The 111,826-nt window shown below is 70.0% G+C and carries 103 protein-coding genes and 1 tRNA gene (2 of these 104 cut by a window edge); 63 read left to right on the top strand and 41 right to left on the bottom strand.

The annotated features are described in order from the left end of the window. A protein-coding gene (locus MPE_RS01025; RefSeq protein WP_011827808.1) for an NADP-dependent malic enzyme crosses the window boundary here: on the bottom strand, positions 1 to 1,033 show its beginning. 1,262 nt of this gene lie to the left of the window's left edge; the window shows 1,033 of its 2,295 coding nt (coding positions 1–1,033); its start codon is at positions 1,031 to 1,033; the stop codon falls past the left edge of the window. Positions 1,034 to 1,216: 183 nt separating this feature from the next. Here MPE_RS01025 and MPE_RS01030 point away from each other — a divergent pair, with 183 nt between their 5' ends. The 6 genes from MPE_RS01030 to MPE_RS01055 all read left to right on the top strand — a co-directional run bounded on the left by MPE_RS01030 (position 1,217) and on the right by MPE_RS01055 (position 6,999). After that, complete coding sequence (locus MPE_RS01030; protein ID WP_049820735.1) at positions 1,217 to 3,292, top strand: PAS domain-containing sensor histidine kinase; 2,076 nt, start codon at positions 1,217 to 1,219, stop codon at positions 3,290 to 3,292. Further along, on the top strand, positions 3,289 to 3,966 hold the full coding sequence (locus MPE_RS01035; RefSeq protein WP_011827810.1) for a response regulator transcription factor: 678 nt from the start codon (positions 3,289 to 3,291) through the stop codon (positions 3,964 to 3,966). Before MPE_RS01030 ends, MPE_RS01035 begins: the two co-directional genes overlap by 4 nt. A 67-nt stretch (positions 3,967 to 4,033) precedes the next feature. Next, entirely contained in the window at positions 4,034 to 5,005 is a 972-nt protein-coding gene (thiL, locus tag MPE_RS01040) for a thiamine-phosphate kinase (protein ID WP_011827811.1), read from the top strand. After that, positions 5,002 to 5,556, top strand: coding sequence for a phosphatidylglycerophosphatase A family protein (locus tag MPE_RS01045; RefSeq protein ID WP_011827812.1), 555 nt, complete (start codon positions 5,002 to 5,004; stop codon positions 5,554 to 5,556). The genes thiL and MPE_RS01045 overlap by 4 nt, the downstream gene beginning before the upstream one ends. Before the next feature lie 7 nt (positions 5,557 to 5,563). Continuing rightward, a complete protein-coding gene (locus MPE_RS01050) occupies positions 5,564 to 6,070 on the top strand; it encodes a CinA family protein (RefSeq protein WP_011827813.1) in 507 nt (168 codons plus the stop codon). After that, positions 6,067 to 6,999 (top strand): 2-hydroxyacid dehydrogenase, encoded by a 933-nt coding sequence (locus MPE_RS01055; protein ID WP_011827814.1) that lies wholly within the window; start codon positions 6,067 to 6,069, stop codon positions 6,997 to 6,999. The genes MPE_RS01050 and MPE_RS01055 overlap by 4 nt, the downstream gene beginning before the upstream one ends. Positions 7,000 to 7,005: 6 nt before the next feature. Here the strand turns inward: MPE_RS01055 and MPE_RS01060 are convergent, their stop codons facing one another. The 9 genes from MPE_RS01060 to MPE_RS01100 form a co-directional block, all read right to left on the bottom strand. After that, positions 7,006 to 9,456: an EAL domain-containing protein gene (locus MPE_RS01060; protein WP_011827815.1), complete on the bottom strand. Its 2,451-nt coding sequence runs from the start codon at positions 9,454 to 9,456 to the stop codon at positions 7,006 to 7,008. A gap of 1 nt (position 9,457) precedes the next feature. Next, positions 9,458 to 10,042, bottom strand: coding sequence for a methylamine utilization protein (locus tag MPE_RS01065; RefSeq protein ID WP_237706354.1), 585 nt, complete (start codon positions 10,040 to 10,042; stop codon positions 9,458 to 9,460). 160 nt (positions 10,043 to 10,202) lie between these two features. Next, complete coding sequence (gene holA, locus MPE_RS01070) at positions 10,203 to 11,294, bottom strand: DNA polymerase III subunit delta (RefSeq protein ID WP_011827817.1); 1,092 nt, start codon at positions 11,292 to 11,294, stop codon at positions 10,203 to 10,205. A gap of 12 nt (positions 11,295 to 11,306) precedes the next feature. Further along, positions 11,307 to 11,816, bottom strand: coding sequence for an LPS-assembly lipoprotein LptE (locus tag MPE_RS01075; RefSeq protein ID WP_011827818.1), 510 nt, complete (start codon positions 11,814 to 11,816; stop codon positions 11,307 to 11,309). 5 nt (positions 11,817 to 11,821) lie between these two features. After that, positions 11,822 to 14,515, bottom strand: a complete 2,694-nt coding sequence (gene leuS / locus MPE_RS01080) for a leucine--tRNA ligase (protein WP_011827819.1) — start codon at positions 14,513 to 14,515, stop codon at positions 11,822 to 11,824. Between the two features lie 91 nt (positions 14,516 to 14,606). Continuing rightward, a complete protein-coding gene (locus tag MPE_RS01085) occupies positions 14,607 to 15,044 on the bottom strand; it encodes an ExbD/TolR family protein (protein WP_011827820.1) in 438 nt (145 codons plus the stop codon). A 6-nt stretch (positions 15,045 to 15,050) separates the two neighbouring features. After that, positions 15,051 to 15,716: a MotA/TolQ/ExbB proton channel family protein gene (locus tag MPE_RS01090; RefSeq protein WP_011827821.1), complete on the bottom strand. Its 666-nt coding sequence runs from the start codon at positions 15,714 to 15,716 to the stop codon at positions 15,051 to 15,053. Positions 15,717 to 15,727: 11 nt separating this feature from the next. After that, on the bottom strand, positions 15,728 to 16,558 hold the full coding sequence (dapB, locus tag MPE_RS01095; RefSeq protein ID WP_011827822.1) for a 4-hydroxy-tetrahydrodipicolinate reductase: 831 nt from the start codon (positions 16,556 to 16,558) through the stop codon (positions 15,728 to 15,730). Beyond that, complete coding sequence (locus tag MPE_RS01100; protein WP_129452160.1) at positions 16,555 to 17,100, bottom strand: outer membrane protein assembly factor BamE; 546 nt, start codon at positions 17,098 to 17,100, stop codon at positions 16,555 to 16,557. The genes dapB and MPE_RS01100 overlap by 4 nt, the downstream gene beginning before the upstream one ends. A 119-nt stretch (positions 17,101 to 17,219) precedes the next feature. Here MPE_RS01100 and fur point away from each other — a divergent pair, with 119 nt between their 5' ends. Next, positions 17,220 to 17,657, top strand: a complete 438-nt coding sequence (fur, locus tag MPE_RS01105) for a ferric iron uptake transcriptional regulator (protein WP_011827824.1) — start codon at positions 17,220 to 17,222, stop codon at positions 17,655 to 17,657. 7 nt (positions 17,658 to 17,664) lie between these two features. Here fur and hprK read toward each other — a convergent pair whose 3' ends face one another. The 3 genes from hprK to hpf all read right to left on the bottom strand — a co-directional run bounded on the left by hprK (position 17,665) and on the right by hpf (position 19,885). Then, positions 17,665 to 18,621: an HPr(Ser) kinase/phosphatase gene (hprK, locus tag MPE_RS01110; protein ID WP_011827825.1), complete on the bottom strand. Its 957-nt coding sequence runs from the start codon at positions 18,619 to 18,621 to the stop codon at positions 17,665 to 17,667. A gap of 225 nt (positions 18,622 to 18,846) precedes the next feature. Next, positions 18,847 to 19,317 carry a PTS sugar transporter subunit IIA gene (locus MPE_RS01115; RefSeq protein WP_011827826.1) on the bottom strand — a complete coding sequence of 157 codons (471 nt, stop codon included), beginning with the start codon at positions 19,315 to 19,317 and terminating at the stop codon, positions 18,847 to 18,849. Between the two features lie 223 nt (positions 19,318 to 19,540). Next, entirely contained in the window at positions 19,541 to 19,885 is a 345-nt protein-coding gene (gene hpf, locus MPE_RS01120) for a ribosome hibernation-promoting factor, HPF/YfiA family (RefSeq protein WP_011827827.1), read from the bottom strand. Positions 19,886 to 20,256: 371 nt separating this feature from the next. On the opposite strand from hpf, the gene corA reads away from it, so the two are divergent. After that, positions 20,257 to 21,213, top strand: a complete 957-nt coding sequence (corA, locus tag MPE_RS01125) for a magnesium/cobalt transporter CorA (protein ID WP_011827828.1) — start codon at positions 20,257 to 20,259, stop codon at positions 21,211 to 21,213. 37 nt (positions 21,214 to 21,250) lie between these two features. Further along, positions 21,251 to 22,432, top strand: a complete 1,182-nt coding sequence (locus MPE_RS01130) for an MFS transporter (RefSeq protein WP_011827829.1) — start codon at positions 21,251 to 21,253, stop codon at positions 22,430 to 22,432. A gap of 12 nt (positions 22,433 to 22,444) precedes the next feature. Here the strand turns inward: MPE_RS01130 and MPE_RS01135 are convergent, their stop codons facing one another. The 9 genes from MPE_RS01135 to MPE_RS01175 form a co-directional block, all read right to left on the bottom strand. Continuing rightward, positions 22,445 to 22,885 (bottom strand): nuclear transport factor 2 family protein, encoded by a 441-nt coding sequence (locus MPE_RS01135; RefSeq protein WP_011827830.1) that lies wholly within the window; start codon positions 22,883 to 22,885, stop codon positions 22,445 to 22,447. Beyond that, positions 22,885 to 23,670, bottom strand: coding sequence for an SDR family NAD(P)-dependent oxidoreductase (locus MPE_RS01140; RefSeq protein WP_011827831.1), 786 nt, complete (start codon positions 23,668 to 23,670; stop codon positions 22,885 to 22,887). The genes MPE_RS01135 and MPE_RS01140 overlap by 1 nt, the downstream gene beginning before the upstream one ends. 6 nt (positions 23,671 to 23,676) lie before the next feature. Next, positions 23,677 to 24,225 carry a DUF3833 domain-containing protein gene (locus MPE_RS01145; protein ID WP_011827832.1) on the bottom strand — a complete coding sequence of 183 codons (549 nt, stop codon included), beginning with the start codon at positions 24,223 to 24,225 and terminating at the stop codon, positions 23,677 to 23,679. Further along, positions 24,222 to 25,529, bottom strand: a complete 1,308-nt coding sequence (locus tag MPE_RS01150; RefSeq protein WP_011827833.1) for an MFS transporter — start codon at positions 25,527 to 25,529, stop codon at positions 24,222 to 24,224. Before MPE_RS01150 ends, MPE_RS01145 begins: the two co-directional genes overlap by 4 nt. Beyond that, a complete protein-coding gene (locus MPE_RS01155) occupies positions 25,526 to 26,098 on the bottom strand; it encodes a chalcone isomerase family protein (RefSeq protein ID WP_011827834.1) in 573 nt (190 codons plus the stop codon). The genes MPE_RS01150 and MPE_RS01155 overlap by 4 nt, the downstream gene beginning before the upstream one ends. Next, positions 26,098 to 27,360, bottom strand: coding sequence for an SAM-dependent methyltransferase (locus MPE_RS01160; RefSeq protein ID WP_011827835.1), 1,263 nt, complete (start codon positions 27,358 to 27,360; stop codon positions 26,098 to 26,100). Before MPE_RS01160 ends, MPE_RS01155 begins: the two co-directional genes overlap by 1 nt. A gap of 7 nt (positions 27,361 to 27,367) precedes the next feature. Beyond that, complete coding sequence (locus MPE_RS01165; protein WP_036251177.1) at positions 27,368 to 28,162, bottom strand: DUF1365 domain-containing protein; 795 nt, start codon at positions 28,160 to 28,162, stop codon at positions 27,368 to 27,370. A gap of 20 nt (positions 28,163 to 28,182) precedes the next feature. Further along, complete coding sequence (locus MPE_RS01170; protein WP_011827837.1) at positions 28,183 to 29,508, bottom strand: NAD(P)/FAD-dependent oxidoreductase; 1,326 nt, start codon at positions 29,506 to 29,508, stop codon at positions 28,183 to 28,185. A 388-nt stretch (positions 29,509 to 29,896) separates the two neighbouring features. Next, entirely contained in the window at positions 29,897 to 30,514 is a 618-nt protein-coding gene (locus tag MPE_RS01175; RefSeq protein WP_011827838.1) for a glutathione peroxidase, read from the bottom strand. A gap of 143 nt (positions 30,515 to 30,657) precedes the next feature. Here MPE_RS01175 and MPE_RS01180 point away from each other — a divergent pair, with 143 nt between their 5' ends. The 3 genes from MPE_RS01180 (at position 30,658) to rfaE2 (ending at position 33,116) form a co-directional block, all read left to right on the top strand. Continuing rightward, positions 30,658 to 31,590 (top strand): MerR family transcriptional regulator, encoded by a 933-nt coding sequence (locus tag MPE_RS01180; protein ID WP_041929807.1) that lies wholly within the window; start codon positions 30,658 to 30,660, stop codon positions 31,588 to 31,590. A 106-nt stretch (positions 31,591 to 31,696) separates the two neighbouring features. Next, on the top strand, positions 31,697 to 32,584 hold the full coding sequence (locus tag MPE_RS01185) for a ferritin family protein (RefSeq protein ID WP_011827840.1): 888 nt from the start codon (positions 31,697 to 31,699) through the stop codon (positions 32,582 to 32,584). Between the two features lie 52 nt (positions 32,585 to 32,636). After that, complete coding sequence (rfaE2, locus tag MPE_RS01190; RefSeq protein WP_011827841.1) at positions 32,637 to 33,116, top strand: D-glycero-beta-D-manno-heptose 1-phosphate adenylyltransferase; 480 nt, start codon at positions 32,637 to 32,639, stop codon at positions 33,114 to 33,116. A 9-nt stretch (positions 33,117 to 33,125) separates the two neighbouring features. Here rfaE2 and rrtA read toward each other — a convergent pair whose 3' ends face one another. Continuing rightward, positions 33,126 to 33,731 carry a rhombosortase gene (gene rrtA / locus MPE_RS01195; RefSeq protein ID WP_041929488.1) on the bottom strand — a complete coding sequence of 202 codons (606 nt, stop codon included), beginning with the start codon at positions 33,729 to 33,731 and terminating at the stop codon, positions 33,126 to 33,128. Next, on the bottom strand, positions 33,715 to 36,513 hold the full coding sequence (gene glnE / locus MPE_RS01200) for a bifunctional [glutamate--ammonia ligase]-adenylyl-L-tyrosine phosphorylase/[glutamate--ammonia-ligase] adenylyltransferase (protein ID WP_011827843.1): 2,799 nt from the start codon (positions 36,511 to 36,513) through the stop codon (positions 33,715 to 33,717). The genes rrtA and glnE overlap by 17 nt, the downstream gene beginning before the upstream one ends. Positions 36,514 to 36,769: 256 nt before the next feature. Here glnE and MPE_RS01205 point away from each other — a divergent pair, with 256 nt between their 5' ends. Then, positions 36,770 to 40,990, top strand: a complete 4,221-nt coding sequence (locus MPE_RS01205) for a YhdP family protein (RefSeq protein ID WP_049820737.1) — start codon at positions 36,770 to 36,772, stop codon at positions 40,988 to 40,990. Next, positions 40,987 to 41,805, top strand: coding sequence for a carbon-nitrogen hydrolase family protein (locus tag MPE_RS01210; protein WP_011827845.1), 819 nt, complete (start codon positions 40,987 to 40,989; stop codon positions 41,803 to 41,805). Before MPE_RS01205 ends, MPE_RS01210 begins: the two co-directional genes overlap by 4 nt. 20 nt (positions 41,806 to 41,825) lie before the next feature. Here MPE_RS01210 and MPE_RS01215 read toward each other — a convergent pair whose 3' ends face one another. After that, on the bottom strand, positions 41,826 to 43,061 hold the full coding sequence (locus MPE_RS01215; RefSeq protein ID WP_011827846.1) for an FAD-dependent monooxygenase: 1,236 nt from the start codon (positions 43,059 to 43,061) through the stop codon (positions 41,826 to 41,828). Between the two features lie 129 nt (positions 43,062 to 43,190). Here MPE_RS01215 and MPE_RS01220 point away from each other — a divergent pair, with 129 nt between their 5' ends. Genes MPE_RS01220 through MPE_RS01245 form a run of 6 tightly spaced genes read left to right on the top strand, consistent with a single transcriptional unit; the run spans position 43,191 to position 50,563 of the window. Continuing rightward, a complete protein-coding gene (locus MPE_RS01220) occupies positions 43,191 to 44,231 on the top strand; it encodes an SPFH domain-containing protein (protein ID WP_011827847.1) in 1,041 nt (346 codons plus the stop codon). A gap of 34 nt (positions 44,232 to 44,265) precedes the next feature. Beyond that, positions 44,266 to 45,903 (top strand): DUF4178 domain-containing protein, encoded by a 1,638-nt coding sequence (locus MPE_RS01225; RefSeq protein ID WP_011827848.1) that lies wholly within the window; start codon positions 44,266 to 44,268, stop codon positions 45,901 to 45,903. Between the two features lie 36 nt (positions 45,904 to 45,939). Continuing rightward, positions 45,940 to 46,164, top strand: coding sequence for a DUF350 domain-containing protein (locus MPE_RS01230; protein WP_011827849.1), 225 nt, complete (start codon positions 45,940 to 45,942; stop codon positions 46,162 to 46,164). A 30-nt stretch (positions 46,165 to 46,194) separates the two neighbouring features. Then, positions 46,195 to 47,781: a polyamine aminopropyltransferase gene (locus tag MPE_RS01235; protein ID WP_011827850.1), complete on the top strand. Its 1,587-nt coding sequence runs from the start codon at positions 46,195 to 46,197 to the stop codon at positions 47,779 to 47,781. Beyond that, a complete protein-coding gene (locus MPE_RS01240) occupies positions 47,778 to 49,448 on the top strand; it encodes an FAD-dependent oxidoreductase (protein ID WP_237706355.1) in 1,671 nt (556 codons plus the stop codon). Before MPE_RS01235 ends, MPE_RS01240 begins: the two co-directional genes overlap by 4 nt. Next, positions 49,445 to 50,563 (top strand): tartrate dehydrogenase, encoded by a 1,119-nt coding sequence (locus tag MPE_RS01245; RefSeq protein ID WP_011827852.1) that lies wholly within the window; start codon positions 49,445 to 49,447, stop codon positions 50,561 to 50,563. The genes MPE_RS01240 and MPE_RS01245 overlap by 4 nt, the downstream gene beginning before the upstream one ends. A 10-nt stretch (positions 50,564 to 50,573) precedes the next feature. Here MPE_RS01245 and MPE_RS01250 read toward each other — a convergent pair whose 3' ends face one another. Further along, positions 50,574 to 50,786, bottom strand: a complete 213-nt coding sequence (locus MPE_RS01250) for a hypothetical protein (RefSeq protein ID WP_011827853.1) — start codon at positions 50,784 to 50,786, stop codon at positions 50,574 to 50,576. A gap of 279 nt (positions 50,787 to 51,065) precedes the next feature. On the opposite strand from MPE_RS01250, the gene MPE_RS01255 reads away from it, so the two are divergent. Further along, a complete protein-coding gene (locus tag MPE_RS01255; RefSeq protein ID WP_011827854.1) occupies positions 51,066 to 51,452 on the top strand; it encodes a hypothetical protein in 387 nt (128 codons plus the stop codon). 22 nt (positions 51,453 to 51,474) lie between these two features. On the opposite strand, the gene MPE_RS01260 is transcribed toward MPE_RS01255, so the two are convergent. Then, positions 51,475 to 52,839, bottom strand: coding sequence for an aminopeptidase P N-terminal domain-containing protein (locus tag MPE_RS01260; protein WP_011827855.1), 1,365 nt, complete (start codon positions 52,837 to 52,839; stop codon positions 51,475 to 51,477). A gap of 102 nt (positions 52,840 to 52,941) precedes the next feature. Here MPE_RS01260 and MPE_RS01265 point away from each other — a divergent pair, with 102 nt between their 5' ends. Then, complete coding sequence (locus MPE_RS01265; protein WP_011827856.1) at positions 52,942 to 53,934, top strand: potassium channel beta subunit family protein; 993 nt, start codon at positions 52,942 to 52,944, stop codon at positions 53,932 to 53,934. 6 nt (positions 53,935 to 53,940) lie between these two features. On the opposite strand, the gene MPE_RS01270 is transcribed toward MPE_RS01265, so the two are convergent. The 3 genes from MPE_RS01270 to speD are packed head-to-tail and all read right to left on the bottom strand — an operon-like array spanning position 53,941 to position 55,741. Next, positions 53,941 to 54,666 (bottom strand): hypothetical protein, encoded by a 726-nt coding sequence (locus MPE_RS01270; RefSeq protein ID WP_158304592.1) that lies wholly within the window; start codon positions 54,664 to 54,666, stop codon positions 53,941 to 53,943. Next, a complete protein-coding gene (murU, locus tag MPE_RS01275) occupies positions 54,663 to 55,367 on the bottom strand; it encodes an N-acetylmuramate alpha-1-phosphate uridylyltransferase MurU (protein ID WP_011827858.1) in 705 nt (234 codons plus the stop codon). The genes MPE_RS01270 and murU overlap by 4 nt, the downstream gene beginning before the upstream one ends. Next, positions 55,364 to 55,741: an adenosylmethionine decarboxylase gene (gene speD / locus MPE_RS01280; protein WP_011827859.1), complete on the bottom strand. Its 378-nt coding sequence runs from the start codon at positions 55,739 to 55,741 to the stop codon at positions 55,364 to 55,366. Before speD ends, murU begins: the two co-directional genes overlap by 4 nt. 70 nt (positions 55,742 to 55,811) lie before the next feature. Here speD and tkt point away from each other — a divergent pair, with 70 nt between their 5' ends. From tkt to MPE_RS01295, 3 genes are all read left to right on the top strand, one after another. Then, positions 55,812 to 57,854 (top strand): transketolase, encoded by a 2,043-nt coding sequence (gene tkt / locus MPE_RS01285; protein WP_011827860.1) that lies wholly within the window; start codon positions 55,812 to 55,814, stop codon positions 57,852 to 57,854. Between the two features lie 149 nt (positions 57,855 to 58,003). Further along, positions 58,004 to 59,020, top strand: a complete 1,017-nt coding sequence (gap, locus tag MPE_RS01290) for a type I glyceraldehyde-3-phosphate dehydrogenase (RefSeq protein WP_011827861.1) — start codon at positions 58,004 to 58,006, stop codon at positions 59,018 to 59,020. 114 nt (positions 59,021 to 59,134) lie between these two features. Next, on the top strand, positions 59,135 to 61,201 hold the full coding sequence (locus MPE_RS01295) for a S8 family peptidase (RefSeq protein ID WP_011827862.1): 2,067 nt from the start codon (positions 59,135 to 59,137) through the stop codon (positions 61,199 to 61,201). Positions 61,202 to 61,225: 24 nt separating this feature from the next. Here the strand turns inward: MPE_RS01295 and MPE_RS01300 are convergent, their stop codons facing one another. From MPE_RS01300 to MPE_RS01310, 3 genes are read right to left on the bottom strand one after another with little or no spacing between them, the layout of a single operon-like run. Continuing rightward, positions 61,226 to 61,933, bottom strand: coding sequence for a hypothetical protein (locus tag MPE_RS01300; RefSeq protein WP_011827863.1), 708 nt, complete (start codon positions 61,931 to 61,933; stop codon positions 61,226 to 61,228). Next, a complete protein-coding gene (locus MPE_RS01305) occupies positions 61,927 to 62,802 on the bottom strand; it encodes a biotin--[acetyl-CoA-carboxylase] ligase (protein ID WP_011827864.1) in 876 nt (291 codons plus the stop codon). Before MPE_RS01305 ends, MPE_RS01300 begins: the two co-directional genes overlap by 7 nt. 4 nt (positions 62,803 to 62,806) lie before the next feature. Further along, the gene (locus MPE_RS01310) at positions 62,807 to 63,328 is read right to left on the bottom strand and encodes an SET domain-containing protein (RefSeq protein WP_011827865.1); all 522 of its coding nucleotides are present in this window, start codon (positions 63,326 to 63,328) and stop codon (positions 62,807 to 62,809) included. Between the two features lie 134 nt (positions 63,329 to 63,462). Between MPE_RS01310 and MPE_RS01315 the strand changes: the two genes are divergently transcribed. Then, positions 63,463 to 66,054: a DNA topoisomerase III gene (locus MPE_RS01315; RefSeq protein WP_041929814.1), complete on the top strand. Its 2,592-nt coding sequence runs from the start codon at positions 63,463 to 63,465 to the stop codon at positions 66,052 to 66,054. Further along, positions 66,051 to 66,608 (top strand): hypothetical protein, encoded by a 558-nt coding sequence (locus MPE_RS23830; protein ID WP_011827867.1) that lies wholly within the window; start codon positions 66,051 to 66,053, stop codon positions 66,606 to 66,608. Before MPE_RS01315 ends, MPE_RS23830 begins: the two co-directional genes overlap by 4 nt. Positions 66,609 to 66,737: 129 nt before the next feature. Here MPE_RS23830 and MPE_RS01325 read toward each other — a convergent pair whose 3' ends face one another. After that, on the bottom strand, positions 66,738 to 67,175 hold the full coding sequence (locus MPE_RS01325) for a universal stress protein (RefSeq protein WP_011827868.1): 438 nt from the start codon (positions 67,173 to 67,175) through the stop codon (positions 66,738 to 66,740). Between the two features lie 85 nt (positions 67,176 to 67,260). Between MPE_RS01325 and MPE_RS01330 the strand changes: the two genes are divergently transcribed. The 13 genes from MPE_RS01330 (at position 67,261) to MPE_RS01390 (ending at position 82,224) form a co-directional block, all read left to right on the top strand. Further along, positions 67,261 to 68,226, top strand: a complete 966-nt coding sequence (locus tag MPE_RS01330; RefSeq protein WP_011827869.1) for an AEC family transporter — start codon at positions 67,261 to 67,263, stop codon at positions 68,224 to 68,226. A gap of 46 nt (positions 68,227 to 68,272) precedes the next feature. After that, complete coding sequence (locus MPE_RS01335) at positions 68,273 to 69,562, top strand: glutamate-5-semialdehyde dehydrogenase (RefSeq protein WP_011827870.1); 1,290 nt, start codon at positions 68,273 to 68,275, stop codon at positions 69,560 to 69,562. A gap of 7 nt (positions 69,563 to 69,569) precedes the next feature. After that, positions 69,570 to 70,277 carry a 7-cyano-7-deazaguanine synthase QueC gene (gene queC, locus MPE_RS01340; protein ID WP_011827871.1) on the top strand — a complete coding sequence of 236 codons (708 nt, stop codon included), beginning with the start codon at positions 69,570 to 69,572 and terminating at the stop codon, positions 70,275 to 70,277. A gap of 70 nt (positions 70,278 to 70,347) precedes the next feature. After that, positions 70,348 to 70,989: a LemA family protein gene (locus MPE_RS01345; protein ID WP_011827872.1), complete on the top strand. Its 642-nt coding sequence runs from the start codon at positions 70,348 to 70,350 to the stop codon at positions 70,987 to 70,989. 56 nt (positions 70,990 to 71,045) lie between these two features. Beyond that, the gene (gene rsmB / locus MPE_RS01350; RefSeq protein WP_011827873.1) at positions 71,046 to 72,395 is read left to right on the top strand and encodes a 16S rRNA (cytosine(967)-C(5))-methyltransferase RsmB; all 1,350 of its coding nucleotides are present in this window, start codon (positions 71,046 to 71,048) and stop codon (positions 72,393 to 72,395) included. 43 nt (positions 72,396 to 72,438) lie between these two features. Further along, the gene (locus MPE_RS01355; RefSeq protein WP_011827874.1) at positions 72,439 to 73,047 is read left to right on the top strand and encodes a DUF4390 domain-containing protein; all 609 of its coding nucleotides are present in this window, start codon (positions 72,439 to 72,441) and stop codon (positions 73,045 to 73,047) included. A 25-nt stretch (positions 73,048 to 73,072) separates the two neighbouring features. After that, positions 73,073 to 75,418: a sensor histidine kinase gene (locus tag MPE_RS01360; RefSeq protein WP_011827875.1), complete on the top strand. Its 2,346-nt coding sequence runs from the start codon at positions 73,073 to 73,075 to the stop codon at positions 75,416 to 75,418. Positions 75,419 to 75,457: 39 nt separating this feature from the next. Then, the gene (locus tag MPE_RS01365) at positions 75,458 to 76,147 is read left to right on the top strand and encodes a response regulator (protein ID WP_011827876.1); all 690 of its coding nucleotides are present in this window, start codon (positions 75,458 to 75,460) and stop codon (positions 76,145 to 76,147) included. 33 nt (positions 76,148 to 76,180) lie between these two features. After that, positions 76,181 to 76,256: transfer RNA gene (locus tag MPE_RS01370), tRNA-Phe, on the top strand. Positions 76,257 to 76,463: 207 nt separating this feature from the next. Beyond that, on the top strand, positions 76,464 to 76,790 hold the full coding sequence (yajC, locus tag MPE_RS01375; protein WP_011827877.1) for a preprotein translocase subunit YajC: 327 nt from the start codon (positions 76,464 to 76,466) through the stop codon (positions 76,788 to 76,790). Positions 76,791 to 76,926: 136 nt separating this feature from the next. Continuing rightward, positions 76,927 to 78,807 (top strand): protein translocase subunit SecD, encoded by a 1,881-nt coding sequence (secD, locus tag MPE_RS01380; protein WP_011827878.1) that lies wholly within the window; start codon positions 76,927 to 76,929, stop codon positions 78,805 to 78,807. Between the two features lie 18 nt (positions 78,808 to 78,825). Then, positions 78,826 to 79,860, top strand: a complete 1,035-nt coding sequence (gene secF / locus MPE_RS01385) for a protein translocase subunit SecF (RefSeq protein ID WP_011827879.1) — start codon at positions 78,826 to 78,828, stop codon at positions 79,858 to 79,860. Between the two features lie 42 nt (positions 79,861 to 79,902). Continuing rightward, positions 79,903 to 82,224, top strand: a complete 2,322-nt coding sequence (locus tag MPE_RS01390; protein ID WP_011827880.1) for a DUF1631 family protein — start codon at positions 79,903 to 79,905, stop codon at positions 82,222 to 82,224. A gap of 33 nt (positions 82,225 to 82,257) precedes the next feature. Here MPE_RS01390 and MPE_RS01395 read toward each other — a convergent pair whose 3' ends face one another. From MPE_RS01395 to MPE_RS01405, 3 genes are all read right to left on the bottom strand, one after another. Next, positions 82,258 to 82,710 carry a Smg family protein gene (locus MPE_RS01395; RefSeq protein ID WP_011827881.1) on the bottom strand — a complete coding sequence of 151 codons (453 nt, stop codon included), beginning with the start codon at positions 82,708 to 82,710 and terminating at the stop codon, positions 82,258 to 82,260. A gap of 85 nt (positions 82,711 to 82,795) precedes the next feature. Beyond that, positions 82,796 to 83,893 (bottom strand): DNA-processing protein DprA, encoded by a 1,098-nt coding sequence (gene dprA / locus MPE_RS01400; RefSeq protein ID WP_011827882.1) that lies wholly within the window; start codon positions 83,891 to 83,893, stop codon positions 82,796 to 82,798. Between the two features lie 48 nt (positions 83,894 to 83,941). After that, complete coding sequence (locus MPE_RS01405; protein ID WP_011827883.1) at positions 83,942 to 85,105, bottom strand: LysM peptidoglycan-binding domain-containing protein; 1,164 nt, start codon at positions 85,103 to 85,105, stop codon at positions 83,942 to 83,944. Positions 85,106 to 85,341: 236 nt separating this feature from the next. Between MPE_RS01405 and def the strand changes: the two genes are divergently transcribed. From def to MPE_RS01460, 11 genes are all read left to right on the top strand, one after another. After that, the gene (gene def / locus MPE_RS01410; protein WP_011827884.1) at positions 85,342 to 85,854 is read left to right on the top strand and encodes a peptide deformylase; all 513 of its coding nucleotides are present in this window, start codon (positions 85,342 to 85,344) and stop codon (positions 85,852 to 85,854) included. Positions 85,855 to 85,864: 10 nt separating this feature from the next. Continuing rightward, complete coding sequence (gene fmt, locus MPE_RS01415) at positions 85,865 to 86,812, top strand: methionyl-tRNA formyltransferase (RefSeq protein WP_011827885.1); 948 nt, start codon at positions 85,865 to 85,867, stop codon at positions 86,810 to 86,812. A gap of 79 nt (positions 86,813 to 86,891) precedes the next feature. After that, positions 86,892 to 87,743, top strand: coding sequence for a zinc metalloprotease HtpX (htpX, locus tag MPE_RS01420; RefSeq protein ID WP_011827886.1), 852 nt, complete (start codon positions 86,892 to 86,894; stop codon positions 87,741 to 87,743). Between the two features lie 107 nt (positions 87,744 to 87,850). Beyond that, positions 87,851 to 88,225 carry a hypothetical protein gene (locus tag MPE_RS01425; RefSeq protein ID WP_011827887.1) on the top strand — a complete coding sequence of 125 codons (375 nt, stop codon included), beginning with the start codon at positions 87,851 to 87,853 and terminating at the stop codon, positions 88,223 to 88,225. Positions 88,226 to 88,307: 82 nt separating this feature from the next. Then, a complete protein-coding gene (locus tag MPE_RS01430) occupies positions 88,308 to 89,111 on the top strand; it encodes an AzlC family ABC transporter permease (RefSeq protein ID WP_011827888.1) in 804 nt (267 codons plus the stop codon). Then, positions 89,108 to 89,440, top strand: a complete 333-nt coding sequence (locus tag MPE_RS01435; RefSeq protein WP_011827889.1) for an AzlD domain-containing protein — start codon at positions 89,108 to 89,110, stop codon at positions 89,438 to 89,440. The genes MPE_RS01430 and MPE_RS01435 overlap by 4 nt, the downstream gene beginning before the upstream one ends. Positions 89,441 to 89,509: 69 nt before the next feature. Next, positions 89,510 to 90,703 carry a phosphoglycerate kinase gene (locus MPE_RS01440; RefSeq protein WP_011827890.1) on the top strand — a complete coding sequence of 398 codons (1,194 nt, stop codon included), beginning with the start codon at positions 89,510 to 89,512 and terminating at the stop codon, positions 90,701 to 90,703. Between the two features lie 63 nt (positions 90,704 to 90,766). Further along, positions 90,767 to 92,197 carry a pyruvate kinase gene (gene pyk, locus MPE_RS01445; protein WP_148210992.1) on the top strand — a complete coding sequence of 477 codons (1,431 nt, stop codon included), beginning with the start codon at positions 90,767 to 90,769 and terminating at the stop codon, positions 92,195 to 92,197. Positions 92,198 to 92,308: 111 nt separating this feature from the next. Further along, positions 92,309 to 93,373, top strand: a complete 1,065-nt coding sequence (gene fba, locus MPE_RS01450) for a class II fructose-bisphosphate aldolase (RefSeq protein WP_011827892.1) — start codon at positions 92,309 to 92,311, stop codon at positions 93,371 to 93,373. A gap of 37 nt (positions 93,374 to 93,410) precedes the next feature. Continuing rightward, positions 93,411 to 94,313 carry a phosphoribosylaminoimidazolesuccinocarboxamide synthase gene (locus tag MPE_RS01455; protein WP_011827893.1) on the top strand — a complete coding sequence of 301 codons (903 nt, stop codon included), beginning with the start codon at positions 93,411 to 93,413 and terminating at the stop codon, positions 94,311 to 94,313. 40 nt (positions 94,314 to 94,353) lie between these two features. After that, positions 94,354 to 95,457: a hypothetical protein gene (locus MPE_RS01460; protein WP_148210866.1), complete on the top strand. Its 1,104-nt coding sequence runs from the start codon at positions 94,354 to 94,356 to the stop codon at positions 95,455 to 95,457. 36 nt (positions 95,458 to 95,493) lie between these two features. On the opposite strand, the gene MPE_RS01465 is transcribed toward MPE_RS01460, so the two are convergent. Beyond that, positions 95,494 to 96,438: a tetratricopeptide repeat protein gene (locus MPE_RS01465; RefSeq protein ID WP_011827895.1), complete on the bottom strand. Its 945-nt coding sequence runs from the start codon at positions 96,436 to 96,438 to the stop codon at positions 95,494 to 95,496. A 108-nt stretch (positions 96,439 to 96,546) separates the two neighbouring features. On the opposite strand from MPE_RS01465, the gene purE reads away from it, so the two are divergent. The 5 genes from purE to MPE_RS01490 all read left to right on the top strand — a co-directional run bounded on the left by purE (position 96,547) and on the right by MPE_RS01490 (position 101,588). Beyond that, on the top strand, positions 96,547 to 97,026 hold the full coding sequence (gene purE / locus MPE_RS01470; RefSeq protein ID WP_011827896.1) for a 5-(carboxyamino)imidazole ribonucleotide mutase: 480 nt from the start codon (positions 96,547 to 96,549) through the stop codon (positions 97,024 to 97,026). A 46-nt stretch (positions 97,027 to 97,072) separates the two neighbouring features. Further along, positions 97,073 to 98,266, top strand: a complete 1,194-nt coding sequence (locus MPE_RS01475) for a 5-(carboxyamino)imidazole ribonucleotide synthase (RefSeq protein ID WP_011827897.1) — start codon at positions 97,073 to 97,075, stop codon at positions 98,264 to 98,266. Between the two features lie 5 nt (positions 98,267 to 98,271). Beyond that, the gene (locus MPE_RS01480; protein WP_011827898.1) at positions 98,272 to 99,279 is read left to right on the top strand and encodes an L-threonylcarbamoyladenylate synthase; all 1,008 of its coding nucleotides are present in this window, start codon (positions 98,272 to 98,274) and stop codon (positions 99,277 to 99,279) included. 43 nt (positions 99,280 to 99,322) lie between these two features. Then, on the top strand, positions 99,323 to 100,372 hold the full coding sequence (locus tag MPE_RS01485) for an SGNH/GDSL hydrolase family protein (protein ID WP_011827899.1): 1,050 nt from the start codon (positions 99,323 to 99,325) through the stop codon (positions 100,370 to 100,372). A 154-nt stretch (positions 100,373 to 100,526) separates the two neighbouring features. Further along, entirely contained in the window at positions 100,527 to 101,588 is a 1,062-nt protein-coding gene (locus tag MPE_RS01490) for an SGNH/GDSL hydrolase family protein (protein WP_011827900.1), read from the top strand. A gap of 29 nt (positions 101,589 to 101,617) precedes the next feature. Here MPE_RS01490 and MPE_RS01495 read toward each other — a convergent pair whose 3' ends face one another. Next, the gene (locus tag MPE_RS01495) at positions 101,618 to 103,162 is read right to left on the bottom strand and encodes a D-alanyl-D-alanine carboxypeptidase/D-alanyl-D-alanine-endopeptidase (RefSeq protein WP_011827901.1); all 1,545 of its coding nucleotides are present in this window, start codon (positions 103,160 to 103,162) and stop codon (positions 101,618 to 101,620) included. A 191-nt stretch (positions 103,163 to 103,353) separates the two neighbouring features. On the opposite strand from MPE_RS01495, the gene tsaB reads away from it, so the two are divergent. The 4 genes from tsaB to MPE_RS01515 all read left to right on the top strand — a co-directional run bounded on the left by tsaB (position 103,354) and on the right by MPE_RS01515 (position 107,833). Then, a complete protein-coding gene (tsaB, locus tag MPE_RS01500) occupies positions 103,354 to 104,085 on the top strand; it encodes a tRNA (adenosine(37)-N6)-threonylcarbamoyltransferase complex dimerization subunit type 1 TsaB (RefSeq protein WP_011827902.1) in 732 nt (243 codons plus the stop codon). Continuing rightward, positions 104,082 to 104,576, top strand: a complete 495-nt coding sequence (gene rimI / locus MPE_RS01505; protein ID WP_011827903.1) for a ribosomal protein S18-alanine N-acetyltransferase — start codon at positions 104,082 to 104,084, stop codon at positions 104,574 to 104,576. The genes tsaB and rimI overlap by 4 nt, the downstream gene beginning before the upstream one ends. Continuing rightward, positions 104,563 to 105,345 (top strand): uracil-DNA glycosylase, encoded by a 783-nt coding sequence (locus tag MPE_RS01510; RefSeq protein ID WP_011827904.1) that lies wholly within the window; start codon positions 104,563 to 104,565, stop codon positions 105,343 to 105,345. The genes rimI and MPE_RS01510 overlap by 14 nt, the downstream gene beginning before the upstream one ends. 67 nt (positions 105,346 to 105,412) lie before the next feature. After that, entirely contained in the window at positions 105,413 to 107,833 is a 2,421-nt protein-coding gene (locus MPE_RS01515) for a sensor domain-containing protein (RefSeq protein ID WP_011827905.1), read from the top strand. Between the two features lie 17 nt (positions 107,834 to 107,850). On the opposite strand, the gene MPE_RS01520 is transcribed toward MPE_RS01515, so the two are convergent. Together MPE_RS01520 and hemB are read right to left on the bottom strand one after the other, a co-directional pair. Beyond that, positions 107,851 to 108,951 carry a magnesium transporter CorA family protein gene (locus MPE_RS01520; RefSeq protein WP_011827906.1) on the bottom strand — a complete coding sequence of 367 codons (1,101 nt, stop codon included), beginning with the start codon at positions 108,949 to 108,951 and terminating at the stop codon, positions 107,851 to 107,853. 7 nt (positions 108,952 to 108,958) lie between these two features. Further along, entirely contained in the window at positions 108,959 to 109,966 is a 1,008-nt protein-coding gene (gene hemB / locus MPE_RS01525) for a porphobilinogen synthase (RefSeq protein WP_041929821.1), read from the bottom strand. 259 nt (positions 109,967 to 110,225) lie between these two features. On the opposite strand from hemB, the gene MPE_RS01530 reads away from it, so the two are divergent. The 3 genes in view from MPE_RS01530 to MPE_RS01540 are tightly spaced (at most 21 nt apart) and all read left to right on the top strand, a layout consistent with a single transcriptional unit that may run on beyond the window. Continuing rightward, entirely contained in the window at positions 110,226 to 110,654 is a 429-nt protein-coding gene (locus MPE_RS01530; protein ID WP_011827908.1) for a CopD family protein, read from the top strand. Between the two features lie 14 nt (positions 110,655 to 110,668). Next, entirely contained in the window at positions 110,669 to 111,775 is a 1,107-nt protein-coding gene (locus tag MPE_RS01535; RefSeq protein WP_011827909.1) for a VanZ family protein, read from the top strand. A gap of 21 nt (positions 111,776 to 111,796) precedes the next feature. Then, on the top strand, positions 111,797 to 111,826 hold the 5' end (the start) of the coding sequence (locus MPE_RS01540) for a (2Fe-2S) ferredoxin domain-containing protein (protein WP_011827910.1). The gene runs 294 nt beyond the window's last position; only the first 30 of its 324 coding nucleotides appear in the window; its start codon is at positions 111,797 to 111,799; the stop codon falls past the right edge of the window.

The raw sequence follows: 111,826 nt of genomic DNA on the forward strand, positions 1-111,826 counted from the left end.
TGATGGTGGTCGCCCCCGAGTCCAGCGCGCCCCGGAAGATGTAGGGGAAGCACAGGACGTTGTTGACCTGGTTCGGGTAGTCGGTGCGGCCGGTGGCCATGATGGCGTCGTCACGCACCGCCTTCACGTCCTCCGGTGAAATCTCGGGGTTGGGGTTGGCCAGTGCGAAGATCACCGGATTGGCCGCCATCTTCGCGACCATGTCCTTCTTCAGCACGCCGCCGGCTGACAGGCCCAGGAAGATGTCGGCACCAGCGATCGCGTCCATCAGCGAGCGCTGGCTGGTGGGCTGGGCAAACTCGGCCTTGTCGGGGTCCATCAGCTCGGTGCGTCCGCTGTAGACCACGCCGGCCAGATCGGTGACCCAGATGTTCTCGCGCGGCAGCCCCAGCTTCACCAGCAGGTTCAGGCAGGCCAGCGCAGCCGCACCGGCGCCCGACGTGACCAGCTTGACCTTGGTGATGTCCTTGCCGACCACCTTCAGGCCATTGATCAGCGCGGCACCGACCACGATCGCCGTGCCGTGCTGGTCGTCGTGGAAGACCGGGATCTTCATGCGTTCGCGCAGCTTGCGCTCCACGTAGAAGCAGTCCGGCGCCTTGATGTCCTCGAGGTTGATGCCGCCGAAGGTGGGTTCCAGCGCGGCGATGCAGTCGACCAGCTTGTCGAGGTTGCGCTCGGCGATCTCGAGGTCGAACACGTCGATGCCGGCGAACTTCTTGAACAGCACGCCCTTGCCTTCCATCACCGGCTTGGCCGCCAGCGGACCGATGTCCCCCAGGCCCAGCACCGCAGTGCCGTTGGTGACCACCGCCACGAGGTTGCCGCGCGAGGTGTAGCGGTAGGCGTTGGCCGGGTCGGCCACGATCTCTTCGCAGGCGGCCGCCACGCCGGGCGAATACGCCAGCGCGAGGTCGCGCTGATTGACCAGCTGCTTGGTGGCGGCGATGGCCACCTTGCCGGGCGTCGGGAACTCGTGGTACTCGAGCGCGGCCTGGCGCAGTTCCGCACTCTTTTCTTCGTTGGTCAGCATGGTCTGGCTTTCCGTGTTGGGAGGCGCACCGCACGAGGGGCAGCGGGCCGGGTCGACGATTGTAAGAAGACCCCCTTTTGCGGCCAGAGCGGCTTGCGCAGGGCAGTGTTGCAAATCCCGGAGGTAACGGCCATGCGCGAAACTGCTTACCTCTTTCGCTTGCGAGCTCTCGATACTGAGGCTATGGCCGATGTCGATGCCCCCGTCGTGCCCACGCCGCTCGCTTCACGCTGGCGGCGACTGTTGCCGTGGGCGCTGCTCGTGCTATTGCTGGGCGTGGCCCAGACACTGCTGCTGGCACTGACGGTGCAGCACGAGAACAACCGCGAGCAGGAGCGAGTGGAGATGGCCGCCGCCTCGGCCGCGGCCAACGTGCGGCAGCTGCTCCTGCGCGACGTGCAGAGTCTGCAGGCCCTGCTGTGGAACGATCCGCAACCCGCCCAATGGCGCTCCGACGCGGCCGACCTGCTGCGTGCGCGGCGCGAGATGCTGCGCATCGAATGGCGCAGTGGCGCCAACGTGATCGAGACGGCCGCCGATTCGCCCTACGGTGGGCCGCTGTTCGTCAGCCTGGCGCGCAGTGACCTCGATCTGGACACGCAGGCCGCGTGTGCCGACGCGCAGCGGCTGGCGGCGCCGGCCTGGTCACGCAGCTACTTCGTGCCTCAGCCCGGCGGACTCGGGGTCGAGGTGATCGACGTCTGCCTGCCGATCGGTCCGAATGGCGAGCGCGGCGCGATGGTGGCCACGCTGGCGCTCGGCGGGGTGATCGACGAAGCCGTCGCGCCTGAACTGGCGCGCAGCCACGAGCTGTCGTTCGTCGAAGGTGACGGTACGCGCCTGGCGCGCGGAGGGCTGACGCGCGGAGCCGGCATCTATGTCACCGAGCGCCTGGTCAACCTGTCGAGCCTCACGCTGGCGTTGCGGCTCGACAGCGCGGCCGGCGCGCCGCGACTGATCCCCAACGTGGCGACCTCGCTGGTGCTCGGCCTCTCGCTTGCGCTGGCGGCGGTGGTGGCGTTGCTGGCGCGCGACGTGCGTCGCCGCGCGGCGGCGGAGCAGCGTCTCGGTGAGGAACTGACGCTGCGACGCGCGATGGAGGACTCGCTGGTGACCGGCCTGCGCGCGCGTGACCGGCAGGGCCGCGTCACCTACGTCAATCCGGCCTTCTGCAAGATGGTGGGCTTCAGTGCCGAGCAGCTGGTCGGGCAGACCACACCGCCCTACTGGCCGCCCGAGATGCTCAGCGCCTACGAGGCGCGCCAGGTGCAGCGCATGGCGCAGGGCGTGCCGGCGCACGAGTCGCGCGACGGATTCGAGACCACTTTCATGCGCGCTGGCGGTGAGCGCTTCCCGGTGCTGATCTTCGAGGCGCCGCTGGTGGGTCCCGACGGGCTGCAGAGCGGCTGGATGAGTGCGGTGCTCGATCTCAGCGCGCAGCGCCGCGTCGAGGAGCGCGCGCGCCAGCAGCAGGAGCAGCTGCAGGCCACCGCCCGGCTTGCCAGCGTCGGCGAGATGGCCTCGCTGCTGAGCCACGAGCTCAATCAGCCGCTCGCGGCCATTGCCAGTTACGCGACCGGCTCGCTGAACCTGATCGACGATGCCGGCGAGCGACCCGATCCGCCGAGCTTGGCGATGATCCGCGAGGCCACGCAGCACATCGCCGAGCAGGCCGAGCGCGCCGGCCGCGTCATCCGCAGCGTGCACGACTTCGTGCGTCGCCGCGAGCAGAGCCGCGAGAGCCTGAGCTGCGACCAGCTCGTGGAGGCGGTGATGCCGCTGCTGCGCCTGCAGGCGCGCAAGTGCGGCGCGCGCATCGAGTTCGAGTTCGGCAGCCCGCCACCGCGTGTCGTGTGCGACCGCACGATGGTCGAGCAGGTGCTGCTCAACCTGACCCGTAACGCGCTGCAGGCAATGGTGGGCGAGCCGGCGGAGCGCCGCGTGGTGCGGCTCGGCGCCCGCACCCACGGCGCCTGGGTGCGGCTGAGCGTGACCGATCACGGCCCCGGCATCGAGCCCGAGGTCGCAGCCCGGCTGTTCACGCCCTTCTTCACCACCAAGGCCGAAGGGATGGGGCTGGGCCTGAGCCTGTGCCGGACGGTCGTCGAGCAGCACGGCGGGGCGCTCGACTTCACGACGCTGCGCGACGGCGAGGGCCGCGTGCGCGGCACCTGTTTCGAGTTCACACTTCCGGCTGCCGGGCCCGCTTCCTCCCCGGCGGCAGCCCCTCCGGGCGTTCTCGATGGAGTCTCTGCATGAGCCATGGCGTGCTGCCGGCCACCGCGCCGCTGGGTCTGCCGGTCGTCCACCTCGTGGACGACGAGGCGGTGGTGCGCAATGCGATCGCCTGGCTGTTGCGCACGCGCCGGCTGCTGGCCGAGCCGCACGAATCGGCCGAGGCTTTCGAGGCCATGCTCGCGGCGCGCGGTGACGCGATCCTCAATGCTCCCACCTGCGTTCTGCTCGACATGCGCATGCCCGGTGGCATGAGCGGGCTGCAGCTGTTCGAGCGGCTGATCGAGCAGCGCCTGCTGGCGGCGATGCCGGTCATCTTCCTCACCGGCCACGGTGACGTGGCTACCGCGGTCGCGGCGATTCAGCAGGGCGCGTTCGACTTCGTCGAGAAGCCGTTCTCCGACAACAGCCTGGTCGACCGCATCGAGCGGGCGCTGGCCGCCAGCCGCTCGACGCTCGAGGCGCGTCGCGCCGGCGCGCTGATGCGTCAGCGCCTGACCGAGCTCACCGAGCGCGAGCGCGAGGTGATGATGCTGGTGATCGACGGCCGCCCGAACAAGCTGATCGCGCATGCACTCGACATCAGCGTGCGCACGGTCGAAGTGCACCGCGCGCGCGTTTTCGAGAAGATGGGCGTGAAGTCGGCCGTCGAACTGGCCAACGTGCTGCGCGAGCACGGCGCGCAGCGACCATCCTGAACCGGGCGCGGCCGCTGGCGTGGCGGCGCGGTGCGCGAGCGCCGAGGCCCGCGGCGACAATGCGGCCATGAGCCTCGGCGAGTTCGACCTGATCGCGCGCTACTTCGGCCGCCCGACCCGCCGTGCGGCGCTCGGGCCGGGCGACGATTGCGCGCTGCTCGCACTGCGGCCCGGCATGCAGCTCGCGGTGTCCTGCGACATGCTGGTCGAAGGCCGGCACTTCCTGCCCACCGTGGATCCGCGCCGCCTGGGCCACAAGGCGCTGGCGGTCAATCTCAGCGATCTCGCCGCCTGCGGCGCACAGCCGCTGGCCTGCACGCTGGCGCTGGCGCTGCCGCGGGTCGACGAGGCCTGGCTCGACGGCTTCTCGGCCGGGCTGTACGAGCTGGCCGATGCACACGGCTGCGAACTGATCGGCGGCGACACCACGGCCGGCCCGCTCAACATCTGCATCACAGTGTTCGGTGAGGTCCCAGCGGGCGAGGCGCTGCTGCGCAGCAGCGCGGAGCCGGACGACGAGATCTGGGTCAGCCACGCGATCGGTGGGGGCATCGGTGACGCGCGGCTCGCGCTCGAGGCCTTTCGCGGTCAGGTGTCGCTGCCCGGCGCGGTGTTCGAGCGGGTGCGGCGTGCGATGGAACAGCCGCAGCCGCGCGTGGCGCTGGGCCTTGCACTGCGTGGCGTGGCCCGTGCCGCCGTCGACGTGTCGGACGGCCTGCTGGGCGACCTGTCCCACCTCCTGCACCGCAGCGACGTCGGTGCCAGCATCGATGTCGGTCGCGTGCCGCGCAGCGCCGACCTCGCGGCCCAGCCGCTGGCCTTGCAGCGCCTGTGCACGCTGGCCGGAGGCGACGACTACGAGCTCGTCTTCACGGCGCCGCCAGCGGCCCATGCGCGGGTGCTCGAGGCCGCGCGCGGGGCCGACGTGGCGGTCAGCCGAATCGGCCGCATCGAGCACGAGGCGGGCCTGCGCCTCGTCGACGCCGACGGCCAGGCCGTGGATCGCGTCTGGGCCTCGTTCGATCACTTCTCCGCATGAACGGCGAGCGACTGGAAGCCTCCACGGCGAAGCCCCCGCGTCGCGCGACCGCGGCCTTCCTGTGGGCCCATCCTGCGCACGCCATCGCGCTGGGCTTCGGTGCCGGCCTCAGCCCGGTCGCGCCGGGCACCGTCGGCACGCTGTGGGCCTGGGTCAGTTTCGTGGTGCTCGATCGCTGGCTCGACGCCGGGCAGTGGGCCGTGCTGCTGCTCTGCGGTGCGGCGCTGGGCTGGTGGGCCTGCACCGTCACCGCACGCCATCTCGACATGGCCGACCCCGGTGCCATCGTCTGGGACGAGGTGCTCGCCTTCTGGACCGTGCTGTGGCTGGTGATGCCGGCCGGCCTGCTCGGCCAGTTGGTGGCGTTCGGCCTGTTCCGATACTTCGATGCGGCCAAGCCCGGCCCCGTGGCCTGGGCCGATGCGCGCTTCAAGCGGCGTCGCAGCGCGCCCGGCATCGGCTGGGCGCAGGGCTTCGGCATCCTGTTCGATGACGGCGTGGCCGCGTTATGCACGCTGCTGGTGATCGCGCTGTGGCGCTTCCTGGTCTGAGCGTCCGATGAGCACGCGCCTGCTCGATCTCGCCGACCTGGAGCCGCTGGTGCTGCAGCTGGCTGCCGCACTGCGGGCGCGGCACTGGCGCGTGGCCACGGCCGAGAGCTGTACCGGCGGGCTGGTGGCCGCTGCGTGCACGGCCGTGGCCGGCTCCAGCGATTGGTTCGAAAGGGGCTTCGTCACCTACAGCAACGAGGCCAAGGTTCAGTCGCTCGGTGTGGCGGCCACGCTGATCGAGCGACACGGCGCGGTGAGCCGCGAGGTCGCGCTGGCGATGGCCGAGGGGGTGCTTCGGCAGGCGCCGGCCGACCTGGCGCTGAGCGTGACCGGCATCGCCGGCCCCGGCGGCGCGGTGCCGGGCAAGCCGGTCGGCACGGTCTGGCTCGGTCTGACGGTGCGCGGCCAGGCGCCGCGGGCCGAGTTGCTGCAGCTGTCGGGCGATCGCGCCGGCATCCGCGCGCAGACCGTGCTGCGGGCGCTGCAGCGCCTGCTGGAGGCCGCGCGGCCGTGAGCCTGCTGCTGGCCTGCGATGTCGGTGCCGACGAAGCCGAGACCTGGCGCGCGGCGCTGTCCGCCGCGCTGTCCGGCGAACACCTGCTGACATCGAGCCAGGGCGCTGCCGACGACATCGAGGTCGCGATCGTCGCGAACCCGCGTCCCGGCACGCTGGCCGGGCTGCCGCGGCTGCGCCTGATCCAGTCGCTGTGGGCCGGCGTCGACCGCCTGCTGGCCGACCCGACGCTGCCGGCAGGCGTGCCGATCGTGCGCATGGTCGATCCGGCGATGAGCGCGGCGATGGCCGAGACGGCGCTGTGGGCGGTGCTGGCGCTGCACCGCGGCTTCTTCCGCTACGCCCGACTGCAAGGTGAGGGACGCTGGGCGCCGCACGGTCAACGCCGCGCCGACGAACTGGTGGTGGCGGTGCTGGGGCTCGGGCAGATGGGCCGCGGCACCTCGCTGCGGCTGGCGGCGCAGGGCTACCGGGTGCGGGGTTGGAGCACGCGGCCGACCGCCATCGAGGGCATCGAGACGCATGCCGGCGAGGCCGCGCTCGACACGCTGTTGGCGCAGGCCGACATCGTGCTCAATCTGCTGCCGCTGACGCCCGCCACGCGCGGGCTGTTCGATGCCGCTCGCCTCGCGCGCATGAAGCCCGGCGCCGGCCTCGTGAACCTGGCGCGCGGCGAGCACGTGGTCGAGGCGGACCTGCTGGCCGCACTGGATGCTGGGCGGCTGCGCCATGCGGTGCTCGACGTGTTCCAGACGGAACCGCTGCCGGCCGGGCATGCGTTCTGGTCCCACCCCCGCGTCACCGTGCTGCCTCATGCGGCCGCGCAGACCGATCCGCGCAGCGCGGCCGGCGTGGTGGCGGCCAACCTGCAGGCCTGGCGGGCCGGCCGCCCGTTGGCGAATCTGGTGGATCGCCAGCGCGGCTATTAGGGCTTGTCAGAGCGCCAGCCGGCTGAAGTCGGTGTCCAGCCGCACCGCTTGCACCTGCGGTGCGGTCCAGTCGCGGATCCAGTCGGCGAACAGGGCCTCGGGCATCGGCTTGGCGACGAAGTAGCCTTGCGCCTCGTCGCAGCCCAGCGCCTGCAGCAACTTCCAGGCTTTGGCCGTTTCGATGCCCTCGGCCACCACGTTCAGGCCGAGGTTGTGCGCCAGGTCGATGGTGGATCGCACGATCTTCGCGTCGTCGAGATCGCGCTCCATGTTGAATACAAAGCTCTGGTCGATCTTCAGCTCGTCGACCGGCAGGCGTTTGAGATAGGCCAGCGAGGAGTAGCCGGTCCCGAAGTCGTCGATCGACAGCTTGAAGCCCATCGCGTGCAGCCGCTCCAGCGTCTGCAGGGCGCGCTGCGGGTCGTCCATGATCGCGCTCTCGGTGATCTCGAGACACATCGAGCCCGGGTTCAACGCCAGGGTGTCGATCAGGCGCTGCATCTTGGCCGGCAGGTCCTGATCGAGCAGGTCGCGGGTCGACAGGTTCACCGAGATCTTCAGGGCCGGCGCACCGGCGTTCATCTGGCGCAGCACCATCGCGCTGCGCTCGATCATCCAGCCGGTCAGTACGCGGATGAAGCCGGTCTGCTCGGCGAACGGTATGAACTTGCCCGGCGGCACCAGGCCGCGCTGCGGGTGCTGCCAGCGCACCAGCGCTTCGGCGCCGAGCACCGCGCCGGTGGCGAGCGAGATCTTGGGTTGCAGGTAGAGGCGCAACTGGTCGCGGTCGACCGCGGTGCGCAGTTCGCTCAGCAGCGACAGCGATTCGTCGCTGCTCATGTCGAGAGCCGCGTCGTAGACCTTCACGCCGAGCTGGTGCTGCTTGGCCGCGTACATCGCCAGCTCGGCGCGGCTGACCAGCGTGTCCGCCTCGACGCCGTGCGCGGGGCAGCAGGCGATGCCGATGCCGGCACCCAGGTCGACGGTGTGGTCGTCCAGCGAGATCGGGCGCTCGAAGGCGCGCTGGATGCGCTGCGCGATGCCGAGCGCGAGCGCGATGTCGGCGCTCGGCATCAGCATCGCGAACTCGTCGCCACCCAGGCGCGCCACCACGTCGTTGCTGCGCCGTGCCTCCTGCGTCAGGCGCTTGGCCACCTCCTGCAGCAGCCGGTCGCCGAAGCGGTGCCCGAGCACGTCGTTGACATGCTTGAAGCGGTCCAGGTCGAGCATCAGCACCGCGCACGGTTCGTTGCGGGCCTGTGCGTGCTGGATCGCGGCTCGCAGGTCGGCGCGGAACTGCTCGCGGTTCGGCAGCTGCGTGAGCCCGTCCTCGAAGGCCAGCCGGCGCACCTCGCCTTCCCGTTCGCGCACCGCCAGGCGCATGGTCTCGAAGGCCTGCGCCAGCTCGCCGATCTCGTCGTCCGTGCGCGCCGGCACAGCCTGCTCGTAGTCGCCCTGGCCGAGCCGGCGTGCCGAGCCGGCCAGTGTCTTCAACGGGGTGGTGATGCGGCGCGCGGTGTAGACGCTGACGACCGCGAACACCGCGATCGCCACCAGCGTGAAGGCCAGCAGGATCCACTGCAGGCGACGGTAGGGCGCGGTGGCCTCGTCCAGCGAGCGCATCAACACGGCCACCGTCTGCGGCTCGCCCTCGCGGCCCAGCGGCATGTCGCGCGCCAGCAGGTGGCCGCTGAGTCGGCTGCCGCCGTCGTCGGTCAGCGTCAGGGTGGCGTGGCGCTCCTTCTGCGACATCTGGTGGGTGGCCTGCGTCTCGCGCGCCAGAAGCCATTGCTCGACGAGCTGCGGCGAGGCCGCCGGGTCCAGCGTGGACTGCAGCACGTCCCAGCGCGGCGGGCTGCCGCGCTGCGTGAGCAGCGCGACGTCGATCGACGACAGCTGCTGCATCTCCTGCAGCAGGCTCGCCTCGATGCGGAAGCCCATCGCGACCCAGCCGATCGTCAGCGGCGCCTTCACCGGCACGGCCACCAGCTGGTAGGGCTCGCCGTCCAGCAGGACCAGGCGCTGCGTGGCGTCGGGGGCCGTGGCCAGCTGCCGCAGCGTGGGCAGGAAGCGCTCGGCGCCGTCGTGCGTGGCGGCCTTCAGGTTGAAGCGGGCATCGGTGAACACCGCCAGGCTCGCGCCGATGCGATCGCCCTGGTTGGCCAGCGCCGAGGCCAGCGTCTCGCCGTCGTTGCTGGCCACGGCGGCGCGGAAGCCGAAGTCGGACGCCAGCAGCCGCGCTGCATCGGTGAGCCGCCCCGCGTTCTGCGCCAGCAGGTGCTCGAACACCCGCTCGGCGGTGCGCAGCTCGGCGTTCACGGCGCTGCGGGCGTTGACGCTGATGCTGTTGCCGATCAGCAGCAGGCTGGCCAGCTGCACCACCAGCAGCAGGCCCAGGAACAGCGCGACGATGCGGAACTGCAGGCGCTTGGGCGTCATGAAGGCCGGCAGTGGCATCTCAGGGGGCCTTCGCGTCCAGCTTCACCGCGGCGGTGGCGGGGGTGCTGCCGAGCTTCAGTGGCTGGACCGGTGCCGGCCCGTCCACACCCAGCAGCGCGTGCCAGGTCTGCAGCTGGTGGTCGCCCGCGGGCAGCTCGAGCTGGGCGCGCCCGGCGCTGTCGGTGCGGGCGAAGTAGGGCGTGTCGACCACCCGGACGTAGGCGGTCATCGCGTCATGGATGTTGCAGCCGAGCACCGCGGTGCCGGGCTTGTCGAACACCACCGGTGCGGCCGGCGTGCCGGCGTAGAGCTTGAGCTCGAAGGTCTTGGTCGGCGAGAACGAATAGACGTGGTGGCGCACAGTGTCGAAGTTCGGGAAGCTGACGGCGGTGCCTGTCTGCACCGCCAGCACCGCAGGCGTGAAGCGCTTGTTCTTCTGGCCCAGCTCGGCGCTGACCCCGGGGGGTGCGGTGGGCGGGGTGCCCTTGACCTGCACCGCCACCACGGCGTCGGCCAGTGGCGTGCCCTCTTCGTCGGTCACCGTGATCACCAGCGGCACGGCATGAGCCGGCAGGCCGGCCAGCAGCAGGAGCAGGGTGGGCAATCCGGACAAACGGCGGTGCAGAGGCTTCATGGACGGGCAGGAGGCGATGGCGGCCGATCCGGGCCGGCCGGCGCGCATGATGCGCGAGCGCGAGCAATGGGGTGTCAGCCAGGGATATCGGCCGCGCGCGGACGTCCTGAAGGCGCGGCGACCCGACGCCTCAGGCCTGCAGCACGAGCCGCTGCGACGGGGTGCCGCGCGGCAGCTGGGCCGCCTGCATCGATCCCGCCAGCTGCAGCGCCAGCCGCTGCAGGCCGATCCAGGGGTCCTGCGGCCACTGCGGGTGCTTCAGACCCTTGACCAGGCCGTCACAGACATGGGCGGCCTCGATCAGGTGGTCGATCGTGCCGTCGCCGAGCCGGGGCAGCGCGCGCTCGAAGAGGCGCTCCTTGAGGCCCCAGATGCGGTTCTCGCGCAGCGCCATCGGCAGCGGCTTGCCGGCCGCGACGGCGTCCTTGCAGCGCCGCAATGCACGGATGTCCTCGGCCAGCGTCCAGTGCACCAGCACGGCAGCTTCGCCCTCGGCGCGCAGGCCGTCGAGCATGCGCAGCACGCGCGAGACCTGGCCGGCCAGCACCGCCTCACCGAGCTTGAAGACGCTGTAGCGCGCCACATTCAGCACCGCCGCCTCGACCTGTTCGAAGCTCAGTTCGCCGGCCGGGTACAGCAGGCCGAGCTTGGTGAGCTCCTGCTGGGCCGCCAGCAGGTTGCCCTCGACCCGGTCGGCAAAGAAAGCCAGCGTGCGCTGCCCCTCCTCGTCGGCGGCGACGCGCTGGTTCTGCGCCGCGAGGCGCTGCGCGATCCACTGCGGCAGCGCCTGACGTTCCACCGGGTCGAGGCGCAGCGTCACGCCGGCCGATTCCAGCGCGCCGAACCAGGCACTGCCCGACTGCTGGCGGTCCAGCCGCGGCAGCGTGACCAGCGTCACCACGCCCTCGGGCAGGTGTTCGCAATAGTGCTGGAGCGCCTGCGACCCGTCCTTGCCCGGCTTGCCCGACGGGATGCGGATCTCGACGATCTTGGCCTCGGCGAACAGGCTCATCGAGCTGGCCGCGCCGAGCAGCGAACTCCAGTCGAAGTGCGCGCCGGCGACATGATGGACCTCGCGCTCGGTGTGCCCGGCATCGCGCGCCGCGGCGCGGATGGCGTCGCTCGCCTCCAGCGCCAGCAGCGGCTCGTCGCCGTGCAGCGTGTACAGCGGACGCAGGCCCTTCTTCAGATGCGCATCGAGCTGGTCGGGCTTGATCTGCATGCGCTTGCGAGCCTAAGGGGCCGGCACGGCGGCGAGCTGGCGCATCACCTGGTCGACGATGTCGCTCTGCATGCCGCGGTAGAGCATGGCCTCTTCCTGTTCCTTGGCGAGTGCGTTGGTCTCGTTGTAGCTCATGTCGCGGCTCAGCAGCAACTCGGTGTCGCGGATCAGCAGCCGCCCGCCCGGCGTGCGCAGGCGAAAGCGCAGCCGCGTGCGCAGCGTGAACTCGCGCACCTGCCCGGCGGCGGTCTGTGCGGCGACCGACTTGTCGCGCACGTCCTCCAGCGCCTCGAGCACCACCTGGGCCTGGGCCGGCGACTCGACCACGCGCGTCGTGCCGCTGGCCTCGATGCTGCGCCGCAATTGCTCGGTGAACGGCGAGCGCTGCGGGAAGCCGACCAGCTGCACCGTCGAGAAGCTCAGTTTCGGCGGGCGGCGCAGCTGGAAACCGCAGCCGGACAAAGCAAGGGCCGACAGCGCGAGCGCGGCCTTCAGCGTGGTGCGACGGTGCAGAGGCGACATGCGGCTCACACCACCACGTTGACCAGCCGGCCGGGCACCACCACCACCTTCTTCGGCGTGCGGCCCTCGGCGAACTTCGCGAGCTCGGGGCTGGCCAGCGCAGCGGCCTCGATCGCCGCCCGGTCGGCCGACGCGGGCACCTTCAGCGCACCGCGCAGCTTGCCGTTGACCTGCAGCACCAGCTCGATCTCGTCCTGCACCAGCGCCTGTTCGTCGACCGCCGGCCAGGGCGCGTCGAGCAGGTCGCCGTGGGCCGCGGCGTAGCCGAGGTCCTGCCACAGCGCGTGCGCGATGTGCGGCGCGGCGGGGTAGAGCGCACGCAACAGGATGCCCAGGCCCTCGCGCAGCGCCGCGCGGTCGGCGGCGGTGTCGGCGAGCGCGGCGCTTTCCAGCGCATTGAGCAGCTTCATCGCGCCGGAGACGACAGTGTTGTACTGCAGGCGGTCGTAGTCGTGGCTCACCTGGCGCAGCAGCAGATGCACGTCGCGCCGCAGGTCGATGGCGGCGCGCGAGGCGTCGGCGAAGTCGGTGCCGGCGGCCTGCACGGCCTCGCGCTGCTTCGTCGCGAAGGCCCACAGCCGGCGCAGATAGCGGAAGCTGCCCTCGGCACCCGAGTCCGACCACGCGGCGCTCTGGTCCGGCGGGCCGGCGAACATCGTGAACAGGCGCGCCGTGTCGGCGCCGAACTTCGCGATGATGTCGCGCGGCTCGACCACGTTGTTCTTCGACTTCGACATCTTCTCGATGCCGCCCAGCTGCACCGGCTGGCCGTCCTCGCGCGCGATCGCACCGACCGGATGGCCCTTGTCGTCGAACTGCACCTCCACTTCGCTGGGGTAGAACCAGCGCTTCTTGCCCGAGGCGTCCTCGCGGTAATAGGACTCGTTGAGCAGCATGCCCTGGGTGAAGAGCTTCGTGAACGGCTCGTCGAACTTGACCAGCCCGCAGTCGCGCATCGCCTTGGTCCAGAAGCGCGCGTACAGCAGGTGCAGCACCGCGTGCTCGATGCCGCCGATGTACTGGTCCATCGGCATCCAGTAGTCGTTGCGCGAGTCGACCATCGCCGCGTCGCTGTCGGGGCAGCAATAGCGCATGTAGTACCACGACGAATCGACGAAGGTGTCCATCGTGTCCGTCTCGCGCTTGGCCGGGGCGCCGCACTTCGGGCAGGCCACGTTCAGGAAGGCGGCGCTCTTGTTCAGCGGGTTGCCCGAGCCGTCGGGGATCAGGTCCTCGGGCAGCAGCACCGGCAGGTCCTGCTCGGGCACCGGCACGTCGCCGCACCCGGGGTTGTCGGACCCCGGTCCCGATCCGGTGCAATGGATGATGGGGATCGGCGTACCCCAGTAGCGCTGGCGGCTGATGCCCCAGTCGCGCAGGCGCCAGGTGGTCTTCTTGTCGCCCAGGCCCTGAGCGGCCAGCGCCGCGGCCACCGCGTCGACCGCCACCGGGTAGCTCAGTCCGCTCAGGTTGCCGGAGTTGATGGTCACGCCGCGCTGCTTGTCGGCATACCAGTCCTGCCAGTGGTCGTAGCTGAAGTGTTCGCCGTCGACGTGCACCACCTGCAAGATGTCGATGCCGTACTTCTTGGCGAACGCGAAATCACGCTCGTCGTGGGCCGGCACGCCCATCACGGCGCCGTCGCCGTAGCCCATCAGCACGTAGTTGCCGACCCACACCGGCACCGGCGCGCCGCTCAGCGGATGCTTCACGAACAAGCCGGTCGGCCGGCCTTCCTTGTCCTTGGTGGCCAGTTCGGCCTCGGTCGTGCCGCCGGCCTTGCAGGTTTCGATGAAGGCGGCGAGGTCCGGGTCCGAGGCAGCGGCATGCGTCGCCAGCGGGTGCTCGGGTGCGACCGCGCAGAAGGTCACGCCCATGATGGTGTCGGCACGCGTCGTGAAGACGTGCATCAGGCCGTCGCCGACCAACGTGCCGTCGGCGTCGCGGATCTCGTGCGGGAAGGCGAAGCGCACGCCGGCGCTCTTGCCGATCCAGTGCTCCTGCATCAGCCGCACGCGCTCGGGCCAGCCGTGCAGGAAGCCGGGGCTGGCCGGGTCGGCGACGTTGGCCAGCAGTTCGTCGGCGTACTGCGTGATCGCGAGGTAGTAGCCCGGGATCTCGCGCCGTTCCACCGGGGCGCCGCTGCGCCAGCCGCGGCCGTCGATCACCTGTTCGTTGGCGAGCACGGTCTGGTCGACCGGGTCCCAGTTCACGACCTGTGTCTTCTTGTAGGCGATGCCCTTCTCGAGCAGCTTCAGGAAGAACCACTGATTCCACTTGTAGTAATCCGGGTCGCAGGTGGCGACCTCGCGCGACCAGTCGAAGGCCAGCCCGAGCGGTTGCATCTGCGACTTCATGTCGGCGATGTTGTCGCGCGTCCACTGCGCCGGCGCCACCTTCTTGTCGATCGCCGCGTTCTCCGCCGGCAGGCCGAAGGCGTCCCAGCCCATCGGCATCAGGACGTTGTAGCCCTTCATGCGCAGGTAGCGCGCCATCATGTCGTTGATGGTGTAGTTGCGCACGTGGCCCATGTGCAGCTTGCCGCTGGGGTAGGGCAGCATCGAGCAGGCGTAGAACTTCGGGCGGCTCGTGTCCTCGACGACGCGGTGCGCGTCGCGCGCAGTCCAGTGCGCGTGGGCGGCGGCTTCGATCGCGCCGGGTTCGTAAGCGGAGGCGGGGGCTGGATGCGGGGTGCTCATGCAGGGCACGGGCGCTGCGATGGCGCCGTCTCGGGAAAGTCGATGGATTCTAGGGCGCGACCCGTCGAGGACGACGGGCGTGCCGTGGCGCTCAGTTCGAGGAAGGCGACGCGGCCTCGGTGGGTTGCGCGACGAAGGCGATGCGGTTGAGGCCGGCGCTCTGCAGTCGGCCGATCAGCGCGGCCACGCGGCCGTAGGGCACGGACTGGTCGGCGCGCAACTGCACCTCCAGACCGGGCTGGCGCCGGGCGGCTTCGCGGATGCGGGCGTCGAAGGCGGCGTCGGCCAGGGCCTCGTCGCCTAAATGGAGTGCGCCGTCGGGCGTGAGCGCGACGCTGACGAAGCTGGGCGTGTCGCTGGGCGTTGCGGTATCGGCCCGGGGCAGGTCGAGGCGCAGGCTCGAGGTCATCAGCGGGGCACTGATCATGAAGATCACCAGCAGCACCAGCATCACGTCGATCAGCGGCGTCATGTTGATGTCGCTCATCGGCTGCGGCAGCGCGGTGCGCTCCAGGCGACCGAAGGCCATGACGGTTCAGCCTCGCTCGGTGCCCGGGCGGGGCGCCGAGGCGTCGTCGAGCAGCATCTCGCGCAGGTCGTGAGCGAAGCCCTCGAGTTCGGCCTCGCAGGCGCCGACCAGCTTGCCGAACACGTTGTAGGCCAGCACCGCGGGGATCGCGACCGCGAGGCCAGCGGCCGTCATGACCAGGGCCTCGCCGACCGGGCCGGAGATGCGGTCGATGCTCAGGTTGCCGGCCGCGGCGATGCCGAGCAGCGCGTGGTAGATGCCCCAGACGGTGCCGAACAGGCCGATGAAGGGCGCCGTCGCGCCGATCGACGCGAGCAGCACCTGGCCGAACTGCAGTTGCATCAGCACGCCGTGCAAGGCGTCGCGCAGGCGGCGCGTGAGCTGCGAGGCGCGCGCGCCGGCGGCCTCGAGCGTGCCACCGCGGGCGGACTGCAGCCCGGCGTCGAGCAGGGGCACCAGCGCCGCCTCGCGATCGAAAATCTGCAACTGCGTGCGGGCTGCCGCCAGATCGGGCGCGGCCCAGAACGCCGGGACGGCGCGCGCGAGGTCGGCACGCACCCGGCGCAGCAGCCAGGACTTCCAGAAGATCAGCACCCACGCGCTGACCGACATCAGCAACAGCAGCGCGGCGACGAGGCGGGTGATCGCGTCACCCTCGGACCAGAAGTGCACGAGACCGCTGGTCACGTCGCCACGAGGCCCAGAACGGCCTCCATGCCGTAGAGGCCGCGCTGCTGGTCGGCGAGGAAACGCACCGCGCGCAGGCTGCCCTGGGCATAGGTGGCGCGACTGCTGGACTTGTGCGTGATCTCGATGCGCTCGCCAGTGCCGGCGAACAGCACGGTGTGATCGCCGACGATGTCGCCGCCGCGCACGGTGGCGAAGCCGATCGTCGACGGATCGCGTTCACCGGTGACGCCCTCGCGACCGTAGACCGCGCAGGACTTCAGATCGCGGCCCAGCGCGTCGGCCACCACTTCGCCCATCTTCAGCGCGGTGCCGCTGGGGGCGTCGACCTTGTGGCGGTGGTGGGCCTCGATGATCTCGATGTCGTAGCCCTGGCTCAGTGCCTTGGCAGCGGTGGCCAGCAGCTGCAGAACCACATTCACGCCCACGCTCATGTTGGGCGCCATCACGATGGCGATGTGCTGCGCGGCCTCGGAGATGCGAGCCTTGCCGGCCTCGTCGAAACCGGTGGTGCCGATCACCAGCTGCACGCCGAGCTCGCGGCAGGCCTGCAGGTGGGCCAGCGTGCCCTCGGGGCGCGTGAAGTCGATCAGGACCTGGGCGTTCGCGAGCCCGGTACGCAGGTCGTCGGTGATCATCACGCCGCTGCGCTGGCCGAGGAAACCGGCGGCATCCTGCCCGAGCTGGGGGCTGTCGGGCCGGTCGAGCGCGCCCGCCAGCACGCAGTCGTCCGAGGCCAGCACGGCCTCGATCAGCATGTGGCCCATGCGGCCCGACGCACCGGCGATCGCGATGCGGCGCCGTTCAGCCGCGGCCACCGCCTTCACGGCGTCGCCTCCAGCGGCGGGTAGTCGCGGGCCGGGCCCTGCGGCGCGCTGTTCGGCTCCGGGATGCTGCCCTTGGCGGGCATCGGCAGCGCCTTGAGCTGTTCGTCGTTCAAGGCCAGGGTCGGCACCTTGGCGCCTTTCGTGCTCTTGGTGTCGATCGACGACACGAAGTCGCGCTCGCTCGGCAGTTCGTCGGCCTCGAAGGATTTCATCGTGTCGCCATCGAACAGCACGGTGACGCGGCGCTGCTGATAGGCTGCGCCCGGGCGCCGGATCGTGAACACGTAGTCCCAGCGGTCGGCGTGGAAGATGTCGGCGAGCAGCGGTGACCCCAGGGTGTCACGGACCTGCGCCCGCGTCATGCCGGGCTTGACGGCAGCAGCCATCTCCTGCGTCACGACGTTGCCCTGAACAACCTCGACGCGATAAGGGGTGATCAGCCCGAACAGGCGGTCCGACGTGGAGCGCATGGAACTGCAGCCGCCGAGCACGACGGACGCCAGCAGCAGGCACAGGGCACGGAGGTGGGGCGAGGAAGGCATGGACATCGGTGCAGCAGGCGGGCCGCTGCGAGAGCGACGGGGTGCCCGCCGCACCAGGGCCGCAGGCTCGATATGATCCAAGAATTCTAGTGGAGCCCACCTGCCCCGAGGACCTGCCGATGACCACCCATGCCGAAGACCTCAAGAGCAGCGGACTCAAGGCCACCCTGCCGCGCCTCAAGATCCTCGAGGTGTTCCAGACCTCGGCGGTGCGCCACCTGACGGCCGAGGACGTCTACAAGCACTTGCTGGCCGACGGTTCCGACATCGGCCTGGCCACGGTCTACCGGGTGCTGATGCAGTTCGAGCAGGCCGGCATCCTGTCTCGCAATCACTTCGAGTCGGGCAAGTCGGTGTTCGAGCTCAACGAGGGCAAGCACCATGACCATCTGGTGTGCGTCGTGTGCGGGCGGGTCGAGGAGTTCTACGACGCCGAGATCGAGAAGCGCCAGCTGCAGATTGCCCGCGAGCGAGGCTACGAGCTGCAGGACCACTCGCTCGCGCTCTACGTGATCTGCGGGCGCGACGGCTGCAAGGGCAGCAACTCGCCGCGCTGACCGACGTTCAGATCGGTTCGTCGCCTTCCATCGCGATGCGATGGCGGGCGATGAACTCCTGGTAGGTGTCGATGCCGCGCAGCTTCAGGATGGTGTTGCGCACTGCGGCTTCGACCAGCACGGCGAGGTTGCGGCCGGCGTCGACCGCGATCACCGCCTTCAGCACCGGTACGTCGAGGACGTCTTCGTAAAGCGGCTCGTAGGGCAGCCGTTCGAAGTCGCGCTCCATCGTCTCCTTGCGCACCAGGTGCACGATGAGCTTGAGGCGCATCTTGCGACGCACCGCGGTCTCACCGAAGATCGCCTTGATGTCGAGCAGGCCGATCCCGCGCACCTCGAGCAGGTTCAGCAGCAGGTCGGGGCAGCGGCCTTCCAGGGCCGTCTGCGACACCCGGTACAGGTCGACTGCGTCGTCCGCCACGAGGCCGTGGCCGCGCGAGATCAGTTCCAGGCCGAGTTCGCTCTTGCCCAGGCCGGACTCGCCGGTCAGCAGCACGCCCAGGCCGAGGATGTCCATGAACACGCCGTGCCGCGTGGTGCGGTCGGCGAAGTGCTGGCTCAGGTGGGCGCGCAGCACGTCGATCACATGGCCGGCGGATTCCTCGGTCACGAACAGGGGGATGTCGGCGCGTTCGCACATCGCGACCAGCCGGTCCGGCGGCGTCTGCTGGTCGGCCACGATCACCACCGGCGGTTCCAGCGTCACGATGCGCGAGATGCGACGTTCCTGGTCTTCCGGGGGAACGTCGACGAGGTAGCGCACCTCGCGTCGCCCGACGATCTGCACGCGATAGGGGTGGATGTAGTTCAGGTAGCCCACCAGGTCGGCGGCCGACTGGGCATCGCGCACCGCGACCTCGTCGAAGCGGCGCTCCGGGTGGGCGTGGCCGGCAAGCCATTCCCAGCGCAGCGCGGTGCGGTGAGCCTCGAACAGCGCCTCTGCGCTGATGACGGTGGGCTTCATTGACCGCCTCGGATCGCGCCAGCCGTTGCGCAGCAAGGCACGCGCGGACGCGGTGCTGCAGAACGAACGGATTGGGGCTTCATTGACCGCCTCGGATCGCGCCAGCCGTTGCGCAGCAAGGCACGCGCGGATTCGGTGTCGCAAGACGAGCGGGTTGGGGCTGCTTCATGGCATCGCCCCCGATGCAAGCCAGCTGCACCGTTCGAGCCGGGACCGGCAGGTCGCTCACGCGACCGACTTCAGCGGTTCCCAGTTGGCAATCAACTCGTGGAGCTTGGCGGCGTCGGGCTCGGCCTTGAGCTTGTCGCGCAGGGCCCGGTCCGACAGCAGTTCGGCAATCTCCGAGAGGATCTCGAGGTGTCGCTGTGTGGCCGCTTCGGGCACCAGCAGGAAGATCAGCAGCGACACAGGTTCGTCGTCCGGAGCGTCGAAACCGATCGGCTGCTGCATGCGGATCACCGCCGCGAGCGGGTTCTTCAGCCCCTTGATCCGGCCGTGCGGGATGGCCACGCCATGTCCCAGGCCGGTGGATCCCAGGCGTTCACGGGCGAACAGGTTGTCGGTGACCGTCGCCCGTGCGATCGCGTGCCGGTTCTCGAACAGCAGGCCCGCCTGCTCGAACACGCGCTTCTTGCTGGTGGCGTCCACATCCACCAGCACGTTGCTGGCGGGCAGGATGGCGGAGAGACGGTTCATCTAGGGGCAGCGCCGGTTTCGACGGGAGGGGCCTTGGCCAGCGCTTCGCAACAAACGAGTGACAAATTATAGGAAGGAGGCCGATCCCGAGTCTCGGGCGAGCCCTCCAGTCCCCGCGATGAGGTGCCTGCGGTTGCGGTGCGGCAACGACTTCCCGTCCGATCGGCAAGAACAAAGCGGCCCGCAGGCCGCTCCTTTATGGTCCGTGATCCTTGCGGTGGGCTTACTGCAGATCTGGTGCATCGAGGCGCTTGGCCGAGGCGTGGTGGTGGTCCTGCACCTTGTCCTTGTGGCGGCAGACTTGGCGGTCGAGCTTGTCCATCAGCTCGTCGATGGCGGCGTACAGGTCCTCGTGGGCCGATTCGACGAAGATGTCCTTGCCCTTGACGTGCACGTTGACCTCGGCCTTCTGCCGCTTCTCCTTCTCCTTCTGCTTCTCGACGCTCAGCAGGACATTGATGTCGACGACCTGATCGAAATGTCGAGTGACCCGATCTAGCTTTGTAAGTACATACTCACGCAGAGAAGGCGTCACTTCGAGATGGTGTCCGCTGATCGTCAGGTTCATAAGTTCGCCTTTCACTGAGGGTTGAGAAGGAAACCAGCGACGCAGGGACACGACATGCCATGCCCCGACGGTCCGGTTCAGTGTGCGCCCGACGCTGCGGCGTGACAAGCCGATGACCGAGCCGGAAACGGGCCGCAGCGGGCTCGGCGCCCTAGCGCGAATGCCATAATCCTTGGGTTTCGTTGTCGGAGCTTCCGTTGGACACCACCCCACCTCGGTGACCGTCCACTCCAACCGCTTCCGCGCCACTTCGGGTGGCGCGATACCGCAGGGAGTGAGACGGTCTCGATCTCACTTCCCAAGCCGACCCCGAGCCCAGCTTCCGGGGTCGAATCCGCGGCGCGTCGGCCCGCGCGGTTGTTGGAGTTCGCATGCTGAACGTCTTCACGCTCGCCAATGGGCGGCTGTTCCAAGAAGAAATCGAGAGCGCGGCAGCGCTCGCCCATGTGCGGCCGGTGTGGGTCGACCTGGAAAGCCCGACGCCCGAGGAAAAGGGTTGGCTGGCCGGTCGCTTCGGACTGCAGATTCCCGAGAACATCGTCGACGACGATCTGGAGGAGTCCGCCCGCTTCTACGAGGAAGACAACGGCGAACTGCACATCCGCTCCGACTTCCTGATCCACGACGAGGCGACACGAAATGTCCGCGTGGCGTTCATCCTGCACGACAAGGTGCTTTTTTCGGTGCATGCCGAGGACCTGCCGGTGTTCCGCCTGCTGCGGTTGCGGGCGCGCCGCACGCCGGCGCTGATCGAAGACGCCAAGGACGTGCTGCTCAAGCTCTACGACGCCGACGCCGAGTACTCGGCCGATTCGCTCGAGGGCATCTACGATGAATTGGAGAAGGTGTCGTCGCGCGTGCTGCAGTCGGAGGTGAACGACCAGACCGCCGCCGAGGTGCTGGCCGCCATCGCGCGCCAGGAAGACTTGAACGGCCGCATCCGCCGCAACGTGATGGACACGCGACGCGCGGTCAGCTTCATGATGCGCAGCCGCCTGCTCAATGCCGAGCAGTTCGAGGAGGCGCGCCAGATCCTGCGCGACATCGACTCGCTGGATTCGCACACCGCCTTCCTGTTCGACAAGATCAACTTCCTGATGGATGCCATCGTCGGCTTCATCAACATCAACCAGAACAAGATCATCAAGTTGTTCTCGGTGGCCAGCGTCGCGCTGCTGCCGCCGACGCTGATCGCCAGCATCTACGGCATGAACTTCAAGGCGATGCCGGAACTCGACTGGAGCCTGGGCTATCCGTACGCGCTGGGCCTGATGGTCGCGTCGGTGATCGCGCCGTTCTGGTATTTCCGTCGCAAGGGTTGGCTGTGATGGCGGCGCGGGGTCTCCGCGCTGCCGGTGAGACGCGATGAGCTCCGATGCTCCCGTGGGCCGCGGGCTCTGGCGCATCGGGGCGGGCACGACGCTGGTGGTGCTGGCCTTCAGCGTTGTCAACCCGGTGCTCGCCGTGACGCTTCAGCGCCGGGGTGTGAACGCTGGCGCGATCGGCCTGTTCGCGATGCTGCCCTTCCTGACCGTGGCGACGATGATCCCGGTGATGCCGCGCGTGTTCGCGCGCCTCGGCGTGATCCGCGCCTACCGGGGCGGCCTGGTGCTGGGCGTGCTGTCACTGGCGGGCTATGCGCTGACCGACAGCTATCTCGCTTGGTGTTGCTGGTCGGTGCTCGGCGCATTGGGCGCGGCGGCCGAATGGAACGGCACCGAGGCGCTGATCGCCTTCAACGCGCCGCCGGCCCGGCGCGGCCGCTTCACCGGGATGTACCAGACCGCGCTGGGCGCAGCTCTCGCGGTCGGTCCCTTGCTGCCCGGTGCGCTGCAATGGCTGTTGCCCGCGGGGAAGCCTCTGCACACGGTGTGGCTGCTGTGGGGCGCCGCCGCCATCTACGCGCTGGCGCTGGGAGTCACGGCCGGCCCCGCGGTCGGCCGTCTGCGGGCCTCGCACACCGGCGGCGGCCGCGACAGCCTGCGGGCCGCGCTGCGGGCGCGGCCGGCACTGGTGTGGATTGCCTTCGCGGGTGGTGTGTTCGAGGCGGGCCTCGGTGGCATCACCGCGGCCTATGGGTCGCAGCTCGGCATGTCGCTCGGCGTGGCGACGTCGATCGCCGGCGCGCTGGGCGTCGGCAGCTTCGTGCTGCAGTACCCGGCCGGCTGGCTGGCGGACCACGCGCCGGTGCGGCGGGTGTTCGGCGTCGCCGGTGCCTTGTTGCTGCTGTCGGTGCTGGCCTTCGGCCTGGCACCCCGCGTGGCCGCGTTGTTCTGGGTGGCGGCTTTCCTGTGGGGCGCGATCGGCGGCGCGCTCTACACCTTGACGATGGTCCGCGTGGCGCACGAGTTCACCGGTCGCTCCACCATCGCCGGCACCGCAGCGATGATCACCGGCTACACCGCCGGCGGCGCCGTCGGGCCGGCGGTCAGCGGCCTGATGCTCGAACGCTGCGGTGTGCCGGGGCAGTCGCTTTGGCTGGCCGCGCTCGCCGTCAGCGTGATCGCCGTGGCACTGCGCATGCGTGCCGGACCCGAGGGTCCCTGAACCGGCGGTCCCTCAGCGGCTGGCACGGCGCTTGAGCCAGCGCATCAGCACGCCGATTGCTGGCAGCTTCTCGTACAGCTCCTCGGCGGCATCCCAGTAATCACGATGCTGCGCGATCCGGCCGTCGGCGGCGAAGCGCAGGTGCGAGGCGCCGCGCACCGTCTGCAGCTCGTAACGGTAGCGCCTGAAGCGGAACAGGAAGTCCCAGGTCAGCAGGCACTGGTCGCCTTGCACGATGACGTCCCGCACCACGAAGCGCGGATCGTCGAGCGCGTCGAACATGTGGGCGAACACCGCCTGCACGGCAGCCTGCCCCTCGACCTCGTTGAAGGGGTCCTTGAACAGCGCGCCTTCGGTGTAGATCTCGCCCAGGCGCGGCAGGTCCGCGCGGGTGAGGTGCTCGAAGCGTGCGATCACGCGTGCGACGCGGGAGTCGTCGGTGGATGCGGACATCACAGACCCGTGGCGCGGCGCACCGCCTTGAAGTACAGGCCGTCACCCACGTGGCTCAGCAACTTCATCCACAGCGTGAAGCGCTTCGGGAAGTGCAGCTCGAAGACGCCCGAGGCCCAGCCCGCGAGAATGGCCTGCGCCGCCTGCTCGGGGGTCAGCAGCGCCGGCATCGCGAAGTCGTTCTGCGCCGTCAGCGGCGACTCGACGAAGCCGGGGTTGACGATCGACACGCCGATGCCCTTCGCGTGCAGGTCGAGGTAGAGCGTCTGCGCCAGGTTGATCAGCGCCGCCTTCGTCGGCCCGTAGGCCAGCGAGTTCGGCAGTCCGCGGTAGCCGGCCACGCTGCCGACCAGGCTCAAGTGCCCTCCCGAGCCGGCCGCGGCCTGCTCGAGCAGCCCGGGCAGCACCGCGTCGACCAGATGCAGCGCGCCGACATAGTTGACCTGCTGGTGCAGCAGCATCTCGTCGAGGTCGAAGGCCGTGGCGCGCTGCGGCTTGTAGTGGCCCGCGCAGTACATCGCGAGATCGATACGACCCATCAGGCCCCGCACGCGGCGCGCGGCGGCCTGCATCGCGGCACGGTCGGTCGCGTCGAGCACCACCGCATGGCTGCCGGGATGCTCCTGCACGAAGCGCTCGAGGTCCGCCGCCTTGCGGGCCGACACCACCACGGTCGCCCCCTGCGCATGCAGCGCCGACGCGGTGGCGCGACCGATGCCGCTGGAGGCGCCGACCAGCCAGGCGAGCTGGCCGGACCACTCGGTAAGGGGGGGATTCAGGGACACGGAGGCTCAGCGCTTGTAGAAGGACAACGTGACCTCGCCGAGGCGGACACCGAACTTGCTCATCACTGCCTTGTTCAGCATCACGCGCTCGTCCATCAGGTACATCCAGTCGTCGAACTGCACGTCGATGACCCTGCCGTCCACCGGCAGGCGCAGCGTGTAGCGCCAGTTGAAGGCGTTGCCCGCGGCCTGTCCCTGTGCCTCGCCGCTCACGTCGTCTGCGGTGCCGGTGTAGCGGCCGCCGTCGAGCTTCTTCAGGCGCCAGACGCGGCGCTGTTTCGTGCCGTCGCTGTAGGTGAAGTCCTCGTCGAGCACGCCGTCGTGGCCCTGCCAGCTGCACTTCATCACCACGCGGAAGCGCTTGACGACCTTGCCCGAGCGGTCGGTGAACACGCCATGGGCGTCGAGCGTGCCGTTGAAGTACTGGGCGAGGTCGAGCGTCGGCTGCTCGGCGGCGTAGTCTGCGACGGTCGGGCCGGCGCAGCCGGTCAGGCCGCCGGTGGCCGCGAGTGCCACGGTGGCGCCGACGGCCGCCAGCAGGGTGCGCTTGTTCATGCGAAATCTCCAGCGTCGGGGTGGCGCAGCCACAGCGCCCACAGCAGCAGCGCGGCGCCGAGCTTCAGCGCGCACGGCAGCAGGCAGTAGGCGAAGCTCAGCGCGGCGAGCGCCTGGGGGTCTCGCGCACCGGTCTCGTAGCCCGTGGCCTGCAGCAACGGCAAGGCCACGCCCGCGGCGAGCGCGAGGTTGAGCTTGGTCGCGAAGTTCCACCAGCCGAGGTAGGCGCCCTCGCCGTGGCCGGCGTGGCCAGCACGCTGGATCACGCCGGTCAGCAGCGCGCCGGGTAGCGTGAGGTCGGCGCCGAGCGCCGCGCCGCTGGCGATGCACACCGCGAGGAAGCCGAGCGTGTCGCCGGCGCCCAGCGTCGCGGCCCAGCCGAAGGTGGCAATCGCCAGCCCCATGCCGGCGAGCCAACTGCGCGCCAGGCCGAAGCGGGCGACGCTGCGCAGCCACAGCGGGATCGATAGCGCGCCGGCCGCGAAGTACGCTGCCAGGAAAGCAGGCTCCCAGGCCGGTGCCTGCAACCGGTCGCGGATGAAGAACAGCACCAGCGTGGCCGGTACTGCGCTGGCGATGCCGTTGACGATGAAGATCGCCAGCAGGCGTCGAAACGCCGTCACGCGAAACGGCTGCACCGATGCGGCGCCGCCGGCGTCCAGAGGTGGGCGAAGCACCGCCCTTGGTGCCTGCCGCAGCAGCGCCAGCCCGGCCAGCAGCAGCACCGCGAACACCAGCGTGGTGGCCTGCAGGCCGGACGCCGACGGCAGCACGCTGGCGATCAGCACGCCCACCACCGCGGCCCCTTCGCGCCACGCGACCACGCGGGCGCGGCCCGCCTCGTCGCCGCCGAGCCGTGCCCCCCAGGCCTGGTGGACCACCGAGACCACGCTGTAGCCCAGGTAGGTGAAGACCAGACCGATCGCGCACCACGCGAGCAGGGCCGCCGTGCCTTCGACGGCGGGAAAGAACAGCGCGCGAAAGCCGGTCGCGAGCACCAGCGCCGCGATCGTGGCGGCCCACCACGCTGACAGGACCTTCCGCGCGAACAGCCGGTCCACCCAGCGGCCGATCAGGGGGTCGGCCAGCGCGTCCAGCAGGCGCGCGGCGAGCAGCACGGCGCCGAGCGCGGCCAGCGGCACGCCGAACTGCGCCGCGTAGTGGTTCGGCAGCAGCACGTACAGCGGCAGTGCGACGAAGGCCAGCGGCAGGCCGAGGGCGCCGTAGCGCAGGCCGTCGCCGGACGAAGCCAGCCCGGCTGTGGCGGGCGGCAGGCCGAGCGCTGCCATGGCCCGCTCGCTCATGGCGTGCCCCCGAGCAGCGATCGCCGCAGCGCCGGCTGCGAGGTCTGCGGGCCGAGCCAGATGCCGAAGAAGCGCTGCGCGAACGTGGGGTCGCGCAGCTCGCCGGCCGGCTGGCCGTTGAAGTAGAAGCGCGCCATCTCGCCCGGCCGGTGCACCCCGGTGATCCGGGAGCCGGCCACCACGTTGGGGAAGGTCGTCGTCATGAAGGCCAGCCAGCCCTGTCGCTGAGCGTCGGGCAGCGGGCCGGCGCGCTGCATCTCGTCGATCGAGCGCTCGGCGATCTTCTCGCCGTCGAGCGAGCGGGCGTACTCGAGCTCGAGCGCGAAGCGGTGCGCCGCATAGTCCTCCCGGCTGGGGGCGGTGGCGGGATAGTCGGGGCCCACCCACAACCGGGCGTCGTAGATGTGCAGGCCGAAGTAGCGCAGACGGCCGCTGCCCTGCAGGCGTGCGCCTGGCAGCTCGGCCAGCGCCTCGGCCGGAGGCCTGGCCGTGGCTTGCGCCCGCAGCGCCGGCACGGCCGCCGCGCACGCGGCGGCGGCCAGGAGCTGCAGGCAGGCGCGACGTTCCATCAAACGCTCGCCGCGCCGGGCTTGCGCAGGGTGAACTGCACGATGTCGGTGTTGCCGGCCGCGAAGGCCGCCTCGCAGTAGGCGAGGTAGAACTCCCAGATGCGCACGAAGCGCGTGTCGAAGCCGAGTTGGCGCACGCGGGCCTCCTCGCCCATGAAGCCTTCGCGCCAGCGCCGCAGCGTCTCGGCGTAGTCGGGACCGAAGCGGAAGGTCGTCTCCACCTCGAATCCAGCGCGGCGGGCCTCGGCCTCGAAGGCGCCGATGCTCGGCAGCAGCCCGCCGGGGAAGATGTACTGCTGGATGAAGTCGGTGCTCCTCATGTAGCGATCGAACAGGTCGTCGCGGATCGTGATGCTCTGGATGCAGGCCCGACCGCCGGGCCGGAGCTTGTCGGACAGCGTGCGGAAGTAGTCGTCCCAGTAGGCGCGGCCGACCGCCTCGAACATCTCGATCGAGATCACCGCGTCGAACGGACCGTCGGGGATGTCGCGGTAGTCCTGGAAGCGCAGGTCGCCCAGGCTCGTGAGGCCGTGGCGCCGCAGCCGCTGCTGCGCGTAATCGAGCTGCTCGGACGACAGCGTGACGCCGGTCACGTGGGCACCGAAGTCGCGCGCCGCGACCTCGGCCACGCCGCCCCAGCCGCAGCCGATCTCGAGCACGCGCGATCCCGCCGTCACGCCGGCCTCGGTCAGTGCGCGCCGGATCTTGGCGTGCTGGCCCTCGGCCGTGGAGCGCCGCGGATCGCCGTCGAACCAGGCGCTCGAGTAGCTCATCGTCTCGTCGAGCCAGAGCGCATAGAAGGCGTTGCCGAGGTCGTAGTGCGCGTGGATGTTCTTCTTGCTGCCACGGCGCGAGTTGCGGTTGAGCAGGTGCCGGACGCGGTACAGCAGCGAGCCCCACCAGCTGCCGTAGACCAGGGTCTCGATCTCCTCGCGATTGGCGACGAACAGCCGCAGCAGTGCCGCCAGGTCGGGCGTGCTCCAGTCGCCGGCGATGTAGCTCTCGGCGAAGCCGATGTCGCCGCTGCGCAGCGCCGCGCCGCAGACGCCCCAGTTGCGCAGCCGGATCGCGGCGCGAACGTCGCCGCCCTCGCGCAGGCCGCCGAAGCGTGCGCTCGTGCCGTCGGGCATCTGCACGTCGAGCTGACCGTGCCGCAGCCGCGTCAGCAGCCGGAACACGGCGCGCGCGGCAGCGGGCGCCGACGGCGGCAGGGTGGCGGGCTCGAGACGCGGCACGGTGCCGCCATGGGTGGTGGTGTTCATCGGTCGTTCAGCGGCTGACGAAGGCGCGGGGCGGGACGGGTTTGCCGAAGAAGGGCACGCGCTTGAGCCACAGCCGCAGCGCCTGCCAGTGGATGCGCGCGATCACGCCGGCGCTCATCAGCGGCATGCGCCAGAAGGCACGCCGCAGGCTCGCCGCGTTCAACGGCACGAGCGCGCCGCTGACGCTGGTCTGCAGCAGGGGCCCCTGGGTGTCGTCGTGCGCGATGCAGGCGACGATGTGCTCGATCGCGTCCGGGTGGGACCGCCGCGCCGCGGGGCTCGGATGCGTGGTGCGCAGGAACCGGAAGCGGTAGCGTCCCTCGATGGCGCAGAACGGCGAGACGTGGAAGACCTTCGCGGCGCTCAGCTCCCGACCCCAGGCCAGGCCGTCGCCGTGCAGCAGGTAGCAGTGGCGCTCGCCGAAGGTGTTGTTCACTTCCGCGACGATCGCGGCGAGCGAGCCGTCCTCGCGGTGCGCGTACCAGAAGCTCACCGGCTTGAACACGTAGCCGAGCACGCGCGGATAGGTCTGCAGCCATACCTCGCCGCGGGCATCGGCGACGCCTTCGCCGGCCAGCAACTCGTCGAGCCAGGCCAGCGCGTCGGCGCGGCCGTCGCCGTGGTCAGTGTCGTGGAAGCCGATCAGGCCGAAACGGTTGCGCGGCAGAGCGATGCAAGGCGTGCTGCGCAGGCTGCGCATCGGCAGCATCAGGAAGTAGGTGGGGTAGGCGAACGCGTGTCGCGTCGGGCGCAGCCGCGTGTGGCGCACGCTGCCGAAGGCGATCAGCGGTCGTGCGGCGATGCCCATGGCCAGCGGGCCGCTCATGCGGCACGCGGCGCGGCCGCAGCGGCCAGCCACCCGCGCACGGCCCGCGCCGCGGCCAGGCCGGACGCCAGCCCGTCCTCGTGGAAGCCGTAGCCGGTCCAGGCGCCGCAGTACCAGCGCTGCGCGCTGCCGCCCTGGATGTCCGGCAGGCGCCGCTGCGCTTCAATGGCCGCGAGGTCGAACACCGGGTGGGCGTAGTCGTAATCGCCGAGCACGCTGCCGCGCGCCGGTTCGCGGGTCGGGTTCAGCGACACGACGACAGGCTGCTGGAACGGCAACGGCTGCAGCCGGTTCATCAGGTAGTGCAGGCAGACCGCAGCCTGCTCGCGCGAGCCGGTCGTGGCGCGCTCGTAGTTCCAGGCGGCCCAGGCCCGGCGGCGCTTCGGCAGCACCGAGCTGTCGGTGTGCAGCACCGCGCGATTCGGCTGGTAGCGGATCGCGCCGAGCACGGCGCGTTCTTGCGGGGTCGGATCGGCCAGCAGCGCCAGCGCCTGGTCGCTGTGGCAGGCCAGCACGACCGCGTCGAACGGCAGGCTGCCGGCGTCGGTGGCGACCCGCACGCCGCCGGGCACGTGCATCACCCGACGCACCGGCGTGGACAGGCGCACGTCGGCCAGTCGCTCGGCGATCTTCCGGACGTAGTGCCGCGCGCCGCCGCGCACCGTGTGCCACTGCGGCCGGTCGGTCACCTGGATCAGGCCGTGGTTGTGGCAGAAGCGGATCATCGTCGCGACCGGAAAACGCAGCATCTGATCGGTCGGACAGGACCAGATGCAGCCGATCATCGGCAGGAAGTACCAGTCGCGGAACTCGGGGCTGAAGGCGTGCTCGGCCAGGAAATCGCCGATCGGCTGCGTGAGCTGCGCATCCTCGTTGCGCTCCGCGATCGCGGTCGCGAGACGGTTGAAACGCAGGATGTCCCTCAGCATCCGCCAGAACCGCGGGCGCGCGACGTTTCGGCGCTGCGCGAACACCGTGTCCAGATTGCAGCCGCTCCACTCGAGCCCCGCGGCCCCGGCGTCGGGCGCCTGCACCGAGAACGACATGTCCGACGGCGCGGTCGCCACGCCGAGGGCCTCGAACAGGCCCACCAGCTTGGGATAGGTGCGGTGGTTGAACACCAGGAAGCCGGTGTCCACGCCGTGAGAGACCGGACCGTTCGTGCCCGGGAGCGTGATGTCGACCGTGTGGGTGTGCCCGCCGAGATAGTCGCCCGCTTCGAACAGCGTCACCGCGAGCGGCGCCGGCGAGGGCTCCGTGGTCAGGGCGTGGGCCGCAGCCAGACCGGCAATCCCTGACCCGATGACGGCGACGCGGCGCATCGGCATCACCGCGCAGACGGCGCGACGCCGGTGCGGACACCGGCGTCGCGGGTCAGGATCGGGTCGGCGAGGGACTCGATCGGAAGAACAAATGCTGCGAAGCGCCCCTGAGCCAAGGAGGGAGGGAGGGAGGAGGAGAAGTGCTCAGGGATTTCAATCCACTGGGGAAGGCTTCGCGGCAGAAAAGAGCGCCCGGCAGCGGGACCGGGGGGCCGGGTCCGGGAAGGACGGCGGCAACCTTTGCTGCGACCGACATGGCCGCGGAATGTTCCGTAGGTGGGTGCAACGACTTGCAAGCAGCTCCATGGATGCCCGTCTCTGGCATTGGCGTTGCCGCTCTCGGGCTGTAACTTATTGAACTGCATGGTCTATATATTACTGTTCAGTCTTATTGTGAATCCACAAGTTTTTCAATCTCTTGGACAAACACAGGGTCTTGCGGGTCGGTCTGACTCGAGAAGCTGAGCACGACCTGCCCGTCGCGGCCGATCAGGTACTTGTGGAAATTCCATGCGGGCGTCTTCCCGGTGCGCTGCGCGAGGTCTGCGTACAACGGGTTGCGGGCGCTGCCCTTCACGCTGGACTTCGCGAACATCGGAAACCTGACGCCGAAGGTGTTCTCGCAGAATGCGGCGATGTCCTGGTTGCTGCCGGGTTCCTGCGAGCCGAAGTCATTGGACGGGAAGCCGAGCACGACCAGGCCTCTCGACTGGTACCGGGCGTGCAGCGCCTCGAGCCCCTTGTACTGGGAGGTGAAGCCGCAATAACTGGCGGTGTTGACCACCACCACCACCTTGCCGGCGTACTGGCAGAGGTTCTGCGGCTTCTCGTCTTGCAGGCGGGGGAAGCTGCGGTCCAGCAACGGCGGGCACGCGGCCTGTGCGCCGCTGCCCACGATGCACAGTAGCGCGGCGATCGCGAGGCGTCGCAACGCCGAGCGACCGAGCCACGGACGGCGCCGTGGCGAGAGGGTGGCGCTGGCTGATCTCGTGGCAAGAGTGGGCATGAGGATCTCCTGTTTGTCCTGGTCAAACGCTGGAACTGATCTATATTACGAGCGCCCATGCCCCCGTCAAATGCTGGTCGACCCGCAATGAAACGTGTATCCCCGGTTTGTCGATGGCCGTGCGCGAGCTGGCGCCAGCGGCGATGAGCACACGCAGCGAAACCCGTCCCATCGCCCTGTCCATCGCGGCGGTCGAGCGCGACACGGGGCTGACGAAGGACACCTTGCGCATCTGGGAGCGCCGCTACGGCTTCCCCGTGCCGGACCGGAACGCGCTGGCCGAGCGCTTCTATCCGCTGGATCAGGTGGAGAAGCTGCGCGTCATCAAGCGCCTGCTCGACGCCGGGCACCGGCCTGGGCAGATCGTCGCGCAGCCGGTCGACGCCCTGCTGCGGCTCAGCGACAGCAGCGCCGCGGTCGCGGGACCGCGCGGCGATCCCGGCCAACCCGATCTTCGCGCCTACGTCGATCTGGTGCGCGCTCATGACGTGGACGGACTGCGCCGCCAATTGGCGCAGGCACAACTGCAGCTGGGGTTGGCGCGCTTCGTCATCGAGGTCATCTCGCCCTTGAATACGTTGATCGGCGACGCTTGGATGCGCGGTCATCTGGAAGTCTTCGAGGAGCACCTGTACACCGAATCGATGCACGTGCTGCTGCGTCAGGCCATCAGCACGGTGCCGGTGCCCGAGACGGGCAGCCGGCCCCGCGTGTTGCTGACCACCTTCCCGCACGAGCCGCACGGCCTGGGGCTGCTGATGGCCGAACCGCTGTTCCTGCTGGAAGGTTGCCGCTGCCTGAGCCTGGGGGTGCAGACGCCGATCTGGGACATCGTGCTGGCCGCCAAGTCGCAGCGCGCCGACATCGTGGCGCTGAGCTTCAGCTCGATACTCACACCGACGGCGGTCACGACCGGTCTCGCGGAGTTGCGGGAGAAGTTGCCGCCGTCGATCGAGATCTGGGCCGGCGGCAGTGCGCCGGTGCTGCAGCGCCGGCCGGTGGCGGGTGTGACGGCGCTGGCCGCGCTGGGTGCGATCGCCGGGGAAACGCGGCGCTGGCGCGCGCAGCACGGTTGAGCGCGACGCATTTTCCGCTCAAGAAGGCGCTGCTCGGCGCACGGGATATGACGCCGTCGTGTCACGCCCGCCACCTACAATCGGCGCAGCTCAACAAGGGGCCGACATGCTTTACCCCGAACTCTTCAAGCAACTCGAATCCGTGCGCTGGAACATGGACAAGGACATTCCTTGGGACCAGTTCGACGCCAGCCGCCTCTCGGAAGAGCAGGCGCAGACCGTCAAGATGAACGCCATCACCGAGTGGGCGGCGCTGCCGGCCACCGAGATGTTCCTGCGCGACAACCGTGACGACAGCGACTTCTCGGCCTTCATGAGCGTGTGGTTCTTCGAGGAGCAGAAGCACTCGCTGGTGCTGATGGAATACCTGCGTCGCTTCCGGCCCGATCTGGTGCCCACCGAGGCCGAACTGCACGAGGTGCGTTTCGAGTTCGATCCCGCCCCGGCGCTCGAGACGCTGATGCTGCACTTCTGTGGCGAGATCCGCCTCAACCACTGGTACCGCCGCGCGGCTGAGTGGCACGACGAGCCGGTCATCAAGGCGATCTACGAAACGCTGGCGCGCGACGAAGCGCGCCACGGCGGCGCCTACCTGCGCTACATGAAGCGCGCACTGCAGAAGTTCGGCGACGAGGCCAAGGCCGCGTTCGCCAAGGTCGGCGTGCTGATGGCGAGTGCGCGCCGCACCGCGCAGGCCCTGCACCCGACCAACCTGCATGTCAACGAGAGGCTGTTCCCGCGCGACACCATCCAGTCGCGCCTGCCCGATCCCGAGTGGCTGGAGGCCTGGCTCGACAAGCAGATCCAGTTCGATGCCGTGTGGGAGAACAAGGTGGTCGAACGCATCCTGCACAACCTGAGCCTGCTGATGGAGCGCAGCTTCGAGAGCGTCCAGGAGCTCAACCGCTTCCGCAAGGAAATGACGCAGAAGCTGGCCGCCACCGCGGCGGCGGCTTCGGCGGCCGGCGGCCCCCCGGGCACCCAGCCGGCCTGATCGAGTCCGCCTCATCGCGGCCGCCCGGCGCGGGGCACGCGACAATGGCGGCATGAAGCCCCCTGCCTTCCACGGCAAGCTCTGCTCCCGCCGGGCCTTGAGTCAGCGCCTCGGCGAACTCGCGCGGCCGATCGTCTTCACCAACGGCGTGTTCGACATCCTGCACCGGGGTCACGTCGAGTACCTGGCGCAGGCGCGCTCGCTCGGCGGCAGTCTGGTGGTCGCAGTGAACAGCGACGCGTCGGCGCGCGGCCTCGGCAAGGGGCCGGACCGACCGCTGAACCGCGAGGCCGACCGCGCCGCGGTGCTGGCGGCGCTCGAGAGCGTGAGCCTCGTCACGCTGTTCGACGAGCCGACGCCGGTCGAGTTGCTGAAGCAGGTGCGACCTGACCTGTACGTCAAGGGCGGTGACTACGACATGGAGACGCTGGCCGAGACCGCGCTGGTGCGCAGCTGGGGCGGCGGCGCGCTCGCCATCCCGTTCCTGCCTGGCTACTCCACCACCGCGCTGGTGCGCCGCATCCGCGACTGAACCCTGGCGTCAACGCCGGCGCAGCAGCAGCCTGGCGAGCAGTGCCCCGGCGATCGCGCCGGTGCTGTGCGCGAGCGGCGCGACCGCGATGTCCCAGCCTTCGGGATGCGCGAGCGGTCCGCGCCACGGCGTTTCGCTCAGCAGCTTGACGGCCAGCACGGCGACGATGGCGCCCCCCAGCCGCCGCGACGCCGCATCCGCGCGCCGCAGCAGCACGACTGCGACGATGGCGACCCCGGCGTGCAATACCCCCGACAGGCCGGCATAGCGCAGCAGGTCGGGCATCAGCAGCAGGCCGAGCTGCGTCAATGGCCACGCCGTCGCCCAGGCGATGGCGGCGCGCATCGGGACGCGGGCGGCGACGCCGAGCGCGACCACCAACAGCCCGCCGGCCAAGTTGACGAGCAGGTGTTGCCGGCTCAGGTGCACCCAGACGGCGCTCCAGGCACGCCACGGTTCGGTGAGCCACAGCGCCGGCTGCCAGTTCAGCACCGGTTCGGCGGTGGGGCTCGGGTAGACCGCGAGCGCCGGCAACAGCATCAGCAGCCCTACCAGGGCCCAGGCGATGCTGCCCGGCCGCACCAGGCTGCGCGGCCCCTCAGCCGAAGACGGCACGGCTGAGCGCGCGCACCGCGGCTCGCTCGGTGGCGAAGGCCTCGCCGTCGAACTGCGTCGGCGCCTCGTCGAGCCGCGCGCGGTGCTGGGCCCGGCGCAGTTCCCGGTAGGCATCGGCGGCGCCCTGGCCCACGCCCGGCGGCAGCAGGCCCACGGTTTCGGCGAGTCGCAGCAGCGCGATGTTGCCGATGTCGTCGCGCAGCGCCGGGTGCGCCGCACCATGCGCCAGCACCAGCGTCTGCACTGCGAACTCGACGTCCATCATGCCGCCCTCGCTGTGCTTCACGTCGAACGGCGGTGGCTGGCCGTCACGGGCCGGCACCGGGTGGGCGGCGCGCACCCGTTCGCGCATGGTGCGGACCTCCTCGCGCAGGGCTGCGGCATCGCGCGGCGCCGCCAGCACCGCGCGCCGCACCGCCTCGACGCGGGGCGCGAGGGCCGGCTCGCCCGCGCACCAGCGCGCCCGCGTGATCGCCTGGTGCTCCCAGGTCCACGCGGTGTTGCTGCCGCGGCCGGCCTGGTAGCGCTCGAACGACGCGATCGAGGTCACCAGCAGTCCCGAGTTGCCGTTGGGGCGCAGCGCGGTGTCGATGTCGAACAGCTCGCCGGCCGCGGTGCGCAGCGTGAGCCAGGTGATCAGCTTGCGCACGAAGGCGGCGTAGACCTCGGCGGCCTTGTCGGGGTCGGCCTCGTCGGCATCGTCGAACAGGAACACCACGTCGAGGTCGGAGCCGTAGCCGAGCTCCTTGCCGCCAAGCTTGCCGTAGGCGACCACCGCGAAATGCGGGTCGTCGCGGTGGCGCTGCCGCAGGTGCTGCCAGGCCCAGCGGATGGCGCAGTCGAGCGTGGCGTCGGCCAGCGCGGACAGATCGTCGGCCACCTGCTCGACGCTGAGCGCTCCCTCGACGTCGCGCACCAGCGTGCGGAACACCTCCGCATGGTGGGCGCGGCGCAGCGTGTCGAGCAGCGACTCCTCGTCGGCCTGGCCGCCGCGCTTCCAGGCACTGTGGCGCTCGTTCAGGTCGCGCAGGTAGGCGGCGCGCTCGAAGCGCCCCTGCAGCGCACGGGCATCGGCCAACTCGTCGATCACACCCGGGTGGCGCATCAGGTAGCGCATCGGCCAGCGCGCCAGGCCCAGCAGTCGCAGCAGCCGGTTCAGCACCTCGGGCCGTTCGGCCAGCAGCGCCAGGTAGCTCTCGCGGCGCAGCAGCGGCTCGAGCCAATCGATGAAGCGAAGCACCGCGTCCTCGCGGATGTCGACCTCGTCGATGGCCAGCGAGGCGCGGCCGATCAGCTTGGCCAGCCGCAGCTTCGTCTCGTCGCGCAGCACGGCGACCTTCGGCGTCGCGCAGAAGCTCCGCACGCGCGCGGCGATCGCCGCCGGCAGGCGCTCGAGGAAGGCTTCGCCGTCGAGCTGGGGCGGCGGGCCGCCGCAGCTCTTGCAGCCGCCGGCGCCCGGCGTGCGGCCGTCGTGCAGCAGCGCGTCGAACTCGGTCGCGACGAACTCGCGGTGCGTGCCCAGCGTGTCGAGCAGCTCGCAGGTGTCGGCCGTGCAGATCAGCCCCATCGAGCGGGCGATCCAGCCGAGATCGGCATCGTCGGTCGGCAGCAGATGCGTCTGCTGGTCGTCGAGGTACTGGATGCGGTGTTCCAGCCGGCGCAGGAAGCGGTAGGCCTCGGCGAGCTTGCCGGCCGTCTCGGGCTTCATCACGCCGACCGCGACCAGCCGCTCCAGCGCGGTCAGCGTCGAGCGCGTGCGCAGCTCGGGGAACTGGCCACCGCGCACCACCTGCAGCAGCTGCACGGTGAACTCGATCTCGCGGATGCCGCCACGCGACAGCTTCACGTCGTTGGCGCGCTCGGGCCGTCCGGCGGCGCGCCGCGCCGCCTCATCGCGGATCTTGCGGTGCAGTTGGCGCAGGCCCTCGAACACGCCGTAGTCGAGGTAGCGACGGAACACGAACGGGATCACCACGTCGCGCAGCGGCAGCGCCTCGCCGCTGGTCATGGCGCTGGCCGGCGCGACCACGCGGCTCTTCAGCCACGCGAAACGTTCCCACTCGCGGCCCTGCACGAGGAAGTACTCCTCCAGCATCGCCAGGCTCACCACCGGCGGGCCGGAGTTGCCGTTCGGCCGCAGCGCGAGGTCGACGCGGAACACGTTGCCGTCCTCGGTGGTCTCGCCGATCAGCGCATAGAGCGTGCGCGCCACCTGGCTGAAGTACTCGTGGTTGCTGATCGACGCGCCGGCGCGGCTGTTGCCATGACCGGCCGTCTGGCCGTCTTCGTCATAGACATAGATCAGGTCGATGTCCGACGACACGTTGAGCTCGACCGCGCCGAGCTTGCCCATGCCCAGCACCCAGAACGCGGCCCGACGGCCGTCGGCCTTGCACGGGATGCCGTGGCGCGCGTCCTGGTCGGCGAAGGCCTGTGCCAGTGCGCGGTCCAGCGTCACCTCGGCCAACGTGCTCATGGTGAGCGTGACGGTGTCGAGCGGGGCGTGCGCCTCGATGTCGAGCACCGCCAGCCGCTCGATCACCAGCTGACGGGCCACGCGCAAGGCGGCCGGCAGGGCCCGGCCGCCGGACTGCAGGGTGTCAATCAAGGCGCCGATGGCTTCGCGTCCCGGCACGCCGGGTGGCAGCAAGGCCAACTCGGCCGGGTAGCGGCGGCGGATGCGCTGGACGAAGCGCGAATGGGCCGCCTGCGCCGGTCCGGTTGGGCAGGCGTTCACCGGGCCGTCGCCGTTGTTCGTGCTTGTTTCAGGCAGGGAACGCATCGTGTGGCCGAAGGGTCTGTGCTAGCGTGCTGCCCGTCGACGGAGCGCCAGACGCGGCATGCCGGCCACGTGGCGGGCCGTGCAGTCAGTGCGGCGCGCAAGGCGTGCGTGCTGCGCGCCCCGCCGCCCGTTCTGCCATTCGATGCCGTCCATCCCGCCTCCCGCCCCTGCCACTGTGTCACCGCCGCCGTCGGTCGCCCGCCCGCCCCGGCGACGTTCCGGCTTGGCCAGGGCAGGGCGCTGGGGACTGGCTGGCGTGCTGCTCGTGTCGAGCATCGTGATCGCGGCGTGGCTGGTTCTGCAGTGGGCGATTCTGCCGCGTATCGAGCACTGGCGTCCCGACATGGAGATGCGTGTGAGCCACGCCTTGGGCGTGCCGGTGCGCATCGGCGCGATCGAAGTCACGGATGGCGGCTCGGTGTGGCGCTGGGCCCGTTCCATCGAGCTGCGCGACGTGGTGCTGTACGAGGCACCGCAGCAGGACATCGAGCCGCGCGAGGCGCTGCGCTTGCCGAGCGTGCGCGCCGTGTTGTCGCCGTCGTCCCTGCTGCCGGGCTGGGACGGGCGCTGGCGGTTGCGCTTCGACCAGTTGCGGGTCGAGGGCGCGCGGCTCGAGGTGCGACGCGACGCGCGCGGTCGCATCCTCGTGGCCGGACTGGAATCATCGGGCCCCGGCGATGAGGGCGCGGCGACGGACTGGTTCTTCAGCCAGCAGGAGTTCGTGATCCAAGGTGGCACCCTGGTGTGGACCGACGAACTGCGGGGCGCGCCCCCGCTGTCGCTCGACGCGGTGGACCTGGTGGTGCGCAACGGCGTGCGGCGCCACGAACTGCGGCTCGACGCCACGCCACCGGCCGAGTGGGGCGAGCGCTTCTCGCTGCGCGGCCATTTCACGCAGCCCTTGCTGGCGCGGCCGGTCGAGGGGCAGGGCGGGTTGCTGGCGCGGCCGGGCGATTGGCGCCGCTGGGTCGGCACGCTCTACGCCGACCTGCCGTCGGCCGACATCGCGCCGCTGCGCCGCCAGGTCGACCTGCCGTTCGACCTCAGCCGCGGCGCCGGCGCGCTGCGCGCCTGGGTCGAGGTGAAGAACGCCGAACCGGTGGCCGCCACCGTCGACCTGGCGCTGCGCGACGTCGTGCTCCGGCTCGCGGCCGATGCCGAGCCGCTGGCCTTCGAGCGCATCGACGGCCGCCTCAGCGGGCGCCCTCCGCTGGGTGACGCGGGCGGCGCGCGCAGCGGTGAACTGCAGGCGCGCCAGTTCGGTTTCGTCACCGCCGACGGCCTGCACTGGCCGGCGGCCGACGCCACGCTGCGCTGGCGACTCGACGAAGCCGGCGCGCTGGCCGGCGGCGAGCTGCGCGCGCAGCGGCTCGACCTCGCGCTGCTGGCCCAGACCCTCGGCAGGTTGCCGGTCGGCTGGATCGGCGCCGACATGCACACGCGGGTGGCGAGCCTGGCGCCGACCGGCATCGCCAGCGAGGTCGAGGCGCGCTGGGACGGACCGCTGGTCGCGCCGCTGCGCTACCGGTTGCAGGCCAGCCTGCGCGGACTGGGGCTGGCCGCGGCCGCCGCGGCGGCACCCGCCGAGGGCGCCTCGGCCCCGGCCTGGCGGCCGGGGCGCCCGGGCCTGCAGGGGGCCGACATCGAGTTGACGGCCAGCGAGAGCGGCGGCGAGGCGACGCTCTCGCTGAGCGACGGTGCGCTGGAGTTCCCGGGCGTGTTCGAACAGCCGCGCATCGCGCTGAAGCGCCTGGGCAGCCGCCTGAACTGGCGCATCGATGCCGGCGCCGGCGGCGCGCCGCCGCGCGTCGAGCTGCGGGCCCGCGAGGTCCGGTTCGCCAACGACGATGCCCAGGGCGAATTCGAGGCCACCTGGCACACCGGAGGAGAGCCAGGGCGCTTGCCGGGCGTGCTCGAGCTCAATGGGCGCCTGAGCGATGCGCTGGCCCCGAGCGTGGCGCGCTACCTGCCGCTGGGCTTGCCGGCGAGCGTGCGGCAGTACGTCGAGCGCGCGGTGCAGGCCGGCCGGGCGAGCGCAGTGAACTTCAAGGTGAGCGGCGATCTGCGGCAGTTTCCGTTCGGCGCGCCGGCCCCTACCGGCGCCCGGCCCGCGGAGCGGGCGGGCGAGTTCCGCATCGCGGCCCGGCTCGAAGGGGTGCGGCTGGCCTACATGCCGGGCGACCCGGGCTGGCCCGGCGAACCGGGAACGGCCGCCGCCGCAGGGCTGCATCCGCCGTGGCCGGCGCTGACCGACATCAAGGGCGAGCTGGTGTTCGACCGCCAGTCGATGGAGCTGCGCGACCTGCGTGGCCGCCTGGGCACCGTGGGCAGCGGCAGCTTCGAGCTGGCACGGGTTCACGGCGGTATCCGCAACCTGGCCGACAACGCCACGCTGGTGATCGAAGGCAACGGCAGCGGCCCGCTGGCCGACGCGCTGCGCTACGTCAATGCAACGCCGGTCGGCGGCTGGATCGGTGGCGCGCTGGCCAAGGCGAGCACCGGTCCCGTGCAGACGCCGATCGAGCTGCAGCTGGCACTCGACATCCCGCTGCTGCACAGCGAGCGCAGCAGCGTGCGCGGCTCGCTGCGGCTGACCGGCAACGACCTGCGGCTGCGGCCCGACCTGCCGCTGCTGGCCAATGCGAAGGCGCGTGTCGCCTTCGGTGACACCAGCTTCTCGCTGACCGGCGGCAGCGCCCGCGTGCTGGGCGGCGAGGCGAGTTTCGATGGAGCCCGGCAGGCCGACGGCAGCCTGCGCTTCAATGTGCAGGGCACGGCCAGCGCCGACGGCCTGCGACGCACGAGCGAACTCGGCCCGCTGGCGGCGCAGGCGGGCGCCGTGCTCGGCGGCCAGACCGGCTACAGGCTCGCGCTGGGGATCGTGCAGGGCCAGGCCGAGTGGCAGCTGAGCAGCAACCTGCTCGGCCTGTCGGTCGACCTGCCGGCGCCGCTGCGCAAGAGCGCCGACCAGGCGCTGCCGCTGCGCGTGCAGGCCAGCCTGGTGCCGGAGTCGATTGCGGCCGGCGGCGGGCCGCCGCGCGACCAGCTGCGCGTCGAGCTGGGCCCCGAGGCCGCCCGCGTCGTGCAGGCGGCCTGGTGGCGCGAGCTGGGTCCGGAAGGTGCCCGGGTGCTGCGCGGCGGCATCGGCGTGCAGGATGCGATGCCGCAGCCGGGCGAGGGCGTGGCGGCCCACCTCAACCTGCCCTACCTCGACCTCGATGCCTGGCAGAAAGTGGCCGAGACCTGGAGCGGCGGCAGCGGCGCTGCGCTGGCGGGCCCCGGCGGCATGGGCTACGCGCCGACCACGGTGGCGCTGCGGGCCAAGGAACTCGTCACCAGCGGGCGGCACCTGCACGAGGTCGTGGTCGGTCTGACGCGCGGCGTCGCGGTCGACGACGCCACCTGGCGCGCCAACCTCGATGCCACCGAGTTCAACGGCTACGCCGAGTACCGCCCGCCCGGGGGTGCCCGCGCCGCGACCGAGGGTGCCGGCCGTCTCCACGCGCGCCTGTCGCGGCTGTCCCTGCCCAAGAGCGAAGCCGACGCGGTCAGCTCGTTGCTCGAGCAGGCCTCGCCCAGCGTGCCGGCGCTCGACATCGTGATCGACGACTTCGAACTGCGCGGCAAGCGCCTCGGCCGGGTCGAGATCGAGGCGCAGAACCGCGAGGCGGAGGCCGGCGAGACGGCGCGCGAATGGCGGCTGAGCAAGTTCCGCCTCGTCACGCCGGAGGCGCAGCTCAATGCCAGCGGCCGCTGGTCGGCGGCCGCGCCCGGCGCGGCGGCACGGCGACGAGCGACCATGGACTTCAAGCTCGACATCGCCGACGGCGGCGCGCTGCTCGCACGGCTCGGCCAGGGCGAGGTGGTGCGCGGCGCCAAGGGCCAGCTGGCCGGACAGGTGAGCTGGCTCGGTTCGCCGCTGGCGATCGACTACGCCAGCCTGGGTGGACAGGTCCGCGTGGCGGTCGAGGGAGGGCAGTTCCTGCAGGCCGATCCCGGCATGGCCAAGCTGCTGGGCGTGCTCAGCCTGCAGTCGCTGCCGCGTCGCCTGCTGCTCGATTTCCGTGACGTGTTCGAGCGAGGCTTCGTGTTCGACAACATCACCGGCGACGTCAGCATCGCGCAGGGCGTGGCGAGCACACGCAACCTGCGGATGCGCGGCGTGCAGGCCGTGGTGCTGATGGAAGGCAGCGCCGACGTCGAGCACGAGACCCAGGACCTGCGCGTCTGGGTGGTGCCCGAGATCAATGCCGGAGCGGCTTCGCTCGCGGTGGCGGCCATCAACCCGGCGGTCGGCCTGGGCAGCTTCGTCGCGCAGTGGCTGTTGCGCCGGCCCATCATGAACGCGGGCACGCGCGAATTCCACGTCACCGGACCGTGGGCCGAGCCCAAGGTCGAGCGCATCGAGCGCAAACTCGGCGACGCGGTGCCGACCGACGAGGCGGCCTCGGCGCCGGCGTCCAAGGAGTCGCCATGAAGATCGCAGCCGTGCAGATGGTGTCCACGCCGCGCGTCGCGGAGAACCTGGCGCGGGCCCGGGCGCTGATCGGCCGGGCGGCCGACGCCGGGGCCGAGCTGGTGGCCCTGCCGGAGTACTTCTGCCTGATGGGCCAGCGCGACACCGACAAGCTCGACGTGGCCGAGGCCGACGGCAGCGGCCCGATTCAGGACCTGCTGGCCGCCGCTGCCCGCGAGTGCGGCGTGTGGCTGGTGGGCGGCACGCTGCCCTTGCGCATCGACGGGCGCCGCGACCGGGCCCACAACACCACGCTGGTGTTCGGCCCCGACGGCCGGCGCGTGGCGCGCTACGACAAGGTCCACCTGTTCCGCTTCGACGACGGCGAGCGACGCTACGACGAGGCCGCCACGCTGCTGCCGGGCGCCACGCCGGTAGCCATCGCGCTCACCGACCGCGCCGGGCACACCTGGCGTGTCGGCCTCAGCATCTGCTACGACCTGCGCTTTCCCGAGCTGTACCGCGCGCTCTGCGTGCCGCCCTGCGACCTGCTGCTGGTGCCGGCCGCCTTCACCTACCCCACCGGCCAGGCGCACTGGGAGCTGTTGCTGCGCGCGCGGGCGGTCGAGAACCAGTGCATGGTGCTGGCGCCGGCGCAGGGCGGCCGCCACGAGAACGGCCGCCGCACCTGGGGTCACACGATGATCGTCGGCCCCTGGGGCGACGTACTGGCGGTGCAGGCCGAGGACGAGGGTGTGGTGATCGCGAGCCTCGACGCTGCCCGCATGGCGCAGGTGCGCGCGCAACTGCCTGCGCTGCAGCACCGCGTGCTGTAGCGCCGCTGCACGCGGCCGCGTCAGCGCCAGCCGAACATCATCTGCCGAGCCAGCAGTCGCTTGGCCGGCGACAACGCCTGCAGCGCCGCCAGACCCAGCCCGCGGGCGCTGGCCAGGCCGGGCAGCGGCCAGGTGAAGCTGCGGGCCAGGAAGTCGGTGGCGGCGATCAGTGCCCAGCGATCCGGGGCACGTTGCCATTCCACCCGCTTCAGTACGGCATCGAAGTCGCCCGCCGCGGCCGGTGCCGCCTGCAGCGCGGCGACCAGCGCATGCGCGTCGCGCAGCCCGAGGTTCAGTCCCTGGCCGGCCACCGGGTGCAGCGTCTGGGCCGCATTGCCGATGCGCACCGTGCGGCCCTCGACCAGCGTGCGCTCGGCATTGAGCCCGAGCGCGAAGCGCTTGAGCGGCGTGATCGCCACGAGGCGGCCGACGCGAGGAGGGAACACCTGGTTCAGCACCGCGAGGCGCTGCGCGTCGTCGAGATCGTGCACCGGGTCGTCGGCGGCATCGACGCACCATACGAGCGCCGCGCGCGCGGCGCCATCGAGCGGCGGCAGCGGCAGCAGCGCCGCCGGACCCTGCGGGGTGAAGCGCTCGTAGGCGGTGCCGGCCGTCGCCGGGGCGCCCGGGCCGGCCAGCGTGACCTGGCCGACCCAGGCGGTCTGGCGGTAGTCGTGCGCCAGTGCCTTGCGCGCCTGCGTCGAGAACACGCCGCCTTCGGCCACCACCGCCAGGTCGTGCAGCTCGGCGATGCCGGCGTCGACCTCCACACCCCCCGCAGCCGGCTTGAGCGCCGCGACCGGCGTGCCGAAGCGGGCCGACAGCCGCCGCGGCTCCTTGGCCACGGCCTCGAACCAGGCGGCCTGCAGCGGCGCGACGATCGCACCGTAGCTGGCCACTGCGCCGAGCTGGTCGACGCCGCACTCGGTCGCCGTCAGCAGCAGCTCGGGTGGCGGCAGACGCAGCACCGAGGCCAGGCCATTCATCAGCAGCGCGGGCTGCTGCTGCGACACGTGCACCGCGGTGATCGCCGTGCTGGCCGGCGCGATGCTCGGCCAGACGCCCAGGCGCTCGAACTCCTGCACGCTGCCGAGCGAGAGCGCCAGCGTGCGCGGATCGCGCGACACGTCCAGGTCGGCGGGCCGCGCGTCGAACACGTGCACGCGGGCCTCAGGCAGCGCGCGCGCCGCGTGCAGCGCCAGCGCCAGCCCCACCGGACCGGCGCCGACCACCGCGAGTGAAAGTTCTGCTGCCATGACCCGCCCTGCTGGCGGCCAGCCGGCACGCCCCCGGAAGAGGGGCGGCGCGACCCGGACCGCGGTCTATGATCCCGCCGCTATTGTGTTCGCTTCCCTCGCTGCAACCCGCTTCACTGGAGGTTCCCCATGGCGCTGATGGATTTCATCAAGAAGCAGTTCATCGACATCCTCGAATGGACCGAGGGCGACGACGGCACGCTGGCCTGGCGCTACCCGATGGCCGGCAACGAGATCCAGTACGGCGGCTCGCTGACGGTGCGCGAATCGCAGATGGCGGTGTTCGTCAACGAGGGCAAGGTGGCCGACGTGTTCGGCCCCGGCATGTACAAGCTCACCACCCAGACGCTGCCGGTGCTGACCTACCTGAAGAACTGGGACAAGCTGTTCCAGTCGCCGTTCAAGAGCGACGTGTACTTCTTCAGCACGCGCCAGCAGATCGACCAGCGCTGGGGCACGACCCAGCCGGTGACGATCCGCGACAAGGACTTCGGCGCGGTGCGCCTGCGCGCCTTCGGTAACTACGCCTACCGCGTGGCCGATCCCAAGCGCTTCCACACCGAGATATCGGGCACGCGCGAGCGCTATACCGTGGCCGACCTCGACGGCCAGCTGCGCGCGCTGATGCTGCAGCACATCAGCGACGCGGTGGCCTCCAGCGGCGTGCCCTTCCTCGACCTGGCGGCCAATCAGGTCGAGTTCGCGCAGCAGCTCGCCACCGTCACCGCGCCGGCCTTCGAGAAGATCGGCCTGAAGCTCGAGGGCGTGACGGTGCAGAACGTCTCGCTGCCCGAGGAGCTGCAGAAGGTGCTCGACCAGAAGATCGGCATGGGCATGGTCGGCGGCGACATGGGCAAGTTCATGCAGTACCAGACGGCGCAGGCGATCCCGAAGTTCGCCGAAGGAGGCGGAGCCGGTGGCGGCAGCGGCATCGCGGGCGACGCGATGGGCCTGGGCGCGGGCGTTGCGCTCGGTCAGGTGCTGGCGCAGAACCTGCAGCAGGGCCTGCAGGGCGGCGGCGCGGCAGCAGCCCCCGCCGCGCCGGCCGCGATCGCACCCGACCAGGTGATGGCGACGATCGAGAAGCTGGCCGACCTGAAGGCCAAGGGCATCCTCACCGACGAGGAGTTCGCGGCGAAGAAGGCCGAGCTGCTGAAGAAGCTGGTGTGAGGTGATGGCGGGCCCTGACTCACACGGCTGAGCCTTGGCCACCGATCCCTCGCCCCAGCGCGCCTACCGCGCCGCCTGCCCCAACTGCGGCGCGGCGGTCGAGTTCCGTTCGGCCGCGTCGGCGCTGGCCGTCTGCAGCTACTGCCGCAGCACGCTGCTGCGCGAGGGCGACGCGCTGCGGCGCATCGGCCAGAGTGCCGAGCTGTTCGACGACCACAGCCCGTTGCAGCTCGGCACCGCCGGGCGCTGGCAGGGCGCGGCGTTCACGCTGGTCGGCCGGCTGCAGGTGCGCTACGCGGGCGGCAGCTGGAACGAATGGCATGCGCTGTTCGACAGCGCCGACCCGACCGACGCCGCGCCGCGCTCCGGCTGGCTCAGCGAGGACAACGGGGGCTACGTCTTCGGCTTCGAGGCGCCGGCGCCACCCGAGGCCCTGCCGCCGCCCGAGGCGCTGCGCGTTGGCGCGCAGCAGGTGCTGGGCCGCGAGAGCTGGTCGGTCGCCAGCGTCACCACAGCCAGGCTGGGGGCCGCCGAGGGCGAGCTGCCCTTCGTGCCGATGCTGGAGCGCGCCTATGTCGTGGCCGAACTGCGCAATGCGCGCGGCGAGGTCGCCAGCATCGACTACGGCCCGGCCAGCGAAGGCCGGCCGCCGCGCTGGTACGTCGGCCGCGGCCTGCAGCTCGCCGAGCTGACGCTGTCGGGCCTGCGCGAGGACGGCAGCACGCGCGATCTGAAGGGGCGCACGCTCGCCTGCCCGAGTTGCGGTGCGTCGGTGGCGGTGCAGCTCGACAGCACGCAGTCGATCGTCTGCGCGCAGTGCCATGCGGTGGTCGATCTGGGCGCACCCGGCGCGCAGGGCGCGGGTGCCGACCTGAAGCACTACGCCCAGGACACCCCGGGCGCCACCGGCGGCGAGCCGCTGATCGCGCTGGGCCGCAGCGGCACGCTGACCCTCGGCGCTGGCGGGCCGCTCCCCTGGCAGGTGGTCGGCTACGTCGAGCGCTGCACGCTGCCCGAGGCCGGCGACGACGAGCAGAGCTTCTGGCGCGAGTACCTGCTCTACAACCGCCAGGCCGGCTTCGCCTTCCTGGTCGATGCCGAGGACGGCTGGAGCTGGGTGCGGCCGCTGACCGGCGCGCCGCAGGTCAGCGGCGCCACCGCCCGCTGGCAGGGCGACAGCTACCGCGAGCTCTACCGCTACAGCGGCCAGATCACCTACGTGCTCGGCGAGTTCTACTGGCGGCTGGCGCGCGGCGAGCGCACCCGCAACACCGATTACCGCGGCCCCGGCGGCAAGCAGCTCAACCGCGAGCAGACCGGCGAGGGCGGTGACGCCGAGGTCACCTGGTCGGCCGGCGCGGCGCTCGACGCCGACGTGCTGTTCAAGGCCTTCAAGCTCGACGACGGCCAGCGCGCCGCGCTGCAGCGCGACGCCAAGCCGGTGTCGACAAAGGGCTTCGGCGGCATGGCCGGGCTGTTCCTCTTCCTGCTGTTCGTCGTGGTCGTCTTCTCGATGGTGCGTTGCGGCCGCGACGACTGCAGCGAGCTGCGCCGCACCTACGGCGAGGCCAGCAACGAATACCAGAGTTGCGCGCGCAACAGCGGCAGCGGCGTGCGCAGCTCGGGCGGGTCCTACGGCGGTTTCAGCACCGGTGGCGGCGGGCACAAGTAAGCTGCCCTCGATTCATCAACACAGGAGCGACGCATCATGATGGGTATGGAGTGGCTGAGGCCAGGGGTCTTCTTCGGCTCGATCCTGTTCGCGCTGATCGGCGTGCTGGTGTTCTGGATCTGTTTCGTGATCATCGACAAGCTCACGCCCTACGACCTGTGGGCTGAGATCGTCGAGAAGCAGAACAAGGCGCTGGCACTGGTGGTGGCGGCGATGTGCCTGGCGATCGGGCTGATCGTCGCCGCGGCGATCCATGGCTGACCGCGCGCACCCGGCGCAGCCGGCCGGCGCGTGAGCGAACCGGCGGCACTCGATGGCGCGGCCGACGGCCGCGCGGCGGCAGCGGTGCGACCGGCCGAGGTGGCCTTGCTCGCCTCGGTGTTCGTCGTCGCGGCCTGCGGCCTGGTCTACGAGCTCGCAGCAGGGGCGCTGGCGAGCTACCTGCTCGGCGACTCGGTCCTGCAATTCAGCACCGTCATCGGCGCCTACCTGTTCGCGATGGGCATCGGCTCCTGGCTGTCGCGCCACATCGAGCGCCAACTGGTCGCGAACTTCCTGCGCATCGAGCTGCTGATCGGCCTGATCGGCGGGCTGATGCCGGCGGCACTGTTCGTCGCGCACAGCCTGCTGCCGGTCAGCGCGGTCGCGCCCTTCCGTGCCCTGCTCTACGGGCTGGTGCTGGCGGTGGGCATCCTGGTGGGCCTGGAGATCCCGCTGGTGATGCGCCTGCTCAAGCGCCACTTCAGCGAGCGTTACGCGCTGAAGGACCTGGTGTCGCAGGTGCTGACCTTCGACTATCTCGGAGCGCTGGCCGTGTCGGTCGCGTTCCCGCTGCTGCTCGTGCCGCAGCTCGGGCTGGTCCGCACCGGCGTGGTGTTCGGCCTGCTGAACGTCGTCGTCGCGGTGTGGGCGCTGTGGCTCTTCCGGGCAGAACTGAGGGCCTGGCGCGCCCATGCGCTGGCCTGCGCTGCCGTGCTCGCGGCGCTCGGTGCGGCGCTGATCGGGGCCGACCGGCTCACGACCTGGGCTGAGGACCGCTTCTACGGCGACCGCATCGTCTTCAGCCAGAGCTCGCCCTACCAGCGCGTCGTCGTCACGTCGGGGGCGGCCGGCGTGCGGCTGTTCCTCAACGGCAACCTGCAGTTCCACTCGCGCGACGAGTACCGCTACCACGAGGCGCTGGTGCATCCGGCGATGGCGGCGCATGGCGCGCCCAAGCGGGTTCTGGTGCTCGGCGGCGGCGACGGCATGGCGGTGCGCGAGGTGCTGAAGCACTCGACGGTCGAGCACGTCACGCTGGTCGAGCTGGACCCGGCGATGACGCGCCTGTTCTCGACCGAACCGCTGCTGATCGCACTGAATGGCGGGGCGCTGAAGTCGCCCAAGCTCACGATCGTCAACGACGATGCCTTTGGCTGGCTGGACCGCCACGACGCGCTGTTCGACGTGATCGTGGTCGACTTCCCCGACCCCAGCAACCACGCGATCGGCAAGCTCTACTCGACCAGCTTCTACGCGCTGATGGCCCGCCATCTCGCGGCCTCCGGCTACGCGGTGGTGCAGACCACCTCGCCGCTGATCGCGCGCAAGAGCTTCTGGACGGTGGTGAGCACCATCGAGGCCGTGGGCCTGCAGGCGTCGCCCTATCACGCGCACGTGCCGAGCTTCGGCGAATGGGGCTTCGTGTTGGCCGGTCAACGTCCGCTGGCCACGCCGCGCCGACTGCCCGAGGGCTTGCGCTTCCTGACCGTCGAGGGCCTGCCCGCGCTGTTCGACTTCCCGCCCGACATGGCCCGCGTGCCCGCCGAGCCCAACCGCCTCAGCACCCAGGGGCTGGTGCACACCTTCGAAGAGGAATGGGGTCGCGTCCACCAGTGAGTGCCGCACGCCGTGCGCTGCTGGCGGCCGGCGGCGCGCTGGCCACCTGGCCGTGGCTGGCCGGTTGCGAGCGCGCGCCGGTCGAGGTGGCGGGCGGTTGGGTGGGCGCCGATGCGGGGCGGGGGCACGCACTGCGCGACGGCCGCCTGCCGCGCGCCGATGCCGACGGCACGCGGCGCTGCAGCGTCGCCATCGTCGGTGCCGGGGTGGCCGGGCTGGCGGCGGCGCGGTCGCTGCGTCACGCCGGCATCGACGACTTCCGCGTGTTCGAACTGGAAGACGCGGCCGGCGGCAATGCGCGCGCGCACGCCATGGGCGGCATGCGCTGTCCGCTCGGCGCGCACTACCTGCCGTTGCCCGGCCCTGAGGCACGCGAGGTCATCGAACTGCTGCACGAACTGGGCGTGGCGCGCAGCGAGGCCGGCCGCACGATCTACGACGAACGCCATCTCTGCCATGCGCCGCAGGAGCGGATGTTCGTGCCGTCCGCCCAGGTCGATGCCATCGCGCCCGGCCGCTGGCACGAAGGCCTGCTGCCGCTGGACGGCGCCGGGGTCGGCACGCTGGCGCAGATGCAGCGCTTTGCCGCCGAGGTGGGGACACTGCAGCGCACGCTGAGCTTCGCGATGCCCACGCTGCGCAGCCGCTGGAGCACGGGCCTGGCGGCCCTCGATGCGGTCAGCTTCGCCGCCTGGCTGAACGAGCAGGGCTACGACGACGCGCGTCTGCTCGCCTATCTGGACTACGGTTGCCGAGACGACTACGGCGCCGGTCTCGGTCTCGTGTCGGCCTGGGCCGGGATTCATTACTTCGCGAGCCGCCACGGCTTCCATGTCCCTGGCGAAGACGCCGCCGAGCCCGCCGACGCGGTGCTGACCTGGCCCGAAGGCAATGCGTGGCTGACCGAAAGGCTGGCACGCGGACTCGACGAGCGCCTGCAGACCGCCGCGGTGCTGACCCGCATCACGCCGTCGCGTCACGAGGTGGCGCTCGAGGTCTGGAATGCGCGGGCGGCGCGGCCGGAGCGCTGGCTGGCGCGGCGGGTCGTCGTCTGCGTGCCGCTGTTCGTCGCGTCGCGGCTGATCGATGCGCGGCCGGCGGCGCTGGCCGACGTGGTGCCGCGGCTCACCTATGCGCCCTGGCTGGTCAGCAACCTGCAACTGCATGCGCCGCTGATCGACCGCCCCGGTCCGCCGCCGGCCTGGGACAACGTGATCGCCGGCAGCCCGGCGCTGGGCTATGTCGATGCGATGCACCAGAGCTTGCGCCCGGTGCCCGGCCCGACGGTGCTGACGCACTACTGGGCGCTCGGCGGGCAATCGCGCGCCGAACTGAAGGCGCAGCGGGCCCGTCTGCTGACGGCGCCGTGGACTGCCTGGCGCGACGCGGTGCTGGCCGACCTGCTGCCGGCGCACCCCGACCTGCCGCAGCGGCTGGCGCGGGTCGACTCGATGCGCTACGGTCACGCGATGATCGTGCCGACCCCCGGGCTGCGCGGCGACGCGGCGCTGGCCGCGCTGGGCACGGCGCAGGGGCGGCTGCATTTCGCCCACGCCGACCTGTCGGCCAGCTCGGTATTCGAGGAGGCCTACACGCGCGGCACACTGGCGGGCCAGGCGGTCGCGCAGGCCCTGGGCGGCACCGAGACTTCGAGGAGACCGACATGAAGCCCCATCGCATTGCGGTGATTCCCGGCGACGGCATCGGGCAGGAGGTGATGCCGGAGGGCCTGCGCGTGCTGGAGGCCGCGGCGCAGCGCTTCGAACTGCCGCTGCAGTTCGATCATTTCGACTGGGCCTGCGCCGCCTACTGGCAGCGCACCGGGCAGATGCTGCCCGACGACTGGTTCGCGACGCTGAGCGGCTACGACGCCATCTACTTCGGCGCGGTCGGCTGGCCGGCGGTGGTGCCCGACCACGTGTCGCTGTGGGGCTCGCTGCTCAAGTTCCGCCGCGAGTTCGACCAGTACGTCAACCTGCGCCCGGTGCGGCTGTTCGACGGCGTGCCGTGTCCGCTGGTCGACCGCGACGGCCGGCCGCGCAAGCCCGGCGACATCGACTTCTTCGTGGTGCGCGAGAACACCGAGGGCGAGTACACCCATCTCGGCGGGCGCCTCTTCGAAGGCACCGAGCGCGAGATCGTGATCCAGGAGTCGGTGTTCTCGCGCCACGGCACCGACCGGGTGATGAAGTTCGCCTTCGAGCTGGCGCAGTCGCGGCCGCGCAAGCACCTCACCGTCGCCACCAAGTCCAACGGCATCGCCATCAGCATGCCGTGGTGGGACGAACGCGCCGACGCGATGGCGCAGGGCTACCCCGAGGTCACGGTCGACAAGCAGCACATCGACATCCTCAGCGCGCGCTTCGTGCTGCAGCCGACTCGCTTCGACGTCGTGGTCGCCAGCAACCTGTTCGGCGACATCCTCAGCGACCTGGGCCCGGCCTGCACCGGCACCATCGGCCTGGCGCCCTCGGCGAACCTGAATCCGCAGCGCCATTTCCCCTCGTTGTTCGAGCCGGTGCACGGCTCGGCGCCCGACATCTTCGGTCGCGCGATCGCGAACCCGGTGGCGATGATCTGGTCGGGCGCGCTGATGCTCGACTTCCTCGGCGGCGCGATCGGTGCGGACACCGCACGCCATCTGCAGGCCCACGACGCCATCGTGGCGGCGATCGAGCGGGTGCTGGTGACCGGGCCGCGCACGCCCGACCTGGGTGGCCACGCCTCGACGACCGTGATGGGGCGCGCGATCGCCGAGCAGGTGGCGGCCGGCGCGCCTTAGGCGCGTTGGCTCAGCGCGCGCCGGCGCGTGTCAGCCGGTCGAGTTCGGCGCAGGCCGCGGCCTTGCCCTCGTTGAACACCACCACCTCGTTCGACAGCAAGCGGTTGCGGCTCTCGCGCGGTGCGCCGCTGTCGATCCGATACGCCCAGTTCCACGGGCCCTTCTGGCGCCCCGTGGTCCACACCTCGACGGCCTTGCCGCGGTGCTCGAACCGCTCCTGCATCGTTTCCCCCGTGTCGCGAGTGTCTACGCTGCCATGATGAGCCTCTGTACGTTTTGTTTCATCCTCGATCTGGGTGGCGCCGCGCCCCGGGCGGGCCCGGGAATCGGGGGGACGGCGGAGTGCTGAGAAGGTGTCGGCGCGGTTTGAATAATAAGAATGATTCTCATTACAATACAAGCCATGGCGCCGGTCTCCGAACCCGTGCCATCGCAGCCAGGGCCCCCACCCGAGCCAGTCCGACGACTCAGCACGCCCGCGTCCGCGCGGTGGAGGCTCGCAATGAATCGCAACGATCCCGAAGGCGCCGTGCGCCGCCTGCCGGCCGAACTGTCGGACGACGACGTCGACCCCGGCACGCTGCCGAGCGCCGAGGCGCTGCTGGCCGGCACGCTGGCCTTGATGACCGGCGTGGTGGAGCGGGCCGCGCTGGCCCAGCCGCTCGCGGCACACGGCCAGAGCCTGCTGATGGCGGCCAAGGTGCGCCGGCAGCTCGGCTGCCTGAGCCACCACCCTCAGCTGAGCGAAGGGTTCCGGCTCACGCTGCACCGTCTGCTCGGCCATTGGGATCGCCTGATGCCGACCGCCGAGGTCGCGGATGCCGTCGGTGTCGATCCGGCCGAAGCCGCCCAGCGGCTGTGGCACCGCGCACCCGGGCAACTGCAATAGCCCCCGGCGCGGCGCGCGGCACTCAGCCGCGCATCAGCGCCTCGATCTCGTCGGGCCGCACCGGCACGCCCCGGCTCAGCAGCTCGCAGCCGTCGGGCGTGACGAGCGCGTCGTCCTCGATGCGGATGCCGAGGTGCCAGTAGCACTCCGGCACGTCGGGGGCCGGCCGCACGTAGAGCCCGGGCTCGATCGTGACCACCATGCCCGGCTGCAGACGGCGCGAGGGCTTCTTGATGGTGAGGCCGCCGAGCCCGTCGGGCTGCTCGATCGGCGCCTCGTCGAGGGCGAGGTACTCGCCGGCATCATGCACGTCCAGCCCCAGCCAGTGGCCGGTGCCGTGCATGTAGAAGCGCCTGTAGGCGGCGCTGGCCACCACGTCGTCGACCGTGCCGTGCCGGTCGCGGTCGAGCAGACCCAGGTCCAGCAGGCCGACGCTCAGCGCGCGCACCGCAGCCCAGTGGCTGTCGGTCTTGCGGGCGCCGGGCCGGGTGTGGGCGATCGCGGCCTCCTGGGCGGCCAGCACCAGTTCATAGAGCGCACGTTGCGGCGCCGTGTAGCGGCCGTCGACCGGAAAGCTGCGCGTGATGTCGCTCGCATAGCTGCCGTATTCGCAGCCGGCGTCGATCAGGCACAGCTCGCCGGGCCGCAGCTCAGCGTCGCCGGCAGCGTAGTGCAGCACGCAGGCGTTGCGGCCCGCGGCGACGATGCTCGTGTAGGCCGGGCCGCTGGCGCCACTGCGGCGGAACTCGTGCAGCAGTTCGGCCTCGAGCTGGTACTCACGCAGGCCGGGCCGGCAGGCCTGCATGGCGCGCACATGCCCGGCCGCGCCGATTTCGCCGGCGCGGCGCATCAGCGCCACCTCGTGCGGGTCCTTGAACAGGCGCATTTCGTCGATCAACCGAGCCAGGTCGCGCTGCTGCGTCGGCGACTCGATGCCGGCGCGTGAACGCGCACGCACGTTGTCCAGCCAGCCGGCGACGCGCGACGCGAGCCCGTCGTGTCCGCCGAACGGGAACCACACCGCCGGGCAGTTGGCGAGCCGCTGCGGCAACACCGTGTCCAGCGCCTCGATCGGCATCGCCTCGTCGATGCCCAGCGCGGCGGGCGCCGATTCGGGGCCGAGCCGGTAGCCGTCCCAGATCTCGCGTTCCTCGTCCTTCGGGCGGCACAGCAGCAGGCTGCGACCGGCGGCGTCGAGGACGAGCAGCGCGCCCGGCTCGGAGAACCCGGTCAGGTAGTAGAACGCGCTGTCGTGGCGATAAGGGTGTTCGCTGTCGGCGTTGCGGGTGCGCTCCGGCGCGGTCGGCAGCACGGCGATGCCGCCACCGGCCTCGCGCAGCGCGGTGCTCAGGCGTGCGCGGCGCTCGGCATAGACGGAGGGGCTCATGGGGCGATGCGGTTCTGGGTACGCTTGCAGTGTAGTGAGCGCGGCAGGGGCAAGGTGCCCGCCGCGCGCGGTACCGATCATCGAAGACCAGGAGTCCCTCTCATGCAATACCGCCGTCTCGGCCGCTCGGGCCTGCAGGTCAGTGAACTGTCGCTCGGGTCCTGGGTGACCTATCACAACCAGGTCGATGTGAGCGCCGCGAAGGACATGCTCGCGGCTGCCTTCGATGCCGGCGTCAACTTCTTCGACAACGCCGAGATCTATGCCAACGGCCGCAGCGAGTCGATCATGGGCGAGGCGCTGCGCCAGCTCGGGCTGCCACGGCTCGACGTTGTCGTGTCGACCAAGTTCTTCTGGGGACTGGACCGTGCGAAACCGGGCGAGCGGCCGCGCATCAACGGACAGGACACGCTGAATCGCAAATACCTGCACCAGGCGATCGACGGCGCGCTGCGGCGGCTGCAGCTTGATTTCGTCGACCTCGTGTTCTGCCACCGGCCCGACCCGCACACCCCGATCGAGGAGACGGTTTGGGCCTTCCACGACCTCATCACCCGCGGCAAGCTGCTCTACTGGGGCACCAGCGAATGGAGCGCCCAGGAGATCCGTGCCGCCTGGGAGATCGCGGACCGGCACCACCTGCACAAGCCGGTGATGGAGCAGCCGCAGTACCACCTGTTCCACCGCCGCCGCGTCGAGGAGGAGTACGCGCGGCTCTATGAGGACATCGGGCTGGGCCTGACCACCTGGAGCCCGTTGGCGAGCGGCCTACTGACTGGCAAGTACCGACGCGGCATCCCCGAGGGCAGCCGTGGCGCGCTCGAGAACATGGCCTTCCTGCGCGACGGCCTCACGGATCCGGCGAAGAACGCCGCGGTCGGCCAGCTCGAGGAGATTGCCGCCGATCTGGGCGGCACGGTCGCGCAGCTCGCGATCGCCTGGGCGAACCGCAATCCGCGCGTCAGCACCGTGATCCTCGGGGCCAGCCGCATCGCACAGCTGCAAGACAACCTGAAGGCCTTGACGCTCGCGCCGCGGCTCACGCCGGAGGTGCTGGCACGGATCGACGCGGTGACGAAGCCGCTGGCAGCCTGAACCGGCTCAGCCCGGTCCGCCGCGGTTCAGCGCCAGCGGATCGATGCGGTTCGACGGGTGCACCGGTACCGGCTCCAGCATGGCGCGGCGCGCCGCCGAGCGCTTGTCGGCGGCGGCACGGCGGCGGTTGTCGGCCACCACGTCCATCTGCATGCGCACGAAATTGGCCAGGCGCTCGATCTCGGCCTCGCCGCCGAACAGCGCGCCGGTGCGCGGCAGCTTCACCGCCTTGCCGTCACGCATCACCAGCGCGAGATAGCAGGTGCTGGGGCGCGCCCAAGCGGGAATTCGCGACGCCCGCGGCCGCCGCTCGACGACGTTGACCTCGCTCAGGTCCGACACCGCGACGCGACGCGCCGAATGCCGCCAGCCGCGCCGCCACGAGACGAACTTGACGCTCGCTGCCACCCGCTCCCAGGTCCACAGGTCCCAGACCACGGCGGCGAGCCACAGCAAGCCGGCGGGCCACAGCGGCCAGCCCTCGAGCTGCAGGCCTGCCGCAGCGGCCAGGCCGCTCGCCAGCAGCAGGCCGGCCGCGACCAGCACCTGGGGCTCGCCGGGGGTCCACAGGCTGCGGTGGTAGACGACCGAGTCGGTGTGGTCGCCGGACACCGGTTCATGCGCCAGCCAGGCGGCGCGCAGGCCGTGCACGGCGCCGCGCTGCAGCAGCACGGCGACCGGCACGCTCAGCAACCAGAGCAGCGGTGAGCCCACCCCGTCCATCGCTCTCAACTCCCATCCTGCAAGGCCTGCCAGCGTTGCGGCGTACCGACGTCGGTCCAGGGCCCCAGGTAGAGGCTGCCGCTGATCCGGTCGCGGGCGATCGCCGCATCGAAATGAGGTCGCAGCGGCGCCTTCTGCCCCGGCGGCACGCCCTCGACCAGTCTCGATTGGAACAAGCCCACCGTGGAGTACGTGTAACGAGTGATGACCGCCGCATCGTCGCCCGCCAGGATGCGGCCTTTGTCACTGAGGCCGAAGTCGCCGCAGGGGTGTTGCGGCGGGTTGGGCACGAGCCAGAGGTGGGCCAGATCGCCACCGGCCATGAAGTCGTTCACGTGCAGCGCATCGAATCGGAAGCCGGGCATGTAGGCATCGCCCGCCATGACCCAAAAGGTGTCCGATTGCAACAGCGGCAGCGCGGTGGCGATCCCGCCGGCGGTTTCGAGCGCGCCGCCGTAGTGCCGGCCTTCCATCGAGTAGCGGATGCTCAGCCCGAAGCGCGAACCGTCGCCCAGCGTGGCCGGGAACTGCTCCTCGAGCCAGGCGGTGTTGATGACCACGTGGCGCACGCCGTCGCGCGCCAGCGCCTCCAGCTGCCACTCGATCAGCGGCTTGCCGTGCACCGGCAGCAGCGGCTTGGGTGTGTGGTCGGTCAGCGGGCTCATGCGCTCGCCGCGGCCGGCGGCGAGGATCAATGCGGGCGCGTTCATGTGGCCGCCCCGCGGCGCAGCGCATGGCGTTCGGCGCGCGCCGGCGCGAAGGCCTCGATCAGCCGCGCGATCACGACCTCGGCACGCGCCGAGTTGTCGGCGTGGCGGTGGCACGCATACACGTCGAGCGTCACCGCGTCCAGCTCGGGCCACGTGTGCACCGCGAGATGCGATTCGGCCAGCAGCAGCACGCCGGTGACGCCGCGCGGTTCGCCGTCCTCGGAAGGGAAGGGATGGAAGCACTCGCCGACCGGCTGCAGGCCGGCGTCGAGAACGGCCCCCAGGCACAGCGCGCGCAGCGCCGACACGTCGACCAGGGCCGGGCTGCCGCGGCGGCAGCCGCTCAAATCGGCGGTGAGGTGCAGACCCTGCATGGGTGGCGCGACGGGGCTCGTAAAATCGTCGATTCTGCCGCTTCCGTGGCGCCCTTTTCCCCTGCAAACCATGGCTGCCCTCGAATCCCGCACGCCCGCCACCCCCGACACCTCGCTGATGGCCAACGCGATCCGCGCGCTGGCGATGGACGCAGTGCAACAGGCCAATTCGGGCCACCCTGGCGCGCCGATGGGCATGGCCGACATCGCGGTCGCGCTGTGGGGCCGACACCTGCGCCACAACCCGGCCAACCCGGCCTGGGCCGACCGTGATCGCTTCGTGCTGAGCAACGGCCACGGATCGATGCTGATCTATGCGCTGCTGCACCTGACCGGGTATGCGCTGCCGCTCGAGGAACTGCGCAACTTCCGCCAGCTTCACAGCAAGACGCCGGGCCACCCCGAGGTCGGCATCACGCCCGGCGTCGAGACGACCACCGGCCCGCTGGGGCAGGGCCTCAGCAACGCGGTCGGCATGGCGCTGGCCGAGAAGCTGCTGGCGGCGGAGTTCAACCGCGACGGCTATGCCATCGTCGATCATCACACCTATGTCTTCCTCGGCGACGGCTGCCTGATGGAGGGCATCAGCCACGAGGCCAGCGCGCTGGCGGGCGCCTGGAAGCTCGACAAGCTGATCGCGCTGTACGACGACAACGGGATCAGCATCGATGGCCAGGTGGCGCCGTGGTTCGTGGACGACACCGCGAAGCGCTTCGCGGCCTACGGCTGGAATGTGATCGGGCCGATCGACGGTCACGATGTCGATGCAGTCGACGCGGCGATCACGCAAGCCAAGCGCCATGTGGGCCAACCCAGTCTGATCGTGTGCAAGACCGCGATCGGCAAGGGCTCACCGAACCGCGCCAATACCGCCAAGGCGCACGGCGAGCCGCTCGGCGCCGAGGAGATTGCGCTCACGCGGGCCACGATCGGCTGGCCGCATGCGCCATTCGAGATCCCGGCCGAGGCCTACAACGACTGGGACGCCAAGGACGCCGGTGCCAACCTGCAGGCCGACTGGGAAGGCCGCTTCGAGGCCTACCGCGCCGACCATCCCGCCGCCGCGGCCGAGTTCGAACGCCGGATGGCGGGCGCGCTGCCGGAGAACTTTGCGCAGATCGCAGTGGACGCTGCCATCGCGGCACACGCCAAGGCCGAGACGGTCGCCAGCCGCAAGGCCAGCCAGCTCGCGCTGGAGGCCTTCACCGCTGCGTTGCCCGAACTGCTGGGCGGCAGTGCCGACCTCACCGGCTCGAATCTCACCAACACCAAGAGCACACCGGCGCTGCGCTTCGATGCGGCAGGTGCTTCGAACGGTGGCCGCCACATCAACTACGGCGTGCGCGAGTTCGGCATGGCGGCGTTGATGAACGGCATCGCGCTGCACGGCGGCTTCATCCCCTACGGCGGCACCTTCCTGACCTTCAGCGACTACTCGCGCAACGCCATCCGCATGGCCGCGCTGATGAAGCAGCGCGTGGTGCATGTCTTCACCCACGACAGCATCGGCCTCGGCGAGGACGGCCCGACGCACCAGAGCGTGGAGCACGCCGCGAGCCTGCGGCTGATCCCGAACCTCGATGTCTGGCGTCCCGCCGACACGGCCGAGACCACGATCGCGTGGACCAAGGCGCTGCTGAACGTGGACCGCCCGACCGCGCTGCTGCTGTCGCGTCAGAACCTGCCCTACCTGCCGAAGGCCGGGCTCGACGAGGTGGCGCGCGGCGCCTATGTGCTGGCCGAGCCGGCCGAGGTGGGGCTGAAGAGGAAGGCCCAGGCAGTGCTCATCGCGACCGGGTCCGAGGTGCAGCTCGCGCTGCATGCGCAGCAGCAGCTCGCCGCCGCCGGCATCGCGGTGCGCGTGGTGTCGATGCCCAGCACCACCACCTTCGATCGCCAGGACGTGGCCTACAAGCGCCGCGTGTTGCCCGACGGGCTGCCGCGGGTGGCGGTGGAGGCCGGCGTCACCGATGGCTGGTGGAAGTACGGTTGCGCAGCCGTCATCGGCCTCGACACCTACGGCGAGTCGGCCCCGGCCGGTGCGTTGTTCAAGCACTTCGGCTTCACGGCCGAGAACGTGGCCGCGACCGTGCGCCGGGTGCTGAAGAAGTGAGGGCCCGCCCGCCGCTGCGAGGCTCCGTGACATCTGCCGCGGGGAGCACGGCCGGATGTCGGGGCCGGCGCGGCGGCGCGGGGCGTTTTGTCGTCGAATGCTGGCCTGAATGAATCCGGATTGAACCGAAGCTGAGGAAGACCCATACCATGACCATCAAAGTTGCCATCAATGGCTACGGCCGCATCGGCCGCAACGTGCTCCGCGCCCACTACGAGGGCGGCAAGAAGCACGACATCCAGATCGTCGCGATCAACGATCTGGGCGACCCGAAGACCAACGCCCACCTGACGCAGTACGACACCGCGCATGGCAGGTTCCCAGGCACGGTCAGCGTCGACGGCGACTACATGGTCATCAACGGCGACAAGATCCGCGTGCTGGCCAACCGCAACCCGGCCGAGCTGCCTTGGGGCGAGCTCGGCGTGGACGTGGTGATGGAGTGCACCGGCTTCTTCACGACCAAGGAAAAGGCCTCGGCGCACCTGAAGGGCGGCGCCAAGAAGGTCATCATCTCGGCGCCGGGCGGCAAGGACGTGGACGCGACCATCGTGTTCGGTGTCAACCACGGCGTGCTGAAGGCCACCGACACGGTGATCAGCAACGCCAGCTGCACCACCAACTGCCTGGCGCCGCTGGTCAAGCCACTGCACGAGAAGATCGGCCTGGAGTCGGGCCTGATGACCACCATCCACGCTTACACCAACGACCAGGTGCTGACCGACGTGTACCACGAGGACCTGCGCCGCGCGCGCAGCGCCACGCAGTCGATGATCCCCACCAAGACCGGCGCCGCCGCTGCGGTGGGCCTGGTGCTGCCCGAACTGAACGGCAAGCTCGATGGCTTCGCGATCCGCGTGCCGACCATCAACGTGTCGGTGGTCGACCTGACCTTCACCGCCAAGCGCGCCACGACGCTCGAGGAGGTCAACGCCGTGCTGAAGGCCGCGGCCGAGGGCGAGCTCAAGGGCATCCTGGCCTACAACACCGCGCCTCTGGTGAGCGTGGACTTCAACCACGACCCGGCGTCCAGCACCTTCGACTCGACCCAGACCCGCGTTTCGCCGGACGGCAAGCTCGTCAAGGTGCTGAGCTGGTATGACAACGAGTGGGGTTTCAGCAATCGCATGCTGGACACCACCGTAGCGCTGATGGCTGCCAAGTGATCACGGCGCTGCGCAGGCCCCCTGTCAGACAAAGGCCCTTTGGGGCCTTTTTCGTGGGCTGGCTTCGCACCATCGGGTAAAGCTCTGTCAACGCAGGCCGATACCGGGCGTGAGATGTCAAGCTCGGTGCGGTCGCGCCTCTACACTCCATCCATCGCTTTTTCGAAATCCCCGATGCACTCAATGCAAGCCGCTGTCCGTGTTCTCGCGGCACTCGTCGTGCTGTTTTTCATTCAGCCGATGGTCGTGGGCACCGCGGTGGCCGCCGGTGGCGTGGCAGACGACCTGCCGTCGGCTCGGGTGATCGTCAAGTACCGTGATGATGCCGTTCGCGGCGCCGGCAGCGACCGGGTGAGCATCGCCCATGCCGGGCAGGGCGCGACGGTGCAGCGTCTCGCCGCACGGATGGACGCGGTCGCCCAACGTCGCGGTCTTGCCTTGCGCGCGCACCGTGCCATCAGCGAACGCTCCCAGGTCGTGCTGGCCAGGGGCATCGATTCGGAGACATTGGCGCGGCGACTCCGTGCCGATCCGGACGTTGAGTTCGCGGTGGTCGATCGTCGGGTGAGGCCGCTGGCCGTGCCGAACGATCCGTTGCACACGCTTGGCGGCGCCGACGGCCCTGCCGTGGGGCAGTGGTATCTGCGCACTCCCGCCGCCCCGGCGCTCTCGGCGATCGACGCCACCCGTGCCTGGGACATCACGCAAGGCAGCGCCAGCGTGGTCGTGGCGGTGCTGGACACGGGGGTGCGCTTCGATCATCCCGACCTCGCCGGCAAGTTGCTGGCCGGCTACGATTTCGTCAGTACCCTGCCGGAGTCGAACGATGGCAACGGGCGTGACAGCAACGCCAGCGATCCGGGTGACTGGATCACCCAGCAGGAAGACAACTCGGTGGGTGGGGACTTCTATCACTGCACCTCGCCGGACTCACTGGGCAATTACAACGGAGCCCCGAGTTCCTGGCACGGCACGCAGGTTGCCGGCATCGTCGGCGCGCTGACGAACAACGGCGTGGGCATGGCCGGGACCGGCTGGAACACCCGCGTCCTGCCGGTCCGGGTGCTCGGCAAGTGCGGCGGCTACGTGTCGGATGTGGTGATCGGCATGCGCTGGGCGGCCGGCCTGACCGTGCCCAACATCGCGGCCAATCCGAATCCGGCCCGGATACTCAACCTCAGCCTCGGCACCGAGGGGGGCTGCGGCGAGTACCAGGACGCTGTCGACGACGTGGTGGCCGCCGGCGCGCTGGTGGTGGCTGCTGCTGGCAATACGAACGGCCATGCGGTCGGTGCGCCGGGCAATTGCAGTGGCGTGATGGCTGTCGGTGGCCTGCGTCACTCCGGCACCAAGGTCGGTTTCTCCGACCTCGGGTCGGCGGTCTCGATCAGTGCGCCTGCCGGCAACTGCGTCAACGATTTCGGGCCCTGCCTCTACCCGCTGCTCACCACGACCAATTCCGGCTCGCAGGGGCCGGCCTCCTCGGCCTACACCGACGGCACGAACGACATCACCGTCGGCACCAGCTTCTCGGCGCCGCTGGTGTCGGGCGTGGCCGCGCTGATGCTCGCGGTGCAGCCCACGCTCACGCCGGACGAGATCCGGGGCCTGATCCAGGGCGGCTCGCGCCGTTTCCCGAGCACCAGCGCGCCCGTCTGCACGGCGCCGCGTTTCGATGTCAATGGCGACCCCATCGACCAGATCGAGTGCGACTGCACCACCACCACCTGCGGCGCCGGCATGCTCGATGCTCGCGTGGCCGTGCGTTCCGCGGCCGCGGGCCTGATCGCCGACATCGTCGTCAACACGGCGACGCCGAGGGCGGGGCAAGACGTTTCTCTGACGGCCGACGTGTTCCGGTTGATCAGCGGCCGCAACCTCAGCAGCCTCAGCTGGAGCTTGGTCGACGGCGGCGGCATCGTCAGCGGCAGTGTCTCCGGGTGCTCGGCCAACTGTGTCGTCTCGCCGACCGGAGCGGGAAGCTTCACCGTCGCGGTCACGGTGACCGATGACAACAACCCCCCGACGCAATCCACCGTGTCGCGGCGCGTGACGGTGGTGTCGGCGTCGCCGAACGGAGGGGGGGGCGGTGGCGGTGCCCTCGGCGGCCCGGCCTACCTGCTGGCACTGGCGCTGGCCGTGGGGGCTGCCTGGCGGCTGAGCGCAGGGCGCGACGCTTGACGGCGCGGGCTCTCCGCTCGCAGTTCAGAGCGTGTCGGCCGGACAGGGCAGGAATGCCTTGCCGCGCAACTTGTCGGCCGGCAGCGCGGCCAGCGCCGCCTGCTGCGCCTCACTGGCCTGCGCCACGCGCAGCAGGCGCAGCGGCACGCTGGCATTGACCACGCGGGCGGTGCGCACGCCGCGGTCCAGCAGCGTCGTCAGTTCGCTCTCCGCAGCGGCGCGGCTGTCGTGGCGGCTGATCACCAGCAGCGGCGCGCTGCCGGGCGCGGCGCTGGCCAGTTCGGGGGCGATGCTGCGGCGCTTCAGTTCGTCGCGCTTCTTCTGCATCTGCTCGGCCTCGGCGAATGGGCCCATCGCGACCCACCAGGTCGTCGTGAGTTCGCGCTCGGACCAGCCGAGGTCCGGCAGCGCGGCCTTGACGGCCGCCTCGGCGACCGTCAGTTCCGCCGTGCTGTAGGGGCCCGCCTCGAGGCAGGCCATCGGGGGCGCGCTGGGCGGGGCAGAGGCGGGGCTGGTCGCTGCGCTCGCTGCCACGGCGGCAGGGGTCGAGGCCGCTTCGGCCGGGATCAGGCGGAGGCGGTCGGGATCGACCTGCATCGCCAGGCGTTCGGGCTCGCGCTCGCCTTCCGGGCGGGCGCCGATCGCGCCGTGCAGCGGCGCGAGCCAGCCCTGCCGCCAGACCCAGAAGCCCGCGTTGGCCAGCAGCAGCACCAGCACCAGTGCCCTCAGCATGGTCGCACGCTCACTTCGCCGCTGCGGATCAGGCACTCCTCGCCGCGTTCGGTCCGCACACGCAGTGCCCCACGGGCATCGACCCCGTCGGCCACGCCGTGCTCGGCGCCGGGGTCCGTGGTCTGCACCGGCCGGCCGGCCAGCGCGTCGCGCGCCGCGAAGCGCGCCGTGAAGGCCGCGAAGCCCTGTTGTTCGAAGATCCCCAGGGCGATGAACAGCGGCGGGGCCAGCCGCGCCAGCAACTCTGGCGCGCGTGCCAGCGGCTCGATCTCGCGCCAGCCCGCAGGCGCCTGGGTGAACTCGGGTCGCGTTTCGGGGCGCGTCAGATTCAGGCCGACACCGATCACGGCATGCCGGCTGCCATCGGACAGCGCGACGGTTTCGATCAGTACGCCGCCAAGCTTGCGTCCCGGAGTGTCGGGGGCCGTTTCGTCGGTGAGCCACAGATCGTTCGGCCACTTGAGTCGAACGCGGGGATGCAGGGCCTCGGCCAGCGCCACGCCGACGGCGAGCGACAGACCCGACCAGTCCGCGGGGGCCAGCGTCAGGCCGAGCGAGAAGGTCAGCGAACCCAGGCCATCGGCCGTCGACGAGGATCCGGTGTCGGAGAACCAGGTGCGGCCGAGCCGCCCGCGGCCGGCCGTCTGTCGTTCGGCGACCAACAGGCAGGGCGCGCTGTCGCCGTTGCGGGCACGCTCCAGCAGGCGCGTGCTGGTGGAGTCGGTCTCGACCAGTGCCTCGACGCTGAGGCCGGGCCTCAAAGGCTCGAGCTGTGCCCACAGCGCCTCGAGCGGCCAGCGCAGCGGCGCGAGGCCTGCGCCTGGCGCGTCGACGGCACGGCGTAGCGGAGGCACGGCAGCGTCGGGCACGATGTCAGCGCTTGGGCGCGAGCATGGTGCCGCGGCAGGCCTTGTGCCCGCAGCGGCATTCGTACTGCTTCTTCAGCTTGGGGGTGTAGCGCTCGTCGATCACCAGGCCGTAATCGTAGAACAGCTCCTCGCCGGCCTTGACGGCACGCAGCGTCTTGATGAACACGCGGCCGTCTGTCTCGTCGGCCTCGCAGTTGGGGGCGCAGGCGTGGTTGATCCAGCGTGCCGCGTTGCCGCCGACCTTGGCGTCGATCACGTGGTCTTCATCGATGCTGAAGTAGAAGGTATGGTGCGGGTCGGTGGGGTCGTGCGGATGGCGGCGCAGCGCCTCGGGCCAGTCGATCACCTCGCCGGTGTACTCGATCAGCGTCTCGCCCTTGGCCAGCGGCCGCAACGCGAAGACGCCCTTGCCGTGCACGCCGGAGCGCCGCACCTGGATGCGCCGGCCGTCGCGGCTCGCGGGGGCGGCCTCCTGTCGGGCGGCCCGGGGGGCGGGGACGGACTTGCGGCGCGTCGATTGCGTCATGTTCGAGTTTGGCTACATTGAATCATGGGTGCGCGCGCGTGAGCGCGTGCGCGCGAGAGCCCGGATTGTAGGGACGCCCCGCCGCGTTGGCGTGCGGGACGGCGCTGCGATCGGGCGACAACGACATCGAGAACATGAGCAAAGCACTGGTCATCGCCGAGAAACCTTCCGTCGCACAAGACATCGTGCGGGCCCTGACGCCCACGAGCGGCAAGTTCGAGAAGCACGACGATCACTTCGAGAACGAGCACTACGTCGTCACCTCGGCGGTCGGCCACCTGGTCGAGATCAAGGCGCCCGAGGAGTACGACGTGAAGCGCGGCAAGTGGAGCTTCGCCCACCTGCCGGTGATCCCGCCGCACTTCGATCTCGCACCGATCGACAAGGCCAAGAGCCGGCTCAACGCGGTGGTCAAGCAGGTCAAGCGCAAGGACGTCGGCGAGCTCATCAATGCCTGTGACGCGGGACGCGAGGGCGAGCTGATCTTCCGCCTCATCGTGCAGTACGCCGGCACCGAGAAGAAGCCGATCGACAAGCCGGTGCGCCGCCTGTGGCTTCAGAGCATGACGCCGCAGGCGATCCGCGACGGCTTCGAGCGCCTGCGCTCCGACGCCGATCTGCGCGGCCTGGCCGACGCCGCCCGCAGCCGCAGCGAGGCCGACTGGCTGGTCGGCATCAACGGTACGCGAGCGATGACGGCCTTCAACTCGCGCGACGGCGGTTTCTTCCTCACCACCGTCGGCCGGGTGCAGACGCCCACGCTCAGCATCGTGGTCGAGCGCGAGGAGAAGATCCGCAAGCACGTGGCGCGCGACTACTGGGAGCTCAAGGCCACGTTCGCCGCCCAGGCCGGCGAGTACGAGGGCAAGTGGTTCGACCCGGCATGGAAGAAGAACGACGATGCCGAGCGCCGCGCCGACCGGCTCTGGAACGAGGCCGATGCGCAGGCCATCGCGCAGGCGGTGCGCGGCCAGCCGGCCACCGTGACCGAGGAATCCAAGCCCAGCACACAGAGCAGCCCTCAGCTCTATGACCTGACGCTGCTGCAGCGCGAGGCCAACTCGCGCTTCGGCTTCTCGGCCAAGACCACGCTCAGCATCGCGCAGGCGCTGTACGAGAAGCACAAGGTGCTGACCTACCCGCGGACCGACAGCAAGGCGCTGCCGGAAGACTACGTCGGCGTCGTGAAGCAGACGATGGAGATGCTCGCCGCCGAGGATCTGCCCGGGCCGCTGAAGGCTCTGTCGGCGCACGCCCGCAAGGCGGTGAAGGAGGGCTACGTCAAGCCCAACAAGCGCATCTTCGACAACGCCAAGGTCTCGGACCACTTCGCGATCATTCCGACCTTGCAGGCGCCCAAGAGCCTGACCGAGGTGGAGGCCAAGCTCTACGACCTGGTGGTCAAGCGCTTCCTCGCGGTGTTCTACCCGCCGGCCGAGTTCCTGGTCACGACGCGCATCTCCACCGTCAAGGCGGGCAGCGCTGAACATCGGTTCCAGACCCACGGCAAGGTGATGGTCAAGCCGGGCTGGCTGGCCGTCTATGGCCGCGACGTGGAAGATGCGGATGCCACGCTGGTGCCGGTCGAGCCCGGCGAAGTGGTGCGCACCGAGAGCGTTGACGTCAACGCGCTCAAGACCAAGCCGCCGGCACGCTACACCGAGGCCACGCTACTGTCGGCGATGGAAAGCGCCGGCAAGCTGATCGATGACGACGAACTGCGCGAGGCGATGCAGGAGAAGGGGCTGGGCACGCCGGCCACCCGCGCGCAGACCATCGAAGGCCTGATCCTCGAGAAGTACATGCACCGCGACGGCCGCGAGCTGATCCCCACCGCCAAGGCCTTCCAGCTGATGACGCTGCTGCGCGGCCTGCAGGTCGAGGAGCTGACCCAGCCCGAGCTGACCGGCAACTGGGAGTACCAGCTCGCCGAGATGGAGAAGGGCAAGCTCAGCCGCGACGCCTTCATGCGCGAAATCGCCGCGATGACGCAGAAGATCGTCGCCAAGGCCAAGGAGTACGACCGCGACACCATCCCCGGCGACTATGCGACGCTGAAGACGCCCTGCCCGAAATGCGGCGGCGTCGTGAAGGAGAACTACCGCCGCTTCACCTGTGCCGCGAAATCAGGCGACGCCGAGGGCTGCGGCTTCAGCATCAGCAAGATCCCCGGCGGGCGCAGCTTCGAGCTCGATGAAGTGGAGTCCTTCATCGCCGACAAGAAGATCGGCCCGCTCGAGGGCTTCCGCTCCAAGGCCGGCTGGCCCTTCACGGCCGAACTCAAGCTGGCGTACGACGACGAGATCGCCAACTGGAAACTCGAGTTCGACTTCGGCGACGACGCCAAGAAGGGCGAAGGCGACGGCACGCCGGTCGACTTCTCGGCGCAGCAGAGCCTGGGCGCCTGCCCCAAGTGCAAGGGGCATGTCTACGAGCACGGCAGCAGCTACGTCTGCGAGCACGCGGTCGGCGCGCACGTCACCTGCGACTTCAAGAGCGGCAAGATCATCCTGCAGCAGCCGGTGGCGCGCGAGCAGATGACCCGGCTGCTGCAGGAAGGCAAGACCGATCTGCTGGAGAACTTCGTGTCCAACAAGACGCGGCGCAAGTTCAAGGCGCGCCTGGCCTGGGACGCCAAGGAAGGCAAGGTCGGCTTCGAGTTCGAGCCGAGGGCGGCCAAGGTGCCGGCCAAGAAGTCCGGGGTTCGCGCCGGCACCAAATCGTGAAGTCAACAGCTTGTACGACGCCGATGCTTTATGGGGGCGCAATGAAGGCGCTTAGTCTGGTCGCGACGTTGCTTGTGGCTGGATGCGGCGGCGGCGGTGATGACCAACCATTGCGTACCACGATCTCATTTCGAGGCGCTACCGGCGATTACATCTCCCAGGGCCAGTCGGCTAAGTTCAGCGATGTCGACAGCACGGTTTCGACCACCTACTCGGCGGGGTACTTCCGGGCTTCCTTCATCGCTCCTGACCTTTCGCACTCGTGGTCGATTGATCTGGCTTCCCCGAATGGCGAGCCCTTGGTTCCAGGGACGTATGTCGACGCTTGGCGTGCCGCTTTTCGCAATGGTCACAACGGTGTGGATTTCTATGGCGATGGCCGCGGCTGCAATGAGGTGTTCGGTTCGTTCATCGTTCTGGAGGTCGGCTATGACTCCACCGGTCGGTTGAACCGCTTCGCCGCGGACTTTGATCAACGCTGCGAAACGGTGACCTCACCACAGCTGCGCGGATCCGTTCGTATCAACAGCACGATCTCGCCGACCTACCAATGAGTCGGCTCATACCAACTCGCGTTCAACCCTATCAACTCGCATGGGTGCTTCGGCTCGGTGCACTCGATAGGATGCGACAGTTCGAAGCGTCCTCCGGCCCGTGCCGGGGGACGTGAGCGCAACGTGCGATCAGCGCAGCACCAGCACCGGCACCGAGGCGTGCGTCAGCACCTTCTGGGTCTCGCTGCCCAGCAACAGGCCCTTGAGGCCGCGGCGGCCGTGCGAGGCCATCACGATCAGGTCGCAGCCCGACTGCGCCGCCGTGTCGTTGATCGCCTCGTAGGGGTGATCGTGCGTGACCATCAGGCTGCGGCAGGGCACCCCGATTTCCTGTGCCGCGCGCTCCACCTCGGTCAGGAACTTGCTCGCCTGGGCCTTGCATTCGGCCACGAACTCCTCGCGGGTGTCCTCGAGCATCGTGGTGCGGTAGGTCAGCGTATGGAAGGTCGGCACGACGTGGATCGCGGTGACACGGGCCTGCTGTTCCTTGGCGAACTGCAGGGCCTTGCGGTTCACCACCTCGGAAGGACTGGATCCGTCGGTCGGCAATAGCAGGTGCTTGAACATGGCAACCTCCTTGGCTGTGTCTTGAAAGACTAGTTCACGACGGAGTGATGCGCGACCGCTTCCGCAGCTCCCGGATACTCGATCCATGTCTCCGTTGATCTTCCTCAAGCTCCTGGCGATCTTCGTGACGATCGGCATCGGCTGGGTGGCCGGCCGCTGCAAGCCTTTCGCTGGCGGCGAGGCGGCGCGCATCCTCTCGAATGCGGCGTTCTACGTGTTCGCGCCGGCGCTGCTGTTCCGTGCCACGGCGCGCATCGACCTGGGCACGCTGCCCTGGCAGGCGCTGGGGGCCTTCTTCGTGCCGGTGGTGGGTTGGATGCTGTTGGTGTACCTGCTGCAGCGCCGGTGCCGCGCCGCTGCGGCGGCACAGCCCGCGGTACGAGCCATCACCGCCTCGTTCGGCAACAACGCCCAGCTCGGCATCCCGATGGCCGCTGCGCTGTTCGGCGAGATCGGCCTGCAACTGCACCTGTCGATCGTCAGCCTGCATGCGCTGATCCTGCTCACCGTGCTGACGCTGCTGGTCGAGCGCGACCTCGCCCACGCGATGGCGCGCGACGCCGGCGCGCCGGCATCGCTGTCGCGCACGCTGCTGCTGACGGCGCGCAACACTGTCATCCACCCGATCGTGCTGCCGGTGCTGGCCGGCATGGCCTGGAACCTGACGGGCGCGCCCATCCCCGGCCCGATCGACGAGGTGCTGCAGATGCTGGGCACTGCGGTCGTGCCGTTGTGTCTGGTCGCGATCGGCCTGTCGCTCGGCCACTACGGCCTTCGCGGCGCGGCGGGCCCGGCGCTGCTGCTGGCGGCAGCCAAGCTGCTGGTGCAACCGGCGCTGGTGCTCGCGGTCGGCTACGGCATGGGCCTGCGCGGGCTGGCGCTGGCGGTGATCGTCATGGCCGCGGCGATGCCGACCGGCTCGAACGCGCTGATGTTCGCGCAGCGCTACCGCAGCGGCGAGGCGGAGGCGACCGCCGCGATCGTGATCTCGACGCTGGCCTTCGCCGCCACGGCGCCGTTGTGGTTGCTGCTGACGCAGTGGCTGAGCTGAGCCCAATGGACCGGCAGGGCCGGCCCTGCTTTGCGACAATCCGGTCATGAACGCACCCGACGCCACCCCCGTGATCGCGCTGATGGACCGCCTGGGCAGCGCGGCACGCTCCGCATCGACGGCGATGGCCGCCGCATCGACGGCGGCGAAGAACGCGGCGCTGCTGGCGCTGGCCCGCGAGATCCGGGCCGGGGCTGCGCGGCTGGCCGCGGAGAACGCGCGCGACCTCGACGTTGCTACCCGCGCCGGCCTGGCCGCGCCGATGGTCGACCGCCTGCGCCTCACCGACAAGGTGATCGCGCTGATGGCCGAAGGCTGCGAGCAGGTCGCCGCGCTGCCCGACCCGATCGGTGAGATGACGAACCTGCGCCGGCGCCCGAGCGGCATCACCGTCGGCCAGATGCGGGTGCCGCTGGGCGTGTTCGGCATGGTCTACGAGAGCCGGCCGAACGTGACGATCGACGCCGCCTCGCTGGCCATCAAGAGCGGCAACGCCGCGATCCTGCGCGGTGGTTCCGAGGCGCTGCATTCCAACACGGCGCTGATGGCGCTGGTGGTGCGCGCGCTGGCCGAGGCCGGGCTGCCAGGCGATGCCGTGCAACTGGTGCCCACCACCGACCGCGCCGCGGTCGGCCGGCTGATCGCGATGCCGCAGTACGTCGACGTGATCATTCCGCGCGGCGGCAAGGGCCTGATCGAGCGCATCGCCGCCGAGGCCACGGTGCCGGTCATCAAGCACCTGGACGGCAACTGCCACGTCTACGTCGACGCTGGCGCGGACCTCGACCTCGCGGTGCGCGTGACCGACAACGCCAAGACCCAGAAGTACAGCCCCTGCAATGCGGCCGAGTCGCTGCTGGTGCACCGAGACGTCGCGGCGGCCTTCCTGCCACGCATCGGCGCGGTGTTCGCGGCCAAGGGCGTGGAGATGCGTTGCGGCCCGCGCGCCAAGGCGCTGCTGGCCGCGGTGCCGGGCGCGAAGCTGGTCGACGCGACCGAGGCCGACTGGGCCGAGGAGTACCTGGCGCCGGTCATCAGCATCAAGCTGGTCGACTCGCTCGACGAGGCGATCGCCCGCATCAACCGCTACGGTTCGCACCACACCGACGCGATCCTGACCACGAACCACCCGAACGCGATGCGATTCCTGCGCGAGGTCGACTCGGCCAGCGTGATGGTCAACGCCAGCACGCGCTTCGCCGATGGCTTCGAGTTCGGCCTGGGCGCCGAGATCGGCATCAGCACCGACAAGTTCCACGCCCGCGGGCCGGTGGGCCTCGAGGGGCTCACCTCGATGAAGTGGGTGGTGTTCGGGCAGGGCGAGGTCCGCACCTGATCGGCGCATGAGCCTCGATCCGCGCGGCGCCCTCGTCCTGTTCTCCGGCGGCCAGGACTCGACCGCCTGCCTGGCCTGGGCGCTGGAGCACCACGCGCACGTGGAGACCATCGGCTTCGACTACGGCCAGCGCCACGTCGTCGAACTCGAATGCCGCGTGCAGGTGCGCGAGGCGATCGCGCGGTCGTTCCCGCTGTGGGCCGGCCGGCTGGCCAACGACCACGTGCTCGACCTCGGTCTGCTCGGCCAGATCTCCGACACCGCGCTGACCTCGGCGCGCGCGATCGAGATGCAGGCCAACGGCCTGCCGAGCACCTTCGTGCCGGGGCGCAACCTGCTGTTCCTCGGCTTCGCGGCCACCGTGGCCTACCGGCGCAACCTCAGCGTGCTGGTCGGCGGCATGTGCGAGACCGACTACTCCGGCTACCCTGACTGCCGCGACAACACACTCAAGGCGCTGCAGGTCGCGCTCAGCCTGGGCATGGCCACGCCGATGACGATAGAAACGCCGCTGATGTGGCTCGACAAGGCCCGGACCTGGGCGCTCACCGATCGCCTGGGCGGCCGCGCCTTGAACGAGCTGATCCTCGAGCACACCCACAGCTGCTACCTCGGCGACCGCAGCGTGCGCCACGCCTGGGGCTACGGCTGCAATGCCTGCCCGGCCTGCGAGCTGCGGCGCAAGGGCTACGAGGCCTGGTGCGCCGGCGCCTGACGACGCACGCCGCGGCGGCCGCGACGGCTGGCGTAGAGTCGGCAGCCATGCCGGCCCCCGCCCGTTCCCGATGAGCACGACGCGCACCGTCCTCCTGGCGCTGCTGGCCCTGCTGCTGTTCTGGGGCGTCGGGGCCTACAACCGGCTGGTGCGCCTGCGCAGCGCGGTCGGTGCGAGCTGGGTGCCGATCGACGCCCAACTGCGTCGCCGCCAGGCGCTGGCCTTCGAGCTCACCGAGTTGCTGGCCAGCGACGAGGCGCGGCCGGCGATGGGCGACGCGGTGGGCGTCGCGATGCTGCAGACCGTGATGGCCGCGACCCGGCAGGCCCAGGCCGCGGCCGACCACGCCCAGGGGCGGCCCACCAGTGCCGGCGCGATCCAGAGCCTCGGACTCGCCGAGCAGGTGCTCGAAGGGGCGCTGCGGCCGTTGCGCGTGCTGGTCGAGACGCGCGTCGATCGCTTCGACACGCAGGCGACGCTGGAGCGCGTGGTCACGCTGTTGAGCGACCTGCAGGAAACCGACGCCCAGATCGCCTTCACGCGGCGTGTCTTCAAGGATGCGGTTTCCGACTTCAATGCGGCGGTCCATGAGCTGCCCACGCGGCTGATCGCCAGCCTGTTCGGCTTCCGGCCAGCTGCCGCCCTCCAGGCCGCCACACCGGACCGCGGGCCGGACTCCCAGATCGCCTCGTCGTTCGGTGACCGTGCCTGAGCGCCGCTGAGCCGGCCGGGCCTGGCGCAGCCGGCGGCCGCCTACACTGCGCGGCCGTGAGCGCTCCTGTACCGCCGTCCCTCCCGCTGGCCACCCTGCTGGCGCACACCGCCGACGCGGTGGCTGCGGTGTGTGCCGGGCGCTCGTTGACCGATGCGCTGGCGACCGTGCCGGCGGCGCCGCGCCCGGGCACGCAGGCGCTGGCGTTTCGCGTGCTGCGCGGCCTCGGCCTCGCCCGGGCGCTGCGATGCCAACTCGTACCGAAGGCACCGCCGGCCTGGGTCGATGCACTGCTGCTCAGTGCGCTCGCCCTGTCGCACCAGGATGCGGAGAGCGCCGACACCCCACCCTACGCGCCGCACACGCTGGTGAGCCAGGCGGTGGAGGCGGCCAAGCAGCGCGCACGGGCACAGGCCGGCTTCGTCAACGCGGTGCTGCGGCGCCATCTGCGGGAGCAGGCAACGCAGGCCGCGGCCGCGGCGAAGGATCCTGTCGCCGTATGGAACCATCCGCGCTGGTGGATCGAGACACTGCAGCGCGACTGGCCAGGGCAGTGGGCCGAGCTGTTGCGTGCCAACGACCGGCGTGCGCCGATGACGTTGCGCGTCAATCAACGGCAGCAGGACAGAGCCAGCTACCTGCTGCGCCTGGAGCAGGCGGGCATCGCTGCCCATGCCGTGACCCGGCCTGGCGCGATCGATGCCCAGGCCATCGAGCTCGCGACGCCCTGCGCTGTGTCCGCACTGCCGGGCTTTGCCGACGGCGCGGTGTCGGTGCAGGACCTCGCGGCCCAGGTGGCGGCCCCCCTGCTGCTGGGCGCTGGCCTGGCGCCTGGCGCCCGGGTGCTCGACGCCTGTGCGGCGCCCGGCGGCAAGACGGCTCACCTGCTCGAGCTGGCCGAGCTCGACCTGCTGGCCCTGGACGCCGACCCGCGGCGGCTGGTGAAGGTGAGCGAGACGTTGCAGCGCCTCGGCCTGCGGGCACGCACCCAGGCCGCAGACGCACGCGACGTCGTCGCCTGGTGGGACGGCCGGCCCTACGATGCCATCCTGCTCGACGCGCCCTGCAGCGCCTCGGGCATCGTGCGACGCCACCCCGATGTGCGCTGGCTGCGCCGTGCCTCGGACCTCGATGCGCTGGCGTCGACCCAGGCTGAGCTGCTCGATGCGTTGTGGCCGCTGTTGCGGCCCGGCGGGCGGCTGCTCTACGCCACCTGCTCGGTCTTCAAGGCCGAAGGCGCGCATCAGATCGACGCTTTTTTGCAACGCGCACCCGATGCCATCGCGCAGCCTTCACCCGGCTACCTGCTGCCGGTGGTCGACAATCCCGGACAGGTGAGCGAGGGGCCGCTGCGGCCTTCGACGGACGGTTTCTATTACGCGCTGCTCGAAAAGCGTTCGTCCTGAGCCGCACCGCAACGACCCATCATCCCAAACGCCTACCGCCACCGTGTTCACCGCCTCGGTTCGACGCTGGTTTCAGCCTGCCGCAGGACGGTCGGCCGGGTGGCTGCCCGCGGCCTGGCTGGCGCTGGTGATCTGGCTGGCGGTCGGCGCGTCGGCGGCACATGCCGATGGCATCGAACTCAGCGCGCTGGACCTCACGCGCGGCGACGAGGGCCTGTTGCTTGGCTACACCGCCAGTGTCGTGCTGCCCCATGCAGTCGAGGACGCGCTGCAGAAGGGTGTGCCGCTGCATTTCGTGGCCGAGGCCGAGGTGTTCCGTTCGCGCTGGTATTGGCGCGACAAGCGGGTGGCACGGGCCACCCGCACCTGGCGCCTCACCTGGCAGCCGCTCACGCGGCGCTACCGCGTCAATTTCGGCAGCCTGAGCCAGAACTACGACTCGCTGTCCGATGCGCTGTGGGTGGTGCAGCGTGCCACCCGCTGGAAGCTCGCCGAGGCCGGCGACCTGGACGACGGCGACGGCCAGTACATCGAGTTCAGCCTGCGGCTCGACACCTCGCAGCTGCCGCGCCCGCTGCAGATCAGCTTCGGCGGCCAGGCCGAGTGGGCGCTCGAGGTCGAGCGACGGCTGGTCGTGCCCGCCGCGCGCTGACCCCGGAACGCGCACGGCAGCGGCTATGACCCCGGAACGCCTGCGCCGCCGCTTGGCGCTGCTGCTCACGCGGCACTCGGACCGCCGAATCTCGCGCGGCGTCTGGGTCGTCGCGTTGGCCGCGACCACGGCGGCGGCGCTGGTGCTCACCTTCCTGCTGGCCATCGCCACCAACAACCGGGAGTTCTACGAGCGGTACTACAACGGTCTCCTGTGGGCCAACGTCGTGATCGCGACCGTGCTGGTCGGTGTGATCGTGGTCGGTGCGGTGCGGCTCGCTGCGCGGGTGCTGCGCGGACGCTTCGGTTCGCGGCTGCTGCTGCGGCTCGCGGCGATCTTCGGCGTGGTGGCGGTGGTGCCCGGGGCGCTGGTCTACACGGTGAGCTACCAGTTCGTGTCTCGCAGCATCGAGAGCTGGTTCGACGTGCGCGTCGAGGGTGCGCTGGAGGCCGGCCTGAACCTCGGGCGCGGCACGCTCGACACACTGGTCAATGATCTCGCCGGCAAGACGCGCGTGGCCGCCGAGCGGCTCGGCGAGGCCCCCGAGCGACAGCAGCCGCTGGCCCTGGAGCGCTTGCGGGAGCAACTCACGGCGCAGGACGTGGCGGTGCTCGGCGCGGCCGGCCAGGTGCTGTCGAGCGCCGGCGCCGCCGCGGTGCTGGCGCCCGAGCGACCGGGTCTGGCTCTGCTGCGGCAGGCACGCACGGCGCGCGTGACCACGCAGATCGAGGGGCTCGACGACGACGGCGCTGCCACGCGCATCCCCGGCGTCTCGGTTGCCGACCAGCCTACGAGCCAGCCGCGCGTGCGCGTCATTGCCCTGATCCCGGCCACCGGCTTCTCGCTCAGCCGCGAGGACCGCTACCTGGTGGTGAGCCAGCTGTTGCCGGCCACGCTGGCAGCCAACGCGCTCGCGGTGCAGAGCGCCTACCGCGAGTACCAGCAACGCTCGCTGGCGCGCGAGGGCCTGCGCAAGATGTACATCGGCACGCTGACGCTGACACTGATCCTTGCCGTGTTCGGCGCGATGCTGCTGGCGGTGACCTTCGGCAACCGGCTGGCGCGTCCTCTGCTGCTGCTCGCCGACGGCGTGCGCGAGGTGGCCCGCGGAGACCTGAGCCCGAAGCCGGTGTTCGCGTCGGGCGACGAACTCGGCGGCCTGACGCGCTCGTTCGCCGACATGACCCAGCAACTCGCCGACGCCCGCGGCCTGGTCGAGCAGAGCGTGGCCGAGCTCGAGACGGCGCGCGGCAAGCTGCAGGCCATCCTCGACAACATGAGCGCCGGGGTGATCGTGTTCGATCGCGACCGTCGCATCGACAGCGTGAACGCCGGTGCGACCCGCATCCTGCGCGTGCCCTTGTCGGCCCATCTCGGCCGCGGGCTCGCCGAAGTGCCCGGCCTCGAGGGCTTCGACGCGGCGCTGACCCGACGCTTCGACCAGATCGAGAGCGGCTCCGAACTCGGCGACCGAGACCACTGGCAGGATTCCTTCGAACTCACGACGGCCCCCGACCGCGATCCGCTGACCCTGCTGGTGCGCGGCGCGCCGCTGCCGGCCGGCGGCCAGGGCAGTGCCGCGCGGCTGGTGGTGTTCGACGACATCACCGAGCTCGTCTCGGCGCAGCGCGCCGAGGCCTGGGGCGAGGTGGCGCGCCGGCTCGCGCACGAGATCAAGAACCCGCTCACGCCGATCCAGCTGTCGGCCGAGCGCATCCAGCACCGGCTCGAAGCCAAGCTGGAGGTACCGGACCAGCAGATGCTGGCCAAGTCTGTGAGCACCATCGTCACCCAGGTGCAGGCGATGAAGCAGCTGGTCAACGAGTTCCGCGATTACGCCCGCCTGCCGGCGGCCCAGCTGGCGCCGCTGGACCTCAACGCGCTGGTGTCCGAGGTGCTGGGCCTGTACGCGGAGGTGCAGGAGTCGGGCCGCCTGCGCGTCGAGCTGGCCGAGGGACTGCCGCGGATCCAGGGCGACGCCACACAGTTGCGGCAGGTGGTGCACAACCTGGTGCAGAACGCGCTGGACGCGGTGGCCGAGCGGCCCGACGGCCAGGTCCGGCTGCGCACCGAGGGGGCACTCAACGAGCGCGGCGAGTGGCGCGCTGTGCGACTGGTCGTCGCCGACAACGGCCCCGGCTTCAGCGAACGCATGCTCAAGCGTGCGTTCGAGCCCTATGTGACCACCAAGACCAAGGGCACAGGGCTCGGGCTTGCCGTGGTCAAGAAGATCGCCGACGAGCATGGCGCGCGCATCCGCCTGGCCAACCTCGCGGGCGACGCGGTGGCCAGGGGCGACGCGCCGTCTGTCGGGGGGGCACAAGTTTCGCTATCATTTTCGAAATGGCTGCCCCCTCGGGGTCAGCCTTGAGGCCACGCCGACACGGCATGTGCCACGCACCGGGACCCCATGGCGACCATCCTTGTTGTAGACGACGAACTCGGCATCCGCGCGCTGCTGTCGGACATCCTGAGCGACGAGGGCCATAGCGTCGAACTGGCCGAGAACGCCGCCGAGGCCCGGGCGTCGAGAGAGCGTGCGCGGCCCGATCTGGTGCTGCTCGACATCTGGATGCCGGACGTCGATGGCGTCACGCTGCTCAAGGAATGGGGCAGCTGCAACCTGCTCACGATGCCGGTGATCATGATGTCGGGCCACGGCACGATCGACACGGCCGTCGAGGCGATCAAGTTCGGCGCGATGGCCTTCCTCGAGAAGCCGATCACGCTGCAGAAGCTGCTGCGGGCCGTCGAGCAGGGCCTGGCCAAGCCGGCCTCGCGGCCGGTGGCCACCGTGACGCCGCTGCGTCCCGGCGAGCGCGGTGACGCGCTCGCCATCGATTCGCAGCACGGCGGGCTGCCCGGCGCCCAGCCGACCGCCCTCGGCCTGCAACCCGAGCAGAGCTTCGAACTCGACCGGCCGCTGCGTGAAGCGCGCGACGCCTTCGAGAAGGCCTACTTCGAGTTCCACCTCGCACGCGAGAACGGCAGCATGACGCGCGTGGCCGAGAAGACCGGGCTGGAGCGCACCCACCTGTACCGCAAGCTCAAGCAGCTCGGCGTGGACCTCAGCCGGGGCAAGAAGGGCGCGGCCGCCTGAACGGCCGGCGGTGCTGCTACACTGCGGCCCCTTGGCTCGGTAGCTCAGTTGGTAGAGCAGCGGATTGAAAATCCGCGTGTCGGTGGTTCGATTCCGCCCCGAGCCACCAAATCCGAAACGGCCCCCTGTGTGGGGCCGTTTGCAATTCGAGGTGCCGGCGGGCCGGCACCTCGAAGCCACCGGTCGACGAGTCCGGCCTGCCCCGGATATCACCCGCCATCGAACCTTCTGCGCGGCGCCTGCTCCAACCGGCCCGGGAGGGAGCGCGCACTACAATGCGCGCTGTCGCTGGTGCAACCAATTCAAGGACGAGACAGTGTTCATTTCCGAAGCTTTTGCCCAGGCCGCTCCGGCCGCCGCCGCCGGTGGGGAGTCGAGCCTGCTCACGATGCTGCCGCTCGTGCTGATGTTCGTGGTGCTGTATTTCGTGATGATCCGCCCGCAGATGAAGCGCCAGAAGGAGCACAAGGCGATGGTCGATGCGCTGGCCAAGGGCGACGAGGTCGTCACCGCCGGTGGCGTGCTCGGCAAGGTGGCGAAGATCGGTGACACCTACCTGCATGTCGAGGTCGCCAGCGGCGTGGAACTGCAGGTGCAGCGTTCCGCCGTGGTGCAGGTGCTGCCCAAGGGCACGCTGAAGTAAGCGCAGGCGATCGTGCCGCCTGTGCGGCGCGAGGCCCGAAGGCCGCGGTCACCGCTGGGTGTCGCGGCCTTTCGTGCAAACAAGGGCGCCGTGTGGCACGGTGCCAGGACGGGGGGTCGCCCCCGAGGATGCTGCAATGAACCGCTACCCATGGTGGAAGTACGCGATCCTGGCGATCGCGCTGCTGGTCGGGCTGGTCTATACCTTGCCCAACTTCTTCGGTGAGGCACCTGCCGTGCAGGTGTCGAGTGGCAAGGCCACGCTGAAGGTCGACGCGACGGTGGTGCCGCGCGTCGAGCAGGCCTTGCAGGCGGCCGGACTGCAGGCCGATTTCGTGCAACTCGACGGTGCGTCGATCAAGGCACGCTTTCGCGACACCGATGCGCAGATCAAGGCCAAGGACGCCATTGCCAAGGCCTTGAACCCTGACCCGGCCGATCCGGGCTACATCGTCGCGCTGAACCTGCTGTCGCGTTCACCGACCTGGCTGCGATCGCTGCATGCGCTGCCGATGTACCTGGGCCTCGACCTGCGCGGCGGGGTGCATTTCCTGATGCAGGTCGACATGAAGGCGGCGCTCACCAAGCGCGCCGATGTGCTGACCGGCGACATCCGCAGCCTGCTGCGCGACAAGAGCATCCGCCACGCCGGCATCGCGCGTGAAGGCAACACGGTCACGATCGCCTTCCGCGACGCGGCGACGCGCACCGCCGCGCGGGCGGTGCTGACCGAGCCGCTGCCCGACCTGCAGTGGTCCGAGGCGGCCCGTGACAGTGAATTCACGCTGACCGGCAGCCTGAAGGCCGAGGCGGCGCGCCGCGTGCAGGATCAGGCCATCAAGCAGAACATCACCACGCTGCACAATCGGATCAATGAACTCGGCGTGGCCGAGCCGGTGATCCAGCAGCAGGGCGCGGACCGCGTGGTGGTGCAGTTGCCGGGCGTGCAGGACACGGCGAAGGCGAAGGACATCATCGGCCGGACCGCGACGCTCGAACTGCGCATGGTGGACGACAGCGCCGAGGCGGCCGCCGCCGCGACCGGCAGCGGGCCGGTGCCGTTCGGGGCCGAGCGCTACGTGGAGCGCGGCGGTGCCGCGCTGATCGTCAAGCGCCAGGTCATCCTCACCGGTGACAGCCTGACCGACGCGCAACCCGGTTTCGACGGCCAGACGCAGGAACCGGCCGTGCACCTGACCGTGGACGCCAAGGGCGCACGCATCATGCGCGACGTCTCGCGCGACAACGTCGGCAAGCGCATGGCGATCCTGCTGTTCGAGAAGGGCAAGGGCGAGGTCGTGACGGCTCCGGTGATTCGCGGTGAACTCGGCTCGCGCTTCCAGATCTCGGGCCGCATGACGACGCAGGAGGCGAGCGATACGGCGCTGCTGCTGCGTGCCGGTTCGCTGGCGGCGCCGATGGAGATCGTCGAGGAGCGGACCATCGGTCCGAGCCTTGGCGCCGAGAACATCGACAAGGGCTTCAACAGCGTGATCTACGGCTTTGCCGCGATTGCCGCGTTCATGTGCGCCTACTACCTGCTGTTCGGCGTGTTCTCGACCATTGCGCTGGCGGTGAACCTGCTGCTGCTGGTGGCGGTGCTGTCGATGCTGCAGGCCACGCTCACATTGCCCGGCATCGCGGCGATCGCGCTGACGCTGGGGATGGCGATCGACGCCAACGTGCTGATCAACGAACGGGTGCGCGAGGAACTGCGCGCCGGCGCTTCGCCGCAGGCCGCGATCCACACCGGCTACGAGCGCGCCTGGGCCACGATCTTCGATTCGAACATCACCACGCTGATTGCGGGCGTTGCGCTGCTGGCCTTCGGCTCAGGTCCTGTCCGCGGCTTCGCGGTTGTGCACTGTCTCGGCATCCTGACCTCGATGTTCTCCGCGGTGCTGTTCTCGCGTGGTCTGGTGAATCTCTGGTACGGGCGGCGCAAGAAGCTCAAGGGCGTGTCGATCGGTCAGGTATGGCGTCCGGACGGCGCTGTGCCGCCGGCGGCCCAGGCCTGAGTAGAAGGAGACGGTTCCATGGAGTTCTTCCGCATCAAGCGCGACATCCCGTTCATGAAGCACGCGTTGATCTTCAACGTCGTGTCCTTCGTGACCTTTGCCGCCGCCGTGTTCTTCCTCGTGACGCGCGGTCTGCACCTGTCGATCGAGTTCACCGGCGGCACGGTGCTCGAGGTCGAGTACGCCAAGACGGCCGACGTGCCCAAGGTGCGCAGTGCGGTCGAGGCGCTCGGTTTCGGTGAGGTGCAGGTGCAGAACTTCGGCACCTCGCGCGACGTACTGGTCCGGCTGCCGTTGCGGGGCGACGTCAAGCAGCAGGAGGTGGTGGGCCGTGTGTTCAGCGCGCTGTGCGCGGCCGAGGGCGGTCAGGTCACGCAGTCGCAATCGGTCAGCGACAAGGGCGAGTCGGTCAGCGCGCAGGTCTGCGACGCCGGCGGCGCGCAACCGGTGATGCTCAAGCGCAGCGAGTTCGTCGGGCCGCAGGTCGGCAAGGAACTGGCGACCGACGGTGCGATGGCGCTGGGCTTTGTCGTCATCGGCATCATGATCTATCTTGCGATCCGCTTCGAATGGAAGTTCGCGGTCGCGGCGATCGTCGCCAACCTGCATGACGTGATCATCATCCTGGGCTTCTTCGCCTTCTTCCAGTGGGAATTCTCTCTGTCGGTGCTGGCGGCCGTGCTGGCGGTGCTGGGCTATTCGGTCAACGAGTCGGTGGTCATCTTCGACCGGATTCGCGAGGCCTTCCGCCGCTATCGCAAGATGAACACGCACCAGGTGATCGACCATGCGATCACCTCGACCATGAGCCGCACCATCATCACGCACGGGTCGACGCAGATGATGGTGTTGTCGATGCTGGTGTTCGGCGGTGCGACGCTGCACTACTTCGCAGTCGCACTGACGATCGGCATCTTGTTCGGCATCTACTCTTCGGTGTTCGTCGCCGCGGCCATTGCGATGTGGCTGGGCGTCAAGCGGGAGGATCTGATGAAGGCGGGCAGCGTCAAGGGCGGCGATCCCGACGACCCGAATGCCGGGGCCGTGGTGTAGAGTTGAAACAGTCTGTCTAATCACCGTCCGCCCCTATCCTCCATGGCCACCCCAGCCGCCCCATCCGCCCTGGCCGCTCAAGCGCGGCGGGTGTATATGGAGTCGCTGCTGCTCGCGGTGCCGACCGCGGTGCAAGGGGTGCTCGACGGTGCCCACCGACTGGCGAACGAGAAGGCCGAACCGCAGCTGGCGCACAAGCGCATGAACGCGGCCATCGACCTGACCCGACCCGCACCGCAGTGGCAGCAGGCGCTGATCGACAGCCTCGGTGCCATGCCGCGCATCAGCACCTCGGGCGGCAGGACGTCGCTCGGCGCAGCTGCGGCGTCCAGCATGGGCAGTGGGCGCGACACGCTGCAACTGGTCGACGACGACACCATCGAGGTGGAAATCCTCAGCTCTCGCCTGGCGCTGGCCATGATGGACAAGGCTTCGTGGGAGTTCACGGACCTGCGCGCCCGCATGTCCAGCCTGGAGCGTCGCGAGGAACTCGACAGTGGCGACGCGCTGCGACCGCATGTGGTGGCACGTATCGTGATCGACAGCTGGCGGTCGGCCGGCCTGTCGCTGGAGCACTGGCGGACCGTGCAGAAGGTGATCCACGCGGCCTTCGGCGAGATGGTCGAGGAGTCCTACCACGAGACCAACCGCTGGCTGCTCGGTGAGGGCGTGCGTCCCGAAATCGACCTGCGGCCCCTGATCCGCCGCTCGACCGGCGCACATGTCGCGTCGATCCCGGTGACGACGGGCTTCGGCGACATGGCGGAGGCGCAGGGCGGCCTGCGGCGCGCGAATGTCGTCATTGCCGGCACGACGACGTCGACCCGCGGGGCCGGTGTCGGCGAGGAAACCCGGTTGATGACGCGCATGAGCAATCTGGCTCGTACGGCCGGGCATGCGGAAGCGGTGCTGGGTCGACTCAACAAGCTGGTGGGCCGGCAGGTGCCATCGTTCGCCGACACGGCGGAGATGCAGCCCTCAACTGGTTTCAAGCGGGCGATCGCGGAAGCGCAGAGCGGCATCCAGCGCCAACTGGCCACCACCGGACGCGACGAGCGCGCCGCGATCAGCACCCCGGCGCTGCTGCAGGAGTTGCAGCAGCGCAAGCAGGCACTCAAGGAAGCCGCCAGCACGCCGGTCGAGCGCGCCACCATCGAGATCGTGGCGTTGCTGTTCCAGAGTATCCTGACTGAAGAGAAGATCCCGGCGGTTGTTCGCGTGTGGTTCGCTCGCCTGCAGATGCCGGTGCTGCGCGTGGCGGTCAGCGAGCCCGATTTCTTCGCCACCACCGACCATCCGGCGCGCAAGCTGATCGACCGCATGGGCGCCTGCGTGATGGGCTTCGACATCAGCTCGCGGGCCGCGGGCGATGCGCTCGACAAGGAAATCAAGCGCGTCGTGCAGGTCGTGGAGGCCTACCCCGACACCGGTCGTCGGGTGTTCCAGACCGTCCTGACCGAGTTCGAGCGCTTTCTCGAGCATTATTTCAAGACCGAGAACGAGGCGACGCGCAAGGGTGTGTCGCTCGCGCAGCAGGTCGAGCAGCGCGAGACGATGGCGATCCAGTACACGATCGAGCTGCGCAAGATGCTCAACGAGGTGCCGGTGCAGGAAGGCGTGCGCAACTTCCTGTTCCATGTCTGGGCCGATGTGCTGGCCACGATGGCGCTGAAGACGGGAGCCGCCAGCGATGCCACCAAGATCATGAAGCGCGCTGCCGCCGATCTCATCTGGTCGGCGGGTGCAAAGGTGTCGCGTGAAGAACGCGCCGACGTGATTCGCCGCCTCCCGCCGCTGCTGAAGACGCTGCGCGAAGGCATGGCGGAGGCTGGCCTCGCTCCCGAGAAGCAGGACGAGCACATCCAGGCGCTGAACGACTCGCTGGCGGCGGCCTTCACTGCCAAGGCGGCAGCGATTCCCGCCGAGCGTCTCGAGGAGTTGATGGCGCGACTCGAGGACCTCGAGGAAATGCTGCCCGATGCCGACGAGATGCAGATCGACGAGTCCATCGTGATGGACCTGTCAGGGCATGAAAGCACCGAACTGCAGATCGTGACTGAGGGGGGATCGATGCCGACGCCAGCCATGATCGCCTGGGCGCGCGAACTGCAGGTCGGCGGTTGGTACATGCTCGAGCACCGGGGTCGCATCGAGTCGGTGCAACTGGCCTGGCATGGCATGCGGAAACAACTCAGCCTGTTCGTCTCGCAGCAGGGCCGCGGCACGCTGTTCCAGCAGCACCGGCTGGCGTCCTATCTGCAGGCCGGCCTGCTGGTTCCGGCGCAAGATGAGGCCCTCACGGTGCGCGCGACCCGCAGCGCGCTGGCCAAGCTAGACGCTGACCCGCAGCGCTTGCTGAACTGAATGGACGAGGGGCGCGGCAACCGCGCCGGTTCGTCAGTGGATCAGACGATCCTCGTCATCGACGAACAACTCGTCGAGGATCAGTGCGTCGGGCTCTTCACCCAGGCTCCAGAACACCATCAGAACGATGATCTTCAGGTCTTCGACGGCCAGCGGACCAGCGGGAATCGCCATCGCGCGATCGATCACCATCTCGCGCATCGGTGCGCGCAACACACCGGCCGATTCGAGAAAGCTGACGAAGCCGATCGAGGCCTCGCCCAGGTGTTCCTGCTCCATCGGCGAATAAACGCGCAGCGCATGCGCACTCTGCTCGCCGCTGTGTGACTCGGCGGCCGTCGCCAAACCGTCCAGCCAGCTCAGCGCGTCCTCGATCTCCTCGTTCTCGAAGCCCACCGCAGAGAGCTTGCGAGACAGCTGCCGGTGATCGGGGCACGCGTCGGGCTGCCAGTAGTTTTCGTAGAGATACACGAGCACGTCGAACATGCGACAAGATACCACAGGGGGTGTCAGGCGAAGGGCGCCGCCGGCATTCGCCGGCACGGATGCGGGGCGTTCAGCGTGCAGGGTCTCAGGCCTGTACGAGGCGCTGGAACAACTGGCCTGGCAAACGAACCACGTCGCCACTCAGTTCAAGTGCCAGTAAGCGAGCGCTCAATTCGGCTGGGGGCCACCCGATCCGGGCGCTCAGTGCGTCAAGAGTGACGGGATCGTGGCCGAGGGCGGCCAGTACCGGGTCTTCTACGGACGGGCTTGACGTGGTGGGCGAGGGCCTGTCTGGCGCGTCGAACCACCGCAGTTCCTCAAGGATGTCCGCCGCGCTGTCGACCAGTTTGGCGCCCTGCTTGATCAGCGCGTGACAGCCGCGTGACTGGGGCGCGTGAATCGAGCCCGGAATCGCGAAGACCTCCCGACCGGCTTCGAGCGCCAGCCGTGCGGTGATCAGCGAGCCCGACTGCAACGCGGCCTCGACCACCAGCGTACCTCGGGTCAGGCCGGCGATCAGGCGGTTGCGCAGTGGGAAGTGTGCGGCAATCGGGGGCGTTCCCGGCGCGTACTCGCTCACCATCAGGCCATCGCGGGCAATCCGGTGAGCCAACTTCAGATGCCGCTTCGGATAGACGCGATCGAGCCCGGTGCCGACGACCGCGATCGTCGACCCCTCGCCTGCCAGTGCACCGTCGTGGGCGGCGCCATCGATGCCGAGCGCCAGCCCGGATACAACGGTCAGGCCGGCGTGGCTCAGGGCGGTGGCGAAGGCGCGGGCGTTCTCGGCGCCCTGCGGCGTCGGATTGCGGCTGCCAACCACGGCCACGCTCGGTGCATTCAGCAACGCCAAGCGGCCCACGGCATGGATCAGCAGGGGTGGGTCGGCGGTCTCGAGCAAAGCGCGGGGGTAGGCCGGGTCGCCGAGCGCCACCACGTGGCGCTCCTCCCCTGCGTCAAGCCACTGCCAAGTCGCTTCGATCAGTACGTCGAGCGAGGGGGGCGGCGACCGCAACGCCGCGGCCTTTTCCGCCGTCAGCAGCTCTCTCAGGGCGACGGGCGGAGCGTCAAAGACGGCCTGAGGGGAACCGAAAGCCGCCAGCAGGCGGCGCGCGGTATCCCTCCCGATCGACGGAGTTTCGAGCAAGCGCAGCCACGCTGCGAGATCGTCACGCTCGATCATGGCCGGCGGCGCAATGGCTCAGTGAGCGCCGGGACCCGGAGGGCGAACTCAGGGCTCGGTAAAGCGATCCCCGCGGGTGACCGGGTCGTTGACGTTCAGGATGAGCGCATACGACATGCGGTCGAACACGCGGAACACGAACAACAGTCCGTGGCGTTCATCGGGCAGGCGGATCTTCTGAGCCGGGCCCGCCTGTGTGAGATCGCGCTCCAGCGTCCCAGCCCGCCATAGCGCCAGGACGTGACCACGCTCCACGCCGTCGCGCGCGCCTTTGTTCAGCGAGACGATCTGGTTCTGGCCCGCGTTCAGGGCTTCGCCGTAGACCGACACGATGCGACCGCTGATGGGCGCTGCGGGTGGCCGCGGCACATAAGGCGTGTAATCCTTGGCCTGCGCCGGGGCCAAGCGGTTCGCCACGTTGGCCTCCAGCTTGGCGGACGTGATGCGGAACGTGGCCGGGACGACCTCGCCCTGGCTGTTGGTGCCGCCTTCCTTCTCGTATTCGGCCGTGGCGACGTAGGTGCCTTCGTAACCGAGGATGGCGTTCGTGTCGGGGTCGCGCAGTGCCTTGGGCTGCTGGAAAACGCGCCATTCCCGCACATTGGTCAGGTCGCCCCGCACGTAGGCGGCGTCGCCCTTGCCGAGCAGTACACGCCCTTCCTGGGCCGCGACGATGCGCGGCGCACGATCGAGTTCGTCGCTGTCGAAGATCACCGCATCGTTGAGGAAACCTTCGATGAACTTCAGCGGGACGGAGGCAATCGGGCCGTCCGAGGCCCCAGCATCGCGGACCCTCGGCGACAGCTTCAGCGTACCGTTCGGACCGCCCGCCATGCGCAGGCGGGCGCGGTCGCCATCCCTTTCAAGCAGCAGTTGCTGCCCGGGGTAGATCAGGTGCGGGTTGCGGATCTGGTCGAGATTCATGCCCCACAGCTCGGGCCAGCGCCACTGCCGCTTCAGGAACACGCCGGAGATGTCCCACAACGTGTCGCCGCGCTTGACGGTGTAGGTGTCGGGGGCGTTGGGCGCGAGTTCGGAGAGCGGCACGCCGGCCTGCGCGACTTGCTGGGCAGTACTCCGCTGTTGGGCGGTGATGGGGAAATTGGGCTCCGCCGCGGCGGCGGTCATCGAGACGCCGGCCGTCAGGGCGGACAAGAGAGCAGTGGCAACCACACCGAGGGGTCGGCGTGCAGCGGGGGCAATTCGTGTCATCGAGCTCTCTCCGTGGACGGCCGGCTCCAAGCTCCCCGGCGCCCTGTGGTCTTTGTGAGGCTTGTACCCGACCCTGCCGGTTGGGCGAAAATCCTCACTTCGTTTCGAAGATTCTGCCCATAAACCCTTGATGCCGCAATGAAACCGCCGGGCGCGCGGGTGCAGCCATCGGTAGCCCTTCACGCCCGCTCGTTGCTTGTGGCCCACACCGTCCCGAAGCATTTCGTTACTCTGCCATGCCGTTACTCGACATCCTGCGTTATCCCGATCCCCGCCTTCACACCGTGGCCAAACCGGTAAAGGAAGTCGACGAGCGCGTGCGCCAACTTGTCGACGACATGCTGGAGACCATGTACGACGCCCAGGGCGTCGGACTGGCGGCGACCCAGGTCGACGTGCACGAGCGCGTGATCGTCATCGACGTTTCCGACGATCGCAACGAGCCCCGGGTGCTGATCAACCCCGAGTTGCTGCAGGTCAGCGACGAGATGGTCGTGGGGGACGAGGGCTGCCTGTCGGTGCCGCAGATCTACGACAAGGTCCCTCGCCACGCGAAGGTCACGGTCCGGGCGTTGGGGCGGGACGGGCAGGCCTACCAGTTCGATGCCGAGGAACTGCTGTCGGTGTGCGTTCAGCACGAGATGGATCACCTGATGGGCAAGGTCTTCGTCGAGTACCTGTCCCCGCTCAAGCGCAACCGCATCAAGAGCAAGATGCTCAAGAAAACGCGCGACGAGGCGCGAGACTGAGGCGGACTGCGTGCGCATCGCATTTGCCGGCACGCCCGAGTTCGCGCGTGTTGCGCTGAGGCAGTTGCTGGACGCCGGGTTCGACGTTCCGCTGGTGCTGACGCAGCCCGATCGACCGGCGGGGCGCGGGCTCAAGTTGCAGGCCTCGGCCGTCAAGGCGCTGGCCGTGGAGCGCGGCCTGGCCGTGACGCAGCCGCGCAGCCTGCGGCTGGACGGCAAGTACCCGGATGACGCAAGCGCGGCGCGCGAAGCGCTCGAGGCGGCGCAGCTCGATGCGATGGTGGTGGCTGCCTATGGCCTGATCCTGCCGGCCTGGGTGCTGAAGCTGCCGGCGCGTGGGTGCCTGAACATCCATGCCTCCTTGCTGCCGCGCTGGCGCGGGGCAGCACCGATCCACCGGGCGATCGAGGCCGGCGATACGGAGACCGGTATCACCATCATGCAGATGGACGAAGGCCTGGATACCGGTGACATGCTGCTCTCCGAGCGCGAGTCCATCCGATCCGACGACAGCACGGCGACGCTCCACGACCGCCTGTCGGCGCTCGGCGGTCGGCTGATCGTAGAAGCGCTCGAGGCCGCCGCCTGCGGAGGACTGGTGCGGCGTCCGCAACCGGCGGAGGGCGTGACCTATGCCCACAAGATCGACAAGGCGGAGGCGGCGATCGACTGGTCGCGGCCGGCCGAGGAGATCGAGCGCCGTGTGCGCGCCTTCGATCCCTTTCCCGGGGCCAGTTTCCAGCAGGCCGGCGAGACAGTGAAGCTGTGGCGAGCCGCGGTGGCCCCGCAGCGAGGCGCGCCCGGCACGGTGCTGAGCGCTGCCGAGGGCGTGCTGCGGGTTGCCTGCGGTGACCTGTCGCTGGACCTGCTGCAGCTGCAGCGTCCCGGCGGCCGGCGCGTCGGGGCGCGGGATTTCCTGGCGGTTCGGTCGACACTGCAGGTCGGTGCAACACTGTGATGGTGCGGTGCGGGGATTGAACTCCCCGAGTTGTCCCGCATCTATGCCTGGGCGCCAGCGTGGCGCAGGAGCTGGAAACATGTTCAATCTGATGAAGACCGCCGTGCTGATGGCCGCCATCACGGCGCTGTTCATGGCCATCGGCTCGGTGCTGGGCGGGCAGCAGGGCATGGCGATCGCGCTGGTGGTCGCGCTCGGCATGAACTTCTTCAGCTACTGGTTCAGCGACAAGATGGTGCTGAAGATGTACAACGCGCAGGAGGTCGATGCGTCCTCCGCGCCGCAGTTCTACGGCATGGTGCGAGAGCTCGCCGCGAAGGCGGAGTTGCCGATGCCCAAGGTCTACCTGATCAACGAGGACGCGCCGAACGCGTTCGCGACCGGCCGCAATCCCCAGAACGCTGCGGTGGCGGCCACCACCGGCATCCTGCGTGTGCTGTCCGAGCGTGAACTGCGCGGCGTCATGGCACACGAGCTCGCGCACGTGAAGCATCGCGATATCCTGATCAGCACCATCAGCGCGACGATGGCCGGCGCCATCTCGATGCTGGCCAATTTCGCGATGTTCTTCGGCGGCCGTGGAAGCGACGGTCGGCCAGCCAACCCGATCGCCGGCATCCTGGTGATGCTGCTGGCGCCGCTGGCAGCCAGCCTGATCCAGATGGCGATCAGCCGGGCCCGCGAGTTCGAGGCCGACCGGGGCGGCGCCGAGATCTCCGGCGATCCGCAGGCCCTGGCCAGCGCGCTGCAGAAGATCCAGCGCTATGCCCAGGGGATCCCGCTGGAGGCGGCCGAGCGTCATCCGGAGACGGCGCAGATGATGATCATGAATCCGCTGTCCGGCGGTGGGCTGCGCGGCCTGTTCAGCACCCACCCGGCCACCGAGGAGCGCGTGGCCAAGCTGATGGCCATGGTTCCCCAACGGGTCTGACACCGGCGCCGACGTGAGGGGGCCGCTTCCGCAGGGCCCTTTTTGTCGGCGGGCTCAAGTGACGGGCGGCGTGACCGATAAGCCTGCGAAGCCTGTCCGCATCCATCATGTCGCCCCTCCGTATCCTTCCCCTGATCGCCCTGGCGCTGCTCGCCGGTTGCGACCTGCTCGGCACCGAGGCCGCCGAGAAGACGGCGGCTCTGAAAGAAGCCGACGGCAAGGCCATTGGCAGCGCCTGTCGGCATGCCGGGCGGGCCATCGAGGATTGCTACGCGCTCAATGCCAAGGCGCAGCGCGCTGCCGTCTTTGCCGGTTGGCGCGAGATGGACGAGTACATGCGCGAGAACAAGCTCGACGCTGTGGCGCCGCAGATACAGCGGCCGGGCAGCAAGCCGGTCGAATCGGAGGTCGCGAAGACCGATGCAGCGGCGCCGATCCCGGCTGAACCCAAGGCAGACAAGCGCAAGTCACATACGTCCTGAAGCGCCAGCGGCGTTTTGCGTCACGCAAGTGGTGGCCGCTGCAGGGCGGTGAGACCGCCCGACCGGTGGGACAATCGAGCGCATGTCGATGCCCTCCCTGCGCTCCGTGCTGCGTCACCCGGCCTACCGCACCGGACTGGGCGAAATGGCCGGGGTTTCGCTGGGCATCGCCGCCTGGGGATTGGTGACGGGCGTCGCGATGGTCAAGGGCGGTCTGTCGGTACCGCTCGCCCTGTTGATGACCTTCACGGTGTTCGCCGGCAGCGCGCAGCTCGCCACCATCCCGCTGATCGCCCTGAGCGCGCCGGTCTGGGTGATCTGGGCCACGGCCTTCTGCGTCAACCTGCGTTTCGTGATCTTCAGCGCGCAGTGGCGCCCCTATTTCATGCGCTTTCCCTTGAAGCAGCGCCTGATGCTGGGCTACTTCTCGGGTGACCTCAACTATGTGCTGTTCATGCGGCGCTATGCGGTGCCTCCGACGGACGGCGATGTGCCGGAGGGGCAGATCGAGTACTTCTGGGGATCTGTCAGCGCGAACTACCTCGCCTGGCAGATTCCCTCGGTGATCGGCATTCTGCTGGCGGACGTGGTGCCTACCCACTGGGGGCTTGGCTTCGCCGGTACGCTGGCCCTGCTCGGCCTGACCTATTCGCTGGTGTCGGACCGTGCCACGCTGCTGGCGGCGGTCGTGGCCGGGGCCGCAGCTGTCGCGGCCTTCGCGCTGCCGTTCAAGCTCTACATCGTCGTGGCGATCGCCGCGGCCGTGTGCATCGGGCTGATGATCGATGGCGGTGACGACGCCGGCCGTCGGCTTCGTGCCTGGCTGGATCGCACCGGCGCGCGCCGTCTCGACGCCCACGCGCGCGACAAGGAGTGCGTCGCTTGAGCACGGGTGAGTTCCTGCTCACGATTGCCGGGCTCACGGTCATCACCGTGGTCACCCGCTCGTTCTTCTTCCTGTCCGACCGCGAGCTGGCGCTGCCCGACTGGGTAAAGCGCGGCCTGCGCTACGCGCCGCTCGCCGCGCTGGCCGCGGTCGTGGTGCCGGAGATCGCCATGAGCCAGGGACAACTGATCGCCGAGCCCTGGCATGACGCCAGGGTCTATGCGGCCGCGGCTGCGACGGCCTACTTCTTCTGGCGCCGCGGCATTCTGGGCACCATCATCACCGGCATGGCCGTGCTGCTGCCCCTGCGCTTGGTGCTGGGCTGGTAGTCCACGGCGGCCGGAACGCGCGCCACTCGCCATTCCCTTCGTTTTCCCCACCATCCGAGGAGTCAGTCTTTGAAGGTTCTGCGGTTCTCCGATCTCATCCAGCAAGGTCGCGTCGCCGGCCAACGTGTCTTCATCCGGGCCGATCTGAACGTGCCGCAGGACGACGCCGGGCGCATCACCGAGGACACCCGCATCCGCGCCTCGATCCCCTGCATCGAGATGGCGCTGGCGGCCGGTGCGGCCGTGATGGTGACCTCGCACCTGGGCCGTCCGACCGAGGGCGAGTTCAAGGCCGAGGACTCCCTGGCGCCGGTCGCGCGCCGTCTGGCCGAGTTGCTGGGCCGCAAGGTGCCGCTGCTGCAGGACTGGACCGGCGGTGTCGAAGTCGCGCCGGGTGAACTGGTGCTGCTCGAGAACTGCCGCGTCAACAAGGGCGAGAAGAAGAACGACGAAACGCTGGCCCGGAAGATGGCCGCGCTCTGCGACATCTTCGTGCACGACGCCTTCGGCACCGCGCACCGCGCCGAGGCCTCGACCTATGGCATTGCGCAGTTCGCCAAGGTGGCCTGTGCCGGCCCGCTGCTGGCGGCCGAGATCGACGCCATCACCAAGGCCCTGAAGAGCCCGAAGCGCCCGCTGGTGGCCATCGTGGCGGGCTCCAAGGTCAGCACCAAGCTGTCGATCCTGAAGTCGCTGGCGGCCAACGTCGACCAGCTGATCGTCGGCGGCGGCATCGCCAACACGTTCATGCTGGCGGTCGGTCTGTCCATCGGCAAGTCGCTGGCCGAGCCCGATCTGGTGGATGAGGCGCGCGCCATCATCGACATGATGAAGGCGCGTGGCGCCGCGGTGCCGATCCCGATCGACGTGGTCGTGGCCGACGAGTTCTCTGCCATCGCACGCGCCAACAAGGTGACCGCCACCGAGGTGCGGCCCGATGACCTGATCCTCGACATCGGCCCGCGCACCGCGGCCGAGCTGGCCGGCATCATCGCGCGCGCCGGCACGGTGGTCTGGAACGGGCCGATGGGCGTGTTCGAATACGACCAGTTCGCCGGCGGAACGCGCACGCTGGCTGCGGCCATCGCCCATTCGCCGGCTTTCAGCATCGCCGGCGGCGGCGACACACTGGCGGCGATCGCAAAGTACGGCATCGAGAAGGACATCGGCTACATCTCCACCGGTGGCGGCGCCTTCCTCGAGGTGCTGGAGGGCAAGACCCTGCCGGCCTTCGAGATCCTCGAGCAGCGGGCCGCCGGCTGAGCGGCATGACGACACGGGGCGCTGCGGCGCCCCTCGCTTCATCGGAATCTTCTTCACATGACCATGCACCGCGCCACCAAGATCGTCGCCACCCTCGGCCCCGCCTCGTCCACGCCCGACGTGCTTGAACGCATGATCACCGCCGGCGTCGACGTCGTCCGGCTGAACTTCTCGCACGGCAGCGCGCAGGACCACATCGCACGTGCCGCCCTGGTGCGCGAGGTGGCGCAGCGCGCCGGCAAGGAGGTCGCGATCATGGCCGATCTGCAAGGGCCGAAGATCCGTGTCGGCAAGTTCGCGCAGGGCAAGGTGATGCTGGAGCCTGGCGCGGCGTTCGTACTGGACGCCGCCCGCAGCGAGCCGGGCGACCTGCAGGCGGTCGGCCTGGACTACAAGTCGCTGCCGCGCGACGTGAAGCCGGGCGACACGCTGCTGCTCAACGACGGACTGATCGTGCTGACCGTCGACAAGGTGATCGGCGAGGCGGTGCACACCGTCGTGAAGATCGGCGGCGAGCTGTCCAACAACAAGGGCATCAACAAGCAGGGCGGCGGCCTCACGGCGCCGGCGCTGACCGCGAAGGACATGGAGGACATCAAGACCGCGATGAGCTTCCAGTGCGAGTACCTCGCGGTCAGCTTCCCCAAGAGCGCGACCGACATGGAGATGGCCCGGCAGCTGGCCAACGTGGCCGGTGAGCCGTGGCGTCACAAGCCGGCGCTGATCGCGAAGATCGAGCGCAGCGAGGCCATCCCCGTGCTCGAGCAGATCCTCAAGGCTAGCGACGGCATCATGGTGGCGCGCGGTGACCTCGCGGTCGAGGTCGGCAACGCCGCGGTGCCGGCGTTGCAGAAGAAGATGATCAAGCTCGCCCGGGAGCTCGACAAGGTGGTGATCACCGCGACCCAGATGATGGAGTCGATGATCGTCAACCCGGTGCCGACGCGCGCCGAGGTGAGCGACGTCGCGAATGCCGTGCTCGACGGCACCGATGCGGTGATGCTCAGCGCCGAGACAGCGGCCGGCAAGTACCCGGTCGAGACCATCGAACAGATGGCCGCCATCGCACTGGCAGCCGAACGGGCCGAGGACGTGGCGCTGGACGCCGACTTCACCAACAAGCGCTTCGGCCGCATCGACCAGAGCATCGCGATGGGTGCGCTGTTCACCGCCCACCACCTGGGCTGCAAGGCGATCGTCGCGCTGACGGAATCGGGCTCGACGGCGCTGTGGATGAGCCGCCACAAGATCCACGTGCCGATCTTCGCGCTGACTTCGCAGCAGACCAGCCAGCGCAAGATGACGCTGTATCGCAACGTGCGTCCGCTGCTGATGCCGTCGTACACCGACCGCGACGAGGCCCTCGCGAAGGCGGAGGCGCTGCTGGTGGACGGTGGCGTGCTCAAGCCGGGAGACACCTACGCCATCACGTGCGGCGAGCCGATGGGCTACCCGGGCGGTACCAACATGCTCAAGGTTTGCCGAGTCGCCTGAGCAAGGGGGTCACGGACGGTCTCCGGCGCCGATCGGACGCCTAAAATCAGGGTTTCGCGGGCTCGCCGTCCGGCCTGCCGCTCCTTTCGCTGTCGACTTTCGGAGATCCCCATGCCCCTCGTTTCCATGCGCCAGCTGCTCGATCATGCCGCCGAGCAGGGCTATGGCATCCCGGCCTTCAACGTCAACAACCTCGAACAGGTGCAGGCCGTGATGAGTGCCGCCCACGAAGTCGGTGCGCCGGTGATCCTGCAGGCCAGCGCCGGTGCGCGCAAGTACGCCGGCGAGAACTTCATCAAGCACCTGATCCAGGCGGCGATCGAGACCTGGCCGCACATCCCGCTGGTCATGCACCAGGACCACGGCCAGAGCCCCGACGTGTGCCAGGGCGCCATCGACCTGGGCTTCAGCTCGGTGATGATGGACGGCTCGCTGCAGGCCGACGGCAAGACGATCGCCAGCTACGACTACAACGTCGAGGTGACCCGCAAGGTCGTCGACATGGCGCACAAGCTCGGCGTGACGGTCGAAGGCGAACTCGGTTGCCTCGGCTCGCTCGAGACGATGAAGGGTGACAAGGAAGACGGTCACGGCACCGACGCCACGATGACCGTGGAGCAGTTGCTCACCGACCCTGAAGAGGCGGCCGACTTCGTCAAGCGCACCCAGCTCGACGCGCTGGCCATTGCCATTGGCACCAGCCACGGCGCCTACAAGTTCACGCGCAAGCCCACCGGCGACATCCTGGCGATCAAGCGCATCAAGGAGATCAATGCGCGGATCCCCAACACCCACCTGGTGATGCACGGCAGCTCCAGCGTGCCGCAGGATCTGCTGGCCGAGATCCGAAAGTACGGCGGCGACATGAAGGAAACCTACGGCGTGCCAGTGTCGGAGATCCAGGAAGCCATCAAGTTCGGCGTACGCAAGATCAACATCGACACCGACATCCGTCTTGCGATGACTGCGGCGATCCGCAAGTTCTTCGTCGAGAACCCCGGCAAGTTCGATCCGCGCGAGTACCTGAAGCCGGCAACGGCCGCGGCCAAGTCCATCTGCAAGCAGCGCTACGTCGAGTTCGGCTGTGAGGGTCAGGCACCCAAGATCAAGGGCGAGACGCTCTCCGTGGTGGCTGCCAAGTACGCCAAGGGAGAACTCGCCCAGGTCGTTCAGTAAGTCTTCACAGTCTCCTCGTCACCGCGCCCCGCCTCAAATGTCCGCCACCACTCCGCTGCTCGAAAGCCGTCTGCAATCGCTGCCTCTGCTGGCGCGCGGCAAGGTGCGCGACAACTATGCGGTCGGCAGCGACCGCCTGCTGATGGTCGCGAGCGACCGGCTCAGCGCCTTCGACGTGGTGATGGGCGAGCCCATTCCGGGCAAGGGCGAGTTGCTCACGCGCATGGCGCTGTTCTGGTTCGCGCGGCTCGGCCACATCGTGCCCAACCATCTGACCGGGGACGCTCCGGAAAGTGTGGTCAGCGCGGCGGAGCGGTCCCAGGTCACGGGCCGCTCGATGCTCGTCAAGCGCCTGAAGCCGCTGCCGGTGGAAGCCGTGGTGCGCGGCTACCTGGCGGGCTCGGGCTGGAAGGAATACCAGCACAACGGCCAGGTCTGCGGCGTGAAGCTGCCACCCGGCCTGAAGAACGCCAGCAAGCTGCCGTCGCCCATCTTCACCCCGGCCACCAAGGCCGAGATGGGTGAGCACGACGAGAACATCCCGTTCGAGCGCATGGTCGAGATCATCGGTGCCCCGCTGGCCGAGCAGGTGCGGCGCGTGGCGATCGCGCTCTACGAGACGGCGGCGGCCTTCGCCCTCGGCAAGGGCATCATCATCGCCGACACGAAGTTCGAGTTCGGCCTCGACGAAGCCGGCACCCTGACGCTGATGGACGAGGTACTGACGCCCGATTCCTCGCGCTTCTGGCCGGTGGAAGGCTATGCCGAGGGCATCAACCCGCCGAGCTACGACAAACAGTTCGTGCGTGACTGGCTTGAACAGGCCGTGGTCGACGGCCGACCGTGGAACAAGCAGGCGCCGGCCCCGGCGTTGCCGGCCGACGTGGTGGCGCGGACGGCAGCAAAGTACCGCGAAGCCCTCGAACGCCTAACGGCCTGAACGGCACTTGGCTCCGAGCCGGCCCTGCATGAACTCGCGCTTGCTAGCCCAACTAGACGCTGCGATCGCGCAGACGGCGAATCCGGTCGAAGCCGATGTGCTGCGTGCCGAGCGGGTCGGATTGCTGGCGCGCGAAGGCCGCGTCGACGAGGCGCGCAGTGCCTTGACGACGTTGCAACGGCGGCACCAGTCGCGGCCCGATGCGGCCACCGCGGCCGCCCTCTGTCTGGCCGATGCGATGGTCGATTACTTCAGCGACCTGAGCGGTCAGGCGCGCGTCAAGCTGCAGCAGGCGCGGGCACTGAGCCTGTCGGCCAACCGCATGCCGCTGCAGGCCGTGAGTCTGGCCTGGATGGCGCATCTCGATTACGTGCACTCCGACATCGACGGCATCGCCCGCAACGCTTCGCAGGCGCTGCGACTCGCCGCGCCCGACCATCACTCGGCCCGCTCGCGGGCCTGCCTGGTGGTCGCGATGGCCTATCACTACGGTGGCCGCATCGACAGGGCGCAGGGCTGGTACGCGAAGGCGCGCCAGCACGCCAGCGCGGAAGGCGACGCGGCGACCATCAGCGCGCTGATGCACAACATGGCCGCCCTGCGCAGCGACCAGGCTCGCATGGCCGCCGTGTTCGCCGACGACGCGAAGCAGAGCGACGTGGCGCTGCAAGCGCTGACGGCGGCCGAATCCTCCAGTCACTTCGACGATCGCATGGGCGGCACCGCGCTGGCCGTGTTGCGGCCGATCCTGCGCGCCCAGACGCTGGTGACGCAGTCGCGCTATGCCGAGGCACTGGTGCTGTTCGAGGCGCATTTCGGCGATGCGCTGGCCACCGGCCTGGGCCGCCTGGAGTGCAGCCTGCGCGCGGATGTCGCCTGGTGCCGTGCCAAGCTGGCGCAGCCCGCGCACGCGCGCGAGCAGGCCAAGGCGGCGGTGGCCGCGCTTCGGCCGGAGTGCGATCTGGACGACGTGGCATTGACGCACGGGCGGCTGGCGCAGGTCCACGAACTGCTGGGCGAGCCCGAGGCCGCTGAGCGGCACGGCCGCCTGGCCCAGGAGCACTGGCAGCGCCATGTCGCCGAGAAGGCGCTCATCGTCGCCGTGCTGGACGCCACCTTCGGTACGTCCGCAAGCCCCGGCTGAGGGCAGCGGCCGCCCGGCGGCGGGGTCAGGTAAAAATCAGAACAGCACCATGCTGAGCTTGCGGCGGTAGCCGTCGATCACCGGGTCGCTGGCCACGGCGGCGGCCTTGCCGGCGATCTCCAGTGTTCCCTTGGCCTCGGCAGGCGAGGCGACCTTCGGCGGAGGCTTGCTCAGCAGCTCGAGGATGGCGACATAGAGCTTGCGCGCACGCTCGTCGGACCAGGCCTTGTCGCGCATCAGGATCTCGAGCAGTTCGTCCATCGCTTCGGTCGGCCGCTGGGCGGCGAGCAGCGTCTGCGCCAGCTCGAAGCGCGCCGCGAAGTCGCGCCTGTCGGCACCGATCGCCGCGGCCAGCGCCTCCGGCGAACGGGCCCGCTCGGCTGCCTCGCAGGCGTCGAGCCAAAGGCCCAGCGCGCTGGCGCGTGCGTCGACGATCGCCTTCGGCGCCAGCGGCTCGTACACGCGGCGCGCGTCGGCGGTGCGGCCGGCCTCCAGCAGGCGTTTCACGTAGTCAGCGCGGATCGCGTCGTCGCCCGGCGCGATCGCCAGGGCGTCGGACAGCTTGGCGAGCGCGGCATCGTTGTCGCCCTCGGCGGCCAGTTGCTCGGCCTCCAGGGCCTCCTCTTCCGCCGCCAGTGCGTCTTCGCTCGGCACATGCTTGTCGAGGAAACTGCGGATCTGCGCCTCCGGCAGCGCGCCCACGAAGCCGTCGACCGGCTGGCCGCCGACGAACATCACGCAGAACGGGATCGAGCGCACGCCGAAAGCCTGGCTCAACTGGCCTGCGATGTCGGGCTGGTCGTCGCTGTTGAGCTTGGCCAGCGCGAAGCGACCCGCGTAATCCGCTTCCAGCTTCTCCAGCACCGGGCCGAGCGACTTGCACGGTCCGCACCACGGCGCCCAGATGTCGAGCAGCACGGGGGTCTGCATCGACGCTTGGATCAGCTCGGCTTCGAAGTTCTGGAGGGTGATGTCGATCATCTGAGTCAGTTGGGGTCGCCGGCCGCAAAGCCAAGCGCCGCCTACAATTTGGGGTTTTCCGGAACCGGAGCGGCTGTGAACGCAGCGATTCCCCTGATCGGCGTGGTGATGGGCTCCAGCAGCGACTGGGACGTCATGCACCATGCGGCCGATATTCTGACCGAGTTCGGCGTGCCCTTCGAAGCGCAGGTCGTCTCGGCGCACCGCATGCCCGACGAGATGTTCGCGTACGCCGAGGCGGCGCGCGGGCGCGGGTTGCGCGCCATCATCGCCGGCGCCGGCGGTGCGGCCCACCTGCCCGGCATGCTGGCGGCCAAGACGCCAGTGCCGGTGCTCGGCGTGCCGGTGCCCAGCAAGCACCTGCAGGGCGTCGATTCGCTGCATTCGATCGTCCAGATGCCCAAGGGCGTGCCGGTCGCCACCTTCGCGATCGGCGTGGCCGGCGCGGCCAACGCGGCGCTGTTCGCGGTGGCCCTGCTGGCGCACGATGATCAGAGCCTGCGCGAACAGCTCGATGCCTGGCGCGCCCGCCAGACCGAGGCAGCGCGTGCGCAAAGCGCCGCCTTGTCGAAGCACTCACCCTCCTGACGTCTTGGCCGGCCCGCGACGGTCGGTCCCGCTGAAAGCTCCGCCGATGTCGAGCCACCACAAGACCCTTCTGCCCGCGGCCGTTGCCGCCGGTGCCCAGGCCAGCACACTCGGCGTGATGGGCGGCGGCCAACTGGGCCGCATGTTCGTGCACGCCGCGCAGCGCCTGGGTTACTTCACCGCCGTGCTCGACCCGGACGTGGCGAGCCCGGCCGGCCTCGTGTCGCACGTGCATGTGCAGACCGACTACCTCGACGAGCAGGGCCTGGCGCAGATGCTGCAGCGCTGCGCCGCGATCACCACCGAGTTCGAGAACGTGCCGGCCGGCGCGCTCTACACGCTGGGGGCGCACCTGCCGGCGGCGCCGGGCGCCGAGGCGGTGGCGGTGTGCCAGGACCGCGCGCGCGAGAAGCGGCATTTCGAGCAGTGCGGCGTGCCATGTGCGCCGCATGCGCTCATCGAGACGCCCGAGCAGCTGGCCGGGGTCGATGCGGCGTTGTTGCCGGGCATCCTGAAGACCGCTCGCCTGGGCTATGACGGCAAGGGCCAGCGCCGCGTGGCGACCCGCGCCGAGCTCGCACTCGCCTGGGACGAACTCAAGCGCGCGCCCTGCGTGCTCGAGAGGCTGCTGCCGCTGGCCTTCGAGATCAGCGTGATCCTGGCCCGCAATGCTGACGGCGAGCTGGTCTCCTTGCCGGTGCAGCAGAACCTGCACCGCGACGGCATCCTGGCGGTGACGCAAGTCCCGGCGCCGAACGTCCCCGCGGGGCTGTCCGCAGCGGCGCGCGATGCGGCCGGTCGCATCGCCGAAGGTCTGGGCTACGTCGGTGTGCTGTGCGTCGAGTTCTTCGTGCTCCAGGACGGCACGCTGGTGGTCAACGAGATGGCGCCGCGGCCGCACAACTCAGGCCACTACAGCATCGATGCCTGCGACGTGTCGCAGTTCGAACTGCAGGTGCGCTGCATGACCGGGCTGCCGCTGGTCGCGCCGCGCCTGCATTCCCCGGCGGTCATGCTCAACCTGCTCGGCGACCTGTGGTTTGATGCCGACGGCCGCGAGCGCACGCCCGACTGGGCCGCCGTGCTGGCGCTGCCGGGCGCGCACCTGCACCTGTACGGCAAGAGCAGCGCCCAGCGCGGTCGCAAGATGGGTCACCTGACGCTGACTGCCGACACGCCCGAGGCAGCGCGCGCGACCGCGCTGCGGGCGGCGGAGCGGCTCGGCCTGCCGGCGTTCTGAAGAACATGCCGCGGCTCGACGGTCATGCCCCCGAGGCGGTCGCCGAAGCCGCCCGGCTGCTCGCGGCCGGACACCTCGTCGCCTTTCCTACCGAAACGGTCTACGGCCTCGGCGCGCGAGCCGACGACGATGCGGCCGTCGCGAAGATTTTCGCCGCCAAGGGCCGGCCGACCGACCATCCGCTGATCGTGCACGTGGCCGATGCCGCCGGAGCGCAGGCCTTTGCGGCCGAACTGCCGCCGCTGGCGCAGCGGCTGATCGCCGCCTTCTGGCCCGGGACGCTGACCGTGATCGTGTCGCGCCGCGCCGGCGTGGCTGCTGCCGCTTCTGGTGGGCAGCCCAGCATCGGCCTGCGCTGCCCCTCGCATCCGGTGGCCCAGGCGCTGCTGCGCTCGGCTGCAGCGCTCGGCGTGCCGGGCGTCGCCGGCCCCAGCGCCAACCGCTATGGCCGCGTCAGCCCCACGCGCGCGGCGCACGTCGAGGGCGAGTTCGATGCGGCGCTCGTGGTGCTCGACGGTGGCGATTGCGAAGTCGGCATCGAGTCCACCATCGTCGACTGCACGCGCGGCCATCCGGTGCTGCTGCGCCCCGGCGTACTGCCGCGCGAGCGCATCGAGGCGGCAGCCGGCGAGCGATTGCTCGATGCCGCCGACGCGCTGGCCGGCAGCGCGCCGCGCGCGCCCGGCACGCTGGCCTCGCACTACGCCCCGCGCGCCACGCTGCGCCTGATGCCGGCCACCGCGCTGCGCACGGCGCTCGAGGTGCTGCCGACCGATGCCCTGCCGAAGCGGGGTGGCAGCAGGCTGGCGGTATATTCGCGCAGCGTGTCACCGCCTTCGCGCCTCACAGCGCGGCGGATGCCGGACGATCCGGCAGCGGCGGCGCACGAGTTGTTTTCCGTGCTGCGCGAACTCGACGACGAGGGCGTGCAGTTGATCTGGGTCGAAGAGCCGCCCGCCGGTCCCGCCTGGGAGGGCGTCCGGGACCGCCTGCAACGCGCGGCCGCGCCCTGAGCGCGCCGACCCTCACCCCCTGGCCTGTGGAGTTGGAGTGAGCATGACTGTTGGGAAAGCTTGCGTGCGCGGACTGTCGCGCGCGCTGCGGGTGTCGATGCTGGTCGGCCTGGGCGCCGTGCTGTCCGCGTGCGGCGGGGGTGATCGCGTCAGCAACTTCTCGCCGCAGCGTCTGATCGTGTTCGGGGATTCATCCAGCGTCGTCGCCGGCGGCAACCTGACCGACGTCAATGGCGGCACGGTCACCGCAGCGGCCGGGGCGAAGTTCTCGGTGAATGCCCAGGCCGTGGACTCGACCGGGGCGGCCACCGGCGCGCTCGACTGCAACAGCTACCCGATCTGGGTGCAGGCCCTGGGCTTCCATTACGGCATCGGCTTTGCCGAATGCAATACCTTCACGGAGACGACGCCGCGCGGCAAGATCTACGCGCAGGTCGGTGCGGCAGTGGCCGATCTGTCAGCGCAGGTGGCGCTGGCCCGCGCCGATGCGGGAGGCTTCCGGTCCACCGATCTGGCGACGGTGATGATTGGCCAGCAGGACATCCTCGACGCCTACGCGCAGTACCCGACCAAGACCGGCGCGGAAGTGATCGCGCTCGCCGAGGCCGCGGGCGAAACCCTGGGGCGCAACATCAATGCGCTGGCGCAGGAGGGGGCCCGGGTGCTGGTGACGACACTGCCGTTCCAGGGCAGCACTCCCTTCGGCGTGGCCCAGGACCTCATCAGCGGCGAGCGTTCCACGCTGCTGACCGACATGACCAAGCGCTTCAACGCCGGCATGCGCGCCACGCTGCTCAACGACGGCCGGTTGATCGGTCTCGTGCAGGCCGACGCGCAGATCAACCTGCTGGTCAACAACCCCAGCAACTACGGCTACGTCAGCGTCTCGGCTGCGGCCTGCAGCACGCCGACGGCGATCTCCTGCACCGCACCCACGGCCGGCACGACCACCGTGCCGTCCGTGCCCGGCACGCTGGTGACCGGCGCCACGGTATCCAATTACCTGTGGGCCGACGATCGCCACCTGGGCGCCAACGGCCAGTCCATCATTGGCAGCCTCGCGATCGATCGGGCGGTGAACAACCCGTTCTGATCCGTCCATCCCGAGGCCGGTGGGGCCCGGTCGCCTGCCACGGCCGGGTTTCTCCGCTGGGGCCCGACATCGCCTGCACTTACAGTCTGCCGTCAAATAGAACGGTCGTTCTATTTCTGGCGAACGGGCGCACGGCGTCCGCGGGGAGGCTGTGATGAGAAGCTTGCGAATCCGTGTGGGAGCCTGGCTGCTGCCGCTGCTGCTCGTGGCATGCGGCGGCGGCGGCGACGATGCACCGAGTTATTCGAGCGTGGTCACGTTCGGCGACAGCCTCAGCGATGTCGGCACCTACCGCACCGCCGGCATGGCGGCGCTCGGTGGCGGCAAGTTCACCGTCAACGATGGGGATATCTGGGTGGAGCTGGTCGCCAAGGACCGCGGCCTGACGCCACCCTGCGCGGCGGAGATCGGTCTGGAGTCATCGGGCGCGGTAGCCAGTCTGGCCCAGGCCAGCAGCTTCCAGGACGCCTGCTTCGGTTATGCGCAGGGCGGTGCGCGGGTCACCAACCCGATCGGACCGAACAACAAGGCCTTGCTGCTGCTCGGCAGCCCGGACGGGCAGTACGGGCAGCTCACCGTGCCGGTGGCCACCCAGGTGGCGCGCCACCTCGCCAAGGTCGGAGGGCGCTTCAGCGGCGGCGAACTGGTCTTGGTGCTGGCCGGCGGCAATGACGTGTTCATGAACCTCGCGGCGGTCGGTGCGGCGCAGATCACGCCGACCGATGCCGTGGTCGCGATGGCCACGGCCGGCGGTGAACTGGCGGCTTACGTGCGGTCGCAGCTGGTCGGCAACGGCGCGCGCCACGTGGTGGTCGTCAACCTGCCCGACGTGAGCCAGACGCCGTTCGCGTACTCGCTGGCCGCCCCGACCCAGGGATTGATTGCGCAGATGTCGATCGCCTTCAACGTGTCGCTCGCCAACGGCCTGAACGACGCGTCGGGCGTGCTGCTGGTCGACGCCTACTCACGGGGTCGTGAGCAGGTCGCCAACCCGGGCACCTTCGGCGTCACCAACGTCACGACACCGGCCTGCGATCTGGCGGCGACGGCGCTCAACGGCTTCGTGCTCGGTTCGCTGGGCTGCAGCGAGACGACCTTGATCGCCGGCGACGTGTCGCACTACCAGTTCGCCGACGGCGTGCACCCCACGCCCTACGGCCACCAGCTCCTCGCGAACTACGTGCTCGACCGCATGAGCGCCGTCGGCTGGCGCTGAGCGCCGCCACGGCCGCGCCGGGGCGGCGCTCAGCGCCCGTTGTCCTCGGCCGCCCATTGCACCAGCGCGTCGAGCACCGGCCGCGCCGCGCCGGCGCTGGGATGGTTGACGATGGCGACGAAGGCGTAGCGCCGCCCCGACTGCCCGAGCACGTAGCCGGCCAGGCCCATCGCATCGCGCAGCGAACCGGTCTTCAGGTGGGCGCGGCCGAGCGCGGCGCCCCAGTTGCGGCCCGGCCGGCGCGCCGTGCCGTCGATCCCGGTCAGCGGCAGCGAACTCATCAGCTCGGGCATCACCGGGCTGGCCCACAGCGCCTGCAGCCAGGCGCCCAGGCAACGGGCGCTGCTGCGGGACTGGCGCGACAGGCCCGAGCCGTTGTCGATCGAGAACTCGCCGTCTGTGCAGCCGGCACGGCTGCGCACCTGAGCGCGCACCATCTCGCGCGCGGCATCGGCCGTGTTGCCTGCGGGCGTTTGTGGCGTCGACACCTCCCCCGTCGCGACCGTGGTCGCCGAAGCCGGCAGCGGCAGCGTGCCGGCGGGGATCAGTCCGAGGCTCAGGAACAGCTGCTGCGCCATCACGTTGTTGCTGAACTTGTTGATGTCTCGCACCACCGCCGCCAGCGGCGGTGACGTGGCCTCGAACAGCGGCTGTGCCGCGACGGGCGCGGGGCCGTTGCGCACGCTGCCGGCCAGCTGCCCGCCGACCTCATGCCAGGCTTCGGCGATCAGCCGCACGTTGTAGCTGCCCGGCTCGGCGTAGGCGACAGGCCAGGTCTTCTCGCCGCAGCTCACAGGGTAGAGGCCGGTCAACCGGATGCGTCCCGGGTCGTCGAAGGCCGGCTTCAGGCTGCCGCGCCAGTCGCCGCAGGGGCCGGACACCATGGGCACCGCGCTGTCGATCTGCACGCCGGCCAGGTTGACGTCGGTGCTGACGCGGGCCACGCCGCGCGACGGCTCGGGAACGAAGCGCAGCGTGACCGACTTGTGGTTCAGCAGCAGCGCATCGGGCCGCACGTTGTAGGGCCGGAAACGTTCGCCGTCGAAGTCGGCCGGATCGCCGGCGTCGGCGCCGTTCAACATGAAGGCACTTCCGTCGAGCACGATGTCGCCGCGGATCTCGTGGATGCCGCGTTGCCGCACTTCGCGCAGCAGCAGCCACAGCCGTTCGATCACCAGCGTCGGGTCCCCGCGGCCCTGGAGGATCAGGTCGCCCTGCAGCACGCCGTCCACCACCTGTCCGGTGGTCAGCACCGGCGTGGGCCAGGTCCACGCCGGCCCCAGCAGCTCCAGCGCCACGCCGGTCGTGTAAAGCTTCATCAGCGAGGCCGGGTTGACCGGCTGTTGGGCGCGGTGCGTCAGTCGCGGCAGCCCGCGGGGCGGGCCTGGCGGCCCGAGCTCGATGATGTACGCGACCAGCGCATCGGCGGGCAACTGCGCTCGCTTCAGCGCGGTCTGCACGGCGGCCGGCAGGTCGTCCGGGGGCAGGGCGTTCGGCGCTGCCATCGCCGTGCCGCCGACCAGGGCCGACACCCCCACGACGCAGCGCCACAGGAGATTCGGGCTTCGGATCATGCTGCGATGGTAGCGGGCGGCTTGCCGGCGACGTGGCCGGGCCCGAGGCCGCCGCTACACTGAGGCATGGACTCCCGAGTCGGCCCGCAGCCTGGTCCGCGGACCACCGGAGTTGACGAGGTCAACGCGGCCGCGCCGCGCGTCGGCCCGTCGGTGCCCTCTCCTTTCGATCGTTCCCGCGGAGCCCGCTCATGACGCCGCGCCTGCTGGTGCTCGATACCGCCACCGAAACGATGCACCTCGGCCTGTGCCGGGGCGAGCAGACCTGGGTGCGCGCGCTGCCCGGCGGCGCGCTCGCCTCGGCCAGTCTGCTGCCGGCCCTGATGGCGCTGCTGGCCGATGCCGGACTGGGCCTGCGCGAACTCGACGCCATCGGCTGCGGACGCGGTCCGGGCGCCTTCACTGGCGTGCGCGCGGCCTGCGCGGTGACACAGGGACTGGCCTTCGGCGCGGACCGACCGGTGTTGATGCTCGATACCTTGATGGCGGTGGCCGAAGACGCCCACCATCAGGGCGCCGCCGACGATCTGTGGGTGGCGGTCGACGCCCGCATGGGCGAGACCTATGCCGCGCGCTACCGCCGCAGCGCAACGGGCTGGACTGTGCTCGAAGCCCCGGCCCTGCATGCGCCGGCCGCGCTGGCCGCACGCATTGCCGGCGAGACGCCGCAGGTGCAGGTCGCCGGCAGCTCGCTGGTTGCGCATGCCGAGGCCTGGTCGGGCCTGCGCGGGGCCTGCTGGCCCGACAGTGCCCCGCGGGCGGCGGCCCTGCTGGTACTGGCCCGTGTGGCGTGGGCGCGCGGTGAACAGGTCGACGCTGATGGCGCATTGCCGCTCTACGTGCGCGACCGGGTGGCGCAGACCACTGCCGAGCGGATGGCGCAGCGCGACGTGCAGGCGGCGGGCAGCGGGGTGCCGTCGTGAACGCCGTGCTGCAGCCGCCGCCGCGCAGCCTGAGCATGCTGACGGAGAACGACTTCGACGAGGTGATGGTGATCGAGCAGGCGATCTACGACTTTCCCTGGACGCGCGGCAACTTCCTCGATTCGCTGCGGGCCGGCTACCCGGCCGAGGTGCTGCGCACGCCGCAGGACGGCGTGGTCGGCTACTTCGTCGCGATGTTCGGCGTCGACGAAGTGCACCTGCTCAACCTCAGCGTCGCGCCGGCCCTCCAGCGGCGTGGCCATGCGCGCTACATGCTCGATGCCCTGCGCTCGATCGCCCGCGCGCACCGCGCCTCGCAGCTCTGGCTCGAGGTGCGCATTTCCAACCTGAACGCACGCGGCCTGTACGAGCGCTACGGCTTCCGCAATGTCGGCCTGCGCCGTGGCTACTACCCGGCCCGCGGGCGGGCGCGCGAGGACGCGGTGGTGATGAGCCTGCAGATTCCAGAGGCGGTGCATGGTCTGGGATGAACGACAGGCCGCGATGCTGGCGGAGATGGGCATCCGTGTGTGGCAAGCGCCTGCGGCTGCGGCTTCGCCCGTGATCGATGCGAAGGTCGAGGCAGCGGTCAGCCCGGTCGCCGCCGCCTCGCCCGCCCCGGTGGTACCGCGGGTCGCCGTCGCACGCGGTGCCCGCCCCGAAGATGTCGAGGCGATGGACTGGCCGACCCTGCGTGCCGCCGTCGCCGGTTGCACCGCCTGCGGGCTGTGCCGCGGTCGCACGAACACGGTGTTCGGCGTCGGGCACACGCAGGCGCACTGGATGGTCGTCGGCGAGGCGCCGGGCGAACAGGAAGACCGCCTGGGCGAGCCCTTCGTCGGCAAGGCCGGGCAGTTGCTCGACCACATGCTGCAGGCCCTGGGCCTGACGCGCCGGGCCGAAGGCGAGGGACTGCAGCCGGCGCAGCAGGTCTACATCGCCAACGTGCTGAAGTGCCGGCCGCCGATGAACCGCAATCCGCAGCCCGAGGAAGTGGCGCAGTGCGAGCCCTACCTGGCCCGCCAGGTGGCGCTGCTGCAGCCGCGGCTGATTCTCGCGATGGGCCGCTTCGCGGTGCAATCGCTGCTGCAGACCGGTGAACCGATCGGCCGCCTGCGGGGCCGGATCCACCAGTACCAGGGGGTGCCCGCCATCGTGACCTATCACCCCGCCTACCTGCTGCGCAACCCGGCCGACAAGGCGAAGGCCTGGGACGACCTCTGTCTTGCGCGCGAGGTGATGCGCGGCGCGCGCCCCTGACGCCGGCACAGGCTGCCGCAGGGTTCGGCCGAATCGACCGGCTGCCCCGGCGCGCCTACCCTCGGCCATGGGCGCCGTTGTGCCAAGGCTCACCGAGGACCCGTGCTCCTGGGACGATCTGCCGAGCGCGGTGCTGCTGCTCGCGCGCGACGGTCGGGCATCGCACGCCAATGCGGCCTTCTGCCGGCTCATGGGCCTGGGCGCCGAGGCCGCACGGGGCGCGGGCTGGCAGCAGCTGCTGACCGACCCGGACCGTGCCACGCTGCTCGGTGCGCTGGCGCAGGGCGAGCACCTGTCGCTGCCGCTGCACCTGTGCAGTCCGGGGGAGCACGACGGGATACAGCGCGAGGTCTGGGTCGATTGTGTCGCGCAATGGCGGCCGTCGCGAGGGTGCTGGGTCTGCGTCCTGCACGACGTCTCGGCAACGCGGCAGGCCGAGCGGGTGGCCAGCGTCCAGGCCGAGCAGCTCCGGTTGCTCGCCGACAGCGTGCCGGCGCTGATCGCCTGCTACGACGCGCGGGAACAGCGCTGCCTGTTCGCGAACCGGCCGTATGCGCTGACCTTCGGGCGGGACGAGCAGTCCATCCTGGGCCTGCCGATCGCCGAGGTGATCGGCGAGGCCGCCCTGCGGCGGATCCGGCCGCAGCTCGACACCGTGCTGGTCGAACAGCGTGCCGTGGCCTACGAGCGGCAGCTGGTGCGCGCCGATGGCCGCACGCAGTGGGTCGAGGTGCACCTGTTGCCGCAGCTCGCCACCGATGGTCGGTTGATCGCCTTCTTCGTGCTGATCTCGGACATCTCCCGCCACCGGCTCGCCGAGCAGGCAGTGCGCGAATCGGAGGAGCGGCTGGGCAAGTTCATGCAGGCCAGCGCCGAGGGCATCGTCTTCCACAAGGGCGGGGTCATCACCGATGCCAACGCCCCGATCGGCATGCTGGTGGGCTACGGGCTCGACGAGCTGATGGGGCGCCGCACGCTCGACTTCGTCGCACCCGACCAGGTGAGCAAGGTGGCCGCGGTGATGAGTTCGGGCCAGGAGACGACCTACGAGAGCGCGCTGATCGACAAGTCGGGCCGGCGCATCCCGGTGGAGTTCATCGTCCGCACCATGATGCGAGGCGACGAACGGCTGCGCATGACCATCGTGCGCGACCTCCGCGACCGCCATGCCGCGCAGGCGCACATCCATCACCTTGCGCACCACGACGCACTGACCGGGCTGCCGAACCGCCTGGCCTTCATGGCCGAGATCGACCAGCTGATGGCACGGGCCGCCGCGTCGCGCGAGGCGCTGGCGCTGCTGTTCATCGACCTCGACCACTTCAAGCGCGTCAACGATTCGCTCGGCCACCTGGCGGGCGACGAGCTGCTGAAGACCGTGGCCCAGCGGATCGGCGCCGTGCTGCGCGCCAGCGATGTGGTGGCGCGCTTCGGCGGTGACGAGTTCATGGTGCTGATCGGCGGCGGGCCGCGCCTGGAGGACGTGGCCGACGTCGCCCGCAAGCTGCTTGCGGCGATCGAGGTGCCGCTGGACGCCGAGGTGGGGCGCTCGATCTCGGTCACGCCGTCGATCGGCATCGCGATGTTCCCCGGCGACGGCATCACGCCGGCCGAGCTGATCAAGCATGCCGACACCGCGATGTACCGCGCCAAGGCGCGCGGGCGGGCCACCTACCAGTTCTTCGATCCGACGCTCGCCAGCAATGCCTACGCGGCGCTGGTGCTGGAGGGCGAGCTCGCGCAGGCGCTGGAGCGTGGCGAGTTCGTGCTGCACTTCCAGCCGCAGGTGCGGGCCGGCGATGGCGTGCTGGTCGGCGCCGAGGCGCTGATCCGCTGGCAGCACCCCGAGCGCGGGCTGCTGTTGCCCGACCAGTTCATCCCGCTGGCAGAGCAGCAGCGCCTGATGCTGCCGATCGGCACCTGGGTGCTGCACGAGGCGGCGCGTGCGGCGCGCCGCTGGCATGACGACGGCCTGTGCGCTGTGCCGGTGGCCGTGAACCTGTCGGCCGTGCAGTTCCAGGCGCCCGACTTTGTCTCGACGGTCGCGCAGGCGCTGGCGGGCGCCGGGCTGCCCGGCCGCCTGCTCGAGCTGGAGCTGACCGAGCGCATGCTGATGGACGAGCTGCCCGAGGTCAGTGGCCGCCTGGCCCAGCTCAAGGCGCTGGGCATCCGCCTGTCGGTCGACGACTTCGGCACCGGCTACTCCTCGCTCGGGCACCTCAAGTCGCTGCCGATCGACAAGATGAAGATCGACCGCTCCTTCGTTGTCGACCTGCCCGAGGCGCGCGGCTCGGTGGCCATCGCGCGGGCCATCATCCAGATGGCCCGCAGCCTCGGCATCACCGTCATCGCCGAAGGCGTCGAGACCGAGGCTCAGCGGGCCTTCCTCGCGCGCGAGCAGTGCGATGAGCTGCAGGGCGAGGCGATCAGCCCGTCGCTGTCGCTGCAGGCTTTCGAAGCCTGGGCCGGACGCGAGGCGAGCGGTTGACCGCGCTGCGGGCCTTGTCAGCGGCCGCGCTCGAGGTAGCGCTTGCGGCGGAAGTAGACGACCAGCGTGACCGCCAGCGCGGCCATCAGCACCGTCGTGACCCAGATGCCGGTGCTGCTGTGCACCAGCGGCAGGAAATCGAAGTTCATGCCGAAGAAACCGGTGATCAGGTTCAGCGGCATGAACACGGCCGTCAGCACGGTCAGCGTGCGCATGATCTCGTTGGTGCGGTTGCTCTGCGCCGAGAAATGCATCTGCACCGCGCTCTCGGCCGAGCTCTCCAGCCGTCGAACGTGGCTCAGCACGCGTTCGATGTGCTCGAGCACGTCGCGCGAGCGCACGCGCAGCAGCTCGCGCTCGCGCTGCGCGGCGGGCTCGGTCTCATCGGGCCATTCGTCGAGCGCGTCGGTCCATTCGGAGATGGCGCTGCGCTGATCCTCGCAGATGTCCTCCAGCGCATGCAGCGCGTTGCGCGAATCGAGCAGCACCTGCCAGTCGTTGAAATGACTGCGCGGACGGAACAGCTCCTGCTGCAGGTAACCGAGCTGGCGCGTCAGCAACCGTCGAAGCTCGAGGTAGCTGTCGACCATGTGGTTGACCATGCGCAGCATCAGGTCGGCCGGGCTGGCCGGCATGCGCGCGCCGGCCGCGCGGGCGTCGCTGCCCTGGCTGGCCAGAGACAGGCGGTTCGCGAAGAAGTCGCGCACCTGGCAGTCGGTCGGGTGAACGCTGATCAGCACGCGGTCGAAGATCGCGAAGCCGACTGGGCTGGTGTCGATCGCCTCCAGCGCGCGCTTGGCGGTGGCCAGCGTGCCCTGCTGCTCGTCGAGGAACAGGCTGCTGCTGCCGCTGCCCGCCGCGAGGCGGCGGAACACCATCACGTCGTACCACGACGTGTAGTCGAAGTGCGAGGGCAACTGGTTGTTGAGCAGGTCGGCCACATGCAGATCGACCAGCTGGCCGCCGGTCCAGCGCTGCAGCGCGCCCTGCAGCATCGGGATGCCGACCTCGAACTCCCGCCGAGCGCTGCCGATCCAGAGGTAGCCTGCGGTCGGCAGCGTGTCGGGCAGCTCGCTCAGCTCGGTGAACTGGTCCGTGCCGACGTGGAAGATCCGCATCGCGCCGTCACCGCGCGTTCAGGGCCCGCGCGGCGTCGAGCGCGAAGTAGCTCAGCACCCCGTCGGCACCGGCCCGCTTGAAGGCCAGCAGCGACTCCATCATCACTGCCTCGCCATCGAGCCAGCCGTTGGCGGCGGCGGCCTTCAGCATCGCGTACTCGCCGCTCACCTGGTAGGCGAAGGTGGGCACGCGGAACTCTTCCTTCACACGCCGCACGATGTCGAGATAGGGCATCCCGGGCTTGACCATCACCATGTCGGCGCCTTCGGCGAGGTCCAACGCCACCTCGCGCAGCGCCTCGTTGGTGTTGCCCGGATCCATCTGGTAGACCTTCTTGTTGCTCTTGCCCAAGTTGCCGGCCGAGCCGACGGCGTCGCGGAACGGGCCGTAGAAGGCGCTCGCATACTTGGCGCTGTACGCCATGATGCGGGTGTGGATCAGGCCCCGGGCCTCCAGCGCGTCGCGGATCGCGCCGATGCGGCCATCCATCATGTCGCTCGGCGCGACGATGTCGACGCCGGCCTCGGCTTGCACCAGGGCCTGCTGCGTCAGCACGGCCACCGTCTCGTCGTTGAGGATGTAGCCGGTGGCGTCCAGCAGGCCGTCCTGGCCGTGCGTGGTGAAGGGGTCGAGCGCCACATCGGTCAGCACGCCCAGCTCCGGGAAGCGGCGCTTGAGCTCACGCACGACGGTGGGCACCAGGCCCTCGGGGTTCATCGCTTCGCGGCCGTCCTCGGTCTTCTTCGCCGCGTCGATCACCGGGAACAGCGCCATCACCGGAATGCGTTCGCGCACACAGGCCTCGGCCAGCGGCAGCAACCGGTCCAGACTCAGGCGCTGCACGCCGGGCATCGAGGCCACGTCGTGCACCTGGTTGCTGCCGTCGAGCACGAACACCGGCAGGATCAGGTCCGACGCGGTGAGGGCGTGCTCGCGCACCAGCGCACGGGTGAAGTCGTCTCGGCGCAGGCGGCGCGCGCGCGTGGCGGGGAAGCGTTGGGGGTAGGAGCTCACGGGCGTGACCGGGTGGAGGGGCACAAGGCCGAAGGAAGGGTGTGGCGTCGATCGAGAGCGGCCCGCGCGCAGAGCGCATCTGACAGGAAAACGCCGGCCGGGCGCTGCTAAAATTCTCGTCGAATGATACGTCGCAAGGCGTTCATTCCCTGCTTCACCTCCCTGAGCAGGAGCCTGACCGTGTGACAGCGCCAGGCTTTCAAGCCCCGGCTTTGCCGGGGCTTTTTTATGCCTGGCCGGTGCTCGCGATAATCCCCCGATGCTCTGGATCAAGGCCTTCCACATCGTCTTCGCCGCCAGTTGGTTCGCCGGCCTGTTCTACCTGCCGCGGCTGCTGGTGAACCTGGCCATGGTGCCGGCCGACAGCCACGCCGAGCGCGAGCGCCTGCTGCTGATGGCGCACAAGCTGCACCGGTTCAGTTCGCTGCTGATGATCCCCGCGCTCGGGCTCGGCCTGTGGCTGTGGCTGGGCTATGGCATCGGCCGAGGGCCGGGCAACGGCTGGCTGCACGCGAAGCTCCTGCTGGTGGTCGCGGCCATCGGCTACCACCATGTGTGCAAGCGGCTGCTGCGCGACTTCGAGCAGCACGCCAACCGCCGCAGCCACCGCTGGTTCCGCGTCTTCAACGAGGCTGCGGTGCTGGTGTTCGCCGCGATCGTCGTGCTGGTCGTGGTCAAGCCGTTCTGAGGGCGGCCGGGCGCATGGCCCCGCAGCGCAGCAGTTCGGCCTGGCCCCTGGCGGCGGCCTGCGCCTGCCTGATGGTCTACGCCAGCCTGCACCCGTTCACCGGCTGGGAATGGCCGACCGCGACCGACATTCGCTGGTGGCTGCTCCCGGTGCCCAAGCCGCGTGGCGTGGGGCAGTTCGACCTGGTCAGCAATCTGCTCGCCTACGTGCCGCTCGGGGCGTTGCTGACAGGTGGACTGCTGCGCGGCGGGGGCCGCGCCTGGCTGGCGTTCGCCGTCGCGGTCGGGGTGTCCAGCGGTCTGAGCTATGTGCTCGAGACCCTGCAGCACCTGTTGCCGAGGCGGGTGCCGTCGATCATCGACTGGAGCCTGAACACCGCCGGTGCGGCGCTCGGCGCGGTGCTGATGCTGGTGCTGCACGCGCTCGGGCTGCTCGGCCACTGGCAGCGCTGGCGTGAGCGCTGGCTGCTGCGAGACCGCGGCGCCGGCCTGACGCTGCTGCTGTTGTGGCCGTTCGGCCTGCTGTTCCCGCCGCCGCTGCCCTTCGGACTCGGCCATGTGCTGGACCGCGCGCGCGACCTGCTCGCCGAAGGACTGGAGGACACGGCCTGGGACGGCTGGCTCGGCGCGACCGCGACCGTCAGCGAACCGCTGGCGCCGGGGCTCGAGATGTTGGGCGTGGCAGCCGGCCTGCTGGCGCCCTGCCTGCTTGCCTACGCGCTGACGCGGCCCGGTCCGCGCCGCCTGGTGCTGCCGGCCGGGGCGCTGCTGCTGGGCATCGCGGCCACCACGCTGTCGACGGCGTTGAACTTCGGGCCCGAGCACGCGCTGACCTGGTGGACACCGCCGGTGTTGCCGGCGATCGGTGTGGTGGCCGTCGTCGCCGTGGGGCTGACGTGGCTGCCGGCGCGCGCATCGGCCGCCGTGGCGCTGCTGGTCATCAGTTTCGGCGTGGCGCTGGTCAACATCGCGCCCGGCGACGCCTACTACGCGGCCAGCCTGCAATCGTGGGAGCAGGGCCGTTTCATCCGCTTCCACGGCCTGTCGCAATGGATCGGCTGGCTGTGGCCCTGGGCGACACTCGCTTACCTGCTCGGTCGTGTCGCAGCCCGGGACGAATAGCCTCAAACCTACAATTCCCCGATGAGTTATTACGAGCGTCACATCTTCTTC

It is taken from the genome of Methylibium petroleiphilum PM1 (genome assembly GCF_000015725.1).
In the GTDB taxonomy this organism is placed as follows: domain Bacteria; phylum Pseudomonadota; class Gammaproteobacteria; order Burkholderiales; family Burkholderiaceae_C; genus Methylibium; species Methylibium petroleiphilum.

What these genes read in the sequence shown, in the direction of transcription:
- MPE_RS01030 (WP_049820735.1), top strand. Translation starts at nt 1,217, where the DNA reads ATGGCCGATGTCGATGCCCCCGTCGTGCCCACGCCGCTCGCTTCACGC.
- MPE_RS01035 (WP_011827810.1), top strand. Translation starts at nt 3,289, where the DNA reads ATGAGCCATGGCGTGCTGCCGGCCACCGCGCCGCTGGGTCTGCCGGTC.
- thiL (WP_011827811.1), top strand. Translation starts at nt 4,034, where the DNA reads ATGAGCCTCGGCGAGTTCGACCTGATCGCGCGCTACTTCGGCCGCCCG.
- MPE_RS01045 (WP_011827812.1), top strand. Translation starts at nt 5,002, where the DNA reads ATGAACGGCGAGCGACTGGAAGCCTCCACGGCGAAGCCCCCGCGTCGC.
- MPE_RS01050 (WP_011827813.1), top strand. Translation starts at nt 5,564, where the DNA reads ATGAGCACGCGCCTGCTCGATCTCGCCGACCTGGAGCCGCTGGTGCTG.
- MPE_RS01060 (WP_011827815.1), bottom strand. Translation starts at nt 9,456, where the DNA reads ATGCCACTGCCGGCCTTCATGACGCCCAAGCGCCTGCAGTTCCGCATC.
- holA (WP_011827817.1), bottom strand. Translation starts at nt 11,294, where the DNA reads ATGCAGATCAAGCCCGACCAGCTCGATGCGCATCTGAAGAAGGGCCTG.
- MPE_RS01075 (WP_011827818.1), bottom strand. Translation starts at nt 11,816, where the DNA reads ATGTCGCCTCTGCACCGTCGCACCACGCTGAAGGCCGCGCTCGCGCTG.
- leuS (WP_011827819.1), bottom strand. Translation starts at nt 14,515, where the DNA reads ATGAGCACCCCGCATCCAGCCCCCGCCTCCGCTTACGAACCCGGCGCG.
- MPE_RS01085 (WP_011827820.1), bottom strand. Translation starts at nt 15,044, where the DNA reads ATGGCCTTCGGTCGCCTGGAGCGCACCGCGCTGCCGCAGCCGATGAGC.
- MPE_RS01100 (WP_129452160.1), bottom strand. Translation starts at nt 17,100, where the DNA reads ATGCCTTCCTCGCCCCACCTCCGTGCCCTGTGCCTGCTGCTGGCGTCC.
- fur (WP_011827824.1), top strand. Translation starts at nt 17,220, where the DNA reads ATGACCACCCATGCCGAAGACCTCAAGAGCAGCGGACTCAAGGCCACC.
- hprK (WP_011827825.1), bottom strand. Translation starts at nt 18,621, where the DNA reads ATGAAGCCCACCGTCATCAGCGCAGAGGCGCTGTTCGAGGCTCACCGC.
- MPE_RS01115 (WP_011827826.1), bottom strand. Translation starts at nt 19,317, where the DNA reads ATGAACCGTCTCTCCGCCATCCTGCCCGCCAGCAACGTGCTGGTGGAT.
- hpf (WP_011827827.1), bottom strand. Translation starts at nt 19,885, where the DNA reads ATGAACCTGACGATCAGCGGACACCATCTCGAAGTGACGCCTTCTCTG.
- corA (WP_011827828.1), top strand. Translation starts at nt 20,257, where the DNA reads ATGCTGAACGTCTTCACGCTCGCCAATGGGCGGCTGTTCCAAGAAGAA.
- MPE_RS01130 (WP_011827829.1), top strand. Translation starts at nt 21,251, where the DNA reads ATGAGCTCCGATGCTCCCGTGGGCCGCGGGCTCTGGCGCATCGGGGCG.
- MPE_RS01135 (WP_011827830.1), bottom strand. Translation starts at nt 22,885, where the DNA reads ATGTCCGCATCCACCGACGACTCCCGCGTCGCACGCGTGATCGCACGC.
- MPE_RS01145 (WP_011827832.1), bottom strand. Translation starts at nt 24,225, where the DNA reads ATGAACAAGCGCACCCTGCTGGCGGCCGTCGGCGCCACCGTGGCACTC.
- MPE_RS01150 (WP_011827833.1), bottom strand. Translation starts at nt 25,529, where the DNA reads ATGAGCGAGCGGGCCATGGCAGCGCTCGGCCTGCCGCCCGCCACAGCC.
- MPE_RS01155 (WP_011827834.1), bottom strand. Translation starts at nt 26,098, where the DNA reads ATGGAACGTCGCGCCTGCCTGCAGCTCCTGGCCGCCGCCGCGTGCGCG.
- MPE_RS01160 (WP_011827835.1), bottom strand. Translation starts at nt 27,360, where the DNA reads ATGAACACCACCACCCATGGCGGCACCGTGCCGCGTCTCGAGCCCGCC.
- MPE_RS01170 (WP_011827837.1), bottom strand. Translation starts at nt 29,508, where the DNA reads ATGCGCCGCGTCGCCGTCATCGGGTCAGGGATTGCCGGTCTGGCTGCG.
- MPE_RS01175 (WP_011827838.1), bottom strand. Translation starts at nt 30,514, where the DNA reads ATGCCCACTCTTGCCACGAGATCAGCCAGCGCCACCCTCTCGCCACGG.
- MPE_RS01180 (WP_041929807.1), top strand. Translation starts at nt 30,658, where the DNA reads ATGAGCACACGCAGCGAAACCCGTCCCATCGCCCTGTCCATCGCGGCG.
- MPE_RS01185 (WP_011827840.1), top strand. Translation starts at nt 31,697, where the DNA reads ATGCTTTACCCCGAACTCTTCAAGCAACTCGAATCCGTGCGCTGGAAC.
- rfaE2 (WP_011827841.1), top strand. Translation starts at nt 32,637, where the DNA reads ATGAAGCCCCCTGCCTTCCACGGCAAGCTCTGCTCCCGCCGGGCCTTG.
- glnE (WP_011827843.1), bottom strand. Translation starts at nt 36,513, where the DNA reads ATGCGTTCCCTGCCTGAAACAAGCACGAACAACGGCGACGGCCCGGTG.
- MPE_RS01210 (WP_011827845.1), top strand. Translation starts at nt 40,987, where the DNA reads ATGAAGATCGCAGCCGTGCAGATGGTGTCCACGCCGCGCGTCGCGGAG.
- MPE_RS01215 (WP_011827846.1), bottom strand. Translation starts at nt 43,061, where the DNA reads ATGGCAGCAGAACTTTCACTCGCGGTGGTCGGCGCCGGTCCGGTGGGG.
- MPE_RS01220 (WP_011827847.1), top strand. Translation starts at nt 43,191, where the DNA reads ATGGCGCTGATGGATTTCATCAAGAAGCAGTTCATCGACATCCTCGAA.
- MPE_RS01230 (WP_011827849.1), top strand. Translation starts at nt 45,940, where the DNA reads ATGATGGGTATGGAGTGGCTGAGGCCAGGGGTCTTCTTCGGCTCGATC.
- MPE_RS01245 (WP_011827852.1), top strand. Translation starts at nt 49,445, where the DNA reads ATGAAGCCCCATCGCATTGCGGTGATTCCCGGCGACGGCATCGGGCAG.
- MPE_RS01250 (WP_011827853.1), bottom strand. Translation starts at nt 50,786, where the DNA reads ATGCAGGAGCGGTTCGAGCACCGCGGCAAGGCCGTCGAGGTGTGGACC.
- MPE_RS01255 (WP_011827854.1), top strand. Translation starts at nt 51,066, where the DNA reads ATGAATCGCAACGATCCCGAAGGCGCCGTGCGCCGCCTGCCGGCCGAA.
- MPE_RS01260 (WP_011827855.1), bottom strand. Translation starts at nt 52,839, where the DNA reads ATGAGCCCCTCCGTCTATGCCGAGCGCCGCGCACGCCTGAGCACCGCG.
- MPE_RS01265 (WP_011827856.1), top strand. Translation starts at nt 52,942, where the DNA reads ATGCAATACCGCCGTCTCGGCCGCTCGGGCCTGCAGGTCAGTGAACTG.
- murU (WP_011827858.1), bottom strand. Translation starts at nt 55,367, where the DNA reads ATGAACGCGCCCGCATTGATCCTCGCCGCCGGCCGCGGCGAGCGCATG.
- speD (WP_011827859.1), bottom strand. Translation starts at nt 55,741, where the DNA reads ATGCAGGGTCTGCACCTCACCGCCGATTTGAGCGGCTGCCGCCGCGGC.
- tkt (WP_011827860.1), top strand. Translation starts at nt 55,812, where the DNA reads ATGGCTGCCCTCGAATCCCGCACGCCCGCCACCCCCGACACCTCGCTG.
- gap (WP_011827861.1), top strand. Translation starts at nt 58,004, where the DNA reads ATGACCATCAAAGTTGCCATCAATGGCTACGGCCGCATCGGCCGCAAC.
- MPE_RS01295 (WP_011827862.1), top strand. Translation starts at nt 59,135, where the DNA reads ATGTCAAGCTCGGTGCGGTCGCGCCTCTACACTCCATCCATCGCTTTT.
- MPE_RS01300 (WP_011827863.1), bottom strand. Translation starts at nt 61,933, where the DNA reads ATGCTGAGGGCACTGGTGCTGGTGCTGCTGCTGGCCAACGCGGGCTTC.
- MPE_RS01310 (WP_011827865.1), bottom strand. Translation starts at nt 63,328, where the DNA reads ATGACGCAATCGACGCGCCGCAAGTCCGTCCCCGCCCCCCGGGCCGCC.
- MPE_RS01315 (WP_041929814.1), top strand. Translation starts at nt 63,463, where the DNA reads ATGAGCAAAGCACTGGTCATCGCCGAGAAACCTTCCGTCGCACAAGAC.
- MPE_RS01325 (WP_011827868.1), bottom strand. Translation starts at nt 67,175, where the DNA reads ATGTTCAAGCACCTGCTATTGCCGACCGACGGATCCAGTCCTTCCGAG.
- MPE_RS01330 (WP_011827869.1), top strand. Translation starts at nt 67,261, where the DNA reads ATGTCTCCGTTGATCTTCCTCAAGCTCCTGGCGATCTTCGTGACGATC.
- MPE_RS01335 (WP_011827870.1), top strand. Translation starts at nt 68,273, where the DNA reads ATGAACGCACCCGACGCCACCCCCGTGATCGCGCTGATGGACCGCCTG.
- queC (WP_011827871.1), top strand. Translation starts at nt 69,570, where the DNA reads ATGAGCCTCGATCCGCGCGGCGCCCTCGTCCTGTTCTCCGGCGGCCAG.
- MPE_RS01345 (WP_011827872.1), top strand. Translation starts at nt 70,348, where the DNA reads ATGAGCACGACGCGCACCGTCCTCCTGGCGCTGCTGGCCCTGCTGCTG.
- MPE_RS01360 (WP_011827875.1), top strand. Translation starts at nt 73,073, where the DNA reads ATGACCCCGGAACGCCTGCGCCGCCGCTTGGCGCTGCTGCTCACGCGG.
- MPE_RS01365 (WP_011827876.1), top strand. Translation starts at nt 75,458, where the DNA reads ATGGCGACCATCCTTGTTGTAGACGACGAACTCGGCATCCGCGCGCTG.
- secD (WP_011827878.1), top strand. Translation starts at nt 76,927, where the DNA reads ATGAACCGCTACCCATGGTGGAAGTACGCGATCCTGGCGATCGCGCTG.
- secF (WP_011827879.1), top strand. Translation starts at nt 78,826, where the DNA reads ATGGAGTTCTTCCGCATCAAGCGCGACATCCCGTTCATGAAGCACGCG.
- MPE_RS01390 (WP_011827880.1), top strand. Translation starts at nt 79,903, where the DNA reads ATGGCCACCCCAGCCGCCCCATCCGCCCTGGCCGCTCAAGCGCGGCGG.
- MPE_RS01395 (WP_011827881.1), bottom strand. Translation starts at nt 82,710, where the DNA reads ATGTTCGACGTGCTCGTGTATCTCTACGAAAACTACTGGCAGCCCGAC.
- dprA (WP_011827882.1), bottom strand. Translation starts at nt 83,893, where the DNA reads ATGATCGAGCGTGACGATCTCGCAGCGTGGCTGCGCTTGCTCGAAACT.
- MPE_RS01405 (WP_011827883.1), bottom strand. Translation starts at nt 85,105, where the DNA reads ATGACACGAATTGCCCCCGCTGCACGCCGACCCCTCGGTGTGGTTGCC.
- def (WP_011827884.1), top strand. Translation starts at nt 85,342, where the DNA reads ATGCCGTTACTCGACATCCTGCGTTATCCCGATCCCCGCCTTCACACC.
- htpX (WP_011827886.1), top strand. Translation starts at nt 86,892, where the DNA reads ATGTTCAATCTGATGAAGACCGCCGTGCTGATGGCCGCCATCACGGCG.
- MPE_RS01425 (WP_011827887.1), top strand. Translation starts at nt 87,851, where the DNA reads ATGTCGCCCCTCCGTATCCTTCCCCTGATCGCCCTGGCGCTGCTCGCC.
- MPE_RS01430 (WP_011827888.1), top strand. Translation starts at nt 88,308, where the DNA reads ATGTCGATGCCCTCCCTGCGCTCCGTGCTGCGTCACCCGGCCTACCGC.
- pyk (WP_148210992.1), top strand. Translation starts at nt 90,767, where the DNA reads ATGCACCGCGCCACCAAGATCGTCGCCACCCTCGGCCCCGCCTCGTCC.
- fba (WP_011827892.1), top strand. Translation starts at nt 92,309, where the DNA reads ATGCCCCTCGTTTCCATGCGCCAGCTGCTCGATCATGCCGCCGAGCAG.
- MPE_RS01455 (WP_011827893.1), top strand. Translation starts at nt 93,411, where the DNA reads ATGTCCGCCACCACTCCGCTGCTCGAAAGCCGTCTGCAATCGCTGCCT.
- MPE_RS01465 (WP_011827895.1), bottom strand. Translation starts at nt 96,438, where the DNA reads ATGATCGACATCACCCTCCAGAACTTCGAAGCCGAGCTGATCCAAGCG.
- purE (WP_011827896.1), top strand. Translation starts at nt 96,547, where the DNA reads ATGGGCTCCAGCAGCGACTGGGACGTCATGCACCATGCGGCCGATATT.
- MPE_RS01475 (WP_011827897.1), top strand. Translation starts at nt 97,073, where the DNA reads ATGTCGAGCCACCACAAGACCCTTCTGCCCGCGGCCGTTGCCGCCGGT.
- MPE_RS01480 (WP_011827898.1), top strand. Translation starts at nt 98,272, where the DNA reads ATGCCGCGGCTCGACGGTCATGCCCCCGAGGCGGTCGCCGAAGCCGCC.
- MPE_RS01485 (WP_011827899.1), top strand. Translation starts at nt 99,323, where the DNA reads ATGACTGTTGGGAAAGCTTGCGTGCGCGGACTGTCGCGCGCGCTGCGG.
- MPE_RS01490 (WP_011827900.1), top strand. Translation starts at nt 100,527, where the DNA reads ATGAGAAGCTTGCGAATCCGTGTGGGAGCCTGGCTGCTGCCGCTGCTG.
- MPE_RS01495 (WP_011827901.1), bottom strand. Translation starts at nt 103,162, where the DNA reads ATGATCCGAAGCCCGAATCTCCTGTGGCGCTGCGTCGTGGGGGTGTCG.
- tsaB (WP_011827902.1), top strand. Translation starts at nt 103,354, where the DNA reads ATGACGCCGCGCCTGCTGGTGCTCGATACCGCCACCGAAACGATGCAC.
- MPE_RS01510 (WP_011827904.1), top strand. Translation starts at nt 104,563, where the DNA reads ATGGTCTGGGATGAACGACAGGCCGCGATGCTGGCGGAGATGGGCATC.
- MPE_RS01515 (WP_011827905.1), top strand. Translation starts at nt 105,413, where the DNA reads ATGGGCGCCGTTGTGCCAAGGCTCACCGAGGACCCGTGCTCCTGGGAC.
- MPE_RS01520 (WP_011827906.1), bottom strand. Translation starts at nt 108,951, where the DNA reads ATGCGGATCTTCCACGTCGGCACGGACCAGTTCACCGAGCTGAGCGAG.
- MPE_RS01530 (WP_011827908.1), top strand. Translation starts at nt 110,226, where the DNA reads ATGCTCTGGATCAAGGCCTTCCACATCGTCTTCGCCGCCAGTTGGTTC.
- MPE_RS01535 (WP_011827909.1), top strand. Translation starts at nt 110,669, where the DNA reads ATGGCCCCGCAGCGCAGCAGTTCGGCCTGGCCCCTGGCGGCGGCCTGC.